Origin of the sequence: Streptomyces sp. NPDC029041 (genome assembly GCF_040637515.1) — a bacterium.
Classification (GTDB): domain Bacteria; phylum Actinomycetota; class Actinomycetes; order Streptomycetales; family Streptomycetaceae; genus Streptomyces.
Genome location: NZ_JBEZWO010000019.1, coordinates 1 through 81988, shown reverse-complemented (window position 1 = coordinate 81988; position 81988 = coordinate 1). Strand labels below are relative to the sequence as shown.

The window sequence follows — 81988 nt, the reverse complement described above, 5'->3', positions numbered from 1 at the left end:
CCGCGCCCTCGCCCGGGGGGCGCCCCCCCCCCCCCCCCCCGCCGCGGCACAGGTCTGTCGCGAAAGTGGCGTCGCACGGCAGGCGCCACTTTCGCAACGGACCCCGCAGGGTGTTGCGGAAGACTTGGTGGCGGGCGTGTCCGGGTGATGCGCAGGAGGGGACGTTCTGCGGTGCGGGACGATCGGCCCGGTGCCCAGGTGGGCACCGTCCGCGATCACGACCAGCTTCCCAAAGCGCCCCATCGACAACCCCGTGAACGGTTCCACCCTCACCGGCTCAGCCCTCAACACCCCGCCCCTACAGGCAAAATGCCCGCCACCAAGCCTTCCGCAACACCCTTCAGCCGCGCCGCAGCGGCCCCCAGGGGTTTCCCTGCCGGGCCACCTCCGCCTTCGCCTCGTCGATCACCTGCTGGTCGAGTCGGCACACCGGACGGACGTCGGTGACCAGCGGTTCGTTGTCGGGCCCTCGGGCGGTCTCCTTGCCGGTGAGCACCCAGGGGTGCACCCCCGGCCCCTTGTCGTGGGGAAGGTGCGCGTAGTCGTGCAGACGGCGGGCCACCCAGACCCGCACCGGCCGGTCCTCCCACCACTCCTCGACGCCGAGCGGGCTGGCGGACAGCCCCGGCAGGGGTACGCCGGTCAGGTCGTCGGTGCTGGACACCTCCCGGAGATCGGTCTCCGGGCCGCGCGACCAGCGCACGTACAGGCCATGGTGCCGTTCGGCGAGTTCGGCGAGTTCACCGAGAGACCGTACGACCCGCAGTTCGTCCTGGGCAGTCATGCCATGACCTCCTTTCCCGAAGCGTTCAACGTGGTCAGGCGGACGGAGTACCCGCCCGGCACGAGCGGAACCGGCCGTTCGGTACCGAGCGGTGCGGGCAGCCGGCCGGGGTTAGGCTCGCGGCACACCCGTACCGCCGCGGAGAGGAGCCGATCATGAGCGTGCGCGTGCGCCGTGTCTACGATCCCGCCGAGCCGGAGGACGGTGCGCGGGTCCTGGTCGACCGGCTGTGGCCGCGCGGCCTGGCCAAGGACGTGGCGCGGGTGGACGAGTGGCCGAAGGCGCTCACCCCCTCGACGGAGCTGCGCCGCTGGTACCACGCGGGCGAGGCCTCGTACGACGAGTTCGCCGAACGGTACGAGGCGGAGCTCTCCTCCGACGAGGCGTCCGCGGCGCTCGACGGTGTGCGTGAGCTGGCCCGTGAGGGCGACGTGACCCTGCTGACCGCGTCGAAGACGCCCGCGCAGAGCCACGCCACCGTGCTGGCCCGCCTCATCGAACCCTGACGAGACGGTCCGTCCCCGCGGGTCAGGCGGTCTGCTTGGCGGCCGCCCGCCCCGCCGCCCGGCCCGAGAAGAGACAGCCGCCGAGGAAGGTGCCCTCCAGGGCGTTGTAGCCGTGGACGCCACCCCCGCCGAATCCGGCCACCTCGCCGGCCGCGTACAGTCCGTCGATCGGCTTGCCGTCGGTCCCGAGGGCGCGCGAGTCCAGGTCGGTCTGGATGCCGCCCAGGGTCTTGCGGGTCAGCACGTGCAGCTTGACGCCGATCAGCGGTCCGGCCGCCGGGTCGAGGATGCGGTGCGGGGTGGCCACCCGGCCGAGGCGGTCGCCGATGTACCGGCGGGCGTTGCGGATGCCCTGCACCTGGGCGTCCTTGGCGTAGGGGTTGGCGATCTGCAGGTCGCGGGCCTCGATCTGGCGCTTGATGCCGGCCGCGTCGAGGAGCGGCTTGTCGGTGAGTCCGTTCATCTTCTCGACGAGCTGCTCGACGGTGGACGCGGTCACGAAGTCGGCGCCCTTGCGCAGGAACGCGTCGACCGGTCCGGGCGCGCCCTTGCCGAGGATGCGTTCCTTGAGGAACCCGGCACGGTCCTTGGCGGTGATGTCGGGGTTCTGCTCGGAGCCCGACAGGGCGAACTCCTTCTCGATGATCTTCTGCGTGAGGATGAACCAGGAGTGGTCGTACCCGGCGATGTCCTCGGTGGTGCGCAGGTGCTTGAGGGTGCCGAGGGTGTCGTAGCCGGGCAGGAAGGGCCCGGGCAGGCGGCGGCCGAGGGCGTCGAACCACATCGAGGACGGCCCGGGCAGGATGCGGATGCCGTGGCCGGGCCAGATCGGGTCCCAGTTCTGCAGTCCCTCGGTGTAGTGCCACATGCGGTCGCGGTTGACCAGCCGGACGCCCGCCTCGGCGCTGATGTCGAGCATCCGCCCGTCGACGTAGGCGGGGACGCCGGTGACCATCTCGCGCGGCGGGGTGCCGAGGCGTTCGGGCCAGTAGCGGCGGACGATGTCGTGGTTCGCGCCGATGCCGCCGCTGGTGACGATGACGGCCTGGGCGGTCAGTTCGAACTCGCCGACCGCCTCGCGACTGGAGGCGACGCCCCGGGATGCGTGGTCCTCGGCCAGGACCGTGCCGCGCACGCCCCGGGCGGTGCCGTCCTCGACGACGAGCGCGTCGACGCGGTGACGGTGGTGGAAGGTGAGCAGTCCGTCGCGGGCGGCCTGCCTGGCGTACCGCACGAACGGTTCGACGACGCCGGTGCCGGTGCCCCATGCGACGTGGAAGCGGGGCACGCTGTTGCCGTGCCCGTGCGCCGTGAGGTCGCCGCGTTCGGCCCAGCCGACGGTGGGCAGGAACGTGATGCCGTGCCCGTCGAGCCAGGACCGCTTCTCCCCCGCGGCGAACTCCACGTAGGCGCGGGCCCAGCGCACGGCCCAGGAGTCCTCGTCCTCCAGCCGGTCGAAGCCGGCGCTGCCCCGCCAGTCGCTCCAGGCGAGGTCGAAGGAGTCCTTGATGCCGAGGCGCCGCTGCTCCGGTGAGCCGACGAGGAACAGTCCGCCGAAGGACCAGAAGGCCTGGCCGCCGAGATTGCCCGCGTTCTCCTGGTCGACGAGTGCGACCCGCCGGCCCTTGCTGGTCAGTTCGTGCGCCGCGACCAGCCCGGCGAGGCCCGCTCCGACGACGATGACATCGGCATCCATGGCGACCGTTCCCTTCCTCAGTGCTTGGTGTGTTCGGGGGTGCCGCTGCCGTCGGTCAGCAGGGCCGTGAGCAGTTGCTTCAGCCGGCTGCGGGCGTGCTCCAGATCCCGGTCCAGCAGCAGTTGCGTGGTGACACCGTCGTACGCGGCGACGACGGCGTGGGCGGCGCCGTCGGTGTCGCCCAGCACGGCGGGCAGTGCGGTGTGCCCCTGGGCCCGGCCGAGCCGGTCGGCGATGGCCCGTCGCAGCCGCGCGCGGTGTTCGAGCAGACTGCGCGCCACGTCCGGGTGGCGGGCGGCGTGCACGAGGAAGTCCGTCTTCACCAGGAGCCAGTCGCGGTCCAGGAGCAGCACGTCGGTGACGCGGTCCACGGCGGCGGGCACGTCGAGGTCGGGTCCGTCGAGGGCGAGCGCGCCGGACACCTGCTCGGCGATCAGGTCGGCCCGCTCGCGGTACAGGGCGAAGAACAGCTCGTCGAGGCTGGAGAAGTTGGAGTAGAAGGCACCCCTGCTGTAGCCGGCGGCCTCGCAGACCTCCTCGATCGAGACGTGGCCGAAGCCTTTGGCCGCGAACACGGAGAACGCCGCCCGGAGGAGGTTGGCGCGGGTGTGCACCCGGCGCCTGGTCACGCGTCCGGTGGTTCCCTCGGCGGCAGCCATGCCCGACCTCCCATCGATCCTTCGGGCTTTTCGATACACGACTGTATTGGATACACCAATGTATCGAAAGGCCGTCGCACCCTGGAACACATTTTCGATTCAGAGGTACGCTGGTGGCATGCACCTCCAGGGCTCCCTCTTCGACCAGGCCGACGAGCTGCGGCTCGGCCCTCTGGACGGGATCAGCCGCACCGACCTCGGTCTCGGCGCCTGGCTCGACGTGCTTCCCGGGTGGCTCAGCGGCTCGGACGAACTGTTCGAACAGCTGGCGGCCGAGGTTCCGTGGCGTGCCGAACGGCGGAAGATGTACGACAACGTGGTGGACGTCCCGCGCCTCCTCGCGTTCTACGGCGCGGACGATCCGCTGCCGCACCCGGTGCTGAACCGGGCGAGGGACGCGCTGAGCGCCCACTACGGCGAGGAGCTGGGCGAGCCCTTCACGACGGCCGGGCTGTGCTACTACCGCGACGGCCGGGACAGCGTGGCCTGGCACGGCGACCGCATCGGACGCGGAGCCCGCGAGGACACGATGGTCGCGATCCTGTCCGTGGGCGCGCCCCGCGATCTGCTGCTGCGCCCGATGCGGGGCGGCCGCGACACGGTGCGCCGTCCGCTGGGCCACGGCGACCTCGTCGTGATGGGCGGCTCCTGCCAGCGCACCTGGGAGCACTCCGTACCCAAGAGCACCCGCGCCACGGGCCCGCGCATCAGCATCCAGTTCCGTCCGCACGGCGTGCACTGAGCCTGCCGAAGGCCCGCGCCCCACCGGCCCGTTGAGACGGACCCGGCGATGTCGCCGACCGTGGGTTCTGCTTTGCTTTCCCGGTCGGGTGGGACCACACGAGGCGGGCGATCATGCGGGCGGACGTACACCACGTCGCGGACGGCACCTATCTGGTGCACGGCTCCGACACCAACTGGGTGATCCTCACCGAGGGGGGCGCCGTGACGCTGGTCGACACCGGCTACCCCGGCGACCGGGAGCAGGTCCTCGCCTCGCTCGCCGAGGTGGGCGCCTCCCCGGAGGCGGTCGCGGCCGTGCTGATCACCCACGCGCACAACGACCATCTGGGCTCCGCCGAGTACCTGCGCACCGCCTACGGCACGCCCGTGTACCTGCACGAGGCCGAAGTGCCGCACGCGCGGCGCGACTTCCTGCACCAGGTGTCCCTCGGGACCGTGCTGGGCAACGGCTGGCGGCCGGGCGTGCTGCCGTGGGCGGTGCACGCGCTGCGCTCCGGCGGCACGAGGCACAACCCGGTCACGGCCCCCGAGCCGTTCCCACGCGCCGGCGCCCTGGACCTGCCCGGACGGCCGGTGCCGGTGCACACGCCGGGTCACACCGACGGGCACTGCGCCTACCACCTGCCCGGCGCCGGCGTGCTGATCTCCGGGGACGCCCTGGTCGGCGGGCACCCCACCTCGCGGCTGGAGGGGCCGCAGCTGCTGCCGGACATGTTCCACCACGAGCGACCACGTGCCCTGGCCTCCCTGGACGTCCTGGCGGAGCTGGAGGGCGAGCTGCTGCTCCCCGGGCACGGACCGGTCCACCGCGGGCCGGTGCGGGACGCCGCTCTGAGGGCCCGGGAACGGGCCCTCTAATCTGATGGGACGATCGGCGGCGAGACAAGGACACCCGGCCCATGGCACTGCAGATCAGCGCGACCAACCCGGAGCACCCCGCGCTCCTGCTCGAACTGCCGTGGGACGTGCCCCTGGAGGAGTGGCCGGAGGAGTACCTGGTGCCGCTGCCGCGCGGCATCTCCCGGCACGTCGTGCGCTACTCCCGGGCGGGCGACGAGGTGATCGCCGTCAAGGAGCTGGCCGAGCGCCCGGCGCTGCGCGAGTACGACATGCTGCGCGATCTGGACCGGCTCGGCATCCCGTCGGTGGACCCGCTGGCCGTGGTCACCGGCCGCACCGACGCGAGCGGCGCCCCGCTGGAGAGCGTCCTGGTCACCCGGCACCTGGGCGGCTCCATGCCGTACCGCTCGATGTTCGAGACGACCATGCGCCCGGCCACCATGCACCGGCTCATGGACGCGCTCGCCGTGCTGCTGGTGCGGCTGCACCTGGCCGGGTTCGCCTGGGGCGACTGCTCGCTGTCCAACACCCTCTTCCGGCGCGACGCGGGCGCCTACGCCGCGTACCTGGTGGACGCCGAGACCGGTGACCTGCATCCGCAGCTCAGCACCGGGCAGCGGGAGTACGACCTCGATCTCGCCCGGGTGAACATCAGCGGGGAGCTGCTGGACCTGGAGGCGTCCGGGGCGCTGCACCCGTCGGTGGACCCGATCGAGTTCGGCATGGAGATCTGCGCCCGCTACCGCGGCCTGTGGGACGAGCTGACCCGGGCCTCCGTCTATCCGGCGGGCAAGTACCACTACATAGAACGCCGGATCCGCCGTCTGAACGACCTCGGGTTCGACGTCGCCGAGATGCAGATCGAGCACGCCTCGAACGGCGACACGGTCAGCTTCGTGCCCAAGGTCGTCGACGCCGGTCACCACCAGCGGCAGCTGCTGCGCCTGACCGGTCTCGACACGGAGGAGAACCAGGCCCGGCGGCTGCTGAACGACCTGGAGAGCTGGATGGCGACCCAGGACGACTACGCGCCCGGCGACCCCCTGGGGGCCCGCCCCGAGGTGCTGGCCCACCGCTGGGTGCGGGAGGTGTTCCGCCCGACCGTGCGGGCCGTGCCGCTCGAACTGCGCGGCGCGATGGACCCCGCCGAGATCTACCACCAGCTCCTCGAACACCGCTGGTACCTGTCCGAGCGGGCCCAGCACGACATCGGTCTCGACGCGGTGGTCGAGGACTACATCCAGAACATCCTGCCCAAGGCCCGGAAGTCGCTGCAGCCGACGGCGGAGTGAGGGGCCGGCGCCCTCACGCGGGAGGCACCACCGCCACCGGGCAGTCGGCGTGGTGCAGCATCCCGTGGGCCACCGAGCCGATGCGCGCCCCGACGGCCGTGCGGTGGGCCCGGCGGCCCACGACCATCAACTGGGCCGTCCCGGCCACCGACAGCAGCACCTGAGCGGCGCTGCCCATCTCCACGTGCTGCTCCACCGGCACGCCGGGGAAGCGCTCCCGGAACGGCCGGACCGCGGCGGCCAGGCTCTTCTGCTCGTACGGCTCCAGTCCCCCCGCCTCGTCGAGGAGCTTCAGCGACCCCGGGCTGTAGGCAAAGACGGGCGGCAGGCTCCAGGCCCGTACGACCCGCACGGTCGCCCCGCGCGCGGCGGCCGTCTCGAAGGCGAAGCGCAGCGCTTCGGCGCTGTCCTCCGGGTCTCCCTGCTGGCCCACGACGATCTCCCGCCCGGCGGCCTCCGACGAGGCCTGGTCCCCGGCCCGCACGAACACCACGGGCCGGGTGGCCTCGGCGATCACCTGCTGGCCGACCGAGCCGACCAGGAAACCGACGATGCGGCCGTGCCCGCGCGAGCCGAGGACGAGCATCTCGGCGTCGGCCGCGGCGGCGGCCAGGGTGTCGGCGGCGGCCCCCTCGATGACGTCCGTGGTCACCTCGAGGTCCGGGTGCCGTTCGGTCACGGTCCCGACGGCCTCGGTCACCGCTCTGTGCACCCACTCGGCCTGGCTGTCCGCGTCCGTGGCGACCGCGGTCTCGATCAGCTCCGGCGTCTGGGCCCGCCAGGCGTGCACCACGCGCAGCGGCCGGTCGCGCCGCACCGCCTCCCGCGCCGCCCAGGCCAGGGCCGCGAGGCTCTCCTGCGATCCGTCGACCCCTGCGGTGATCGGGCGTGTCATCCGGCTGCCTCCCTGTGGAACGTCAGTGTGCCGCCCAGTCTTCACCACCGCCGCCGGTGCCCGCGCCCGTCGGAGCGGATCTCCGTATCGGAGCGCCGCGCGGCGATCGAACATACGATGGGCGGAGGTCGGCGCGGTGCCCCGGGGACGCCGTGCCGTGAGTCGACCGCCCGGCGTGGGGGACGTATGGCACAGGCCGCCGATGCGGGGCGGACCGTCATCATGACCGTGGACGACGACCCGGGTGTCTCCCGGGCCGTGGCCCGGGACCTGAGACGGCGGTACGGCGCGTCGTACCGGATCGTGCGGGCGGAGTCCGGCACCTCGGCGCTGGAGGCACTGAGGGAGCTCAAGCTGCGTGGCGATCTCGTGGCCGTGATCCTGGCCGACTACCGGATGCCGCAGATGAACGGCGTCGAATTCCTCGAACAGGCCCTCGACGTCTACCCGGGCGCGCGGCGCGTGCTGCTGACCGCGTACGCGGACACGAACGCCGCGATCGACGCGATCAACGTCGTCGACCTCGACCACTATCTGCTCAAACCGTGGGACCCGCCCGAGGAGAAGCTGTACCCGGTCCTCGACGATCTGCTCCAGGCGTGGCGGTCCAGCGACTTCCGGCCCGTGCCCAGCACCAAGGTCGTGGGGCACCGGTGGTCCTCACGGTCCTCCGGCGTACGGGAGTTCCTGGCCCGCAACCAGGTGCCCTACCGCTGGTACTCCTCCGACGAGCCGGAGGGGCGGCGGCTGCTGGCCGCGGCCGGCGAGGACGGGGTGCGGCTGCCGGTGGTGATCACACCGGACGGTTCGCCGCTGGTCGAGCCGGAGGCCGTCGACCTCGCCGCCCGCGTCGGGCTGGCGACGACACCGACGGCCGACTTCTACGACCTGGTCGTCATCGGCGGCGGCCCGGCAGGGCTCGGCGCGGCCGTCTACGGCGCCTCCGAGGGCTTGCGGACCGTGCTGGTGGAACGGTCGGCGACCGGCGGGCAGGCGGGACAGAGTTCACGCATCGAGAACTACCTCGGCTTCCCCGACGGTGTGTCGGGGGCGCAGCTCACCGACCGGGCCCGGCGGCAGGCGACGAAGTTCGGCGCCGAGATCCTCACCGCCCGCGAGGTGACGGCCCTTGAGGTCAACGGCGCGGCCCGGGTCGTCCGGTTCTCGGACGGCTCGGCGGTCGCCGCCCACAGTGTGATCCTGGCGACCGGCGTGTCCTACCGCCAGCTTGCGGCGCCGGGCTGCGAGGAACTGACCGGCTGCGGGGTGTACTACGGCTCGGCCCTGACGGAGGCGCCCTCCTGCCGGGACCAGGACGTGTACATCGTCGGCGGTGCCAACTCCGCCGGGCAGGCGGCGATGTACCTGTCCCGGGGCGCCAAGTCGGTGACGCTGCTGGTGCGCGGCGAGTCACTGGCCGCGTCGATGTCGCACTACCTGATCCAGCAGATCGAGGAGTCGCCCAACATCCAGGTCCGGGCGCGCACGGTCGTCGAGGCCGCGCACGGCGACGGCCGTCTGGAGCGGCTGACCCTGCGGGACGTGGACAGCGGGCAGACCGAACAGGTCGACGCGCAGTGGGTGTTCGTGTTCATCGGCGCGGCCCCGCTGACCGGCTGGCTGGACGGGACGGTGCTGCGGGACGAACGCGGCTTCATCCTCGCCGGGCCGGACCTGACCCCCGACGGCCGCCCGCCGCAGGGCTGGGAGCTGGACCGGCCGCCGTACCACCTGGAGACCAACGTGCCCGGCGTGTTCGTGGCGGGCGACGCCCGCTCGGAGTCCGCGAAGCGGGTCGCGTCCGCCGTCGGAGAGGGAGCCATGGCCGTGATGCTCGTCCACCGGTACCTGGAGCAGTCGTGAGCGGGCGGTCGGCGCCCTGCAACCCGCAGGAGATCGGGGCGCTGTTCCTGTTCGAGAAGCTCACACCCGAGCAGCTCGGCCGGTTGTGCGCCGAGGGGCGGGTGGAGCGGTTCGAGCCCGGTCCTGTGTACACCGAGGGCGAGCCCGCGACCTGCTTCTACGTGATGCTCGAAGGCACGGTGGTGCTGTACCGCCGGGTCGGGGCGGACGACGTGGAGGTGACCCGGACCTCGCAGCGCGGGGTGTACGCGGGGTCCATGCAGGCGTATCTGGGCGACCGGGTGCGGCAGGTCTACAACAACTCCATGCGCGTGACGGAGCCGTCGCGGTTCTTCGTGCTGCCGGCCGACACGTTCGCGGCCATCATGCAGGAGTGGTTCCCGATGGCGGTACACCTGCTGGAGGGGCTGTTCTTCGGATCGAAGAGCACCCAGCGGGCCATCGGGCAGCGTGAACGGCTGCTGGCGCTGGGGTCGTTGTCCGCGGGGCTCACGCACGAGCTCAACAACCCGGCCGCGGCGGCCGTACGGGCGACGGCGACCCTGCGGGAGCGGGTCGGCAAGATGCGCCACAAGCTGGCGGTCATCGCGCAGGGGTCGTACTCCCCCGAGGTCATGGCCAACCTCATCGACATCCAGGAGCGCACAGCCGAAAGGGTCGCGAAGGCACCCGCGCTGAGTCCGCTGGAGGCCTCCGACCGGGAGGACGCCGTGACCGACTGGCTGGACGACCAGGGCATCGAGGAGGGCTGGCGGATCGCGCCCACCTTCGTCCAGGCCGGTCTCGACGTGGACTGGCTGGACCAGGTCGCGGCGGCGGTGGACGAGGACATCCTGCCCAGCGCGATCGGGTGGCTCAACTACACCGTCGAGACCGAGCTGCTGATGGACGAGATCAACGACTCGACCACCCGCATCTCGCATCTCGTCGACGCGGCCAAGCAGTACTCGCAGCTCGACCGCGCGCCCTTCCGGCACGCCGACGTGCACGAACTGCTCGACTCCACCCTGCTGATGCTGTCCGGCAAGATCGGCGAGCGGATCAAGGTCGTCAAGGACTACGACCGTACGCTGCCGAAGATCCCCGCGTATCCCGCGGAGCTCAACCAGGTGTGGACCAACCTGATCGACAACGCGGTCGCGGCGATGAACAGCGCGGGCGGCGAGGGGACGCTGACCGTGCGGACGGCCGCGGAACACGACCGGCTGCTGGTGGAGTTCCGCGACACGGGCATCGGCATCCCGGCACAGGACCGGGAGCGGATCTTCGATCCCTTCTTCACGACCAAGCCGGTGGGCGAGGGGACCGGGCTGGGGCTCGACATCTCCTGGCGGATCGTGGTCAACAAGCACCATGGCAGCATCCGGGTGGATTCGGAGCCGGGGAACACGCGTTTCGAGGTGCTGCTTCCGCTGACAGCGGTGGAGGAGGAATCTGCATGAGTGGCGAGAACGGGATCGACCCGAGTGCGCGGCCCAGCGGCAGCGGGTGTGCCGAGTGCGACGCGGCCGGCGGCTGGTGGTTCCATCTGCGGCGGTGTGCGCAGTGCGGGCATGTGGGGTGTTGTGACAGCTCGCCGGCGCAGCACGCGACGGGGCACTTCCGGGAGACCGGGCACCCGTTCGTGCAGAGCTTCGAGCCGGGTGAGGACTGGTACTGGAACTATGAGACGAACGAGTTGTACGAGGGCGGGCCGGAGCTGGCGGAGCCGGTGAGCCATCCGGCCGATCAGCCCACGCCGGGGCCGGCGGGGCGGGTGCCGGTCGACTGGGCGAAGGTCCTGCGCGCCTGAACGTCCCGGGTTCGCCGTCCGGTGGCGGCCGCGGGCCGTGTGTGGTGGCTCGCGCCCGCGCGGCGGAGGCGCACCCTGTCCTGCCCCGCGCCCCTGAAGAGAAGGTTGGTTTAGTGCCACAGGCATCATTCGTCACGCCGGTGGTCGGGCGGGATCCTGAACTCAATCGGCTCTCCGGCGTGCTGGAGCGTGCGCGCGCCGGCGAGACCCGGGCCGTGCTCGTGGGCGGGGACGCCGGTGTCGGCAAGACGCGATTGCTGGACGAGATCTCGGTTCGGGCCGCCGGCTCCGGCATGACCGTGCTCACCGGGCACTGTGTGGATCTCGGCGACGTCGGGCTGCCCTACCTCCCGTTCACCGAGGTTGTCGGGGTGCTGGCCGCCGATGAGCGGTTCTCCGGTGCCCTGGCCGCGCGTCCCGTGGTCGAGCGGCTGCTGGGAGCCGGATCCGGCTCCGTGCGGGACGTGGACGGGCGGCTGCGGCTGTTCGAGGGGATGGCGGGCCTGCTGGCCGATGTCGCGGATGTCGCGCCCCTGCTGCTCGTGCTGGAGGACCTGCACTGGGCGGATCAGTCGTCGCGGGATCTGCTGCGGTTCCTGCTGGGCCGGGGCGTGCTCAGGCACCGGCTGGCGGTGTTCGCCTCGTACCGGGCCGACGACCTGCACCGCCGGCATCCGCTGCGGCCGCTGCTGGCCGAACTGGTGCGGCTGCCCGTCGTCGAGCGAGTGGAACTGCGGCCGCTGGCCGATCCCGACGTGGACCGGCTGGTGCGGGCCCTGGAGTCCCGGCCGCTGCCGGACGCCACGGTGCGGCGGATCGTGGAGCGGGCCGAGGGGAACGCCTTCTACGCGGAGGAGTTGCTCGCCGCCACCGAAACCGAGTCGGGTGGTGTGCCCAGCGGGCTCGCCGATGTGCTGCTGATCCGTTTCGAGCAGCTTTCCGACAGGGCGCAGCAAGTGCTGCGGACCGCCTCCGTGGCCGGGCGCCGGGTGGAGCACGACCTGCTGCGGGAGACGGCCGGGCTGCCGGAGGCGGAGCTGGAGTCGGCGCTGCGGGAGGCGGTGGGGCGGCAGCTGCTCGTGGCCGGTGACGGGGACACGTACTCCTTCCGGCACGCGCTGGCCCGTGAGGCCGTCTACGCCGATCTGCTGCCCGGGGAGCGGGCGAGGCTGCACGGCGCGTTCGCACGCCTGCTCGCCGGGCGCGGGCGGGCCGAGAGCGCCGCCGAGCGCGCCCACCACTACCGGGAGAGCCACGACCTGCCCGAGGCTCTGGCCGCGTCGCTGGAGGCCGCCGACCACGCCCAGCGGGTGGGTGCGCCGGCCGAGGAGCAGCGGCATCTCGAAGCGGCCCTGGACCTGTGGTCGGCGGTCGGTCCCGGGATCCGGCCCCCGGGCGTCGACCGGGTGACGCTGACCCTGCGGGCCTCGGCGGCGGCCGCCCACGCCGGGGAACTGCACCGGGCGGTGTCCCTCGCCCGGTCCGCGCTGGCCGGACTCGGTCAGGACCCCGAGTCCGAACTCGCCGCACGGGTCCGCTACACCCTCGCCGGGAACCTGCTCAGCGTGGACAGCCTGACGGCGGCGTTCGCCTACAGCAGCGAGGCACTGGCGATGATCCCGGAGGACCCTCCGTCCCCGACGTGGGTGTGGGCGGCGGCCACGCATGTCCTGGCGGCACGCCACATCGGGGAGAACGAGACCGCGCTCGCGGTCGCCCGCCGGGCTCTGGGGGTGGCGGAGCGGCTGCGGATGCCCGATGCCCAGGCGGACCTGCTGATCTCCCTGGCCGTTTTCGACGGGGAGGGGCGGCGCGGCCGGGAGGGCCGGCAGCGTCTGGTCAAAGCCCGGGAGCTCGCCCGGAGTTCGGGCAACGCGGCCGTGGAGCTGCGCGCCCTGTTCAACCTGGCCATGGGCTGTTACGAGTCCGGTGCCCTCGCGGAGTGCGTGCCCTGGCTGACGGAGGGCCTGGACCGGGCCCGGCGCGCCGGGCTGCTGTCGTCGACGTACCCGCTGGAGATGCGCTACCTGCGGCTGCTGGTGCTGAACGTGCTGGGCCGCTGGGACGAGTGTCTGCGCGCGGCGGCGGCCGACGCCGATGTGCTGCCGGCCGCCGGCGGGTACACGATGGGTCCCGCGCTCTACGTGAGGCTCGCGCGCGGAGACCTCGCGGCCGCCGACCGGGCGCGTGCCCTGCTGGACGGGCCGTTCGACTGGATGGCCACTCTCGTCGCGGGCATCGTGCTCACCGACGCGGCGGCCCTGCGCTCGGATCCCGAGGACGCGGTGCGGTGGATGCGGTCGACGGTCGCGGCTCTCATCGACGAGGCGGGTACCCGCCCGGACGTCACGGTGCGGCTCGCCGCGCTGGCGCTGTCGGCGGTGGCCGACGCGGCGGCCGGGCTGCGGTCGGCCGGTGACGAGGCCGGATCCCGTCGCTGGACGGACACCGCGATGGAACTGGTGGAACTGGCACGGACGATGGCCACCCGCGACGACGGTACGGTCCAGGGTCCCGAGGGGCAGGCGTGGCTGGCCCGGGCCGAGGCCGAGTGGATCAGGGCCTCGTCGGGGCCGGACGCGGGCGCCTGGGCGAAGGTGGTGACGGCGTTCGGCTACGGCGACGTCTACGAGCGGGCCCGGTGCCGCCTGCGGTACGCCGAGGCCCTGGTGGCGGCCGGGCGCCGCGAGGAGGCGGCGTCCGAGGCCCGAGCGGTGCGGGAGACCGCGGACCACCTCGGTGCCACGCCGCTGCGCGAACGCGTGGACGACCTGATCCGCCGCGGCCGGCTGTCGGACAGGCCCGGCGGCGACGACCGGGCGGCCGTCCTCACCGCGCGCGAGCAGGACGTGCTGCGGCTGCTCGCCCTGGGCCGCAGCAACCGGCAGATCGGCGAGGAGCTGTTCATCAGCGGCAAGACGGCGAGCGTCCACGTCTCCAACATCCTCGCCAAAGTCGGCGCGTCCAGCCGCGGAGAGGCCGTGGCGATCGCCTACCGCGAGGGCCTGATCACCCCGGAGCCGACGACGTCCGGCTGACCGGCCGAGCAGCTGAGCGAGGCGCCTCGGCGGCAGGCCGTGTCCGCACGGTCCCACCTGCCCATGGGCGGACGACGGGACCTTGGTCAACCCGCCCGGCGGGCCTTGCAGTCGAGGCTGTCCAGGTCGACGGCGTCGGCCATCGCCTGCATCCCCTGGTCGTTGGGGTGCAGATGGTCGCCGCCGTCGAGAGCGGGGCGGAGCCGCTCGGGGTCGTCGGGGCTGCGCAGGACACGGTCGAAGTCGGCAACCCCGTCGAACTCGCCGCTGTCGCGGATGAAGGCGTTGACCTGCCGTCGTACCGCTTCCCCGGCGGGGTCCCATTCCTGCCAGCCCTTGTAGGGGGCGATCGTGGCTCCGACGACGCACTTCCCGGCCGCGTGCGCCCGGTCGATCAACCTGCGGTAGCCGGCGATCAGCCCGGCACCGGTGGCGCCGGGTTCGGCCTTGATGTCGTTGACCCCCTGGAAGAGGAAGACCGTGCGCACACCCGGCAGCGAGAGCACGTCGCGCCGCACACGGTTGAGGGCGCTCTGCCCGGGGCCGTCGAGGAGGACCTTGTTGCCGGCGATGCCCGCGTTGGCCACGCCCTCGACCGTGGTGCCGGTGGACTTGCTCAGGCGGCGGGCCAGGAAGTCGGGCCAGCGGCGGTCCCGGTCGGTCGTGGAGTGCCAGCCGTCGGTGATGGAGTCGCCGAGCGCGGCCACGGCGCCCGTCCTCTCGCGGGGCCGGACGGTGACGGCGTCGAGGTAGAACCAGGAGCCGGTCCGCTGCTTCCAGTGGGCCGCGCTCTCCTCCGCGGCGTGGTCGCCGACGGTCTTGTAGGACGTCTGCATCGCCAGCCAGTGTCCGGTGAGCGCGCCGCCCGCCCGCGGCACGTACATGCTGACGGCGAGGGTGCGCCCGGCCGGGACGCGGCCGGGCAGCGGGTCGCTGTAGACCATGCCGCCGGCGGGGACGGTGACGGAGCGGGCCCCGTCGAAGGTCAGGCGTCTGTTGCTGCCGGGGACGAGTGCGGCACCGCCCCGTCGCAGACCCGCGTGGACGTTGGTGAACGTCGCCGGCCGGTCGCCGAAGGCGTTGGACAGCCGCACGCGGAGGCCGCTGCCGCCCACGCTGGTGCGCACCATCAGCCGGTAACCGCGGCCGTCGGCCGCGCCGTCCGCCACCTCGCTCAGGTGGCCCGCGGACGAGGCCCAGGTGACCACACTGGGCCCGGCCGCCCTCGGGGGACCGGGCGGCGGGCCGGGCCGCTCCCGGGGCGCCGTGCCGGTCCCGCAGCCCAGCGCGACGCAGCAGGTGAGGGCGGCCAGGGTGGCTCGGCAGCGGGGGCGGGCGGTGCGGGACATCGTCGGCGCTCCTTCGGCCGGTCGGGGCGGGTGCGGGCGCAGGTCGTCCCGGCGTACCTCACCGTAGTGGTGCGGTCGGCGGCGCTGCGCAGGTGGTCCCGACGGGCCGGCCGTGCCGTCCCGTGCGGTCGGTGAAGAGGGGTGAGCCGTGGGTGGGCGAAGCGGCCTTCCGGGTGATCTTGGCGGAGGGAGACGCTCCGGGTGAGGATGCCGGGATGAAGGGTGACCTCTTTTCAAGTGAGCACGTGGTGCAGCCGGCCGTGGCGCCGGGCATGACGGTCGAGAACGCCAAGTGCCTTCGTTACACGGTGAACGGCGAGATGCTCGCCCGGCAGGGCGCGATGATCTCCTACCGCGGCAGCCTCCAGTTCGAGCGCAAGGGGCAGGGCGTGGGCGGCATGCTCAAGCGCGCGGTCACCGGGGAGGGCCTGCCGCTGATGGCGGTGCGCGGGCAGGGCGATGCCTGGTTCGCGCACGAGGCACAGAACTGTTTCATCGTCGAGGTCGAGCCCGGCGACGAGTTCACGGTCAACGGCCGCAACGTCCTGTGTTTCGACGCCACGTTGTCGTACCGCATCGCGACCGTGAAGGGCGCCGGCATCACCGGCGGCGGCCTGTTCAACAGCGTCTTCACCGGGTACGGCAAGCTGGGCCTGGTGTGCGAGGGCAACCCGCTCGTCATCCCGGTGTCGCCGCAGCATCCGGTGTACGTCGACACCGACGCGGTCGTGGGATGGACCGCGGGACTGCAGACCTCGCTGCACCGCTCCCAGTCCATCGGGTCGATGCTGCGCGGTGGTTCCGGCGAGGCGGTGCAACTGGTGCTCCAGGGCGAGGGGTACGTCGTCGTCCGGCCGAGCGAGGCGACCCCGCACAAGGCGGGTCAGCACTGAACGCCTGTCAGGTGATCTGCGCCTCACAGGCAACCCGGTCCGTTCCGCCGACGTCTTGATCGGCAACAGGTGATGCCCTGGCCCGTGGGCCGGGGCCGGCCTCCACGCCTCTATACACACCATGTATACGCTGCATGTATAGATGGTGTGCATACGGACCGAAAGGCATCGATGTACGGCAAGGCATTCGCCCCGGAGTACCAGGGCGCGCTCACCACCCTCTCCGTCAACTCCTCGCTGACCGACGTCCTGGCCGCGGGCACCGAGCAGCTGCGGGCCGCGGAACGCGCCGGACAGCCCCGGGAGGCGGCGCGCTCCGGACTCGCGGTGGCCGAGGCGCACCGCCGGCTGGGCCGGGTCGAGGACGCGGAGAGGGCCTGGAAGGCGAGCTACCGCGCGGCCCGGCAGGCAGAGGATCTCGGGGCGATGGCCTGGGCGTTGTGGAGCGGCGGCACGCTGGCCCGGCAGCGCGGCGCACTCCCGCTGGCCCGCAGGCTGCTCCAGCTGGCGGCCGATCTGGGCGAACGCGGCGGGGACGTCGTCGTCCGCGGCTACTCGCTGGCCGGGCTGGCCGAGACCGGCCGCATCCAGGGCGACTACGAGGCCGTCGGCAGACTGCACGAGCAGTTGCTCGCCGAGGCCCGGCGGCGAGGCGAGGCGCGGCACACGGTGTGGGCGCTGGAGGGCATCGCGCAGATGCACCGCAACACCGGCCGCTACGACTCGGCGTACGCGCTGTTCGAGGAGGCCGCCGAGATCGCCGCTCGTGCCGACGACCGCCGCGGCCATGCCTGGGCACTGCGCGGCCTGGCCGACGTGGTGTCGGTGCGTGACCGGGACACCGAACGGGCCCTGGAGCTGCTGAGAGAGGCGGAGACGACGTGCCGCGCGATGCGGCTGTCCAGCGCGCTCGCCTACAACCACAAGATGCGCGGCAACGTCCTGTACCGGGCGGGGCGTTACGAGCAGGCCCGCGAGCTGTACGAGCAGGCGCTCGCGGAGTTCCGCGAGATGAGCGAGCCGCGCGGAGAGGCACTCTCGCGGCTGGGACTCGCCAAGGCCCTGGCCCGCCTGGGCCGCGACCGTGACGAGACGGCGGCCGAACTGGCGGACCTCGCCGTCCTGCTGGAGCGCATCGGCCTGCAGCACGCCCGCCGGATGGTGGCCCGGGCCCACGAGGAACTCGGCATACCGTCGGCCGGGCAGGCGACGGGGGCGGCCCTGTGACGGCGCTGCCGACGACGGTGGAGACAGCCAGGAGGGACGCCACGACGGCGCCGTCACCGGTCACCCAGGCGCCGCCGTCCCGGGAAGCCGGGCATGCGGCGCACGAGGGCACGACAACACCGGCCCCGGCCCCTGCGCGGCCGTCGCTCCGGGGCACGACGGCCGAGGCACCCGCCCCCGCGCCGACGGCGCGACAGGGCGAGCCGCACGATCGCGCGGCCGGCGCCGGTGATGTCCCGGCGGTTCTGGGCCGCTGCCGCGCCCTGGTCCGGCCCGCTCTGGAGGAAGCCGTGGGGCGGCTGCACCCCTGGGTGGGCGAGATGGCCGCCTACTCCTTCGGCTGGTGCGAGGTCGGCGGGGCGCCTGCCGTGGCCTCCGGCGGCAAGGGCGTGCGGCAGGCACTCGCGGTGCTCGGCGCGGAGGCGGCCGGTGCGCCGGGCCGGGCCGGGGTGGCCGCGGCGGTCGCGGTGGAACTGGTGCACACCTTCTCCCTGCTGCACGACGACATCATGGACGGCGACGCGGACCGGCGACGCCGCCCGACCGTGTGGAAGGCCTACGGCACGGGCCCCGCGGTGCTGGCCGGCGACGCGCTGTTCGCCCTGGCCGTCGAGACGCTGGCCGCGCAGCCCGGCGGTGCGGCGGGCGTGCGGACACTGTCCGCGGCGCTGGGTGACCTGGTGCGCGGGCAGGCGGACGACCTGCTGTTCGCCGACCGTCCGTGGACCGGCCCGGAGCGGGTACGACCCGCGGAGTACCGGGCGATGGCGGAGCACAAGACGGGCGCGCTGCTCGGCTGCGCGGCGGCGCTCGGCGCCGTGCTCGGCGGTGCCCGCCCCGAGACGGCCGCCGCACTCGACCGGGCGGGCCGGCACCTGGGGGTCGCGTTCCAGATCGTCGACGATGTGCTGGGCATCTGGGGTGACCCCGGTGTCACCGGTAAACCGGTCCACGGTGATCTGCGTGAGCGGAAGAAGACGTTCCCGGTGCTGGTCGCCCTCGGCTCCCCGATGGGCGGCCGGATCGCCGCACTCCTGACGTCGGGTGCCGCGACGGGCACGGCTGCCGCGCTCATCGAGGAGGCCGGCGGCCGCGCGGCGGCCCTGGCGGAGGCCCGCCGGCATCTCACCGCCGTCGAGACCTCACTCGCCGCAACCCCCCTGGCAGCGGAGGCCGTCGGGGACCTGCGGTCGCTGCTGGAGTATCTGGTGCGCCGCGACGTCTGACCCGCCGGGCCGGGGTGCGACGGTGACACAGGGCGTGCCCGCGCACCGCTTTGACCTCGGCCCCCTCGGCACGCCAGGGTTCGGTACGGCGCGTCACGCGACCCCGCGCCGGGAGGACACCTGCCATGATCGGAATGCCGGAGATCGAAGCCGCGGCCGGGCGCATCGCCGGGCATGTCGTGCGCACCCCGACCGTGGACAGCCCGGGGCTGTCGGCGCTGCTCGGCGCACCGGTCACCGTCAAGCTCGAACTGCTGCAGCGCACCGGCTCGTTCAAGGCGCGCGGTGCGGCGGCGAAGCTGCTGTCGCTGGGCGAGGCCGAGCGGGCCGCCGGGGTCGTGGCGGTCAGCGGCGGCAACCACGGGATCGCCGTCGCGGTCATGGCCGCGGCCCTCGACGTGAAGGCGACGGTGGTGATGCCCCGCTCGGCACCCGCCCGTGCCGTGGAGATCGCGGAGGAGGCCGGCGCGTCGGTGCGGCTGACCGACGACATGGACGGCGCGTTCGCGCTCATGACACGGCTTCAGCAGGACGGTCTGACCCTGGTCCATCCCTTCGACGACCCCGCGGTGATGGCCGGACAGGGCACGGTCGGCCTGGAGTTCGCCGCCGACGCCGGGGAACTCACGGACGTGATCGTGAGCATCGGGGGCGGCGGTCTGATCGCCGGTGTCGCCGCCGCGCTGCGGGCGTGCCGGCCCGGCGTGCGGGTGTGGGGCGTGGAGACCGAGGGCGCCCGGGCCATGTCCGAGGCACTGACGGCGGGCGGCCCGCAGCCGGTCACCCTGTCGTCGATCGTCTCCACCCTGAGCGCCCCGTCCGTGTCGCAGCTGACGTACGACCACGTCTCCGCCCTGGTGACCGAGGTCCTCGTCGTTCCGGACCGGGAGGCCGTGCGGGGCGTGCTGGACCTGGCCGAGCACGCCAAGCTGTGGGCCGAACCGGCGGCGGGCTGCCTGCTGCCCGCGGCCCGGCAGGTCCTGGAACGGGTCGGCGACGGGGCGCGGCTCGGCCTGGTGGTGTGCGGGGGCAACGCGACGACGGACGACGTGTTCGCCTGGTCGCGTCGCTTCGGGCTGCGCTGACGTTCCGGCCACCCGCGGGAATCCGTCGCGAAATTCATCGGAGGGCTCCGAGTTCAGACGTCGCACGCCTCCGCATTTACCGCCGGTTACCACCAGGCAGGGCCCGAATTCGCAAATCTACGGGCCGCGGTGGCCGAATTCCTCTCGTCCGTCGTACCCCGGGCAGCCGAGGTGAACCGTGCCCGGGACGCGAAAGACACTGTTTCTTCGCACACTTGCTCCCACCCTTTGAACAAAAGACAGGAACGGGCACGGAGTTGCGATCCGTTTGAACGCGGGCCGCCTCACTCCCCGTACCTCTGGAAAAGGTGAGAGCCAGGTTTCCAGCGAGGGATGGCCATGGGCAGGGCGCACGTCTCCACACACCAGTTGGTCGCCGGCCGGTACCGGTTGCTCGAGATCATTCATCGCGAGACCAACCGCATCTGCTGGTACGCCGAGGACACGGGGGCCGGAGAGATCTCGCGCCCGTGTCTGGTGACCCAGATCGGGCTTCCGGAGGACCCGCACGGGGCCGAGCGCCGGGCCGCCGCCCGCCTGCTGCGCACGACCGAGAACATGGCGCTGCTGTGCCCCGGCCGGATCGCCGTGGCCGTCGACGCGGTCGAGGAGGCCGGCGCGCTGTGGACGGTCAACGAGTGGATCGACGGCACCGCCCTGGGTGAACTCCTCTCCGAGCAGGGCACGTTCACCTACGTGCGGGCGGCGAGGATCGGCCTGGAACTGCTCGACGTGCTGGACGCCGCACACGCCGAAGGCATCACGCACGGCGAGCTCAGCCCCGGCCAGGTGTTCGTGCGCGAGGACCATTCGGTCGTCGTCACCGGCTTCGGCCTGGCCGGCGCGACCCTCGCGCCCCGGTTGACGGCACCCGCGTTCGCCTCCCCGGAGCAGGCCCGCGACCAGCGCATCGGCCCCGCGGCCGACCTGTGGGCGCTGGGCGCGATCCTCTACACGACGGTCGAGGGGCGACCGCCCTTCCGGGACCGGGGGCGACCGGAGAACACCCTGAAGGGCGTGGACCGGCTTCCGCTGCGCACACCGGTGCGCGCCGGGCCGCTCACCCAGGTCGTGCAGGGACTGCTCCGCAAGGACTCGCGAGAGCGGCTGACCCGGCCGGTGGTGCGTGAGGCGCTGACCCGCGCCCTCAGCGAGGACCCCGATGCCGCCCTGGCCGCGGCACCCGTCCCGCGGCTGCGCGGCGCCTACGCCGCGGTGCGGACGGGCAGCCCGGCGTGGAGCAGGCGGACCATGGTGGCGGGAACGGCCCTGGCCGTCGTCACCGTCGCGGTCGCCGTGCTCGCCGCGACCCAGGGGCTGCCCGGCACGGACGACGGCAGCGACGCGGCCGAGTCGCCGGCCCGGCCGCCGGTCTCCGCCGCCACCCCGGGCGGGGGCACCGGCGGCGGCAGCCCCGAACCGTCGGGGGCGCCCAGCCCGCCCGGGTCCCCCTCCCCCACCCCCACCTCTACTCCGTCCTCCCCGCCCGCGGCCCCGCCCGAGCCCACCCCGACCCGCGCCCCCTCCTCCCCGGCCACGGCCCTGCCGGCCGGATTCCAGCGCTACCGGGCGGCGGAGGGTTTCTCCGTCGCCCTCCCCAAGGGATTCGAGCGGCTGGACACCGACCGTGACGGCGAGGTGTACCGGGTCGTCTTCGGTGCCGAGGACGACGACCGCACGCTCGCCGTCACCTACAGCGACCGGGCGGGCCCGGACCCCGTGGCCGTGTGGCGGGACGACGTCGAACCCAACCTCAAACAGGCGGACGGCTACGACCGGATCGGCGCGATCCGCGCGACCACGTACCAGGGCCGCAAGGCCGCCGACATGGAGTGGACGGCGTACGTCGACGGCACCCGTGTGCACACCTACGGCCGGGGCTTCCTGCTCGGCGGGGGACGGAGCTTCTCGCTGCGCTGGACCACCCCGGACGCCGACTGGGACAAGGCCGACAACCAGGACGCGCTGCGGGCCTTCTTCACGACCTTCCGGCCGGACTCAGACTGACCGGCGCGGAGCGCGCAGGGTGGTGAGGGGACCGCGGTGCAGCGGAGAGGTGCGCCAGTGGGCGGTGAGTGTCCCCTCCGCGAGGGAGCAGGTCAGTGCCAGACGGTGCGGGGTCTCCAGGAACACCACGTCCACGGCCAGCGTGCCGCCATCGGACCAGCCGCCGCTGACCGCGGCCGGGAGGGGTTCCTCCGCGACCGTCCAGCCCTCCCGCGCGATCGGCAGGTCGAGCCGGTCCGGACGGTCCGCACGGTCCTGCTCTCCGGTGAGGGTGAGCGTCCAGCCGCCGGCGTCCCGGGTGAGCCCGGCCGAGCGAAGCGGTCCGTCCCCGTCGGAGGCAGTGAACACGGCCCCTGCCCAGTCCCGCTCCCGGCCGAAGGGTCCGGAACGCCCCGGGGCGGGCGGCAGCGCGAGCCGGCCGAGGCGCTCCCGCAGCTCCGCGTCGGCGGCCTCGCGGCCGGTCAGCGGCCCCGGGCCGAAGGCGGGCAGCAGATGCTTCCAGACCAGGTTCAGGTACTCCTGCATCCGCTCGGTCGCCGAGGTCGCCGCGATCACCACGTCGTGCTCCGGCAGCACCAGGCAGAACTGGCCGAATGCTCCGTCGCCCCGGTAGCCGTGCCGGGACGTCCAGAACTGGTAGCCGTAGCCCTGGTCCCAGTCCTGCCGGTCCACGTCTCCCATCAGGCCGGCGGTGGGGGTGCGGGGGTGTGAGGCACGGGCCGCCCACCCCTCGGGCAGCAGCCGCTCGCCCGCCCAGAGCCCGTCGCGCAGATACAGCTGTCCGAACCGGGCGATCGCGTCGGTGGTGGCGTGCAGGCCGCTGAAGCCGAGCTCGCGGCCGGTGCGGTCCGACAGCCAGGCCACCTCGCCGATGCCCAGCGGATCCAGCAGCCGCGGCCGCAGGTACGCGGTGAGCGGCTGCCCCGTCACCCGCTGGACGATCGCGGCCAGCGTGTAGGTGGCGGGCTGGTTGTAGGCGAAGACGGTGCCCGGGTCGGCGTCCGGGGGCAGCAGCAGGAATTGCCGGACGGGTTCGGACACGCCCCGCCCGAAGGCCTCGTCGACGGTGTCCCGCCGGTGCCCGCTCGCCATGGACGCCACGTGCCGCACCAGCATGGCCCGGCTGCGCGGGTCGGTGATGTCGGCTTCGAACTCCGGGAAGTACGAGGTCACCGGCGCGTCGAAATCGAGCAGCCCCTCCGCCTCGGCCAGGGCCGCGGCGGTCGCGGTGAAGCTCTTGCTGAGCGAGTACAGCAGGTGACGGCGTCCGGCAGTGTACGGCGCCCACCAGCCGGCGACGACCAGCCGCCCGTGCCGCATGATCATCAGGCTGTGCGGCTCGATGTCGGGCGCCGCTTCGAGGGCGTCGAGGAAGGCGTGCACCCCGCAGGCGTCGACGCCTTGGGCGGCGGGGGCGGAGTGCGGCAGGTCCGGGGCGCTCATGCGGGCATCCTGCACCCGTCGGCGACCTTGATCGAGCCGTTTTCAAGTCCCGTGTCAGGGGACTCGCCGGTTATGGTGCAAATCGGATACACGATGATGACCGAGCAGGCTGGCCCCCGAGAGCTCGTCGACCACGTGGTGCGGGCCGAGGAGGCGGGCTTCGACTTTTCGGTGACCTCCGACCACTACTTCCCGTGGCTGCGCTCGCAGGGCCATTCGCCCTACGCGTGGGCCGTGCTCGGTGCGGCGGCCCAGGCCACGTCACGTATCCCGCTGATGACGTACGTGACGTGTCCGACCTTCCGCTACCACCCGGCGGTGGTGGCGCAGAAGGCCGCGACCCTGCAGTTGCTGTCCGAGGGCCGGTTCCGGCTGGGACTGGGATCGGGCGAGAACCTCAACGAGCACGTGGTGGGCGGCGGCTGGCCGTCCGTCGACGTGCGGCACGAGATGTTCGAGGAGGCCGTGGAGATCATCCGTGCCCTCTTCGAAGGCAAACACGTCAACCATCGCGGTACGCACTTCGACGTGGAGTCGGCCAAGTTGTGGGACCTGCCGGACGAGGCACCGCCCATCGGCATCGCCGTCTCCGGGGAGCGGTCCTGCGAACTCGCGGGCCGGCTCGGCGACCTGGTCATCGCCACCGAGCCCAAGGCCGGGCTGCTGGAGTCGTTCGACCGGCACGGCGGCCGGGGCAAGCCCCGCGTCGGCCAGCTGCCGGTCTGCTACGACCCCGACCGGGACGCGGCCGTCGAGCGGGCGCACTCCCAGTTCCGCTGGTTCGGCAGCGGCTGGAAGGTCAACTCGGAGCTGCCGCACCCGGACTCCTTCGAGGCGGCGACCCAGTTCGTCACCCAGGACGACGTCGCCGAGGCCATCCCGTGCGGTGACGACCCGGACGCGTTCGTCGAGGCCGTCCGCCCGTACGCCGAGGCCGGCTTCACCGAGGTCGCCCTGGTCCAGATCGGCGGGGCGTCGCAGCCGGCGTATCTGGACTGGTCGGAGAAGACCCTGCTGCCCGCGCTGCGCGACGCCTTCGGCTGAAGTCCTCGGCCAGTTGCCGCACGGTCTGCTCGACCAGTTGAGCCCTCCGCCCCGGGGGGCTCTTCTTCACGAGCGCGCTGATCCGCTGGGCCTCCTCGGTCGTGGGCAGGTACCCCGCCAGGAGCAGGGGCAGCAGCAGGCGCCGGACGAGCACTTCGCTGTCCGAGCTCACCTGCGGCCTGCGCACTACCGAGACGTTGACCCGGATCGCGTGTTCGTTGCCCGGCGGGACTCCCGGCCGGTCCGTCTCGATCGCGGCATAGCGGTAGCCGTGCGCCCGGTCGCACGGAGGGCAGCCGGCCGGGCCGCGGGTGAGCCGCTCGCCGCAGTCGGGGCACCGGAGCCGGTCGAGAGCGGCGTCCACCAGCCGCCAGTCGTGCCGGTCGGGTTCGGCGACGACCATCTCGGCCAGTGTCCGCTCCTGGTCGCCGCCCGCCGTCGTGTCCCACCGCGGCAGGAAGGCGGCCCACTCCCCCTCGACGATGCCGTCCACCAGGTCGCGGCAGACGGCACAGCCGGGGGCGCCGCCGTAGGCGTACCCGCCGCACTCCGCACAGCGGGGCAGCACCTCGCCCTCCCCGGTTCGCACCATGCGTGCATCCTCGCGCACCGGTGCCCTGGGGCGACGACGATTTCCGGGCGGGCGGTGAACGGCGAGGTCAGCGGGTGCCGCTAGGCTTCCGTCCGCATCTCGTGCCGTCCTGTCTGCCCCGCCTCTGGAGAGTTGTCCGTGACCGTAGCCATGACCCCGCCCGAGACCTCCCCCGTCGCCCCGGCGCCCGTGTCCGACCTGGTCGCGCGGGACGCGCGGGAGTTCGGGGCGTATGCCAGGACCGGAGGGTGGGCCTTCGGCCTGAAGGTGGCGCGCAGTGTGCGGCCCGGCGGGCAGGGCGCGGACGAGACGCCGAAGGTGTCCGCGAAGGAGTTCGCGGAACTCGCCGGCTGCTCCCCGGAGCGGGTCATGCGCTACTACAAGGCGTGGGACCGGGCGGCGGACGACGGGATGGTCCCGCACTTCGAGGCGCTGACGCCGGGTCAGGAGGTGGACCTGCCGGACGCCGACGTGTGGCTGAGCTACTACGTCTCCCGCAACAGCGCCACGTCCGAGCGCGGCACCGCCATCTCCGAGGCTGCCCAGGCGGAGGGCATCCGGCCCACGAAGGCGCTGGAGGTCGCGGAGAACCCCACCGCCCTGCGGGCCGCGATCCTCGCCGACCCCTCCACCGCCCGCGCGGCCCGCCAGGCCCTGCTGGACCGGGTCCGTGAGGATCCGGACCTCCAGTCGGAGCTGGCTCGCGACGTCGTGCGCACCGACGAGCTGAAGAAGGCCGTCGCCGGTGAGAGCAGGGCGGCCGACCGGATCGGATACGTGCGCCAGATCGCCGAGTCGGGTCGGATCAAGACGCCCGCCGGGCAGACCGTCGACGCGCCCTCCGAGCTCCGTCAGGAAGCCGAGCGCCATCTGTCGCTCATCGACGAACTGGACGAGGGCGAGGACGCCGGCGAGTGGGCCGCCGAGGCGTACGACACGATGAAGTCCCTCGTGGTGGAGACCGTGGAAGCGGACCCGGGGCTGCGGGTACAGGAGCGGCGCACGAAGTTCTACAGCAGCCTGCAGAAGGCGACGAAGGTGTTCGAGGAGCTGACCTTCGACGACGCGGGGGATTTCTACGAGGACGACATGGTCCAGCGCCTGGAGGAACTGCAGCGGGCGGTCGCCGTCTGCATCGAGTCGCTGCGCGGTGCCCGCGGGAATCACCCGGCCGGCTGAGCATTTCGGCGAAATCGGGGGTACTAGAGGGCTCTACGTCGGTTCTTCCCGGAGGCCCTCTCGTGAACTCGTTCGTCCACAAGACCCTGGTGGTGCAGCTCCAGGCGGGTGACACGGAACGTTTCTCCGTGCTCGCCCACCTGAGCTACGACGCCGCGGACCCGTTCGCCGTCACCGTGGTCTTCAGCCATGACGGCCGTGTCCTCGCCCGGTGGCAACTCGACCGGGAGATGCTCGGCGAGGCGCTGCGCCGTCCGGTCGGGGTGGGCGACGTGCGGATGCGCCCGCAGTCGCGGGGGATGTGGCAGGAGCTGCGCATGGAGTTCCTCGGCGATGCCCGCCCCGACGGCGGCCGGCACCACGCGGTGGTGTTCGGATGGGCGCCGGGGTTCGCGGCGTTCCTGCGTGAGACCCACGAAGTGGTCCCGCCGGGCCGCGAGGAGGTCCATGTCGACGACTTCCTGGAGGGCGTCCTCGCCGGGGGCTGAATCGCGGCCGGTATGAGTAGGCGTACTCATGCCGGGGGCCCGCCCCCGGCACGACGATGAGCTCCCCTGATGAGGAGCCCGCCATGTCCGCTCTGTCCGACGTACGCCCGGGTCGCCGGCCGTCGCTGCGTACCGCCCTCGTCTGCGGCGTACTCGTGGTGCTGGTGCTCTCCGGACGGAACCCGCACGACCGCATGACGTGGTTCCTGGAGGTCGTCTGGGTCCTCGTGGGCCTGCCGCTGCTGGTCCTGAGCCGGCGGCGTTTCCCGCTCACCGACGTGCTGTGCTGCCTGCTGGCCGCCCACGCCGTGGTGCTGATGGTGGGCGGCCACTACACGTACGCCGAGGTCCCGCTCGGCGACCGGGTCCGCGACGCCTTCGGCCTGGACCGCAATCCCTACGACCGGTTCGGTCACCTGATGCAGGGCTTCGTCCCGGCCGTGCTGGTGCGCGAGCTGCTGATGCGCACCTCACCGCTGCGCGGCAGCCGCTGGCTCGCGCCTCTGACCGTGTGCGCGTGCCTGGCCTTCAGCGCCGTCTTCGAGATGCTCGAATGGGCGGCCGCCGTGGCCGGCGGGCACGCGGCGGACGCCTTCCTGGCCACCCAGGGCGATGTCTGGGACACCCAGTGGGACATGTTCTGCGCGCTGATCGGGGCGAGCGCGTCGCTGCTGCTGCTCAGCCGGCTGCACGACCGGCGACTGGCCGCGCTGCCGTCACCGCGAGGTGTGGCGGTGACGGGTCCACAGCGGCAGGACGAACCAGCACAGCAGGTACCAGCCGACCACGCCGGCCACCAGGTAGGGCACGAAGCCGTCGTGCGTCGCCACGCGCAGGATCAGCAGCAGTGACGCGGTCGTCGTGGCGAGCAGCAGTACGAGGCCGAGCAGGGTGAGCCGTGAGGCCAGCCGCACCGCCTGCGGTTTGACGCGCCGCCCGGCGACCAGGCGGTGCAGGGACACCGGACCTATGAGCGCCCCGGTCGCGCAGGCCCCGAGGACGACCGTCACCAGGTAGATCGTCTGGTCGGTGTCGGAGAGATCCGCGTACTTCGGGGTGAACACGACGGTGAGCAGGAAGCCGAACAGAATCTGGACGCCCATCTGCGCCACGCGGACCTCCTGGATGAGCTCCTGCCACATCCGGTCCGCTCTCTCCTCCTCCGTCTCGTTGCGCCCCCGGCGCATGGCCCCGCCCTCAGCCGCCTCCGCCACGGTTCCTCCCTGTGTGAGATCCGAGCCCTCCTCCTTCCCGGGTTCCCCGGAACGACTCCCCCTCCCGGGAGCGGCGGCGGTTTGAGCGATCAGGGGGCGGTTACACGGACGGCGCGAATGACGCAGAGCCCGAGGAGGTCGTGGACGCATGTCCGGTACGCAGCTCACCGTGACGCTCAGCGGCGGAGGCACCGACGACGCACGAGCGGTCGTCCGGGCCCTGGAAGGCACGTTCGGGGCGCCGGACGAGCTCCCCGCCGACAAGAACGCGACGGTCCATACGGCGACCTTCGACGGGGAGAGCGGCACGGGTTCCGCCCCCGGTGACGAAAAGGCCTCCGGGCGGCTGTCCGCGCCGGTGACCGTCACCGTGCAGGGCAGCCCGGAGGCCGTGCGGCGGGCGAGCGACACACTCACCCGGGCCTTCACGGCACGCGACGACGGTGCCGCCTCCGGCGACCAGGAGCAGGAGAGGCAGCTGCTCCTGGAGCCCTGAGGGCGGGCGTCACCAGCGGGACTCGACCTGGTCCTTGATACGCCGGTCGTACAGGTCGCGGATCGCCGACAGGGTCTCACCGGGCAGTTCGGGGAGACGGGCGGCGGCCGCGTTGGCCCGGGCCTGCTGGGGTGAGCGGGCGCCGGGGATCACGGTCGTGACGCCGGGCTGCTCGACGATCCAGCGCAGGGCCAGCTGGGCCGGGGTGTATCCCTCGGGGGCGAGTGCCGCGAACTCGGCGGCCGCCTCCACGCCGGTGGCGTAGTCGACGCCGGAGAAGGTCTCGCCCTGGTCGAAGGCCTCGCCGTGCCGGTTGTAGGTGCGGTGGTCGTTCTCCGGGAAGACGGTGTCCCGGGTGTACTTGCCCGAGAGCAGGCCGGAGGCCAGCGGTACCCGGGCGATGATGCCGACGCCCGCCGCACGGGCGGCGGGGAGCACCTCGAGCAGGGGTTTCATGCGGAACGGGTTGAGGATGATCTGGACGCTCGCCACGTTCGGCCGGGCGATCGCGGTCAGCGCCTCGGCGCAGGTCTCGACGCTGACGCCGTAGGCGGCGACCCGCTCCTCCGCCACCAGGGTGTCGAGGGCGTCGAACACCTCGTCGGTGGAGTAGACGGGGGTGGGCGGGCAGTGCAGCTGCACCAGGTCGATCCGGTCGACGCCGAGGTTGCGCCGGCTGCGGTCGTTCCAGGCGCGGAAGTTGCCGAGGACGTAGTTCCCGGGGATCTGGTCGACCCGGCGGCCCATCTTCGTGGCGACCATGACGTGCAGGTCCGGGCGCCCGCTGAGGAATGTGGCGATGGTCTGCTCGCTGCGCCCGTCGCCGTACACGTCGGCGGTGTCGAAGAAGGTCACCCCGGCCTCGGCCGCCGCCTCCAGGACCGTGAGGGCTTCCTTGTCGTCGACGTCTCCCCAGTCGGCCCCCAGCTGCCAGGTGCCCAGACCGATGACGGAGGCGTGCTGACCCGACCTGTCGAATGTGCGCTCGTCCATGGGCGTCAGTCTGTCACCTGTCACGACACCGTGCGGAGCGTATCCCTGCAGCCCGCCGAGCCTGCCCAATTCACTCACACGAGTGAATTGATGCGACAGGAACACGTCACGTGTCAACCGGCCCCTAGCGTGACGCGCGTGACCACCCGTTCAACGAACAATCACCCGTCGGACGCCTCGTCCTGGACGCGTCGGCGCCTGCTCCTCACCGCCGCCGCACTGGCCGCCGTACCCGGTCTTCCGGCGGATCCGGCGGCCGCCGCCGCGGAGCTGCCCGGCTTCCCCGCGGATGTCGCGCTGTACCGGTCGGCGTACCGGAACTGGGTCGGTGAGATCACCGCCGACGGCCTGTGGGCCTGCGCGCCGGACGGCCCGGACCAGGTGGTGGCCGTCGTGAACTGGGCGTGGCGGCACGGGTGGCGGGTACGTGCCCGGGGCGCGTCGCACGGCTGGTCGCCCCTGACGGTCACGGAGGGGGCGCCGTCCGGTGCGCCGGTCCTCCTCGTCGACACCACGCCCCACCTCACCGGCCTGGCCCTGGACTCCCCCACCGCCGTGCGCGCGGGAACCGGTGTGACCATGGAGGCCTTGCTGACCTTCCTGGAGGAGCACGGCCTCGGCGTCACGGCCGCCCCCGCTCCCGGCGTGCTGACCCTGGGCGGAGCGCTCGCCGTCGACGCGCACGGCACCGCCGTACCCGCGCGCGGTGAGCGACGGCGGTCCGGGCACACGTACGGCTCGCTCAGCAATCTGATCCTGTCCCTGACCGCGGTCGTGTGGGATTCCCAGGCCGGCGCGTACGTGCTGCGCACGTTCCACCGCAACGAGGCGGACTGCGCCGCGCTGCTGACGCACCTCGGACGGTCGCTGGTGACCGAGGTGGTGCTGCGGACGGGCGCGAACACCGACCTCAGGTGCGTGAGCCGTACGGACATCCCGGCCGGGGAGCTGTTCGCCGCGCCCGGATCGGACGAGGGGCGCACCCTCGCGCGTTTCCTGGACGAGGCGGGGCGGGTCGAGGCGATCTGGTTCGCCTTCACCGAGCACCCCTGGCTGAAGGTGTGGAGCGTCTCGCCCACCCGGCCACTGACCTCGCGGAAGGTGACCCGGCCGTACAACTACCCGTTCTCCGACAACATCCCGGGGCCGGTGGCGGAGCTGGTCGGACGGATGACGTCGGACGCGGCCTGGTACCTGGCGCCGGTGCTCGGCACCGCCCAGTACGAGGCCGCGGCGCTGGGGCTGGTGACGACGCTGTCCGCCGACCTGTGGGGGCCGTCCAAGAACACCTTGCTGTATCTCAAGCCGAGCACGCTGCGGGTGCACGCCGACGGCTACGCGGTCCTCACCTCGCGGGACCGGGTGCAGCAGGTCGTCTCCGAGTTCGCCGCCTTCTACCGCGAGCGGCTGGCGGCGTACGCCGCCCGGGGCAGCTTCCCGGTCAACGGCTCGGTGGAGATCCGGGTGACCGGCCTGGACGACCCGGGCGACGTGGGGGTGCCCGGGGCCCGCCCGCCGCTGCTGTCGGCGCTGCGGCCGCCCGAGGACCACCCCGAGTGGGACACGGCCGTGTGGCTGGACGTCCTCACGCTGCCGGGCACGCCGGACGCGGAGGCCTTCCTGCGCGAGATCGAACGGTTCCTCCTGCGCACGTTCGCCGGGGGTTTCGCACTCACCCGCGTGGAGTGGTCCAAGGGGTGGGCGTACACGGAGGACGGGGTGTGGAGCGACGAGGAGGTGCTGGGCGACGTCGTTCCGGCGACGGTCGGCCCCGCCGAGTGGGCCGAGGCGGACACGGTGCTCGACCGGCTCGATCCGCACCGCGTGTACGGCAACGCCTTCCTGGACCGGCTGTTCGGCTAGGGCGTCAGGTACGCCTGGACGGTCGGGGCGTACCGGTCCGTCAGGGCGTCGACGGTGCTCGCCCTCAGCTCGCTGCCGCGGGCGATGCCGTACATCACGCCCAGGCCGAGCAGGGTGGCGAGGGCCAGTTCGGCGCGCAGGGCCGCGTCGGGTCCGGTGAGGCGCGCGGTGAGGCGGGCGGTCACCTGGGTGCGGAAGTTGGCGCGCAGGATGTCGCCCTGCTCGCCGTGCAGGGGGGCGAACACGATCCGCAGGAGCGGGTCGGCGCCCTGCTCGGACTGGCTGACCAGGACGTGCCGGACCATGTGCGGGCCGAGGTCGTCGAGCGGCGCGGCGAGCAGCGCTTCGGCGTCGGCCTCGAAGGACATGACCCGGGCGAACAGCGTGTCCTTGTTGCCGAAGTACTTCAGGATCAGCGGCGGACTCACTCCGGCGCGGTCGGCGACGGCCTTGAGGGTGATGTCGCCGTGTGCGTGCCGGGCCAGCAGGTACCGGGCGGCTTTCAGGATGGCCGTCCTGGTCGACTCGGCGTCCCTGCGGGCGGGTGAGGGCGTGGCGGGTGGAGTGCTCACGGCACTCATGCTCCCTCCCTCGCCTGCTCGCGCGCGCTCCGGGTGCTCTCCCGGTCCCGGTCCGGGACGCCCGTGGCGTTCTCGGCGGAGTCGCCGGGGATGCACAGGGCCGCCGCCGCGGCCAGCAGGGCGACCGCACCGGCCATCGCGAACGCCAGGAGATAGCCGTGCAGGGTGGGCACCGGGGCGCCGCCGACCGGGCTGGTGTGGTGCACCAGGACGGCGGCCACGGCGGCGCTGGATCCGGCCTGGCCGATCGTGCGCATCAGGACGTTGACGCCGTTGGCGGAGGCGGTCTGCCCGGGCGGTACCGCCCGCAGGATGAGGGTGGGCAGCGCCGAGTAGGCCAGGGTGGTGCCGACCGCGACGACCGTGGCCCCCGCGGTGATCATCCAGAGCTCACGGCTGTCGGCGATGCGGACGGCGTATCCCGCGGCGATGACCGTCGCCCCGAGGGCCAGGGTGATGCGCGGCCCGCGGGCGGCGGAGATCCGGGCCGAGACGGGCGACAGCAGCAGCATCACGATGCCGCTGGGCAGCAGGCACAGCCCCGTGGCGACGATGGACAGCCCGAGCCCGTACCCGGTGGCCTCGGGCGCCTGCACCAGCTGGGCGGTGACGAGGGTGTTGGCGTAGAAGGCGAACCCGGCGAGCAATGCGGCCACGTGGGACAGGCCGACCCGGGGCCTGCCCGCCAGCCGCAGGTCGACCAGGGGACGTTCGGCCCGGAGCTGCTGCCACGACCAGAGGGCGAGCACGAGGAGGGCGGCGGCGAACAGCCCCGCGACACGGCCGCTGCCCCACCCCCACTGACCTCCCTGCGACACCCCGAGCAGCAGGCAGACCAGCCCGGTGGCCAGCCCGATCGTGCCCGGTACGTCGAAGCGGCCGGGCTCGCGCACCGGCGACTCGCGTACCGCCCACCACACCGAGGTCACTCCCGCGGCGCCGAGGGCGCTCGTCACCCAGAACATGGTGTGCCAGTTCGCGTACTGCACGATCACGGCGGCCAGCGGCAGGCCGAGCGCGGCACCGATGCCGACGGTGGAGCTCATCAGCGCCACGGCCGATCCCCGGCGCTGCGGCGGCAGCTCGTCCCGCAGGATGCTGATGGACAGCGGAACGACCGCGGCGGCGGCACCGGACAGGGTGCGGGCGGCGATGAGCACGGTGATGTCGGAGGTCAGGGCGCACAGGACCGATCCGGCGGTCATCAGCCCGAGGGCCGCCATGAGCACCCGCCGCTTGCCGTACATGTCGCCGGCCCGGCCCAGGACCGGCGTGAGGACCGCACCGGAGAGCAGGGTGGCCGTCACCATCCAGGAGACCGTGCCCGCCGAGGCGCCGGTGAGCCGGGGCAGGTCCGGCAGCAGGGGCACGACCACGGTCTGCATGACGGCCATGAGGATGCCGCCGAACGCGAGCACCGGGACGGTGAGCCGTTCCCGCAGGGTGCTCGCACCGGATGGCTTGCGTATCGCGGGGGTCTGTTCCATGGGAGCTCCGGCGGGCAGCGCGCCGGCACGGCGCGGGTGAATTGCTATTCACCCTAGCTGGTGAATAGCAATTCACCCAACGGAAAAAACGTGATGTCATCATTCGCTCACGCACAGTAGTACTGCTGCGGCGCCGGCGGTCCGACAGCCCAATCGCGCCATTTTCGCGGCGTGACGTGCACCACGAGCAATGCACCGCACCGGCAGAAACATCCGCCACAGCACCGTTCATGGGCGGAACTTCCCCTTCCGCGTCTGCGCGCGACCCCGCTGCAGCAAGATCATCTTGATTCAACCTTGCACGACATAAGGGGAATTGCCCGGATCGCAGCCAACCGGCTCGGGCGGATTTCTCCCGGTAGCGGGCGGGCCGGTAGGCATGCGGAGTCATCAGCCGACCGACCTCAGGAGGTCCGTATGCCGGAACTCACCCGTCGCAGCGCGCTCACCGCCGCGGCCGCCCTCGCCACGAGCGCGGGTGCCTTGTCAGCCGTCACCCCGGCCTCGGCCGCCGGGCACCACGACTCCCCCGGGACCTTCGACGAGGTCTACAAGGGCCGCCGGATACAGGGCCGCCCGGCCACCGGGTCCGGCCACCACGGCCACCACGGCCACCACGGCGCGGGATACGCGGTGTTCGTCGACGGGGTGGAGCTGCACGTGATGCGCAACGCCGACGGCAGCTGGATCAGCGTCGTCAGCCACTACGACCCGGTCGCCACCCCGCGCGCCGCCGCCCGCGCCGCGGTGGACGAACTGCAGGGTGCGCCCCTGCTGCCCTTCCCCGCCAACTGACCCTTACCGAAAGGCATCTGGAGCACCCGCACATGGCTGTCCGCAAGAACCAGTCCACCCTGACCGCCGACGAGAAGCGGCGTTTCGTCGCCGCGCTGCTGGAGCTGAAGCGCAGCGGCCGCTACGACGACTTCGTCACGACGCACAACTCGTTCATCGTCTCCGACACCGACAACGGCGAGCGGACCGGGCACCGCTCACCGTCCTTCCTGCCCTGGCACCGAAGATTCCTCCTGGAGTTCGAGCGGGCACTGCAGTCGGTGGACGCGTCGGTGACGCTGCCCTACTGGGACTGGACGGTCGACCGTACGCCGCGCGCCTCGCTGTGGGCGCCCGACTTCCTCGGGGGCACCGGGCGGGAGCGGGACGGCAGGGTGACGGACGGGCCGTTCTCCGCGTCCGGCGGGAACTGGCCGGTCAACGTGCGGGTCGACGGCCGTACGTTCCTGCGGCGCTCCCTGGGATCCGGTACCCGCGAGCTGCCGACGCGGGCCGAGGTCGAGTCGGTGCTGGCGATGCCCACGTACGACATGGCGCCCTGGAACAGCGGCTCGGACGGCTTCCGCAACCACCTCGAAGGGTGGCGGGGCATCAATCTGCACAACCGCGTCCACGTCTGGGTCGGCGGGCAGATGGCCACCGGGGTCTCCCCCAACGACCCGGTGTTCTGGCTGCACCACGCGTACATAGACAAGCTGTGGGCGGAGTGGCAGCGCCGTCACCCCGGCTCGCGCTACCTGCCCACCGCGGGGACGCCGAACGTCATCGACCTGAACGAGACGATGCGGCCGTGGCACGACATGAGCCCGGCGGACCTGCTGGACCACACGCGGTTCTACACGTTCGACGTCTGATCAGACACTCGCACCCGAGCGGCACTCCGGGTGGCCCCAGCCGCTGTCGTTCTTGGCGATGGGTTCGCCGGCCGCGTACGAGCGGCCGCACTGGCAGCGGCCGGGGAACTTCGCCTTGATGGTGCGCGAGGAGCCCTTGCCGCCCGCGGCCTTGGCCGTGCGGGCCGCGCCGCCGCGCGGGCGGGACCGGGGAGTCTTCGCGGGGGTGTCCGGGGAGGGCGGCGGCTCGGGAGAGCCGAGGCCGCTGCCCGCGGGCTCCTGGGCGGTGGCGGCCTGGCTGGCGGCGCGGTCGGCGAAGTCGTTGAGCCGGTCGCCGTCGACCTGGTGGGCGGGGACGTAGCGGAACTCGACCGAGCGGCCGTCCAGGAGCTCGTCGATGCGCACGACGAGGTCCTGGTTGGCGACCGGCTTGCCGGCGGAGGTCTTCCAGCCGTTGCGCTTCCAGCCCGGCAGCCAGGTGGTGACGGCCTTCATCGCGTACTGCGAGTCCATCCGGACCTCGAGCGGCACGTCCGGGTCGGTCGACGCCAGCAGGCGCTCCAGCGCGGTGAGTTCGGCGACGTTGTTGGTGGCCCTGCCGAGCGGCCCCGCCTCCCACCGCTCCGGCGTCTCGGAAGCGTCGGCGACGACCCAGGCCCAGCCCGCGGGCCCGGGATTTCCCTTCGAAGCCCCGTCACACGCGGCCACAACACGTTCACGCATGCGCTCGATCATGCCATGGCCGCGGGGGACGTCCGGCCGGGAGGTCCGGGTGCCCGTGCCGCACTAGTCCACGTCGGTCAGCTTCGGCATCGCTCCTTCGGTCTTCGTGGTGTCGATCACCGAGAAGCTCGCGCCCTGTGGGTCGCTGATGGCCGCGAAGCGGCCGAACGGGGTGGTCATGGGGCCGAACCGCAGCACGCCGCCCAGCTCGGTGGCCTTCGCCACGGCCTCGTCGCAGTCCTCGACGGTGAAGTAGACGTTGATGTACGGCGGCATCTCCGGCGGGAACTCCTCACCCATCTTCATCCGGCCCAGCACGGTGCGCTCGCCCAGGTCGTAGACCCGGAAGTCCGTCTCGCCGTCCTCCATGTCCCGCTGCCGGTAGGAGAACACCGCGGGGAAGAAGGCGTCGGACTTCTCCGGCTCACGGGTGAAGACCTCCGCCCAGGTGTAGGCGCCGGGCTCGGCCATCGCCTGGAAGCCCTCGTGGGTGCCGGCCTGCCAGACGCCGAAGACGACACCACCGGGATCACGGGCCAGGCACATGGTGCCGAGGTCGGCGACCCGCATCGGTTCCATCAGCACCTCGCCGCCGTGGTCACGGATCCGGGCGGCGGTGGCGGCGGCGTCCCGGGACGCGAAGTAGAGGCACCACTGCGACAGGCCCTCCTGGCCCGGCATCGGCGGAACGACGGCGGCGACCGGCTTGCCGTTCACCGAGGCCTCCGTGTAGTTGCCGAACTCCGCCGCCGCCTCGGCGAAGGTCCAGCCGAGGACGCCCCCGTAGAAGTTCTTGGCCCCTTCGAGATCACCGAACATCGCATCGGCCCAGCAAGGGGCCCCTTCAGGTTGCACCGCCATGGCCACGGCCCCTCCGCATGAGTGGAATCGTCCGTTTCCTCACGCTAGTCACCCGGGCGTGGACACGCGCGTCGAGCCGGCCTTCCCGCGGCGGACGTCTTCCCCCCGGCGCCCGGTTGTGCTTGCCTGAGTGCCGTTTCGGTGGCCGGGGCGGGAGTTGCCAGATGCGCAAGCCGTGGGTCGTGGGGGTACTGCTGGCCGGGATGTTCCTCGGCGGGTGCGGGGATCCGGCGTCCGCGCCCGAGGAGCCGGCACCGGCCGCGCCGCGGGCGTCGGCCACCACCCACCAGCGCGTCCCCGCCGCCCCCGGTCCGGCGCCGGAACGGGCGCCCACGGTCCTGTACCTGGGCGACTCGCTGGCGATGGAGGCCCAGAAGGTCCTGGGCGAGGAGTTACGCCGGGACCTGAAGGCGAAGTACACCGGTGCCCCGTACTCGGGCACCACGCTGTGCGACTACCTGGAGGGCACGGCCGACCGCTCCCTGGTACCGGCCGCCGACAAGGCCGCCGCACTGGTGCGCAGGCTGCGGCCCGACGTCGTGGTCCTGCAGTTCTGGGGGAACGCCTGGGGCTACACGCCGTGCATGGACGGCATCACCTACGGCAAGTCCCCCGACCGGTACTTCACGCGTTACGAAGCCGACGCCCGCCGGCTCACCGAGCAGATCGCCGCGGCCGGCGGCGACGGCCGTCCGCGGATCGTCTGGGTCTCCCAGGGGCCGGACCCGATCACCCCCGAGCGGGTCCGGCGCGTCAACGCGCTCTACGAGAAGCGTGCCGCGGTCTCGGGCGGCCTCGTGTCGGACGCCGGGAAGGCGGTGAGTCCGGCCACCGACCGCTACGCCTGGACGCAGTACCTGCCGTGCACCCCCGACGAGCGCGCCCGCCCCGGCCTGTGCACCCAGCCCGGCCGCGACCGCACGGCCCTGCACCGCGACGACGACTACCTGCACTTCTGCCTGGCCCCCACGACGTCGAGGCCCAGACCCTGCCCGGTCCGCTCCCCCGGGATCCTGCGCATCGCCCGGGAGATCACGAAAACCGTTCGACAGGCTGCGCGTTGACCGCTCGAATGGGCGGCATGTGTGCGGTGCGGATGCATGAGGACGAGCTGGACATCGACGTCTCGGTCGTCGGCCGGCTGATCGCCGGACAGTTCCCGCGGTGGGCCGGGCTGCCGTTGTGGCGGCTGGAGTCCTCCGGGACGGAGAACGCCATGTTCCGCCTCGGTGCGGACAAGGTCGTACGCCTCCCCCGGCACCCGCGTGCCGTGGAGGCGATCACGCACGAGCTGCGCTGGCTGCCCCGGCTGGGCCCGGCGTTGCCCGTCGCCGCGCCCGAAGCCCTCGGGCAGGGCGAGCCCGGGGACGGCTTCCCCTGGCCCTGGTCGGTGTACGGCTGGCTGGACGGCCGCAACCCGGTGCCCGGCGCGCTCGAGGAACCCGCGCTGCTCGCCGAGGACCTGGCGGCGTATGTCACGGCCCTGCGCCGTGTCGACGCCTCGAAGGGCCCTCCGGGCTACCGAGGGGTGCCGCTGGCCTCCCGGGACGCCTTCCTGCGTGAGGCCCTCGCGCAGCTGGCGGACCGGGTCGACACCGCCGCGGTGACGAGGGTGTGGGAAGAGGCCCTGCGCGCTCCGGAGCACACCGGGCCGCCGGTCTGGGCCCACGGTGACCTGATGGCCGGGAACCTGCTGGTCGAGGGCGGACGGCTCAGTGCCGTGATCGACTACGGAACGGTGGGGGTCGGTGATCCCGCCGTCGATCTCATCGGCGCGTGGTGCCTGCTGCCGTCGGCGGCCCGCGGGGTGTTCCGCGCGGCCGTGGGCGCCGGCGAGGCCGAATGGGCCCGGGCCCGGGGCTGGGCCCTGTCGATCGCGGTCATCGCGCTGCCGTACTACTGGGACACGAACCCGCCGGTCGCCGCGAACTCCCGGTATGTGATCGGGGAGATCGCGGCCGAGACGGCGTAGGGGCCGAGCCGGCGCGGGGTGCCGGACGGCTCCGCCCCTGTGCGCGCACCTCACTCGCCCTCGTACGCCCTGTCCAGGGCGGCGACGTCGAACTTGCTCATCGCCATGAACGCCTGGGTGACGCGGGCGGCCTTCGCCGGATCCGGGTCGGTGATCATCTCGTCGAGCCGGTCCGGGACGACCTGCCAGGACACGCCGAACCGGTCCTTGAGCCAGCCGCAGGGGCCGGGCTCACCGCCGTTCTCGGTGAGCCTGGTCCAGTAGTAGTCGATCTCCTCCTGGTTCTCGCAGAGGATCATGAAGGAGACCGCCTCGCTGAACGTGAACTGGGGTCCGCCGTTGAGGCCCAGGAACCGGTGTCCGTTGGCCGTGAACTCGACGGTCATCACGCTCCCGGCGGGCTGCGGCGCCCCCTCGGGATAGCGGGCGATCTTGCCGACGCTGGAGTTCTTGAAGACCGAGACGTAGAAGTGGGCGGCCTCCTCGGCCTGGCCGTCGAACCAGAGGCAGGTGGTGAAACCGTCGGTGGTCATGAGTCCTCCCGGGTGCGTGGAACGCTGTCACCACTGTCGACCGGCGCGCGCCCCTGAACTCATCGGCCGGGCGGCCGGCAAAAAAGGTGGCCGCTACACCCTCCGGACCTAACATCGCGGTCATGACAACCACGCCCGCCTGCAGCGGCATCCGTCCGTTCCGCATCGACATACCGCAGAGCGACCTCGACGACCTCCATGATCGCCTCGACCGCACCCGGTGGCCCGACGAGCTGCCGGGCGTGGGCTGGACCTACGGCGTCCCGTCGGGCTATCTGCGCGAGCTGGTGCGCCACTGGCGGCACGACTACGACTGGCGGGCCACGGAGGCACGGCTGAACGCGTGGCCGCAGTTCCTCACCGAGATCGACGGCGCGCAGGTGCACTTCGCGCACGTCCGCTCCCCCGAGCCCGATGCGACCCCGCTGGTCGTCACGCACGGGTGGCCGGGGTCGATGGTGGAGTTCCTCGACGTCGTCGGGCCGCTGACGGACCCGGCCGCCCACGGCGGGGATCCGGCCGACGCCTTCCACGTCGTGCTGCCGAGCATCCCCGGCTTCGGGTTCTCCGGACCCACCCGGGAGACCGGCTGGGAGGCGCGCCGCATCGCCGACGCCTGGGCCGAGCTGATGACACGTCTCGGCTACGAGCGGTTCGGCGCGCAGGGTGGCGACTGGGGTGCGGCGATCTCCCGCGAACTGGGCCGCGTCCACCCCGGCCGGGTCACCGGCATCCACCTCAATCTGCTGCCGGGCGCCCAGGCGGCCACCGAGCCGGCCGCCGAGGAGCTTCAGGCGCTGAGTCCCGCGGAGCGGGAGCGCACGCTCGCCTCGTGGCGGCGGTGGGCGCAGTGGTCCCGCGACGGCACGGGCTATTTCCACGTGCAGTCCACCCGGCCGCAGACCGTGTCCTACGCGCTCACCGACTCCCCCGTGGGCCAACTCGCGTGGATCGTCGAAAAGTTCCGGGAGTGGACGGACTCCGAGGAGCTGCCCGAGGAGGCCGTCGACCGGGACCTGATGCTCACGAACGTGATGCTGTACTGGCTGACGGGCACGGCGGGCTCTTCAGCCCGGGTCTACTACGAGCGGGCCCACGCCCGGGGCGAGCGGGTCGCCGCCCCGCAGGAGCCCTCGACAGCGCCGACCGCGGTGGCCTCCTTCGCCGGCGATCCCCAGATTCCGCTGCGGCACAAGGCGGAGCGCACGGAGAACATCGTCCGCTGGACGGAGTTCGACCGCGGCGGGCACTTCGCCGCGATGGAGCAGCCGGACCTGCTGGTGGGTGATGTGCGCGCGTTCTTCCGCCAATTGCGCGGGACGGGCTGAGCCTCCGGGCTCCGCCGGTAGCGGATCTGCCGAGGGCAGAGAAACCGTTCGCGGACATCGTCCGAGGTCAAGAGTGGAGTCGACGGCACATCCCCGACACGTCAGCGGCGCCCGTCGCCGCACACGAGGAGAACCGATGACTCCACTCACGACGCTCGCCCCGCGGGCGGAGGAGGGCGACACCCCTCCGACCCGTTTCGACGACCATCTGGCCGCCCAGTTGCTCGCGCAGCGCATCGTGCTGCTGGGCACCCAGGTCGACGAGGTCTCCGCCAACCGGGTCTGCTCCCAGCTGCTCATCCTGTCCGCGGAGGACGCCCACACCGACATCAGCCTGTACATCAACAGCCCGGGCGGCGCGGTGCACGCGGGCCTCGCCGTCTACGACACGATGCGGCTCATCCCGAACGACGTCTCCACTCTGGCCATGGGGTTCGCGGCCAGCATGGGCCAGTTCCTGCTGAGCGTCGGCGCGCCGGGCAAGCGCTACGCCCTGCCGAACGCGCGGATCATGATGCACCAGCCTTCGGCGGGCATCGGCGGCACCACCGCCGACATCGAGATCCAGGCGGAGAACCTGGAGTTCACCAAGCGGACGATCGAGCGGATCACCGCCGAGCACACCGGTCAGAGCCCGGAGACCATCTCCCGGGACGGCGACCGGGACCGCTGGTTCACGGCGGAGGAGGCCAGGGAGTACGGCATGGTGGACCGGGTCGTGGAGTCCCTCGCGGACGTCCGCCCGGCGGCCACCCGGCGCAGGATGGGGCTGCAGTGATGGGTACGTACACGATTCCGAACGTCGTCGAGCGCACCCCTCAGGGCGAGCGGTCCTACGACGTGTTCAGCCGGCTGCTGTCCGAGCGGATCATCTTCCTCGGCACCGAGATCGACGACGGCGTCGCCAACGTGGTCATCGCCCAGCTCCTCCACCTGGAGTCGTCGTCGCCGGAGAGCGAGATCGCGATCTACCTGAACTCTCCGGGTGGCTCGTTCACCTCGCTCATGGCCATCTACGACACGATGACGTTCGTGCAGGCGCCGATCTCCACGTTCTGCGTGGGGCAGGCGGCCTCCACGGCGGCCGTGCTGCTGGCCGGCGGAGACCCGGGGCGGCGGTTCGTGCTGGAGCACTCACGGGTGCTGCTCGGTCAGCCGGCTGCCGGAGGGCAGCGCGGCACGGTCTCCGATCTGGCGCTGCAGGCCAAGGAGATGGTGCGGATCCGCTCCCAGGTCGAGGAGGTGCTGGCGCGGCACACCCACCACGACGTGGCGACGCTGCGGGCCGACATGGACCGCGACAAGGTGTTCACCGCGCAGGAGGCGGTGGGCTACGGGCTGGCCGACGAGGTGCTCAGCCGGCGCCTCGCGAGGGTCTGAGGCGCCGGCCGGCCGATGCGGCTCAGGCCGCCAGGCACATTCCGTCGTGCGACGGGGTGGACGCGCCGCGGCGGCCGCCGCCCGCGCAGTGGGAGGTGAGACGGATCAGTTCGCCCCGCGCCCTGCTCAGCAGGTCGCCGAGGCTCAGCCCGAGGGCGTGGGCGGCGGCCGCGAGGACCTCCGACGAGGCCTCCTTGCGGCCCCGCTCCACCTCCGAGAGGTAGGGCATGGAGATCCTCGCCTCGTCGGCGACGTCCTTCAGCGTGCGCTCCTGCGCGAGGCGCTCGCGGCGCAGGACGTCACCCACCAGGTCCCGCCACAGCGGCTCCTTCACGGCGGGGTCCGGCGGCGCCTGGCGCGAGGGTGCGCCGGCGGGACGCGCGCCGTGCGGGCGCAGCGGAATGACTCGGGCTTCTTTCGGCAGGTGGTTGCTCACCGCTCCAGCCTAGGAATCCCGGCCGTCGGGGGAAGGGCCCGGCGTTCCGCCCTGGGTGGAATCACGGCGCGCCCGACGGGACGGAGAACGAAGAGCCGAGACAGAAGGTGACATTCCTTCCTATTTCGCCCGTGGCAAAATCGGAGGGCATGGTGCGCGTCAACCCGGGTACCCGCAACTCGGGAGTACCTATGCAGATGTCAGCCGATGTCAGCCGTGACGTTCGTGGGAGAGGTAATGGAGACCGCCGTGATCCGGTCGAAGGCACAGGCCGTCGAAGAGAACGCCGAGGCCAGCGCGGGTGACGGAGCACTGCCAGGAGTCGTGGACCCGCGGTCCGTGGCTCCGCGGGACGCGAGGCAGCTGTCCCGCCAGTTCTTCCAGCGCCTGACGGAACTCGAAGAGGGAACGCACGAGTACCAGTACGCGCGCAACACCCTCATCGAGATGAACATGTCACTCGTGCGCTTCGCCGCCGGCCGGTTCCGCGGCCGCGGGGACGACATGGAGGACATCGTCCAGACCGGCATGATCGGCCTGATCAAGGCCATCGACCGGTTCGAGCTCTCACGCGAGGTCGAGTTCACCTCCTTCGCCCTGCCGTACATCGTCGGCGAGATCAAGCGGTTCTTCCGGGACACGACGTGGGCGGTGCACGTGCCCCGGCGACTGCAGGAGCTGCGTGTCGAGCTGGCCAAGGCCCGTGAGGAGCTCGCCAGCCGACTGGACCGAGAGCCGACGGTCGCCGAGCTGGCCACGCTGATGAACATCTCCGAGCGTGAGGTCATGGAGGGGCAGATCGCGGCGAACGGGTACAACTCGTCGTCGCTGGACGCCGCACTGACCGGGGACGGCCCGGAGGGTGGCGAGGCGGTCCTGGCCGACTTCATCGGTGTGGAGGAGGACGGGCTGCGACTCGTCGAGGACTTCCACTCGCTCGCCCCGCTCATGGCGGAGCTGAGCGAGCGCGACCGGCAGATCATCCACATGCGGTTCGTGGAGGAGGCCACCCAGGCGGAGATCGGCGAGAAGCTCGGCTGCTCGCAGATGCACGTATCCCGGCTGATCAAGCGGATCATCACACGACTGCGCGAGGGCATGCTGGGCGAGCTGGGCTGCGCCTGACAGAGTCGCCCGACCAGCGGGTGCCGCCCCCCATGCGGGAGTGGGGCGGCACCCGCGAGCGTTGTCCGGACCGGGTTCTCGATGAGGTTTCGCCGCTCGTCATGAGATGTCGGCAGTGGGGGCTCCGCCGATGGGGCGAGAGACGATTCGTTCCGTCCGGGTGACGCGTTCACCCGGACGGCTCATGCGCCGGTTGCGCCCGAGAGCGGCAGAACGGCGCGCACCCGCTTGCCTACCGGCACCCGTTCCACGCTGACCTGCTCCGCGAGTGCCTGGACGATCTCCAGACCGTGCCGGCCGATGCGCTCGGGGTTGCGGGGGAAGACGCGGGGCAGTGCGGAGCTGCTGTCGTAGACCGACACCGTCACCGCGGCATCGGTGCCGACGAGCTCCAGGATGTACGGCCCGTTGCTGTGCCGGTCGGCGTTGGTGATCAGTTCGCTCACCACCAGCAGTACGGCACCGTCGACCCGCTCGTCGATACGGGCGCACCACTCGGTCCTGAGCTGGTCGAGGAAGAGCGCGGCGAAGGACCGCGCCTCGGCGATGCATCCCTGCTCGCCGGTGTAGTGTGCCGCCCGCCTCAGCGGTTCCACGGGCACGTCGAAACCAGTCGGTATCACTGCCCCGTCCAGGTGGTCGATCATTCTTCTCTCTCCGGGAAGCCGGACTGGCCGGACGCTCTGCACCAGTGCTCGTACCCCGGCCCCGGCTTCACAGTCCTGACAGATTCTCCCCCATTCCCTGACGCGGGCATTGTCCCCCCCTGTGCGGGGCACCCGGAAGGAATCAGGACCGGCCGAGGGCGGCCGGGCCGGATCGCCGGAGGTGCGCGGTGGCCTGGTGGACATGGCTGGTCGTGGTGGTCGCGGCGCTCGCCGCCGTCACGGCGGTGACGCTCGCCGTGCAGGCGGGGCGCCGGTCGGGGACCGTCATCGCGGTCCGCCGCCGGCCCGGCGGGAAGGGCCTGCGATGAACGAGCTGCTGGCGGCGCGCAGTCTGACGACCCTCCCGGTGGTCACCCTGGGCGGCGACGCCGTCGCACAGGTCAAGGACACGGTGTTCGACGCCGCCGCCGGTCGGATCACGGGTTTCACGCTGAGCGGGCGCGGCCTGCTGAGCGGGCCACTGAAGCAGAGCCTGCCGTGGCCGGCGGTGCACGCCCTCGGTCCACACGCGGTCATGGTCCGCGACGCCCTCGCGCTGCAGGACACCTCCGTCGTGGTGGCCCGTCGCGAAGCCCAGCAGGGCCGGGTGCTGCACGCGAAGGTGCTGACCGACGAGGGCGCCGAGGTGGGCACGGTGCTCGACGTGATCGTCGAGGGCGGCACCAGCGGCCGGGTCGTGGGTTTCCGGATCGCCGCGGCGAAGGCGCTGGTGCGGGGCTCCCGACGCCGACGGCACCGGGTCTACGTGCCGCGCGGCGAGACACTCGCCGTCTCGGGCCGTGCCCTGGTCATTCCGGCGGACGCCACCCGCTACGTCGCCGACGACCTGCCGGCGTTCGTCGCCCGGGTCGGGGCCTTCCAGGCCGGGCGGGAGGGGTCGGCGCCATGATGCTGTTCTCCGAGGCGCGCGGCCTGCCGGTGCTGACACTGGCCGAGGCCGAGGAGGTCGGTGCGCTGAGGTCGCTGACGGTCGACGCCGTGTCCGGCGTGGTCACGCACGTCCGGGTGCGAGGCCGGCACTCCCGCAAGGACACCGTGCTGGCCTGGGGTGCCCTGCACGCCATCGGCCCGGACGCGGTACTGGTCCGCACGACCGCCGAACCGGCCGAGGTGCCGACGCACCACGAGCTGCCGGGCCTGAGGATCCTCACCGAGACGGGGGACACGCTGGGCACGGTCCAGGACGTCGCGTTCGAACCGGAGACGGGCCGTGTCGAGGCGGTCGTCACCGCCCACGGCGATCTGCCGGGCGACCGGCTGCTCGGACTCGGTGACTACGCCCTGGTGGTCCGCGCCTCCTGAGCCGGCCGGATCAGGAGGCGGGGGCCTGGTCCGTCGTGCCACCGCCGGTGTCGCTCCCGGTGTCGCTCCCCGTGTCGCTGCCGGTGTCGCTGTCGGGCGGCGACGGCTGGGTGTCGGACGTCGGCGGCTCTTCCGTCGTCGGCCCCGACGTGTCCGTGTCCGAGGTGGGCGGTTCACTCGTGGGCGGCTTCGACGACGTCGAGTCGGTCGGTGCCGTCGGCGTGGTGATGCTCGCCGACGGGGACGGCTTGCCGGGCTTTTTCGTCTTGTGGTCCTTCTTGCCCGTGTCACCCGCATGACGCTCGAACCACTCACCGTCGGGCTCGCACATCACGAAGACGTCGACCGGCTCCGGCGCGGGCGCCACCGCGACGACGTTCGACGCCTTGTACCCGGGCCACGGGGCGCCGGTCGTCTTCGGCGCGCTCTGCTGGGCGACCGGCGGTGACAGCGGGTTGCCGCACGCGCAGCGCACCCGGGGCACGCCGCGGTCGTCGACGAGGACGGCCGTGCCGGCCTGGAGGACGGCCTGATAGCGGGTGGCGGCGCCGTTCTTGTAGCCGTGGTTGGTGACGCGGGTGTCCATGCGCAGTTGCACGGGGGTGAGCGAGCGCAGGTAGGAGGGGACGTCGGACGGCTGGACCCGGACGACCGAGGCGAACGCGCGCTGTTTGTCCGGGGCGTCCTCGAAGTACGCGATCTGCTTCTCCACGTCACAGCTGGCGACGTTGCGGGTGCCGCCGTACAGACCGGGCGCGTCGCCGCTCACACCCCGCACGGCGTTCTGCGGGGCCGACTCGCTGGCCCCCGAGGGCGTGACCGGTGAGGCGGAGCTGTCCTCCCGGGCCGTCGACTCGGTGAACGCGTCCGGCCCCGTGTCGGCCGCGGGCTGGAGGAAGACCTCACCCGTGGCCGTGCTGGTGCCGCCGTCGGACGCACCGGTACCACCGTTGTCCGGCCGGGAGAGCACCACGGCCAGGACCACGGCGGCCACCACGGCGGTCGCGATGATCGCGACCCGGGGTACGGAGCCCCACCAAGGGCGACGGGGTTCCGGCTCCCGGCCGCCTCCGCTGGGCGGCTCCGACGGCGGGCCGCCGCCGGAGGGCGGCTGGGAGGGGCCCGACAGCGGGCCCGAGGGAGGTCCTGTGGGGCGGCCGGACGACGGTGGATCGACGCTCACGAGCTCTTCTCCCGCGTGGGTTCTCTGTGGCCTTCACACACCGAAGATGATTAGCACCGGTGTATACCGCTTTTTCCACTACGAGTTCATTGTGTGCCCCGGTCCCGTGCGCCCCGCAAGCCGACGCGGACGGACCTCTCCGGCGGGCGCCGTGCACGGGGGCTGCTTAGCGTGGCAGCGTGAGTTCGCGCACCCCCTCCGGCCAGGCACATACCTCCGGCGAGCGGGCCGGGTCCCGCCACGGCTGGGCGCATGCCCTCGTCACGGTGCTCGCCGGGCTGCTCGCCATGGCGGTGGTGGCCGTCCTGGGACTGTGGGCGGCCGGGGCCGGTGACCTTCCGGACGGGTCCTTCGGCCCCGTCGTCGCGGCCACCGTGGTCACCGCGGTCGGCGGCACCGTGAAGCTCACCGGAAGCGCGGGCGACCTCGCCTCGACCCAGGTCGGCCTGACGGTGATTCCGCTGTCGGTCACGCTCACCGGGGCACTGGTGCTCGCCTGGGGGTTCCTGCGGCCGCTGCGGCATCGCGCGGTCGCCGGCGCGGCGGAGCTGGCCGGATGGGCCGGCCGGGTGGCGGCCCTGTGGCTGATCGCGCTGATCGGCCTGACTCTCGCGGCCCGTCACACCTTCGACATCCCCCTCGGGGACGATGACACGCTCGCCGAACTCGGCGACCTGTTCGGCGCGTCGCCCGAGGTCGGCTTCACCACCGATGTCCCGCTGTCCGTGTTCGTCGGCGTGGTGTGGCTGGCCGGTGTGCTGGTGGTGGCGCTGCTGGTGTCACGCGGAGCACCGTTGCCCGCGGGGCTGCTGCGTTTTCAGACGTCGGTGCGGCCTGCCGCGTACGCGATGGTCGCGCTGCTGCTGGTCTGCGTCGTGATCGGCGTGATCGTAGCCCTGGTCGTCGCGGCGACCAAGGGGCACGCGCGGGAGACGTTCGCGGTGATTTTGCTGGGCATCCCCAATCTGGTGTGGCTCGCGCTGACGATCGGGCTCGGCGCCACCTGGAACGGCAGGGTGGAGGGACCGTTCGGCCTGCCCATGCCGCATGTCCTCGACGAGGTGCTGCGCACTCCGGACGTCTCCGAGCTGAATCTGCGGACTCTCGCCGAGCACGACGGCCGGGTGTGGTGGCTGCTGGTCGTCGACGTCGTGCTGTTGCTGGCCGCCGGGTTCGTGATGGCGGCCCGGTCGCCGGCCCGGGTGCGCGCCTGGCAGCACGCGGTGCACATGGCACTCGCCCTGATGCTCACGGTGTTCATGATCTGCCTCGTGGGGCGGATCTCCGCTCACTTCGGTCTGTCCGTGCTGGGCATCGGTGATCTGGGCGGCGGTCTGGGGGGTGAACTGTTCCTGAGACCCAAGCTGTGGGGCGCCGTGGGCCTGGCCGTCCCGTGGGGACTGGCGGCCGGATTCGCCGGGGCGCTGCTGGCACGTCGCGTACGGCGGCGGGGCGAGGTGCGCACCGGCCGCGGAAGCTGACGCAGGACCCTACATCCGCGGTACGAAGACCGGTTCGGCCCAGCGGGGCGGCTGCTTGGGCCGCTCCTCCCCCGCGCCCGGCAGCTGCCGGTCCACGCGCGTGGGCGTCCTGGGGGCGCCGGTCTCGCCGCCGGTCGTCGCGGCACGCAGTGCGGCCACGAACGCGAGGCAGGACGGATATCGGTCGTCGGGGCTCTTGGCGAGGGCCTGGGCGAAGACGGGGTCCACCCGCGGGTCGAGGTCGGGCCGGTCCCCGGTCAGCGGCGGCGGTTCGTCGTACTGGTGGGCCCAGAGCAGGGCCATGTCGTCGTCGCGGAGGAAGGGCGGGTGGCCGGACAGGGTCTCGAAGACGACGCAGGCGAACCCGTACACGTCGCAGCGGGCGTCGACCGGCTTGCCGGAGATCTGCTCGGGGGCGACATAGTCGAGCGTGCCGACGAACTGGCCGACCGTGGTGAAGCCGGTCAGGGACAGGGACTTCTTCGTGAGGCCGAAGTCGGTGAGGTAGACGTGCTCGGGGTGGTCGCTGTCGGTGCCGCGGGCCACCAGGATGTTGCCCGGCTTGACGTCCCGGTGGACCAGGCCGTGATCGTGGGCCGCGTCGAGTGCGGAGGCGACCTGGGCGGCGACGCGCAGGGCGGTGACGGGCGGCATCGGGCCCTCGCGGTCGAGGACGTGCCGCAGATCGCTGCCGGGGACGTACCGCATGGCGATGTACAGGACCCCGTCGGTCTCACCGGCCTCGAACACCGGCACGATGTGCGGGTGGTCGATCGCCGCGGCGGCCCGCGACTCGTGGGTGAACCGGCGACGGAAGGTGTCGTTGCGGGCGAGTTCGGGGGCGAGCAGCTTCAGGGCGACGGTGCGCTCCAGGCGCAGGTCACGGGCCCGGTACACGACGGCCATGCCGCCGCGCCCGATCTCCTCCTCGATCCGGTACCCGGCGATCTGCTGCCCGACGAGCTCGGACGGCCGCCCGGAGAACAGACTCGTCTGGCGGGTCACCGCCCGTCACCCTCGGGTGAGACGATCCGGGTCGGCTCCTGCCCCACGACCCGCGTGGGCGGCGCCGCACCCGGCCGCTCCGCCTCCGGCTCGCCCTCGCTCTCGCCCTCCCGGTCCTCGGGCGGCACGAGGCGGGTGGGCCCGGGGGTTTCGGGGGTGACGACCCGCGTGGGCTCGGGGGCCACCACCCGCGTGGGATCCGGAGCATCCGGGGGCACGACCGGTGTCGGCTCGGAAGCATCGGGGGCCACCACCCGCGTGGGCTCAGCAGCATCCGGGGGCACGACCGGTGTCGGCTCGGAAGCATCGGGGGCCACCACCCGCGTGGGCTCAGCAGCATCCGGGGCCACCACCCGCGTGGGCTCAGCAGCATCCGGGGCCACCACCCGCGTGGCCACTACCCGGGTGGGATCGGGAGCGTCAGGCGCCACCACCCGGGTCGGGTCAGGCCCCTTCGGAGGTACCACCCGGGTCGGCCCGGCAGCATGCGGAGTCACCACCCGCGTGGGCTCCGGAGCCCCGGGGGGCACGGCCCCCGTCGCCGGTTCGGGGGCCGCGGGCGGGGCCGCCGCCGAGGGCGAGGGTGCCTCGGGCGAGGCCACCCCCGACGGTGCCGGTGTCCCGGGCGGCACCACCCGGGCCGGGGGGCGCACGGGCGCCTCCGCAGGGCGGGACGCCGGTTCCGCTTCGGGCGTCTCGTCCGTCGCGTACGTGGTCGTCCGGACGCCGTCGGCGTACACCCAGTGCCCGTGGGCGGCGTCGTAGAGCCACACGGACTCACCGTCGACGACGACGCCGATCCGCATCCCGTGTGTGCGGGTGCGGAACGACTCCCGGTCGAGGCCGGCCGCGAGGTCCTCCACCGCGGAGCGGTACCGCGCCAGGGCTTCCTGTGCCCGCCCCAGCAGCGGCCGCGGATCCGCGGCGCGGGTGAGCGGCCCGTCCGCGGCGGGCGGATCCTGCGGTACGGCGACCAGGCGGCGGCCGTCGACCCAGGCCGACCAGCCGTTGAAGCACAGCACGTGCCCCCAGTCGCCCTGCCGCTCCAACAACTGCACCGGCAGCAGGGGGTCGAGGTCCACGGTGGGCCGGGCCGGGTCGGGCGCCTCCCAGGCGGGCAGCCCGTGCTGCGGGACGACGTGCGTGGGCCGGAAACCGGGGCTCGTCATCGGCGCTCCCTACTTCCGCATGACCGCCGGTTCGTGCCGGCGCAGCAGCCGCGACACGAGGAACCCGAAGAGCACCGACAGCACGACCAGCATCCCCACGTCCAGCAGCCAGGTGCCCACTTCGTGCTCGAAGAGCGGGTCCTTCGTCAGGTCGTCGGGAACGATCCGGGCGAGCTCCACGGTCCCGGCCATCGCTGCCAGCGCCCAGCGCGCCGGCACCAGCCAGCCCAGCTGCTCGAGCCCCGGGGTGCCGGCCAGCTTCAGCAACGCCCCGCAGAAGACGACCTGGACGATGGCGATGAGCACCAGCAGCGGCATCGTCACCTCTTCCTTGCGCACCAGGGCCGAGACGAGCAGACCGAGCATCATCGCGGTGAAAGCGAGCAGGGCGACGGCGACCGTGATCTCCACCAGGGGCGGCATCAGCACGCCCTCGCCGCCCGGGGCGCCGAGGTCGACACCCGCCAGGGCGACCAGGGTCAGCACCACCGCCTGGAGCACGGTGATGACGCCCAGGACGATGACCTTGGACATCAGGTACGCCGATCTGGACAGGCCCACCGCCCGTTCACGCTGGTAGATCACGCGTTCCTTGACGAGTTCGCGCACGGCGTTGGCGGCCCCGGTGAGCACCGCGCCGACGCAGAGGATGAGCAGCGCGTTCATCGCCGTGTCGAGGGTCAGCTTGCCGCCCGCGAGGGCGCGGGCCATCGCGCCCATGACGAAGGGCAGGGCGATCATGATGATCAGGAAGGTCCGGTCGGCGCTCAGCGCGGCCGCGTACCGGCGCACCAGCGTGCCGAGTTGGGCGCCGCGGCTGCGCGGCCGGGGCGGGGCGGTGATGACGACGGGCTGGGACCGTGGCCGCTGGGGCTGGGCGGAGGCGTCGGCCACGTACCGTCCGTGGAAGGGCGAGGCGAGGTACTGCCCCGCCCAGTCCCGGTCCGCGTCCCGTTCGAAGGCCTCGAAGGCCTCGGGCCACTCCTCGAAGCCGAAGAAGGGCAGGGCGTCCTCGGGCGGCCCGTAATAGGCGATCTTCCCGCCGGGCGCGAGGACGAGAAGCCGGTCGCACACGTCCAGACTGAGCACGCTGTGGGTGACGACGATGACGGTCCGGCCGTCGTCGGCGAGGCCGCGCAGCATGTGCATCACCGAGCGGTCCATGCCGGGGTCGAGGCCGGAGGTCGGCTCGTCGAGGAACAGCAACGACGGCTTCGTCAGCAGTTCCAGGGCCACGCTGACCCGCTTGCGCTGGCCGCCGGACAGGCTGTGCACCGGCTGGTCGGCGCGCTGCGCCAGGCCCAGTTCGCGGATGACCTCGTCGACCCGGGCGCGCCGCTCGGCCTTGGCGGTGTCCTGCGGGAAGCGCAGTTCGGCGGCGTAGGAGAGCGCTTTGCGGACGGTCAGCTGCGCGTGCAGGATGTCGTCCTGCGGAACGAGGCCGATGCGCTGGCGCAGCTCGGCGTAGTCGCGGTAGAGGTCGCGGCCGTCGTAGAGGACGGTGCCGTGGCCCGCGGGCCGCTGGCCGGTGAGGGCGTTGAGGAGCGTGGACTTGCCGGCGCCGCTCGGTCCGACGACGGCGAGCAGGCACTTCTCCCCCACCGGGAAGGACACGTGGTCCAGCAGCGTCTTGCGGCCCCGGTCCACGCTGACGGCGAGGTCCTGCACGTCGAGGGAGACCTCGCCGGTGTCGACGTACTCCTGGAGCTGGTCTCCGACGAGGCAGAAGGCCGAGTGACCGATGCCGACGATGTCGCCCTCGCCGACCGGGGCGCTGGTGACGCGACTGCCGTTGAGGTAGGTGCCGTTGTGGCTGCCCAGGTCGGTGATCTCGTAGCTTCCGTCGGCCAGGGCACGCAGTTCGGCGTGCCGGCGGGAGACCACGAGGTCGTCGATGACCAGGTCGTTGTCGGTGGCGCGGCCGATGCGGACGGTGCGGGACGGCAACGGCCGTACGGTCGTGGGCTGCCGGTAGGTACCGGTGTGGGCGGGCATGGAGACGGCGGAGGGGCGTTCCGGCCTGGGGGCGGCGGGAGCGGTGCGTCCCGTCAGGGTCATGCGGGGTCCGTCGGCCGGATTCCCGAAGCGGATCACGCTGCCGGGCCCGACGTCCCGTTCACGGATGCGGCGGCCGTCGGCGTAGGTGCCGTTGGTGCTGTCCTCGTCCTCGATGGTCCAGTGACCGTCCTCGGGCTTCAGCACCGCGTGGTGCCAGGAGACCCGGTCGTCGTCGATGACGATGTCGCACAAGGGGTCACGCCCCACGTGGTAGTCGCGGCCCGGCATCATCACGGTGGTGCCCGTCTCCGTCTCGAGGACGAGCTCTGGTGCTACCGAGGGTTGCGCCATGGTCAAGATTCTACCGATGTGACCTGGTATACGCCTGGGCGAGGGCGGCCGGAGGTCAGCCGACGGTGATGCCGACGAAGGGGGCGGTGCGCTGCATCCGCAGGGCGTCCACGGACTCCGCGAGCAGTTCGTACTCGGTGGTGTCGTCGCTGGTGGCGATGCGCACCAGCCGGCCGGCCGCCAACTCCTCGGCGACCCGCTCCTGCTGGGCGGGATCGGCGCACCAGGCGCGCAGCAGCATGGGCACGTCGGGCACGGTGGGGGCGACCGGCACGAGCGAGCCCGTCGGTAAGTGCTCGGCGTCCGGCCGGGGGTCGAGGCGCTGGGCGATCCAGGAGGCGCGGTCGCGCAGCCACCACAGGGCCAGGGCCAGGGTGGGCGCCCGGTAGGTGCCGAGGGGGACTCCGATCCGGCGGCCGTCGCAGACTCCGTACGCCGTGACGTGGCACAGAAACTCGTCGTGCACGTGACCCTCCCCCGTCGCCCTGCCCGTTCGCCGTCCCGGGCTCGCCCCTCTGCGGTTCGCGTGCTGTGCGTGAGGGCGCCGTCGCTCGATGTGAAAAGCGCTCTCGCAGGTCAGTATGTTCACTACTGAATCACTGTCACCACGACTTTCCGGCCACTCTCCTGGCATATTCACACCCCGAGTTGGCCGAAATGCGGCGAGTGGTGGCGCGGGCCCATGACTCCGGAGGTAATCGACGCTCCCGGCGGCTGCGGGCAAAGTGGTCGTACCGGGTCGGCCGAGCGCCGCACCCGGTACCTGACCAGCAACGACGATGATGACGACCTGTCCGGAGGCTGATCGCCCATGCCCGCAACCGCCCACCGCCACGAGGACGCCGTCGCCCGCTACTTCGAGGCCTGGAACGCCGACTCCCCGGCGGCACGCGCCAAGGCGGTCGCCGCCGCCTGGGCCGAGGACGGCACCTACACCGACCCCCTGGCCGACGTCAGCGGCCACGAGGAGATCACCGCGGTGATCGCGGCGGCCCGTGAGCAGTTCCCGGGGTTCGAGTTCCGGCTCAACGGTGGCGTCGACGGTCATCACGGCATCGCCCGCTTCTCGTGGGAGCTGGTGAGCACGGCCGACGGCTCGGCACCGGTCGCCGGGTCGGATGTGATCACCCTGGACGGGCAGGGCCGGATCAGGGCCGTGCTCGGTTTCCTGGACCGGGTGCCCGCCGGGGCGTGACCCCGGCGCCCGCGATGAGTTCTCCGGAGTCCGGCGGTCTGTCTTTTCCGGAAGAGGGAGCAGCAGCCGAGCACCGGAGGACGTCATGGCGAGCACGGGAGAACTGGGCGCGGAGTTCACCGCGGTCCTGCGCAAGAGCCCCGCCGAGGGCGGCTGGACCTATGTGGTCTGGCCCCGGTCCGCCGAGTTCTTCGGTACCCGCGGCCTGGTCAAGGTCCGCGGGACGATCGACGGGCACCCGTTCCGCAGTTCCTTCATGGCCCTCGGGGACGGCACGCACAAGCTGCCCGTGAAGGCCGGCATCCGCAAGGCCATCGGCAAGGAGGAGGGCGACTCGGTGACCGTACGCCTCGAGGAGCGGATCAGCTCCTGAGGGCGTCGTCGTCCGGCCGGGGCACGGGCGCGCACCCCGGCCGGGTGCCCGGGGCCGGACGCCCCCGGGCACCCGGGTTCCGCTACTGCTTGACGATGGCGTCGATCCGGGCCAGCTCCTCCGCGTCGAAGTCCAGGTTGGCGATCGCGCCGACGCTGTCCTCGATCTGGCGCGCGCTGCTCGCACCGACGAGCGCGGAGGTGACCCGGCCGCCGCGCAGCACCCAGGCCAGGGCCATCTGGGCCAGGGTCTGGCCGCGGGACTTCGCGATGTCGTTCAGGTCGCGCAGCCGGCCCACCAGGTCCTCGGTGAGGGCGTCGGAGTTCAGGAAGGGGCTCTCGCTCGCGGCCCGGGAGCCCTCGGGGATGCCGTCGAGGTAGCGGGCGGAGAGCACGCCCTGCTCCAGCGGGGAGAAGACGATGGAGCCGACCTGGAGCTCGTCGAGGGCGTCGAGCAGGCCCTCGTCCTCGGGGCGGCGGTCCAGCATCGAGTAGCGCGGCTGGTGGATGAGCAGCGGGGTGCCCAGCTCGCCCAGGATGCGGGCGGCCTCGCGGGTCTGCTCCGCGGAGTAGTTGGAGACACCGACGTACAGCGCCTTGCCCTGCTGCACCGCCGAGTGCAGGGCGCCCATCGTCTCCTCGAGCGGGGTGTCGGGGTCGGGGCGGTGCGAGTAGAAGATGTCGACGTAGTCCAGGCCCATCCGCTTCAGGCTCTGGTCCAGCGAGGACAGCACGTACTTGCGGGATCCCCACTCGCCGTACGGGCCGGGCCACATCAGGTAGCCGGCCTTGGTGGAGATGACCAGCTCGTCGCGGTACGGCGCGAAGTCCGTCTTCAGGAACTCGCCCAGCGCGGACTCGGCGGCGCCGGGCGGCGGGCCGTAGTTGTTGGCGAGGTCGAAGTGGGTGACGCCGAGGTCGAAGGCGCGGCGCAGGATGGCGCGCTGCGTCTCGACGGACCGGTCCGGGCCGAAGTTGTGCCACAGGCCGAGCGACAGCGCGGGGAGCTGCAGACCGCTGCGTCCGGTGCGCCGGTAGGGCATGTCCGCGTAGCGGTCGGGGTGTGCGGTGTACAACGCGACTCCAGAGGGGTTGGCACGGTCGGGAGAAACCGGTGTCCACTCTGGCGTGACCTGCGCCCATGCGTCCAACAGAAGAATCCGATGGAATTCAGCGGCTACGCTTCTCAGTCATGGAACTGCGTCACCTGCAGCACTTCGTCGCGGTCGCCGAGGACCAGCACTTCACCCGCGCGGCGGAACGCCTCCTGGTGTCCCAGTCGGGCCTGTCGGCGTCCATCCGGGCCCTGGAGCGGGAGCTGCAGACGCCGCTGTTCGTCCGCACGACGCGCCGGGTGACGCTCACCCCGGCCGGACGGGCGCTGCTCGGTGAGGCGGAGCGGATCCTCGCTCAGGTCCGCTCGGCCCACGAGGCGGTGGCCGCGGTGCAGGGCGTCCTGCGCGGGATGCTCGCGCTCGGCTCCGAGCAGTGCATCGCCGGGGTGCATGTGGCGGGGCTGCTCGCGGCCTTCCGCCGGCGCCATCCGGACGTGGAGATCTGTCTGCGGCAGGCGGGCTCGGGGGCCCTGGCGGAGGACGTCGCGGCCGGGCGCCTGGATCTGGCGTTCGCGGTGCGCAGCGCCCAGGAGGACACCGATCAGCTGCGGACCGTGCCGCTGACCTGTGAGCCGATGACCGTGCTGTGCCATCCGAGCCACCGGCTCGCGGCGGCCGGGGCCGCGGTGACGCCGGAGGATCTCGGCGGTGAGGTCTTCGTCGACTTCCACCCGGACTGGGGGCCGCGGCGCACCACCGACGCCGCGTTCGCCGCGGCGGGCGTCCGCCGGAGCGTCGCCCTGGAGGTCAACGACGTGCACAGCCTCCTCGACCTCGTGGACGAGGATCTCGGCATCGCCGTCGTGCCGCGCCACTTCCGGCACAAGCGCGCCTCGCTGACCGCCCTGCCCGTGAAGGGGGCCGAAGACGCCGTGTACGAGACGGTGGCCCTGCTGCCGCCCGAGCAGGCGACCAGTCCGGCGGCCCGGGCGCTGATGGCCCTGCTGAAAACAGCGGGGCCGACACCACCCCAGGACGGTGTCCACCCCTCCTGACCCCCCGTCGCGCGCGCCGGAGCCGACTCCCGCCGCGTGATCGCCGCGTGATCGCCAGCGCGTGATCGCCGCTTGGTCGCCTGCGCGTGAACCGAGGCGCGCACTCCCCGGCGCGTGATCCCCGACGATGCGCGATGGTGGAGCTATGCATGCGAAGGACATCCTCATCGACGGTTTCAACCGCATCCGCGAAGAAGTCCACGCCACCGTCGAGGGGCTCGGGTCCGAAGAGCTGAGCGCCCGCCCCTCCCCCGACACCAACTCGATCGCCTGGCTGGTCTGGCACCTCACCCGCGTCCAGGACGACCACATCGCCGACGCCTTCGGTCTCGAACAGGTGTGGCTGTCCCAGGACTGGGCGAAACGCTTCGGGCTGGATCTCCCCCGGCGCGACACGGGCTACGGGCACAGCCCCGCCAAGGTCGCCCGGGTCCGGGTCGACTCGGCCGAGCTGCTGACCGGCTACCACGACGCCGTGCACGAGCAGAGCCTGGAGGCCCTGCGGGGCCTTGCCGCCAAGGATCTGGAACGCGTCATCGACGAGCGCTGGGACCCGCCGGTCACGCTGGGCGTCCGGCTGGTCAGCGTCCTGTCCGACGATCTCCAGCACGTCGGACAGGCCGCCTACCTGCGGGGGCTGCTTCAGAGCGCGGCGGCGTAACCGGGCAGCACCACGTCCCGGATGAGTGCGTTGCGCTCGTCGAACGGGATGAACGCGCTCTTCAGGGCGTTGACGGTGACCGTGCGCAGATCCTCGACGGTCCAGCCCGCCTGCTCGACCAGCAGGGACATCTCACGGGTCATCGTGGTGCCCGACACCAGACGGTTGTCGGTGTTGAGGGTGACGCGGAAGCCGAGGTCCTTGAGCGCGGTGATCGGGTGCTCGGCGATCGAGGTCGCGGCGCCCGTCTGGAGGTTGGACGTCGGGCACATCTCCAGCGCGATGCGCCGGTCGCGCACCCAGCCCGCGAGCCGGCCGAGCTTGCCTGCCGCGAGGTCCGGGATGTCGTCGGTGATCCGCACTCCGTGCCCGATGCGCTGGGCGCCGCACACCTGCAGGGCCTGGTGGATGCTGGGCAGGCCGTGCGCCTCGCCGGCGTGGATGGTGAACGGCACGTTCTCGCGGCGCAGGTGCTCGAAGGCCGCGAGGTGGTCGGCGGGCGGGAAGCCGTCCTCGGCACCGGCGATGTCGAAACCGACGACACCGGCGTCGCGGAACGCCACGGCCAGATCGGCGGCCTCGCGCACCCGGTCGAACATCCGCATCCCGCACAGCAGGGTGCCGACCCGCACCGGAGTGCCCGCGGCGGCCGCCTTGGCCATGCCCGCCGCCAGGCCCTCCTGGACGGTCTCCACGACCTCGGCCATGGTCAGCTCGCCGTTGGTGTTCAGCTCGGGGGCGTAGCGGACCTCGCCGTACACGACGCCGTCGGCGGCCAGGTCGAGCACGTACTCCTCGGCCGTGCGCAGCAGGCCCTCGCGGGTCTGCATGACGGCGAGGGTGTGCTCGAAGGTGGCTATGTAACGCACCAGATCGCCGGAGTTGGCGGCCTCGTAGTACCAGGCGGCGAGCTCCTGCGGGTCGGTGGTGGGCAGGGTGTGGCCGACCGCCTCGGCCAGCTCCACCACGGTGGCGGGGCGCAGACCGCCGTCGAGGTGGTCGTGCAGCACGGCTTTGGGGAGGCGGCGGATCAGGTCTTCATCTACGCGCGTAGCAGTCATGGCGGTCTTTCCTGGGGCGGGTGGTTCTGGGGGCGGGAAGGTCAGTCGGCGGGCTGGAGCAGATCCCAGCGGTTGCCGTACAGGTCCTGGAAGACGGCGACGGTGCCGTACGGCTCGCGCCGCGGGTCCTCCAGAAAGGTCACACCCGCCGCGGTCATCCGGGCGTGGTCGCGGGCGAAGTCGTCGGTGTGCAGGAAGAAGCCGACCCGTCCGCCGGTCTGGTCGCCGACCCGGGCGGCCTGGGCCTCCCCCTTGGCGCGGGCCAGCAGCAGGCCGGTGCCGGTTCCCGGAGTGCCCGGTTCGACGACGACCCAGCGGGATCCGTCGGGCCGGGGCTGGTCCTCGGCGAGGCGGAATCCGAGGGCGTCGGTGTAGAAGCGGATCGCCTCGTCGTAGTCGTCGACGACGAGGGTGACCAGGGCGATACGTCTCATCGGAGCCTCTCGGAGCGGGCGGTTGACCGGAGAGGTTATACGTAAAACTGCACGGATGCCAACTACTCGGCAGACCCCGGAGCACCGATCTGTAACTACCAGTATGTACAGCCCGCTCATCCACTTCTGGAGGTCCCATGCCTTTCGTCCGCTTCGACACGCTCCGCGCCGGGCCCGAGCGCCTGGCCGCGCTCGGCCGTGCCGTGCACGACGCTCTGACCGAGACGATCGGCATCCCGCCCGACGACCGGTTCCAGGTCCTCGCGGACCACGACGGCACGAACGGCACCCTGCGCCACGACGACTACCTCGGCGTACACCGCGACGAGGGCATCGCCTACATCGCGATCACGCTGCGCTCCGGTCGTACGCCTGCCCGGAAACAGGCGCTGTACCGCCGGATCGCCGAGCTCGCCCAGGCCTACGCGGGCACCGAGCCGCGGAACGTGTTCGTCGTGCTGACCGAGAACGAGTCGGCCGACTGGTCGCTGGGTGAGGGCACGGCGCAGTATCTGGACAGCGCCGTGAGGCTCGGGCCTGTCGCCGTGCCGGATGCGCCCCGGCCCTCAGGCGCACAGGATGGGAAGTGAGGGGTGGGTCGCCGCGCGGGGTGTGCCGAGAAGGGGATGGCGATCGTGGATCTCATACTGCGCCCGGGTACTGCGGACGACGCCGCAGAGTGCGGAAGGATCTGCTACGAGGCCTTCGCCGGCATCGCCGAGGAGCACGCGTTCCCACCCGACATCCCGAACCCCGACGTGGGTGTCGCGCTCATCGAAGGAGCCCTGACGCACCCGGGTTTCTACAGTGTCGTCGCCGAGATCGACGGGCGGATCGTGGGCAGCAACTTCCTCGACGAACGCTCGGCCGTCGTCGGGGTCGGGCCCGTCACCGTCGACCCCACCGTGCAGAACGCGGGCGTGGGCCGCGGCTTGATGCTGGACGTGATGGAGCGAGCCGACGAGCGGGGAGCTCCGGGCATCCGGCTGCTGCAGAGCGGCTACCACAACAGGTCGTTCTCCCTGTACGCGAGCCTGGGCTTCGCCCACCGGGCCACGATGGCCTGCATGCAGGGCCCGCCGATCCTGCGTGCGGTGCCCGGGTACGAGGTGCGCGAGGCGACGGACGCGGACCTCGGAGCCTGCAACGACGTGTGCCGACGGGTCCACGGCGTCGATCGCGGGGGCGAGGTCGCCGACGCGCTCAAGCAGGGCACGGCCCGAGTCGTCGAGCGAGCGGGACGAGTCACGGGATACGCCACCGACCTGGCGTTCTTCGCGCACGCCGTGGGCGAGAGCGCCCCGGATCTCCAGGCCCTGATCGCGGCGGCCCCGCAGTTCGGCGGCCCTGGCATCCTCGTACCCGCGAGCGACAGCGTCCTGCTCAAGTGGTGCCTGTCCCACGGCCTCAAGGTCGTGCAGCTGATGAGCCTGATGACCATCGGCCTGTACCACCGGCCCGACGGGGCTTACCTGCCCTCGATCCTGTACTAGGACCTGGGACCCGGGACGCCGGGCGATAGTCCTGGTACCGGGCCTGGGACCGTGGACCGAGGCGCCGGGCGGCGCCGCTCGCTACCGTCGCGTCCATGACGATCACCGAGCCGCCCCGCACCCCCGGGCAGCGCAAGGCCGACGTGCTGGGCCGCCTGCAGCGCGAGATCGACATCTGGGTCGCGACAGCGGATGCCGATGGGACCCCCTGCCTGGTGCCGCTGTGGTTCGTGTGGCACGACGAGGCGGTGTGGCTGTGCACCCGGCTGACCAACCCCACCGGCCGCAATCTGCGGGACGGCGGCACGGCCCGGCTGGCCTTCGGGGACACCCGGGACGTCGTGCTCGTCGACGGTGAGGTGCGGACCTGCCCGATGGGCGAGGTGCCGTCGGCGGCAGCCGAGGCCTTTCGCGCGAAGACCGGCTGGGATCCGCGCACGGGGCACGCGTCGTACGCGTTCTTCCGGGTACGGCCGCGGGCTGTGCAGGCGTGGTGCGAGCAGCACGAGCTGCCCCGTCGGCACCTCATGCGGGAGGGCGTCTGGGTCGTGTAGAGGCCGCTCAACCGGCCTCGTGGCGGCGCGAGTCGAGCCGCTTCAGTTCCTCGTCGGCGAGGCGGATCGCGCCCGCGGCCACGTTCTCCGTGAGGTGGTCGGGGTTGCCGGTGCCGGGTATGGCGAGGACGTGGGGTCCCTGGTGCAGGGTCCAGGCGATGCGGATCTGGGCGGGGCTCGCGCCGTGGGCGCGGGCGATGGCTCGGACGTCTTCGTCGTGGGCGGTGTCGGCGCCGTGCTCACCGGCCTCGCCGGCGACGGCGTAGAACGGCACGAAGGCGATGCCCTCCTCGCCGCAGACGCGGAGCAGTTCGTCGGAGTCGGGGTCGGGGCGGTCGAGTGCGTACCGGTTCTGGACGCAGACCACGGGCGCGATGGCCCGGGCTTCGGCGAGATGACGGGACGTGACGTTGGAGACGCCGAGGTGCCGGATCAGACCCGCGTCACGCAGTTCGGCGAGGGCTCCGAAGTGCTCCGCGATGGACTCGTATGTGGGCATCCGGCGCAGGTTGACCACGTCCAGGTGGTCGCGGCCGAGCTGGCGCAGGTTCTCCTCCACGTGGCCGCGCAGGTCCTCGGGGCGGGCCGAGGTGCCCCACTCCCCGTCGTAGGCCCGGTAGGGGCCCACCTTGGTGACGATGACGAGGTCGTCGGGGTACGGCGCGAGCGCGCTGTTGATGAGTTCGTTCGCGCTGCGCAGGGACGAGAAGTAGAAGGCGGCCGTGTCGATGTGGTTCACGCCGAGGTCGATCGCCTTCCGCAGGACGGCGATCGACCGCTCGCGGTCGCTCGGTGTGCCGTGGTGGAAGGCGGCGCTGCCCGTCAGCCGCATCGCGCCGAGGCCGAGGCGGTGAACGGGCAGGTCGCCGAGTTTCCAGGTGCCCGCGGCGGCCGCGGTGATCGTCTGTGAGCTCATCGGCGGAGTCTCACACACGGCGGCCGGACCGGTGAAACGGCTTTACGGATACGTGTAGGAGTTGAGCGTGGTGACGGCGGAGGCCGGGTTGCCCCGGTCGTAGTGGTCCACGGCGAGGAAGTTGGGCTTCTTCCGGGCGGCCGGCTGGCAGAACCTCTGGGCGCGGTCGGCGAGTTTGGTGTTGTCCGTGCCGGCGGTACCGGCGAGCGGGACGTCACGGAAGTGGTTCATGACGAAGAGCGGGCGGAACGCCGGTTCGGTGCGGGTCAGCGGGATGTTGGTGTCGGCGCCGTACCAGCGGCTGTAGCAGGACCAGTCGGAGGTGCCGACGCCCGAGCCCATCGACCAGTGGTTCTCGACGGTCCATTCCCGCTGGTACATGACGCCGAAGCTGTCCCGGGTCAGCCCCGCCGCCTGGTCGGCGGAACGGCTGTGGTCGGTGAAGATCAGCAGCCGGTCACCGGCGGCGGCCAGCTCCGTCATCGTCGGCCAGCCGCTGTGCCGTACGCCGGTGAGGTCGGGTCGGTAGAGCACGTCCGACAGGCCGTCGACGCGGGCGAGTTCGGCGCGCAGCACGGCCGGGTCGACGTAGTCCTCCAGGAAGACCGTGACGAACTGGCCGGGGTGGGCCTTCAGGAAGTCGACCATGCGCTGGAGGTCGACCCACAGGGCGACGGGCCTGCTGACGAGGGTGCAGCTGTTGTGACACAGGATCGCGCCGTCGCGGGTCTGGTGGATGTCCAGCATGAATCCGCGGACCCCGTCGGTGAGTTGCTGCCGGATGCCGCGGGTCTGGTTGGGCACGAGGTTGACGAAGGGCGGGGCGAAGCCGCCGTCCACGCCGTTGGCGTACGCGTTGTGCGTGGTGAGGAACGTGACCTGGTCGAGGGTGCGGCGGTCCTGCGGCGGCATGGGGCCGGTGGCGGGGGCGACCGGGGTGAGGTACCAGGCGGCGAGGTCGCCCGGGCCTGAGAGGGTCAGGCGCGCGGGGTAGCCGGCTCCGGGGGGCTCGGGAGCCACGGTGAGGTGGCGGGCGGTTCCCGGAACCCTGAGCGTGTAGCGGTCGGCGTCGAGCGGGGTGATCTCCCAGGGGGCGTCGGCGCTCGCGCAGGCGACGGTCGCTGCCTGGTCACCGCTGCGGCCGAGGCAGCTGCCGGGCGCGTCGGCGTTCTCCAGCAGATACGCCGAGCCGTTCGGCTTCAGCCGCCACTGCTGCCGGTCCTCGTTTCCCCGGGGTCTGTGCTGCTCGACCGCGCCGCCGCTGTCGGCCGCGTTGAGCCCGGTGGTGACGCTCTGGACGTAGTAGGTGCCCGCGGCCGGAGTGGCGGCGACAGCGGGCTGGGGGGCGACGACCGCGGCGGCCAGCGCCGCGGTCGTGGCGAGCAGGGCGTGGGGGCTGCGTAGGCGCATGAGGGATGCCCTTCGTCAATCAGTCAGGTTCATGACATCCCGCATGACACCACGCCGGCCGGTCCGGCGTCAGCAGTACAGGTTGCCGCCGGGTGACGTCCCGAGGATCTGGGTGAAGCGCTGGTAGTTGGTCACCCGGCTCTGCACCTGCGCGGGGTTCTTCCCGTCGCACTCCAGGGAGCCGTTGATGCTGCGGATGGTCTGGCCGAAACCGGCGCCGTTCACCATGGCGTTGTGCGGGGTCATGCTGCCGGGGCCGGTCTGGGTGTTCCAGTACCACAGGGCCGTCTTCCAGGCGACGGCCGAGTCGTTCTGCACCAGCCAGGGGTTGTTCAGCAGGTCGATGCCGAGCGCGTCGCCGGCCGCCTTGTAGTTGAAGTTCCAGCTCAGCTGGATCGGGCCGCGCCCGTAGTAGGCGGCCTGCCCGGCCGGACAGCCGTAGGGCCGGCTCCAGTCGCAGTAGTGCGGGTAGTTGACGGTGTTCTGCTCCACCACGTGCACCAGACCGCCGGTCTCATGAGCGACGTTGGCGAGGAAGGCCGCCGCCTCCTGCTTCTTCACCGTGTCGCCGCCGGTGTTGGCGAACCCTGGGTAGGCGCTGAGGGCGGCGGTGAGGCCGCTGTAGCTGTAGAACGAATTCCGGTTCGGGAACATCTGGTTGAACTGCGCCTCGGTCACGACGAACCGCGCGTTCGGCGTGCCGGGACCGTTGTCGCAGGCGTACGGCTCCCAGTACCAGGTGCTGATGACCGGGTCGTAGCCCGGGTTGGCGTGCTCGGCGATGTAGGCCTTGCCGTCCGTGTAGCGGACGATGTCGCCGGCGGCGTACGACTTCCCGGCCGTCCAGTTCGGATAGCTGGAGCACGCGGCGGCCGAGGCGTTCGTGGCGGGCAGGAGCACCGGTGCGGTGCCGGCGAGGGCCAGGGTGGCCAGGACAGCGGAGATACGGCGTCTCGACACGGGTTCGACTCCTTCGCGGAGCACGGCCGCGCCCCGGCGAGGGCAGGGCTCAGCAGACCCTTGACCGCACGCGCCGGTGGTCCGGTCACGGCGTGGGGGGGGCGGCCGTGGTGGGGGCTGGGAAGCCACACTCAACCGCTTTGGTCTGTACCAGTCAAGGGTGTAGACCAGTCAGGTACAGACCTGCCGCCGATCGCGCCGGACGACGGCCGGGCCCTGCCTCGCTCGGGGCTCACACGCGCGCCGAGCCCGCCAGGATCGCCGCCAGCCGGTCCAGCAGGGAGCGCAGCAGGTCGTCGTCGCCGGCGCCGAGCGGCGGCCAGCCGGCGCGGACGGCGCGATCGACACGCTGCCAGTACTCCTGGCCGCGCGGGGTGAGATGGGCCAGGACACGGCGCCGGTCGAACGGATCGACCCTGCGGTGCACCAGATTCTGATCGACGAGCTGGTCGACCAGCTTGGTCAGTGTCGGAGGCGGCAGGAAAGCGGCCTCGGCGAGCCCCGTCATGTGGTGCCCTTCACCGTCGGACAGGGAGGCCAGCACCCGCCACGCGTCGAGCGAGCAGCCTTCGGCCTCCAGCACACCCTGCAAACGCCGGGCCGCCAGTCGTTCGGCCCGCGTCAGCAACTGCACGAGGTCGTCGGGACGACGCGGGGTCGGGCTGGGCATCCCTGCTCCTAGGTCACGAGGGGTGTCCATCGTAGGAGACGCACTGGAGTTCGTCCGGTGGAGCCGAAATCATGGCCCCATGTTCCGGCACGACCTCCCAGCGCCCGAGTGGTTCACGGCCGACGACTCCGTGCTCGGCGTGGCCCTCGTCTTCCCCCTGCGGGGCCCGGCCGGGATCTTCGGGCCCACCTGCGAGCTGTGCGCCCGGCTGGCCGCCGAGGAGGTCAACCGGGACGGCGGCGTGCTCGGCAGGGAGTTGCGGCTGGTGCCGGTCGACGGCTCGGGCCCGCCCGACGAGATCGCGGACGAGATCGAGGCGCTGGTGGCCCTGGGGGCCGTGCAGGGCGTCACCGGCTGGCACATCTCCTCCGTACGACAGGCACTGGCGCCGAGGATCGCGCACCGCGTCCCCTACGTGTACACCGCCCTGTACGAAGGCGGCGAGGACACGGCGGGGGTCTTCCTGACCAGCGAGACGCCGCGCGAACAACTCCGGCCGGCGATGGAGCTGCTGGCGCGCGAACGCGGGGTGCGGCGCTGGTTCGTGGTGGGCAACGACTACGTGTGGCCGCGGCACACGGCCCGCTCGGCGCGCGCCTACGCCCGGGGCAGCGGCGGACGCATCACCGGTGAGGCCTACCTCCCGCTCGGCTCCGAGGACTTCGAGCCGGTCCTGCGCCGCGTCGAGCGCACGGACGCCGACGCGGTGCTGATGCTGCTCGTCGGCAGTGACGCGGTCCGCTTCAACCGGGCGTTCGCGGCCTACGGCCTGCCCGCGCGCTGTCTGCGGCTGAGCACGCTGATGGACGAGAACATGCTGGTGGCGAGCGGCCCCGAGGCGACGGAGGACCTCTACAGCACGGCCGGGTTCTTCGCCTCGCTGGCCGATCGGGACGCCCTCGACTTCCACGGGCGGTACGCGGCTCGCTACGGCGTCCAGGCACCCGCCCTCGGCAGCCTCGGGGAGTCCTGCTATGAGGGTGTGCTGCTGCTGGCCGCACTTCTGCGGAGGGCCGGGACGCTGGACGTCCAGACGATCGGCGCGACGGCGGGGGCCGGGGCGGTGTCGTACGAGGGCCCGCGCGGGCTGCTGCACCTGCGGGACGCCCATGTGCGCCAGCGCATCTACCTGGCGCGGGCCGACGGGCTCGACTTCGACGTGCTCACGGAGCTGGACGCGCGACGCTGACCGCGCAGAAACCGGCCGACACACCCCCGGATCCGCCTCCCGCGCCGCCCCGCCGCGAGAATCCCCGCATGACCACCACACCGCACCCTCTCGTCACCCACGCACAGCGACTCGCGCGCGACCTCCTCGTCCCGCAGGCCGAACGCGTCGACCAGGAGGGCGTGCCCACGAGCCACCTCGAGGCGGTGAAACGGGCCGGGCTGCTCGGGGTGGTCGCACCACAGGAGTACGGCGGCGCCGACGCGCCGGTGGGCGTGGCGCGCGAGACCGCGGAGATCCTGGCCGGGGCGTGCTGCTCCACCTGGTTCGTGCAGACCCAGCACCACACACCGGTGAAGCTGCTCGCCACCTACGACTCGCCCGTCCGGGACAAGCTCCTGCGTCCGCTGGCCACCGGCGCACTGATGGCCGGCATCGCCTTCGCCCATGTCCGCGCCTTCCCCCGGGTACCGGTACGGGCCGTTCGGCAGGAGGGCGGCTGGCGGTTCGAGGGGAGGGTGCCCTGGTACACGGGGTGGGGTCTGAACGATGTGATGCTGCTGGCCGGGGTGACGGACACGGCCGAGGTGGTGTTCGGCTTCGCCGAGGCCCGCGAGCAGCCGGGCCTGACGGCGTCGGCACCCATGCGGCTCGCGGCCCTGACCGCCGCCTGTACGGTGTCCCTGGAGCTCGACGGCCTGTGGCTGCCGGAGGAGTCGGTGGTGCTGCGCACCTCGCAGGAGGAGTTCGCCCAGGTCGACCTGCCTCGGGCCGCCAACGCCAGTCCTGCCGTGTTCGGGGTGGCGTACGCGGCGCTGGACCTGGTGGCGCAGAACCCGGACGGCCGGGACACGGCCCGGTCCCTGCGCACCCGGCTCGACGAGGTCCGCGCGGAGGCCTACGCCCTGGCCGACCGGCCCGCCTCGCTCGACTGCGTCCCGGAACGCCTGGCCGTGAAGACGCGTGCCTATGACCTCCTGAGCGCGGCCACGACCGCGGCGATCGTGGCCGGGGGCGGCCGGGCCATGGCCCTGGGCAGCCGGGCGCAACGGCTGGCGCGCGAGGGGATGTTCCTGCTGGTGCAGGGCCAGACGGCCGAGGCGCGCCGGACGCACCTCGGCTCGCTGGCGTCCCACTAGTGCGACGACCGTGTGGTTCGCCGGGTTGGCGGTGGGAGCGGTCGGACGGATGGTGACGTCCGTTCCGACCGCCGGTGGCGAGTCCGAAACCGTGCCCCGCCTCACATGCCGATCGCTCCGTCGATGCGCTCGCGGAGCAGGTCGGCGTGACCGTTGTGGCGGGCGTACTCTGGCCCGCCGTGCCGACCCAAGTCCCCCGGCTGTCAGTGACCTTGGCCGTGACCCCGGGAAGGCCGCCCTTGCCGACCAGCGCGCGTAACTCGGTCCGGGTGGCCTCGTGGCCGTGCGGCCGATCCGCCGCCTGCGCTGCCGGGGCCAGCGCCGCCGTTCCGGCGGACAGCGCCACGGCCAGGGCGATCGAGACGGTGCGTGCGGCGCGCTGCTTCATGTGAGTGCCTCCTGGTCACCGAGGGGCGGTCGTGCCCACTCGGTGACCAGGACGCCCGGGCCCCGCACCGGGGTTGATCTCCGGCGGGAGACGTGGCGGGGTGTCAGCTCGCCACCGGCACGAAGGGGGCCGCGGCGGCGGGCGCGTCCTGACGGCCCGCGGGGTGCCGCCACAGTCCCTGCGCGGCCAGGCGGGGCAGGACTCCCTCGCCGAACCAGTACGCCTCCTCCAGGTGCGGATAGCCGGAGAGGATGAACTCGTCGATACCCAGGGCGTGGTACTCCTTGATCCGCTCGGCGACCTCGTCGTGGCTGCCGACCAGGGCGGTGCCCGCCCCGCCGCGCACCAGGCCGATGCCGGCCCACAGGTTGGGGTGGATCTCCAGGCGGTCGAGGCGGCCGCCGTGCAGGGCGAGCATGCGCTGCTGTCCCTCCGACTCGCTGTGGGAGAGACCGGCCTGCACGGACGCCACCGTCTCCGGATCGAAGCCGTCGAGCAGCCGGTCCGCTTCGGCCCAGGCCTGCTCGGCGGTGTCCCGGGTGATGACGTGCAGGCGGATGCCGAAGCGCAGGGTGCGGCCCCGGGCGCCGGCCAGCGACCGGATGCGGGCGATCTTCCCGGCGACCTGGTCCGGGGGTTCGCCCCAGGTGAGGTAGACGTCGGCGTGCCGGGCGGCGATATCGCCCGCGATGGGCGAGGAGCCGCCGAAGTACACCTCGGGCACGGGGTCGGGCAGCCGGGCCAGCGCTGCCTCCTCAACCCGGACGTGCTCCCCCTGCAGGTCCACGGTGTTGCCCTCCCACAACTCCCGTACGACGTGCAGGAACTCACCGGTGCGGCGGTACCGGGCGTCCTTGTCGAGGAAGTCGCCGAAGGCGCGCTGCTCCTTGTTCTCGCCGCCGGTGACGACGTTGAGCAGCAGCCGCCCGCCGGTCTGCCGCTGGAAGGTGGCGGCCATCTGCGCGGCGAGCGTGGGCGAGATGAGACCGGGCCGGAAGGCGACGAGGAATTTCAGGCGTTCGGTGTGCTGGGCGACCATCGCGGTCGTGAGCCAGGCGTCCTCGCACCAGGCGCCGGTGGGCGTGAGCGCTCCCGCGAAGCCCACTTCCTCGGCGGCCCGGGCGATCTGGCTCAGGTAGGCGACCGTCGGCGGCCGGTCCCGCCCGGACGCGGTGGCCGGGGTGCCGTGACCGCCGCCGACGACATGACGGCTGTCGCCGTTGGTGGGCAGGAACCAGTGGAACGTGAGGGACACGGCGGAGCTCCGATCAAGGGGGGACGTGCGGGCCGTGGCGTGCGGTGTCAGCCCGCCACGGCGAGCAGCGGGGTGCGGCCCAGTGCCGCGGAGAACCGGTCGACCACCTGGTCCAGGGCCTCGGTGGCGTCCGGCGCGACGGCCAGGGAGCCGTCCTCCTGTGCGGTGAGGTGCTGGTCGAGGGTGAACCAGCCCTGCACGATGTGGTCCGCGCCCATGGAGTTGAGGACCGGGCGCAGGGCGTAGTCGATGGCCAGGACATGGGCGACGCTGCCGCCGGTGGCGAGCGGCAGCACGGTCTTGCCCGTGAGGGCGTACTGCGGGAGCAGGTCCAGCAGGGCCTTCAGCACACCGGAGTAGGACGCCTTGTAGACGGGCGTACCGATGACGACGCCGTCGGCCCGGGCGAACAGTTCGGTGACCTCGACGATGGCGGGGTGACGGAAGTCCGCGCCGAGCAGGGCCTCGGCGGGGATGGTGCGGACGTCGAGCGGGATCACGTCATGCCCCTGGGCCGCCAGCCTCTTGTCCAGGTGGCGCAGCAGTCGGCTGGTGCGGGAGGAGGCGGATGGGCTGCCGGAGACGGACAGGACGGTGGCCATGGGCTCTCATTTCCTGGAGACGGCGCGACTGCGCGGGGAACCGCCGGACTCGGGCACGCCACATTCCAAGGGCGTGCGGAGGTGTCGGATTCAGGCGGGGGGAACGTCACCGTTCAGGGCATGCCGCCGGCACGGCGGACAAGGCCGGCGGCGGGAACGGCGGTGAGGGGAAGCGGCGAGCCGGGAGACTCAGGCTGCGGCGCGACAGGAAGCGCTGGAGACGCGTGCGAGGTCGACGTGGCGTCGCCGCGTGAGGTCCAGTCGCATGGTCATGCCGTGGATCGTGGCAGCGCAGGTCGCGGGCCGTCAAGGAAATCGAGGCTCATCTCGTATCCCGGACCGGCCCGTTCATGGCAGACACCCAGGAACAACCGTGCGCGCCCTCCCTGTTCGGCACGAGCCGGGAGGGCGCGCCGCGTTGCTGCGCGACGGCGCCGAGATCAGTCGCCGTCCTCCGGAACGACCACGAGGAAGGCGTCCGACTCCAGGTCCATCACGACGGTGGCGGGTTCGCCCTCGGCGCGGCGGCGTGCCGCGTACTCCTCCGCGGGCCAGGATCCGCGCGGAGACCCCGCCGGGAACCGCTCCAACACCTTCGCGCCGATGGCCGTGGTCACGTCCGCTGCCCTCCTTGTCCCACGCCGTCCGCCGGACGACGTCGCCGGTCTGTGTCGTACACATCCGGATGCCCCCGATCCGCCCGGACATGTACCGCCGGGTAGATGCCACACTCCGCTCCAAGCCCTACACATAAAGGGAAAATAAGAGCAGAATGGCGCTTACGCGGCGTTTACCGCACACCCCTCCAGACGCGGTCGCCCTGCACCATGAAGGAGACGAGTCATGGCCAACGTCTCGCCCACCAGAGGTGACATCACCACCCACCCCGACGCCTCCGAGATGCGGGACCGTTACGCCCGTATGCTCGGCGGCCGTGATGTGGCGCTCGTGGACGGACCGGTGTTCCTGCTCGGTCTGTACTGCGCCGCCTCCCCGTGGATAGTCCACTACACGACCAGCCAGCCGGCACTCGTGACCCACAACCTGATCATGGGCATCGCCATCGGCCTGCTGGCGCTCGGCTTCACTCGCGCTCCGGAGCGCATGTACGGCCTGAGCTGGGCCATGTGCGCCCTCGGGGTGTGGATGATCATCTCGCCGTGGATCGTCGGCGACAGCCCGGACGCCGGTGTCGTGTGGAACAACATCGTCATCGGTGCACTGGCCGTGATCCTGGGGCTGGTGTGCGCCGGAACGGCGGCCAAGGCCACGCCCAGGCCGTAGCGCCGACCGGAAGGGACCGAAGGCCGGCCCGGACCCCGGGCCGGCCCGTTCATGCCCCGCCGGCGCGGCGACCTGTTCACCGCTCACGGCGCGGAGCGGTCTCCTGCCGAGGCGTGTCCGTCCGGACGGCGCGAGCGGTGTGCCGCTAGGTCGTGTACACGTACGGCGTCGTGGTGGTCAGCGCCGCGAAGCCGAGTCGTTCCAGGATCGGGCGGCTGTCGCCGGAGGCGTCGACCTGCAGGTAGCGGAAGCCGCGGGCCGCGGCGGCCCGGGCACGGTGGGCGACCAGGGAGCGGTAGACACCCCGGCCGCGCCAGCCCGGGACGGTGCCGCCGCCCCACAGGCCGGCGAAGGGGGTGCCGGGCACGAGTTCCATGCGGGCCGCGCTCACCGGCTGGTCGCCGGCCAGGGCCACGACGGCGACGACGGTGTCCGGGTCGGCCGACAGCCGCGCGAGGAGCTGCTCTCGCAGCCAGGAGCTGTCCGCGCCGAACGCCTTCTCGTGGACGTCGGCCACGTGGTGGACGCCCGCCGCGTCGGTGACCGGTACGACGCGCACGCCCTCGGGCGGTGCCGTGCCGAGGGCGAGAGCGTCGATCTCTCCGATCATCAGCGTCTCCTCGTCCTCGGGTGTGAACCCGGCAGCGCGCAGCCGCCGCCCCAGGTCGGCCGGCTGGTCGTGCCCGTACACCTTCCACTCGAAGTCGAGACCGAGCCCGGTGTAGTGGCGGATCTGCCCGGCGATCGCCGCGTCCGCCCCGGCCTGGTCGAGGGCGGACCACACGATGCCGTTCCAGCCCCCCGCGGAGGCGACCTGACGGACGACACCGCCGGTCCGCTCGACTCGGGCGCCCGGGCCGTCCGGCCGGGCGCCCGCGCGCAGGTCGTGGTCGAAGAGGGCGAGCAGCTCCGCATGATTCATGAGCACACCTCAGCAGGCACCGGACCGGAGGGCAAAGGATTTTGCGGGGCAGCGGCCGCCCCTTCGGCCCACGGCCCCGCTCCTTCTCCTCCGGTGCGCAGACGCCATAAGGTCCTCGTGATCACATCGTCTCGCGAAGGGCCGGTCCCATGGTCGTGAAGGACACGGAACTGCCGTACCTGCGCCGATGCGTGGCACTCGCGGCCGAAGCCCTGGAGGCCGGGGACGAACCGTTCGGTTCGGTCCTGGTGGGCGGTGACGGCACCGTCCTCGCCGAAGACCGCAACCGGGTGGCCTCGGGCGACCGCACCCGGCACCCCGAGTTCGAGCTGGCCCGGTGGTCGGCGGCACACCTGACGCCAGGGGAACGGGCGGCCGCCACGGTCTACACCTCCGGCGAGCACTGCCCGATGTGCGCGGCCGCCCACGCCTGGGTCGGCCTCGGCCGGATCGTCTACGTCGCCTCGTCCGAACAACTCGGCTCCTGGCTGAGCGAGCTGGATGTCCCCGCACCCCCGGTCCGGACGCTCCCCGTGCGCGAGGTGGCACCCGGAGTAGCCGTGGACGGCCCCGTACCCGAACTGAGCGATCAGGTGAGGGAACTGCACGCCAGGTTTCACGTAGGCCACGGCTGAGAATCCGAACGCGCCGGGCCCGGTGGGCGGCGACCGAGATGCAGGGCCATCCGGGCGAACTTACGATCGATTCCAAGTGGACCCGGACGCAGGACCAGGCATACACCCCGGTCTCTCCGACGGGTGCGCTGCCCCCTGTGGCTGAAGGGCTGGCCGGCCATGACGACGCACAACGACGACGTGGACTGGGACCGCTGGCCGGTCGCCGACTACCTCGCGGAGAACTACCGCGACGTACATCCCTGGGACGCGGCAGTCATCGCGCACCACAGCGCCTACTACCGGCGCCTTCCGCCGGGCGGCATCGCACGCTCGGTGGAGTTCGGGGCGGGTCCCAACCTCTACCCGCTGATGCTCGCGTCCGCCACGAGCCGCGGGATCGATGCCGTCGAGGCGGGGGCGAGCAACGTCGCCTACCTCACGGAGCAGATCTGTCACCGTCCTGACGCGAGCTGGCTCCCGTTCCACGCGCTGTGCCGGGAGCTCAACCCCGAGGTGCCTGCGACCCTGGCCGGGGCGCTGGCACCCGTCAACGTCATCCACGCCGACGTCCGGTCCCTGCCCCCGGGTACGTACGAACTCGCCTCCATGCACTTCGTCGCCGAGAGCGCGACGGAGGACTTCGCCGAGTTCGCCGACTTCTGCCGCACCTTCGTCCGAACGGCCCGGCCGGGCGGCCGCCTGGTCGCCGCCTTCATGGAGAACATGCCGACGTACCGCATCGGGCCGGCCTCCCGCTGGCCGGGCTGTCCGGTGAACCCGCTCACCGTCACGGAGGTCTTCGCACCCCTGACCCGGGAGCTGGACGTGACCCACATCGACATGGGCCCGACGGCGCCGGGCCACGGCGACACGGGGATGGTGCTGCTCACGGCGGTGGCGCAGGCGGTGTGACCCGAACGGGTCAGCCGTCCGCCCCCGGGCGGAACCTGCGGCGCAGCACCACTCCCCCGGCGACCAGTGCCGCGCTCGCCGCGACGGCCTGCAGGGCGTGGTCCGTGCCCGTGTGGGCCAAGGCGCCGCGGGCGTGCGGGACGGTGCGGGGAGCCGGCTCGGGGGCCGGGTTCGCCCGGTGCGGCGGGGCCGGCTCCGGAACCGGCTCGGGGTCCGGCTTCGGCGGGTGCGGGGGACGGACCGGGCGGTGATCGCCGGGGGTGTTCGAGGACTCGTTGCCGGTCGCGGCGTTGCCGATGCCGACCACGTCGACCGAGTTGCCCGTGACGTTGACGGGGAGGTCGACCGGCACCTGCACGCCGTTACCGGAGAGCACTCCGGGTGAGTCCTGTGCGCTGCCCTCGGCGACCGCAGCGCCGGACCCGCCCGGCCGGCCGCCGCGACCCTCGTCCTGGTTCGCGCAGCTGTTGCCGGCTGCGGGGTTCAGGATCCCCACCACGTTCACGGTGTTCCCGCACGCGTTCACCGGGATGTGCACCGGCAGCTGGACCGTGTTGCCGGAGAGCACTCCCGGCGACCCGGCCGCCGAGCCGTCCGCACCGGAACCTGCGTACGCGGGGACGGTCACGGCCATCGCGCCCGAGGCGGCGGCGACGGCGATCACTCCGTTTCGGGTCATCCTTCGCATGGACCCCTGCCTTCCAGACATCGTCGCGGGCACTCACCCGCACCGGGGAGAACGCCGGGCACCCGGTCCGAGTTATGGCTTATCGGCCTTTCACTCCATCGAGCGGGCCGGTTGTCGAACTAGCGGTAAAGCCCTTCGTATCCCGGCTCGGCGTCCGGCCCCGCACGGGGGCGGGCCTCGCAGGAAACGGTTCGCCGCGCGGCCCGGCCCGCCCCGGAGGCGGGGCCTGAGGGGCGCGCATATGGTGAGCGAGGGCGTCCCGGTCCGCTGCGGGCCGCCCCGCGTCCCTGGAGGCATCGATGCTGGCCAAGCTGTCCACGCGCCCCTCGATACGGCGTTGCGCGGTCACCGGCACGGCCGGGCTCGCCCTGCTGGGCACGGCGCTGCCGGCCGCCGACGGCCCTGCGCCCGGCCTGTCGCACTTCTACGACCAGAAGGTCACGTGGACCGAGTGCGAGGGCATGGACATGCCGAAGGATCTCCAGTGCGGGAAGGTCACCGTTCCGCTCGACTACGCCAGGCCCGGCAAGGGCACCCTCGACCTCGCCGTCGCCCGCTACCGGGCCACGGGCAAGTCCCGGGGCTCGGTCCTGCTGAACTTCGGCGGGCCCGGCGGTCAGGGCGTGGCACAACTCGCCATGGGCGGGAAGGACTTCATGGGCCTGACGAACGGCTACGACGTCGTCTCGTTCGACCCGCGTGGCGTCGGCCGCTCCTCGCCGGTCAGCTGCGGAAACGCCTCGGACGACGCCCTGGACGCGACGGACGGCAACGCCGACGTGGCCGACCCCGGGGCCGTGCTCGAAGAGCTGCGCGCGGCGGCGGCCGAGTGCACCGAGCACTCGGGCCCGGTCCTGCCCCACATCGGCACGGTCAACGCCGCCCGCGACCTGGACGTCATGCGCGACGCGCTCGGCGACGACAAGCTCAACTACCTGGGCTTCTCGTACGGGAGCCGGCTCGGCGCGGTGTACGCGGCCCAGTACCCCGGGAAGGTCGGCAGGATGGTGCTGGACGGCGTCGACACACTGACCGAACCGCTGGCCGACCAGGGTGTGGCGAGCGCCCGGGGGCAGCAGACCGCCCTGGAGAGTTTCCTGACCTGGTGCACCGAGGACATCGCGTGTCCGTTCGGACGGGATCCCCGTGAGGCCCGGGAACACGTCGTACAGGTGGTCGAGTCGCTCGACAAGGACCCGCTGCCGACGGATTTCGGTGAGGCGTTCACCGGTCAGGACTTCGCGGGTGCCCTCGGGCAGGGCCTCTACAGCAGGGAGCTGTGGCCGTCGCTGCAGAGGGCCGTGGGCCAGTTGCTGGAGGACGGCGACACACGCGGCATGGAGACGTTCCTGTCCGGAGGCTTCACCCTGCCCCCGCGCCGGACCCCCCACGCCGGACTCACCGACCCGGCGGACATCCCCCTCGACAACCTGCCGGCGGCTCTGATGGCGGTCAACTGCGCGGACGATCCCGACCGCCCCGCCGCCGCGCAGGTCACCGAGGACCTCGGCCGGCTGCGCGCCCGCTACGAACAGGCGTCACCGGTGTTCGGACGGTACCGGCTCACTCAGGTACTGATGTGCTACGGCCGCCCCAAGGGCACCGACTACATCCGCGACGACGTCAAGGACGTCGGGACACCGAGGATGCTGCTCGTCGGCACCCGGGGCGACCCGGCCACGCCGTACCGCTGGACGGTGGAGACGGCGAGGCGGCTCGGATCGTCGGCCGTCGTGCTCGACAACCGGGGCGAGGGCCACACCGGCTACGGCTCGTCCAAGTGCGTGCACAGCAAGGTCGACGCCTTCCTGCTGTACGGAACGCTGCCGCCGGACGGCAGCTCCTGCGGCTCGGACCGCGACGACGAATGAGGACGATTACCCCGAATGCCCTCATCGTGAATTCGCTCTATCGTTCTGTCATGGAGAGCGTTCTGAGTTCCGCGACCCTTGCCGAGCTGCGGCGCCCGCGGCCCTACCCCGCGGTCTCCGTGCTGACGCCGACCCACCGGCGCGATCCGTACAACGCCCAGGACCAGGTCCGGCTGCGCAACGTGGTCGCCGAGGCCAAGCGGCAGCTGGAGGCCGATCCGGCCGTCACCCGCGAGCGACGCGCCGAGGTCGCCGGGCACCTCGACCGGGCTCTGAGCGAGATCGACCTGACACACGCGGAGGAGGGCCTCGCGATCTTCGCAGCTCCGGGCGAGCACCAGGTGTGGTCGCTGGCCAGATCCGTACCCGAACGCGTAGTGCTCTCGGACACCTTCCTCACCCGCAACCTCGTCTCCGCCCAGACGGCCGGGCGGCCCTTCTGGGTCCTGTCGCTCGCCGCGGACCGCGTCACGCTGTGGAGCGGCGGCGTCGACCGGGTCAGCGCGGCCCGCCTCGGCGGCTTCCCGCTGACGCGGCGCGTGGAGAACTTCGACCCCGAGCGGCAGCAGCGGATCGGCGACACCCCGAGCGCCTTCCGGGAGGAACGCACGCGCCGGTTCCTCCGCGAGGCCGACACCGCGATGAGCGCCGTGCTGCGCGACCATCCCCGGCAGCTGTACGTCACCGGCGAGCCGGCCGCCCTCTCCCTGCTGGACGAGGTCGGCACCGCGGTCCGGAGCGCGGTGCACATCCCGCACGGCGGGCTCGCCCACGGGACTCCCGAGGTCGTGTGGCAGGCCGTGCGGCCGGTGGTCGAGGCAGAGGCCCGCCGGAGTACCGACGCCGTGACCCGCGCCCTCGAAACGGCCCGCGGACGACGGGAGTTCGCCGCCGGTGTCGACGAGTTGTGGCAGAGCGCACGGGACGGCCGCGTCCGGCTGCTGGCCGTCGAGGAGAACTACCGGGTGACGGTACGCGACGCCGGGGACCATCTGATCCTCGCCGAGACCGGCGACCTCGACTCCCGTGAGGACATCGTCGACGAGATCGTCGAACAGTGCCTGGAGACGGGTGCCGACGTCCGCTTCGTACCGGACGGCACACTCGGTGAGGCGGACGGCATGGCCGGGGTGCTGCGGTACTGACAGAGCAGGCGCACCGAGCTCGAACGCAGTGCCGTCGAACACGCGAAGCAGCCTCGCGCCGGTGTCCCGACGGGCCGTCAAATGCCCTGTGTAATCTACGACTTGGCGCTCCTGGCGGTGCGCTCTGCGGCTACCTCGGAGTAACTCCGTGAGACTGTGGCATATGCCAGAAGCACCACCGTATCGTGTGTCGCCGAATCCCTTACAGGGCGTCGCGGGCTGTGCAACAGTCGTAACGGTCCCTCCGTCCGCCTTGGTCGTACCGTCCCCGCATCGGAGTGCGTCATGCCGTCCCACCTCTCCGCGGACCGCCCAGCCGCCCAACCGCCCCGCCGCGGCTCGGTCGAGGCGCTCATCTCGCAGACGCGGCGGCTCAAGGGCGACGTGGACGCGGTGCGCCGCGGCGCCGAGGAGGAAGGAGCGGATCATCCGCGCGAGCGCTGGCAACGGGCCCTGTACGACCTGGCCCTGCACCAGCTCAACGACCTCGACGAGCACCTGGCCCAGTTGCGGGACGGCCCCCTGCCCACGGCGGCGGAGCCGAACCCCGCCGCATCCGCACCGGGCTCACTGCTCAGCCGGGTCGGCAGCGCCGAGTGGAACCTCCTGACGGACGAGGCCAGTTGGTCCGGGGAGCTCTACCGCATCCTGGGCCGCGACCCCGCCGCTCCCCCTCTCACCCTCGACGAGCTGCCGTCCCTGGTGGTGGACGAGGACCGGCCGAAACTGACGGCGATGGTCACCGACTGCCTCGTCGACGCGAGGCCCATCGACGGCGAGTTCCGCATCACCCGCCGCGGCGGCGACGTACGGACCGTTCACATGATGGGCGAACCGGTGCTCGACGCCGACGGCAGCACCGCCTCGATGTGGGCCGTGCTGCGCGACGTCAGCGAACTGCGCCGCAGCCAGCGGGTGGTGAGCGAGACCCGTGACTCGCTGCACCACCGGCAGGAGGCCGCGCGGAGCGAGCAGCGGCTCGCGGTCGAGCTGCAGGAGGCCGTGCTGCCGCAGTGGCGCGGCTCCCTGCGGCTCCCGCACAGAGGGCCCGGGGCCCTCGACCTCGCCTTCCACCACCTGCCGGCCTCCACGAACACACTCATCGGCGGCGACTGGTACGACGCGCTCGACCTGGCCGACAGCGAAACTCTCCTCAGCGTCGGCGATCTCACCGGCCAGGGCGTCGGCGTCACGTCGAACATGACCATGCTGCTCGGTGCCGTTCGCGGCATGGCGATGGCCGGTGCGCAGCCGGGGCAGTTGATGGCCTGGCTGAACCAGTTACTCGACGCCACCGTGCAACCCGCCCTGGGCAGCGCCGTCTGCTGCCGTTACCGGCCCACGACCCGGACCCTGGTCTGGGCACAAGCCGGACACCCCGCCCCGCTGTTGTTCCGCGACGGGACGGGGCACGTGCTGAACGCACCCGACGGCGTGCTGCTCGGTGCCACCTCGGGCGCCGGTTACGGGCAGGCCGAAGAGACGCTCGAGGTGGGCGACCTGCTGCTCCTGCACACCGACGGGCTGGTGCCCGGGCACACCGGATCGGCGGCCGCGCAGCTGCTCCTCGGTCTGGCACCCCGCCTGGCCGGGAACCGCACCGCTGAGGACTGCGCCCGGACCGTGGTCCAGGAGTTCGGCGAGGGCGCGCGCGAGGACAACGCCTGCGTGCTCCTGGCCAAGGTGACGTCTTAGGAAGCTCAGGCCTGTGCGTGGTGGGCACCCCTGCCCTTCGTCCTCGGCAGGGCGAGCTTGATCTCCTCCCGTAGCTCCTCGATCTTCGGGTAGCCGGAGTACTCGGCCGTGAGCCGGTACATCTGACGGAGCCGGTCCCAGGTGCGATGGGAGGAGTTGGACCCCATCGACACCAGGGCCAGGCGCGCGTACCGGTCGGCCTGTTCGGGGTCGTCAGCGATGAAGCAGGCCGACGCCATCGACAGGTAGTCGAAGATCTTCGACCGCTGCCGGCCGTCGACGCGCAGGGCGAGAGCCTTCTCCGCGTAGTGCTGGGCATGCGCCGCCGCACCCGGCTCGAACTCGGCGAGCGTGCGGTAGGCCAGTGCCTGCATGCCGTACAGGTCCTCCTCCTTGAAGGTCTGCATCCAGTCCGGTGTCGGGACGTCGGCTCTGTCGGAGACGAACAGGTCCTCCGCCCTCCCGAGGGTGCGGCGCATCGCCTGGCCCTTGCCCATGGAGGCCTGTGCCCAGGCTTCGACGGTGTAGAGCATCGCCTGGGTGCGGGGCAGCACCTCGTCACCCGAACCGGAGGTGGCGAGTTTCATCAGGTGCAGGGCGTCGTCCGGCCTGCCCAGGTGCACCATCTGGCGGGCCGCGCGGGACAGTGCCTCGCCCGCACGGGGCCGGTCCCCGCCCTCACGGGCCGCGTGCGCGGCGATGACGAAGTACTTCTGGGCCGTGGGCTCCAGGCCGACGTCGTGCGACATCCAGCCCGCGAGGACGGCGAGGTTGGCGGCGACGCCCCACAGGCGCCGCTGGAGGTGGGGTGGGTGCCGGTAGGCGAGCATGCCGCCCACCTCGTTGAGCTGGCCCACCACGGCCTTGCGCTGAAGCCCGCCGCCGCGGGCCGCGTCCCAGGCACGGAACACCTCGACCGAGCGCTCCAGTTCCTCGATCTCCTGCGACCCGATGGGGGCGGCCTCGTAGCGGTCGAACCCAGCGGGGTCGGCGTGCAGGGGATGGTCGAGGTCGGGGGCGTCGGCAGCCAGGGAAGGGTCGGTGTGCAGCCAGTCGTACATGGCGCTGCTGAGTGCGGATCCCGCGGCGAGCGCGGCGCCCGCGCCCACCAAGCCGCGTCGGTTGAGCATGAGGTCCATTCCCGTGAATTCGGTGAGGACCGCAGCCGTCCGCTCGGGCGCCCACGGCACGCGGTCGGGAGCGTCCTCGCTCCCGCCGTCCTGCCGTTTCCCCGCACGCCCGTGCCGGACCAGACCGAGGTCCTCGATGGTCACGACACGGCCGAGACGCTCGGTGAACAGAGCCGCCAGCACCCGCGGCACCGGATCGCGCGGGATCTCTCCCGTGTCGATCCACCGCCGCACCCGGGAGGTGTCGGTCGACAGCTGGGGATGGCCCATGGCCGCCGCCTGCCGGTTGACCAGCCTCGCGAGTTCGCCCTTGGACCAGCCGGCCAGGCCGAACAGGTCCGCGAGCCGGGTGTTGGGTTGTCCGCTCACGTCAAGCCCCCAGGTTCTCGGCTGAGTTGACAGTAGCCCGGGGAGACTTGCCGGGCGACTATTCGCCAGGGTTCGCCAGGGTGCGCCAGATGGTGTGCCACCGGCCATCCGGTGTCAGGTAGGAACGCGCCACCCCGACCCGGTCGCCGGGGACACTCCCCAGGGTTCTCCCGGGCTTCCGGGCCGGGTGGTGCACTGTCGTCGCAGGCACACGAAGGGATCTGTCTCGCCCATGTACGCAGCATCGTCCTCCGTGTCCGCACCGCCCCGGTCGCTGCACCCGCGTCCCACGGACAGCGGCCCCTACCTCGCCCCCGCGCGGTCGGCGGCCCCCGTGATCGGTGCGGGCAGGGCTCGGCGCGGCGCGGTCATCGGCACCCAACCGCTCAGCGGGAGACTCGACTTGTCCGGCCCCCAGGGCGCGCAGCTGCGCACGGCGATCGCGTCCGTGCACCGCATCTGCCCGGAGTTCGCCCCGGTGCAGGTGCTGCGCCGCAACGGACGGTCCGTGCTCCTGGTCGGCACGACCGGTCGCAGCACGGCTGTCGCCAAGTGTTTACTGGACCACTCGCCCGCCTGGTCGGAGCGGATCCGCCACGAGATAGCGGCATACCGCTCGTTCGTCCGGCACCGCCCACCCGTGCGGGCGCCGAGACTGATCGCGGCGGACCCGGACAACTGCACGCTGGTGATCGAGCGGATGCCGGGCCGGGTGGCGGCGCTCCAGCGGCACCCGGCGGAGGCACCGCCCCGGGCGGACATCAGAGCGGCACTCGGCGCGATCTGCCGGCTGAACGCCTGGCGGCCGCCCGCGGGGACGTTCGACGCCCCGCTCGACTACGCGGCCCGGATCTCCCGGTACCACGAGCTGGGCCTGCTCACCGACCGGGACCTGGGTGACCTGCAGAAACTGCTGCACGGGATCGCGCAGACCTCCGGACGGCAAGGCATGGGCCAGTTCTGCCACGGCGACGCGCTGCTGTCGAACATTCTCCTGTCACCGGCCGGTCCAGTGCTGGTGGACTGGGAGCACGCGGGCTGGTACCTGCCGGGATACGACCTGGCGACCCTGTGGTCGGTGCTCGGGGACGCACCGGTCGCCCGTCGCCAGATCAGCCAGATCGCGCAGTCGGCGGGGCCCGCGTCGAGGGATGCCTTCCTGGTGAACCTGATGCTGGTGCTGACCCGTGAGATCCGGACCTACGAGACGGCCGTGCAACGCTCGATGCACGATCCGGCCCCGGCCGCACCGGGCACGGCCCACCCGGGTGCTGCGCCGACCGGCGAGGAGCAGAGGCTGCTGCTGCGGCGGCTGCACGACGACTGCCAGTTGGCCCGGCGCGCCGTGCGCGCGGCGGTCGGCACTCGCTGACGGGGACGAAGGGGCCGCTGGACACCTGCTCAGGTGTCCAGCGGCCCCTTCGTGACGGCGGTTCGGCTCAGTCCTGCTGGAAGAGTTCCGCGGGCAGCGGTTTGAGGAGGGCGTAGAGGTCGTCCGTGATGGGGCGGTCCCAGGCGGCGATGGTCACGAGGACGTTGTCGCTGCGGTCGAACTGCACGCAGGAGATCCGGCTCTCGGAGAGCTTGACGCGGCGCACGATCAAGAGGTTGTCGCCCTGCATCACCGGTGCGTCCTCGGTGCTGACGACGGTGACCTCCTCGTCGTTCTCCAGGGCCAGCAGCAGCTGGGCCACCTCGAACGGGACCTCCCCCTCGGGCACCTCACGGGCCGGGGAGCCCTCCGGCAGATTGCCGATGATCATCGCGGGGCCGCGGCCGCCGAACAGGTCGTAGCGCAGGAAGACGCCCTGGCAGGTGCCGTCGGGCGCGGGCAGCAGTCCCGCGCCGAGGTTGCCGGGCCAGTCGCCCGGGTCCATGGCCAGTACGTCGAAGTCGGGCCCGGCGGGAGTGGCGCTGCGGCGGCGGAGGAACGACATGTCGCCCATGGTACGTGGCCGGGCCTGCGAAGTGCGGGGCGGGCGGCGCACCGGTGGCCGGGTTGTCGCCGTGCGCCGGAAGTGGTGAGGGACCACTCGGGCGGGGCCCGGCCGGTCTAAGGGGTCGCCTTGTGGCGCTGGTGGTGGCGGGCCACGCGGGCGCGGTTGCCGCAGGAGGGCTTGCACCACTCCTGGCGCGGGTGCTCCTTGAGGAAGTACCGCACGCAGCGCGGCGCGTGGCAGGCCCGCAGCCGGTCGCGGTCGGGGCTCGAGAGGAACGCGATCACGGCGTGGGCGAGGGCCGCGGCCAGATCGTCACCGGTACCGGCGGGCCTTCGGTGGACGACCGGGGTGGCGCCCTCCGGCCAGTCGAGGACGGGCACGGTGGGGGTGCGGGCGGCCGCCTCGTTCAGGTGCCGCACCGCTTCCGGGAGGGGCATGAGGCGGACCGCGTCCGCGGGGCTCGGCTCGCCGGGGCGCACGGCCCGGGCGAAGAGCGCGCGGACGGCGGCCAGGCGGCGACCTGGTCCGGGGGTTCGCCCCAGGTGAGGTAGACGTCGGCGTGCCGGGCGGCGATATCGCCCGCGATGGGCGAGGAGCCGCCGAAGTAC

Annotated in this window: 82 protein-coding genes and 4 pseudogenes; 47 read left to right on the top strand and 39 right to left on the bottom strand. The window is 72.3% G+C overall.

Annotation, left to right across the window (positions count from 1 at the left end; genetic code table 11):
- Window positions 1–340 precede the first annotated feature (340 nt).
- The gene (locus AB0F04_RS34410; RefSeq protein ID WP_362049236.1) at window positions 341–784 is read right to left on the bottom strand and encodes a DUF6098 family protein; all 444 of its coding nucleotides are present in this window, start codon (window positions 782–784) and stop codon (window positions 341–343) included.
- A gap of 155 nt (window positions 785–939) precedes the next feature.
- Between AB0F04_RS34410 and AB0F04_RS34405 the strand changes: the two genes are divergently transcribed.
- A complete protein-coding gene (locus tag AB0F04_RS34405; protein WP_362049233.1) occupies window positions 940–1290 on the top strand; it encodes a DUF488 family protein in 351 nt (116 codons plus the stop codon).
- A gap of 22 nt (window positions 1291–1312) precedes the next feature.
- Here AB0F04_RS34405 and AB0F04_RS34400 read toward each other — a convergent pair whose 3' ends face one another.
- Together AB0F04_RS34400 and AB0F04_RS34395 are read right to left on the bottom strand one after the other, a co-directional pair.
- Window positions 1313–2986, bottom strand: coding sequence for an FAD-binding dehydrogenase (locus AB0F04_RS34400; protein WP_362049230.1), 1674 nt, complete (start codon window positions 2984–2986; stop codon window positions 1313–1315).
- A 17-nt stretch (window positions 2987–3003) separates the two neighbouring features.
- Window positions 3004–3645 (bottom strand): TetR/AcrR family transcriptional regulator, encoded by a 642-nt coding sequence (locus tag AB0F04_RS34395; RefSeq protein ID WP_362049227.1) that lies wholly within the window; start codon window positions 3643–3645, stop codon window positions 3004–3006.
- Window positions 3646–3763: 118 nt separating this feature from the next.
- On the opposite strand from AB0F04_RS34395, the gene AB0F04_RS34390 reads away from it, so the two are divergent.
- The 3 genes from AB0F04_RS34390 (at window position 3764) to AB0F04_RS34380 (ending at window position 6521) form a co-directional block, all read left to right on the top strand.
- A complete protein-coding gene (locus tag AB0F04_RS34390; RefSeq protein ID WP_362049224.1) occupies window positions 3764–4387 on the top strand; it encodes an alpha-ketoglutarate-dependent dioxygenase AlkB in 624 nt (207 codons plus the stop codon).
- A 113-nt stretch (window positions 4388–4500) separates the two neighbouring features.
- Window positions 4501–5247: an MBL fold metallo-hydrolase gene (locus AB0F04_RS34385; RefSeq protein WP_362049221.1), complete on the top strand. Its 747-nt coding sequence runs from the start codon at window positions 4501–4503 to the stop codon at window positions 5245–5247.
- Between the two features lie 41 nt (window positions 5248–5288).
- Window positions 5289–6521, top strand: coding sequence for a DUF4032 domain-containing protein (locus AB0F04_RS34380; protein ID WP_362049218.1), 1233 nt, complete (start codon window positions 5289–5291; stop codon window positions 6519–6521).
- A 13-nt stretch (window positions 6522–6534) separates the two neighbouring features.
- On the opposite strand, the gene AB0F04_RS34375 is transcribed toward AB0F04_RS34380, so the two are convergent.
- A complete protein-coding gene (locus tag AB0F04_RS34375) occupies window positions 6535–7416 on the bottom strand; it encodes a universal stress protein (RefSeq protein ID WP_362049215.1) in 882 nt (293 codons plus the stop codon).
- Window positions 7417–7602: 186 nt separating this feature from the next.
- Here AB0F04_RS34375 and AB0F04_RS34370 point away from each other — a divergent pair, with 186 nt between their 5' ends.
- The 4 genes from AB0F04_RS34370 (at window position 7603) to AB0F04_RS34355 (ending at window position 14109) form a co-directional block, all read left to right on the top strand.
- Window positions 7603–9279 carry an FAD-dependent oxidoreductase gene (locus AB0F04_RS34370; RefSeq protein ID WP_362049212.1) on the top strand — a complete coding sequence of 559 codons (1677 nt, stop codon included), beginning with the start codon at window positions 7603–7605 and terminating at the stop codon, window positions 9277–9279.
- Window positions 9276–10721, top strand: coding sequence for an ATP-binding protein (locus AB0F04_RS34365; protein ID WP_362049209.1), 1446 nt, complete (start codon window positions 9276–9278; stop codon window positions 10719–10721). The genes AB0F04_RS34370 and AB0F04_RS34365 overlap by 4 nt, the downstream gene beginning before the upstream one ends.
- Window positions 10718–11071 (top strand): UBP-type zinc finger domain-containing protein, encoded by a 354-nt coding sequence (locus AB0F04_RS34360; RefSeq protein ID WP_362049206.1) that lies wholly within the window; start codon window positions 10718–10720, stop codon window positions 11069–11071. Before AB0F04_RS34365 ends, AB0F04_RS34360 begins: the two co-directional genes overlap by 4 nt.
- A 113-nt stretch (window positions 11072–11184) precedes the next feature.
- Window positions 11185–14109 (top strand): AAA family ATPase, encoded by a 2925-nt coding sequence (locus AB0F04_RS34355; RefSeq protein ID WP_362049203.1) that lies wholly within the window; start codon window positions 11185–11187, stop codon window positions 14107–14109.
- An 86-nt stretch (window positions 14110–14195) separates the two neighbouring features.
- Here the strand turns inward: AB0F04_RS34355 and AB0F04_RS34350 are convergent, their stop codons facing one another.
- A complete protein-coding gene (locus AB0F04_RS34350; RefSeq protein ID WP_362049200.1) occupies window positions 14196–15458 on the bottom strand; it encodes an SGNH/GDSL hydrolase family protein in 1263 nt (420 codons plus the stop codon).
- 215 nt (window positions 15459–15673) lie between these two features.
- Between AB0F04_RS34350 and AB0F04_RS34345 the strand changes: the two genes are divergently transcribed.
- The 5 genes from AB0F04_RS34345 to AB0F04_RS34325 all read left to right on the top strand — a co-directional run bounded on the left by AB0F04_RS34345 (window position 15674) and on the right by AB0F04_RS34325 (window position 21896).
- Window positions 15674–16351 (top strand): AIM24 family protein, encoded by a 678-nt coding sequence (locus AB0F04_RS34345; protein WP_362049322.1) that lies wholly within the window; start codon window positions 15674–15676, stop codon window positions 16349–16351.
- 171 nt (window positions 16352–16522) lie between these two features.
- Window positions 16523–17578 carry a tetratricopeptide repeat protein gene (locus AB0F04_RS34340; protein WP_362049197.1) on the top strand — a complete coding sequence of 352 codons (1056 nt, stop codon included), beginning with the start codon at window positions 16523–16525 and terminating at the stop codon, window positions 17576–17578.
- 245 nt (window positions 17579–17823) lie between these two features.
- Window positions 17824–18804, top strand: coding sequence for a polyprenyl synthetase family protein (locus tag AB0F04_RS34335; protein ID WP_362049319.1), 981 nt, complete (start codon window positions 17824–17826; stop codon window positions 18802–18804).
- Window positions 18805–18929: 125 nt separating this feature from the next.
- The gene (locus AB0F04_RS34330) at window positions 18930–19889 is read left to right on the top strand and encodes a threonine/serine dehydratase (RefSeq protein WP_362049194.1); all 960 of its coding nucleotides are present in this window, start codon (window positions 18930–18932) and stop codon (window positions 19887–19889) included.
- A gap of 333 nt (window positions 19890–20222) precedes the next feature.
- Entirely contained in the window at window positions 20223–21896 is a 1674-nt protein-coding gene (locus tag AB0F04_RS34325; RefSeq protein WP_362049191.1) for a serine/threonine-protein kinase, read from the top strand.
- On the opposite strand, the gene AB0F04_RS34320 is transcribed toward AB0F04_RS34325, so the two are convergent.
- Entirely contained in the window at window positions 21888–23339 is a 1452-nt protein-coding gene (locus AB0F04_RS34320) for a serine hydrolase domain-containing protein (protein WP_362049188.1), read from the bottom strand. The two genes, AB0F04_RS34325 and AB0F04_RS34320, sit on opposite strands and share 9 nt — an antisense overlap.
- A gap of 72 nt (window positions 23340–23411) precedes the next feature.
- Between AB0F04_RS34320 and AB0F04_RS34315 the strand changes: the two genes are divergently transcribed.
- Complete coding sequence (locus tag AB0F04_RS34315; RefSeq protein ID WP_362049185.1) at window positions 23412–24383, top strand: LLM class F420-dependent oxidoreductase; 972 nt, start codon at window positions 23412–23414, stop codon at window positions 24381–24383.
- Here AB0F04_RS34315 and AB0F04_RS34310 read toward each other — a convergent pair.
- Window positions 24280–24975, bottom strand: a complete 696-nt coding sequence (locus tag AB0F04_RS34310; RefSeq protein ID WP_362049182.1) for a hypothetical protein — start codon at window positions 24973–24975, stop codon at window positions 24280–24282. The two genes, AB0F04_RS34315 and AB0F04_RS34310, sit on opposite strands and share 104 nt — an antisense overlap.
- Window positions 24976–25113: 138 nt before the next feature.
- On the opposite strand from AB0F04_RS34310, the gene AB0F04_RS34305 reads away from it, so the two are divergent.
- The 3 genes and pseudogenes from AB0F04_RS34305 to AB0F04_RS34295 all read left to right on the top strand — a co-directional run.
- Window positions 25114–26154 carry a hypothetical protein gene (locus tag AB0F04_RS34305; protein ID WP_362049179.1) on the top strand — a complete coding sequence of 347 codons (1041 nt, stop codon included), beginning with the start codon at window positions 25114–25116 and terminating at the stop codon, window positions 26152–26154.
- Window positions 26155–26216: 62 nt separating this feature from the next.
- Window positions 26217–26642, top strand: coding sequence for an SsgA family sporulation/cell division regulator (locus AB0F04_RS34300; RefSeq protein WP_362049176.1), 426 nt, complete (start codon window positions 26217–26219; stop codon window positions 26640–26642).
- A gap of 194 nt (window positions 26643–26836) precedes the next feature.
- Window positions 26837–27346, top strand: a pseudogene (locus AB0F04_RS34295) (DUF2238 domain-containing protein); the annotation flags it as partial.
- Window positions 27347–27358: 12 nt separating this feature from the next.
- Here AB0F04_RS34295 and AB0F04_RS34290 read toward each other — a convergent pair.
- Window positions 27359–27856: a DUF6328 family protein gene (locus AB0F04_RS34290; RefSeq protein WP_362049173.1), complete on the bottom strand. Its 498-nt coding sequence runs from the start codon at window positions 27854–27856 to the stop codon at window positions 27359–27361.
- A gap of 148 nt (window positions 27857–28004) precedes the next feature.
- Between AB0F04_RS34290 and AB0F04_RS34285 the strand changes: the two genes are divergently transcribed.
- Window positions 28005–28352, top strand: a complete 348-nt coding sequence (locus tag AB0F04_RS34285) for a hypothetical protein (RefSeq protein WP_362049170.1) — start codon at window positions 28005–28007, stop codon at window positions 28350–28352.
- Window positions 28353–28361: 9 nt separating this feature from the next.
- On the opposite strand, the gene AB0F04_RS34280 is transcribed toward AB0F04_RS34285, so the two are convergent.
- Complete coding sequence (locus AB0F04_RS34280; RefSeq protein WP_362049167.1) at window positions 28362–29345, bottom strand: aldo/keto reductase; 984 nt, start codon at window positions 29343–29345, stop codon at window positions 28362–28364.
- Window positions 29346–29483: 138 nt separating this feature from the next.
- Between AB0F04_RS34280 and AB0F04_RS34275 the strand changes: the two genes are divergently transcribed.
- Window positions 29484–31208 (top strand): cholesterol oxidase substrate-binding domain-containing protein, encoded by a 1725-nt coding sequence (locus AB0F04_RS34275; protein ID WP_362049164.1) that lies wholly within the window; start codon window positions 29484–29486, stop codon window positions 31206–31208.
- Here AB0F04_RS34275 and AB0F04_RS34270 read toward each other — a convergent pair.
- Window positions 31205–31789: a TetR family transcriptional regulator gene (locus AB0F04_RS34270; RefSeq protein ID WP_362049161.1), complete on the bottom strand. Its 585-nt coding sequence runs from the start codon at window positions 31787–31789 to the stop codon at window positions 31205–31207. The two genes, AB0F04_RS34275 and AB0F04_RS34270, sit on opposite strands and share 4 nt — an antisense overlap.
- Window positions 31786–33276: an MFS transporter gene (locus AB0F04_RS34265; protein ID WP_362049159.1), complete on the bottom strand. Its 1491-nt coding sequence runs from the start codon at window positions 33274–33276 to the stop codon at window positions 31786–31788. Before AB0F04_RS34265 ends, AB0F04_RS34270 begins: the two co-directional genes overlap by 4 nt.
- Window positions 33277–33693: 417 nt before the next feature.
- On the opposite strand from AB0F04_RS34265, the gene AB0F04_RS34260 reads away from it, so the two are divergent.
- Window positions 33694–34071 carry a tyrosinase cofactor gene (locus AB0F04_RS34260; protein WP_362049156.1) on the top strand — a complete coding sequence of 126 codons (378 nt, stop codon included), beginning with the start codon at window positions 33694–33696 and terminating at the stop codon, window positions 34069–34071.
- A 32-nt stretch (window positions 34072–34103) separates the two neighbouring features.
- Window positions 34104–34925 carry a tyrosinase family protein gene (locus AB0F04_RS34255; RefSeq protein ID WP_362049153.1) on the top strand — a complete coding sequence of 274 codons (822 nt, stop codon included), beginning with the start codon at window positions 34104–34106 and terminating at the stop codon, window positions 34923–34925.
- Here the strand turns inward: AB0F04_RS34255 and AB0F04_RS34250 are convergent, their stop codons facing one another.
- The gene (locus AB0F04_RS34250; RefSeq protein ID WP_362049150.1) at window positions 34926–35639 is read right to left on the bottom strand and encodes a ribonuclease H; all 714 of its coding nucleotides are present in this window, start codon (window positions 35637–35639) and stop codon (window positions 34926–34928) included. It lies immediately after the preceding gene.
- 51 nt (window positions 35640–35690) lie between these two features.
- The gene (locus tag AB0F04_RS34245; RefSeq protein WP_362049147.1) at window positions 35691–36488 is read right to left on the bottom strand and encodes a VOC family protein; all 798 of its coding nucleotides are present in this window, start codon (window positions 36486–36488) and stop codon (window positions 35691–35693) included.
- A gap of 164 nt (window positions 36489–36652) precedes the next feature.
- Here AB0F04_RS34245 and AB0F04_RS34240 point away from each other — a divergent pair, with 164 nt between their 5' ends.
- On the top strand, window positions 36653–37552 hold the full coding sequence (locus AB0F04_RS34240) for an SGNH/GDSL hydrolase family protein (RefSeq protein ID WP_362049145.1): 900 nt from the start codon (window positions 36653–36655) through the stop codon (window positions 37550–37552).
- 17 nt (window positions 37553–37569) lie between these two features.
- The gene (locus AB0F04_RS34235) at window positions 37570–38460 is read left to right on the top strand and encodes an aminoglycoside phosphotransferase family protein (protein ID WP_362049142.1); all 891 of its coding nucleotides are present in this window, start codon (window positions 37570–37572) and stop codon (window positions 38458–38460) included.
- A 50-nt stretch (window positions 38461–38510) separates the two neighbouring features.
- Here the strand turns inward: AB0F04_RS34235 and AB0F04_RS34230 are convergent, their stop codons facing one another.
- Window positions 38511–38993, bottom strand: a complete 483-nt coding sequence (locus AB0F04_RS34230) for a VOC family protein (protein ID WP_362049139.1) — start codon at window positions 38991–38993, stop codon at window positions 38511–38513.
- Between the two features lie 122 nt (window positions 38994–39115).
- Between AB0F04_RS34230 and AB0F04_RS34225 the strand changes: the two genes are divergently transcribed.
- From AB0F04_RS34225 to AB0F04_RS34215, 3 genes are all read left to right on the top strand, one after another.
- Window positions 39116–40321, top strand: coding sequence for an epoxide hydrolase family protein (locus AB0F04_RS34225; RefSeq protein ID WP_362049136.1), 1206 nt, complete (start codon window positions 39116–39118; stop codon window positions 40319–40321).
- 136 nt (window positions 40322–40457) lie between these two features.
- Window positions 40458–41099, top strand: a complete 642-nt coding sequence (locus AB0F04_RS34220) for an ATP-dependent Clp protease proteolytic subunit (protein ID WP_362049134.1) — start codon at window positions 40458–40460, stop codon at window positions 41097–41099.
- Window positions 41099–41701 (top strand): ATP-dependent Clp protease proteolytic subunit, encoded by a 603-nt coding sequence (locus tag AB0F04_RS34215; protein WP_351642187.1) that lies wholly within the window; start codon window positions 41099–41101, stop codon window positions 41699–41701. Before AB0F04_RS34220 ends, AB0F04_RS34215 begins: the two co-directional genes overlap by 1 nt.
- Window positions 41702–41723: 22 nt before the next feature.
- Here AB0F04_RS34215 and AB0F04_RS34210 read toward each other — a convergent pair whose 3' ends face one another.
- On the bottom strand, window positions 41724–42137 hold the full coding sequence (locus tag AB0F04_RS34210; protein WP_362049132.1) for a helix-turn-helix transcriptional regulator: 414 nt from the start codon (window positions 42135–42137) through the stop codon (window positions 41724–41726).
- A gap of 237 nt (window positions 42138–42374) precedes the next feature.
- On the opposite strand from AB0F04_RS34210, the gene AB0F04_RS34205 reads away from it, so the two are divergent.
- A complete protein-coding gene (locus tag AB0F04_RS34205) occupies window positions 42375–43262 on the top strand; it encodes an RNA polymerase sigma factor SigF (RefSeq protein ID WP_362049129.1) in 888 nt (295 codons plus the stop codon).
- A 182-nt stretch (window positions 43263–43444) separates the two neighbouring features.
- Here AB0F04_RS34205 and AB0F04_RS34200 read toward each other — a convergent pair whose 3' ends face one another.
- The gene (locus tag AB0F04_RS34200) at window positions 43445–43909 is read right to left on the bottom strand and encodes an ATP-binding protein (protein WP_053668054.1); all 465 of its coding nucleotides are present in this window, start codon (window positions 43907–43909) and stop codon (window positions 43445–43447) included.
- 188 nt (window positions 43910–44097) lie between these two features.
- Here AB0F04_RS34200 and AB0F04_RS34195 point away from each other — a divergent pair, with 188 nt between their 5' ends.
- From AB0F04_RS34195 to AB0F04_RS34185, 3 genes are read left to right on the top strand one after another with little or no spacing between them, the layout of a single operon-like run.
- The gene (locus tag AB0F04_RS34195; RefSeq protein ID WP_362049126.1) at window positions 44098–44238 is read left to right on the top strand and encodes a hypothetical protein; all 141 of its coding nucleotides are present in this window, start codon (window positions 44098–44100) and stop codon (window positions 44236–44238) included.
- Window positions 44235–44819, top strand: a complete 585-nt coding sequence (locus tag AB0F04_RS34190) for a PRC-barrel domain-containing protein (RefSeq protein ID WP_362049122.1) — start codon at window positions 44235–44237, stop codon at window positions 44817–44819. Before AB0F04_RS34195 ends, AB0F04_RS34190 begins: the two co-directional genes overlap by 4 nt.
- Entirely contained in the window at window positions 44816–45232 is a 417-nt protein-coding gene (locus tag AB0F04_RS34185; RefSeq protein ID WP_362049119.1) for a PRC-barrel domain-containing protein, read from the top strand. Before AB0F04_RS34190 ends, AB0F04_RS34185 begins: the two co-directional genes overlap by 4 nt.
- A gap of 10 nt (window positions 45233–45242) precedes the next feature.
- On the opposite strand, the gene AB0F04_RS34180 is transcribed toward AB0F04_RS34185, so the two are convergent.
- Window positions 45243–46415 (bottom strand): DUF6777 domain-containing protein, encoded by a 1173-nt coding sequence (locus tag AB0F04_RS34180; protein ID WP_362049116.1) that lies wholly within the window; start codon window positions 46413–46415, stop codon window positions 45243–45245.
- Window positions 46416–46594: 179 nt separating this feature from the next.
- Here AB0F04_RS34180 and AB0F04_RS34175 point away from each other — a divergent pair, with 179 nt between their 5' ends.
- Complete coding sequence (locus AB0F04_RS34175) at window positions 46595–47896, top strand: streptophobe family protein (RefSeq protein ID WP_362049113.1); 1302 nt, start codon at window positions 46595–46597, stop codon at window positions 47894–47896.
- A gap of 9 nt (window positions 47897–47905) precedes the next feature.
- On the opposite strand, the gene AB0F04_RS34170 is transcribed toward AB0F04_RS34175, so the two are convergent.
- The 4 genes from AB0F04_RS34170 to AB0F04_RS34155 are packed head-to-tail and all read right to left on the bottom strand — an operon-like array spanning window position 47906 to window position 52885.
- A complete protein-coding gene (locus AB0F04_RS34170; RefSeq protein WP_362049110.1) occupies window positions 47906–48901 on the bottom strand; it encodes a serine/threonine-protein kinase in 996 nt (331 codons plus the stop codon).
- The gene (locus AB0F04_RS34165) at window positions 48898–50070 is read right to left on the bottom strand and encodes a hypothetical protein (protein WP_362049107.1); all 1173 of its coding nucleotides are present in this window, start codon (window positions 50068–50070) and stop codon (window positions 48898–48900) included. Before AB0F04_RS34165 ends, AB0F04_RS34170 begins: the two co-directional genes overlap by 4 nt.
- Window positions 50071–50079: 9 nt before the next feature.
- Window positions 50080–52419: an FHA domain-containing protein gene (locus tag AB0F04_RS34160; protein WP_362049104.1), complete on the bottom strand. Its 2340-nt coding sequence runs from the start codon at window positions 52417–52419 to the stop codon at window positions 50080–50082.
- Window positions 52420–52474: 55 nt separating this feature from the next.
- A complete protein-coding gene (locus AB0F04_RS34155) occupies window positions 52475–52885 on the bottom strand; it encodes a hypothetical protein (protein WP_362049101.1) in 411 nt (136 codons plus the stop codon).
- 345 nt (window positions 52886–53230) lie between these two features.
- Between AB0F04_RS34155 and AB0F04_RS34150 the strand changes: the two genes are divergently transcribed.
- A complete protein-coding gene (locus AB0F04_RS34150) occupies window positions 53231–53614 on the top strand; it encodes a nuclear transport factor 2 family protein (RefSeq protein WP_362049098.1) in 384 nt (127 codons plus the stop codon).
- An 85-nt stretch (window positions 53615–53699) separates the two neighbouring features.
- Entirely contained in the window at window positions 53700–53987 is a 288-nt protein-coding gene (locus AB0F04_RS34145) for a DUF1905 domain-containing protein (RefSeq protein ID WP_362049095.1), read from the top strand.
- Between the two features lie 82 nt (window positions 53988–54069).
- Here AB0F04_RS34145 and mgrA read toward each other — a convergent pair whose 3' ends face one another.
- The gene (gene mgrA / locus AB0F04_RS34140) at window positions 54070–55062 is read right to left on the bottom strand and encodes an L-glyceraldehyde 3-phosphate reductase (protein ID WP_362049092.1); all 993 of its coding nucleotides are present in this window, start codon (window positions 55060–55062) and stop codon (window positions 54070–54072) included.
- 116 nt (window positions 55063–55178) lie between these two features.
- Here mgrA and AB0F04_RS34135 point away from each other — a divergent pair, with 116 nt between their 5' ends.
- Both AB0F04_RS34135 and AB0F04_RS34130 read left to right on the top strand, forming a co-directional pair.
- Complete coding sequence (locus tag AB0F04_RS34135; RefSeq protein WP_362049089.1) at window positions 55179–56096, top strand: LysR substrate-binding domain-containing protein; 918 nt, start codon at window positions 55179–55181, stop codon at window positions 56094–56096.
- 145 nt (window positions 56097–56241) lie between these two features.
- Complete coding sequence (locus tag AB0F04_RS34130; RefSeq protein ID WP_362049086.1) at window positions 56242–56757, top strand: DUF664 domain-containing protein; 516 nt, start codon at window positions 56242–56244, stop codon at window positions 56755–56757.
- On the opposite strand, the gene AB0F04_RS34125 is transcribed toward AB0F04_RS34130, so the two are convergent.
- Together AB0F04_RS34125 and AB0F04_RS34120 are read right to left on the bottom strand one after the other, a co-directional pair.
- Window positions 56739–57818: an adenosine deaminase gene (locus AB0F04_RS34125; RefSeq protein WP_362049083.1), complete on the bottom strand. Its 1080-nt coding sequence runs from the start codon at window positions 57816–57818 to the stop codon at window positions 56739–56741. The genes AB0F04_RS34130 and AB0F04_RS34125 overlap by 19 nt on opposite strands.
- Before the next feature lie 41 nt (window positions 57819–57859).
- Window positions 57860–58252 carry a VOC family protein gene (locus AB0F04_RS34120; protein WP_362049080.1) on the bottom strand — a complete coding sequence of 131 codons (393 nt, stop codon included), beginning with the start codon at window positions 58250–58252 and terminating at the stop codon, window positions 57860–57862.
- Window positions 58253–58389: 137 nt separating this feature from the next.
- Here AB0F04_RS34120 and AB0F04_RS34115 point away from each other — a divergent pair, with 137 nt between their 5' ends.
- The 3 genes from AB0F04_RS34115 to AB0F04_RS34105 all read left to right on the top strand — a co-directional run bounded on the left by AB0F04_RS34115 (window position 58390) and on the right by AB0F04_RS34105 (window position 60299).
- A complete protein-coding gene (locus tag AB0F04_RS34115) occupies window positions 58390–58842 on the top strand; it encodes a tautomerase family protein (protein ID WP_362049077.1) in 453 nt (150 codons plus the stop codon).
- A 36-nt stretch (window positions 58843–58878) separates the two neighbouring features.
- Entirely contained in the window at window positions 58879–59745 is an 867-nt protein-coding gene (locus tag AB0F04_RS34110) for a GNAT family N-acetyltransferase (protein ID WP_362049074.1), read from the top strand.
- A gap of 95 nt (window positions 59746–59840) precedes the next feature.
- Entirely contained in the window at window positions 59841–60299 is a 459-nt protein-coding gene (locus AB0F04_RS34105; protein WP_362049071.1) for a pyridoxamine 5'-phosphate oxidase family protein, read from the top strand.
- A gap of 7 nt (window positions 60300–60306) precedes the next feature.
- On the opposite strand, the gene AB0F04_RS34100 is transcribed toward AB0F04_RS34105, so the two are convergent.
- From AB0F04_RS34100 to AB0F04_RS34085, 4 genes are all read right to left on the bottom strand, one after another.
- Window positions 60307–61215 carry an oxidoreductase gene (locus AB0F04_RS34100; protein WP_362049068.1) on the bottom strand — a complete coding sequence of 303 codons (909 nt, stop codon included), beginning with the start codon at window positions 61213–61215 and terminating at the stop codon, window positions 60307–60309.
- 42 nt (window positions 61216–61257) lie between these two features.
- The gene (locus AB0F04_RS34095) at window positions 61258–62625 is read right to left on the bottom strand and encodes a phospholipase (protein ID WP_362049065.1); all 1368 of its coding nucleotides are present in this window, start codon (window positions 62623–62625) and stop codon (window positions 61258–61260) included.
- A gap of 69 nt (window positions 62626–62694) precedes the next feature.
- Window positions 62695–63585, bottom strand: a complete 891-nt coding sequence (locus AB0F04_RS34090) for a glycoside hydrolase family 19 protein (RefSeq protein WP_362049062.1) — start codon at window positions 63583–63585, stop codon at window positions 62695–62697.
- Between the two features lie 232 nt (window positions 63586–63817).
- Window positions 63818–64255 (bottom strand): MarR family transcriptional regulator, encoded by a 438-nt coding sequence (locus AB0F04_RS34085; protein ID WP_362049059.1) that lies wholly within the window; start codon window positions 64253–64255, stop codon window positions 63818–63820.
- Window positions 64256–64334: 79 nt separating this feature from the next.
- Here AB0F04_RS34085 and AB0F04_RS34080 point away from each other — a divergent pair, with 79 nt between their 5' ends.
- Complete coding sequence (locus tag AB0F04_RS34080; RefSeq protein WP_362049056.1) at window positions 64335–65444, top strand: substrate-binding domain-containing protein; 1110 nt, start codon at window positions 64335–64337, stop codon at window positions 65442–65444.
- Window positions 65445–65512: 68 nt separating this feature from the next.
- Window positions 65513–66562 (top strand): acyl-CoA dehydrogenase family protein, encoded by a 1050-nt coding sequence (locus AB0F04_RS34075; protein WP_362049053.1) that lies wholly within the window; start codon window positions 65513–65515, stop codon window positions 66560–66562.
- A gap of 101 nt (window positions 66563–66663) precedes the next feature.
- Here AB0F04_RS34075 and AB0F04_RS34070 read toward each other — a convergent pair.
- From AB0F04_RS34070 to AB0F04_RS34050, 5 genes and pseudogenes are all read right to left on the bottom strand, one after another.
- Window positions 66664–66732, bottom strand: a pseudogene (locus tag AB0F04_RS34070) (DUF664 domain-containing protein); the annotation flags it as partial.
- A 321-nt stretch (window positions 66733–67053) separates the two neighbouring features.
- Window positions 67054–68205 carry an LLM class flavin-dependent oxidoreductase gene (locus AB0F04_RS34065; protein WP_362049050.1) on the bottom strand — a complete coding sequence of 384 codons (1152 nt, stop codon included), beginning with the start codon at window positions 68203–68205 and terminating at the stop codon, window positions 67054–67056.
- A gap of 47 nt (window positions 68206–68252) precedes the next feature.
- A complete protein-coding gene (gene ssuE, locus AB0F04_RS34060) occupies window positions 68253–68807 on the bottom strand; it encodes an NADPH-dependent FMN reductase (protein ID WP_362049047.1) in 555 nt (184 codons plus the stop codon).
- A 189-nt stretch (window positions 68808–68996) separates the two neighbouring features.
- Complete coding sequence (locus AB0F04_RS34055; protein ID WP_351405193.1) at window positions 68997–69074, bottom strand: putative leader peptide; 78 nt, start codon at window positions 69072–69074, stop codon at window positions 68997–68999.
- Window positions 69075–69247: 173 nt separating this feature from the next.
- Window positions 69248–69424, bottom strand: coding sequence for a hypothetical protein (locus AB0F04_RS34050; RefSeq protein ID WP_199825563.1), 177 nt, complete (start codon window positions 69422–69424; stop codon window positions 69248–69250).
- Window positions 69425–69650: 226 nt separating this feature from the next.
- Here AB0F04_RS34050 and AB0F04_RS34045 point away from each other — a divergent pair, with 226 nt between their 5' ends.
- Window positions 69651–70091, top strand: coding sequence for an SPW repeat protein (locus AB0F04_RS34045; protein ID WP_362049044.1), 441 nt, complete (start codon window positions 69651–69653; stop codon window positions 70089–70091).
- A gap of 145 nt (window positions 70092–70236) precedes the next feature.
- Here AB0F04_RS34045 and AB0F04_RS34040 read toward each other — a convergent pair whose 3' ends face one another.
- A complete protein-coding gene (locus AB0F04_RS34040; protein ID WP_362049041.1) occupies window positions 70237–71013 on the bottom strand; it encodes a GNAT family N-acetyltransferase in 777 nt (258 codons plus the stop codon).
- A 149-nt stretch (window positions 71014–71162) separates the two neighbouring features.
- Here AB0F04_RS34040 and AB0F04_RS34035 point away from each other — a divergent pair, with 149 nt between their 5' ends.
- Together AB0F04_RS34035 and AB0F04_RS34030 are read left to right on the top strand one after the other, a co-directional pair.
- Window positions 71163–71648: a nucleoside deaminase gene (locus AB0F04_RS34035; protein ID WP_362049038.1), complete on the top strand. Its 486-nt coding sequence runs from the start codon at window positions 71163–71165 to the stop codon at window positions 71646–71648.
- A 159-nt stretch (window positions 71649–71807) separates the two neighbouring features.
- The gene (locus AB0F04_RS34030; protein WP_362049035.1) at window positions 71808–72542 is read left to right on the top strand and encodes a class I SAM-dependent methyltransferase; all 735 of its coding nucleotides are present in this window, start codon (window positions 71808–71810) and stop codon (window positions 72540–72542) included.
- A gap of 10 nt (window positions 72543–72552) precedes the next feature.
- On the opposite strand, the gene AB0F04_RS34025 is transcribed toward AB0F04_RS34030, so the two are convergent.
- Entirely contained in the window at window positions 72553–73230 is a 678-nt protein-coding gene (locus AB0F04_RS34025; protein ID WP_362049032.1) for a chaplin, read from the bottom strand.
- A gap of 299 nt (window positions 73231–73529) precedes the next feature.
- On the opposite strand from AB0F04_RS34025, the gene AB0F04_RS34020 reads away from it, so the two are divergent.
- From AB0F04_RS34020 to AB0F04_RS34010, 3 genes are all read left to right on the top strand, one after another.
- Window positions 73530–75101: an alpha/beta hydrolase gene (locus tag AB0F04_RS34020; protein WP_362049029.1), complete on the top strand. Its 1572-nt coding sequence runs from the start codon at window positions 73530–73532 to the stop codon at window positions 75099–75101.
- Between the two features lie 50 nt (window positions 75102–75151).
- A complete protein-coding gene (locus AB0F04_RS34015) occupies window positions 75152–76246 on the top strand; it encodes a chemotaxis protein (RefSeq protein ID WP_362049026.1) in 1095 nt (364 codons plus the stop codon).
- A 285-nt stretch (window positions 76247–76531) separates the two neighbouring features.
- The gene (locus tag AB0F04_RS34010) at window positions 76532–77941 is read left to right on the top strand and encodes a SpoIIE family protein phosphatase (RefSeq protein WP_362049023.1); all 1410 of its coding nucleotides are present in this window, start codon (window positions 76532–76534) and stop codon (window positions 77939–77941) included.
- A gap of 5 nt (window positions 77942–77946) precedes the next feature.
- On the opposite strand, the gene AB0F04_RS34005 is transcribed toward AB0F04_RS34010, so the two are convergent.
- Window positions 77947–79440, bottom strand: coding sequence for a hypothetical protein (locus tag AB0F04_RS34005; RefSeq protein WP_362049021.1), 1494 nt, complete (start codon window positions 79438–79440; stop codon window positions 77947–77949).
- 232 nt (window positions 79441–79672) lie between these two features.
- Here AB0F04_RS34005 and AB0F04_RS34000 point away from each other — a divergent pair, with 232 nt between their 5' ends.
- Window positions 79673–80812, top strand: a complete 1140-nt coding sequence (locus AB0F04_RS34000; RefSeq protein WP_362049019.1) for an aminoglycoside phosphotransferase family protein — start codon at window positions 79673–79675, stop codon at window positions 80810–80812.
- A gap of 67 nt (window positions 80813–80879) precedes the next feature.
- On the opposite strand, the gene AB0F04_RS33995 is transcribed toward AB0F04_RS34000, so the two are convergent.
- The 3 genes and pseudogenes from AB0F04_RS33995 to AB0F04_RS33985 form a co-directional block, all read right to left on the bottom strand.
- A complete protein-coding gene (locus AB0F04_RS33995; protein ID WP_362049016.1) occupies window positions 80880–81377 on the bottom strand; it encodes a hypothetical protein in 498 nt (165 codons plus the stop codon).
- A gap of 116 nt (window positions 81378–81493) precedes the next feature.
- Window positions 81494–81889, bottom strand: a pseudogene (locus AB0F04_RS33990) (CGNR zinc finger domain-containing protein); the annotation flags it as partial.
- Window positions 81890–81894: 5 nt separating this feature from the next.
- Window positions 81895–81988 (bottom strand): annotated as a pseudogene (locus AB0F04_RS33985) (hypothetical protein); the annotation flags it as partial.

Coding starts and splice junctions, on each gene's coding strand:
- AB0F04_RS34410 (WP_362049236.1), bottom strand. CDS start 784: ATGACTGCCCAGGACGAACTGCGGGTCGTACGGTCTCTCGGTGAACTC.
- AB0F04_RS34405 (WP_362049233.1), top strand. CDS start 940: ATGAGCGTGCGCGTGCGCCGTGTCTACGATCCCGCCGAGCCGGAGGAC.
- AB0F04_RS34400 (WP_362049230.1), bottom strand. CDS start 2,986: ATGGATGCCGATGTCATCGTCGTCGGAGCGGGCCTCGCCGGGCTGGTC.
- AB0F04_RS34395 (WP_362049227.1), bottom strand. CDS start 3,645: ATGGCTGCCGCCGAGGGAACCACCGGACGCGTGACCAGGCGCCGGGTG.
- AB0F04_RS34390 (WP_362049224.1), top strand. CDS start 3,764: ATGCACCTCCAGGGCTCCCTCTTCGACCAGGCCGACGAGCTGCGGCTC.
- AB0F04_RS34385 (WP_362049221.1), top strand. CDS start 4,501: ATGCGGGCGGACGTACACCACGTCGCGGACGGCACCTATCTGGTGCAC.
- AB0F04_RS34380 (WP_362049218.1), top strand. CDS start 5,289: ATGGCACTGCAGATCAGCGCGACCAACCCGGAGCACCCCGCGCTCCTG.
- AB0F04_RS34375 (WP_362049215.1), bottom strand. CDS start 7,416: ATGACACGCCCGATCACCGCAGGGGTCGACGGATCGCAGGAGAGCCTC.
- AB0F04_RS34370 (WP_362049212.1), top strand. CDS start 7,603: ATGGCACAGGCCGCCGATGCGGGGCGGACCGTCATCATGACCGTGGAC.
- AB0F04_RS34360 (WP_362049206.1), top strand. CDS start 10,718: ATGAGTGGCGAGAACGGGATCGACCCGAGTGCGCGGCCCAGCGGCAGC.
- AB0F04_RS34350 (WP_362049200.1), bottom strand. CDS start 15,458: ATGTCCCGCACCGCCCGCCCCCGCTGCCGAGCCACCCTGGCCGCCCTC.
- AB0F04_RS34345 (WP_362049322.1), top strand. CDS start 15,674: ATGAAGGGTGACCTCTTTTCAAGTGAGCACGTGGTGCAGCCGGCCGTG.
- AB0F04_RS34340 (WP_362049197.1), top strand. CDS start 16,523: ATGTACGGCAAGGCATTCGCCCCGGAGTACCAGGGCGCGCTCACCACC.
- AB0F04_RS34330 (WP_362049194.1), top strand. CDS start 18,930: ATGATCGGAATGCCGGAGATCGAAGCCGCGGCCGGGCGCATCGCCGGG.
- AB0F04_RS34325 (WP_362049191.1), top strand. CDS start 20,223: ATGGCCATGGGCAGGGCGCACGTCTCCACACACCAGTTGGTCGCCGGC.
- AB0F04_RS34320 (WP_362049188.1), bottom strand. CDS start 23,339: ATGAGCGCCCCGGACCTGCCGCACTCCGCCCCCGCCGCCCAAGGCGTC.
- AB0F04_RS34315 (WP_362049185.1), top strand. CDS start 23,412: ATGGTGCAAATCGGATACACGATGATGACCGAGCAGGCTGGCCCCCGA.
- AB0F04_RS34310 (WP_362049182.1), bottom strand. CDS start 24,975: ATGGTGCGAACCGGGGAGGGCGAGGTGCTGCCCCGCTGTGCGGAGTGC.
- AB0F04_RS34285 (WP_362049170.1), top strand. CDS start 28,005: ATGTCCGGTACGCAGCTCACCGTGACGCTCAGCGGCGGAGGCACCGAC.
- AB0F04_RS34280 (WP_362049167.1), bottom strand. CDS start 29,345: ATGGACGAGCGCACATTCGACAGGTCGGGTCAGCACGCCTCCGTCATC.
- AB0F04_RS34270 (WP_362049161.1), bottom strand. CDS start 31,789: ATGAGTGCCGTGAGCACTCCACCCGCCACGCCCTCACCCGCCCGCAGG.
- AB0F04_RS34265 (WP_362049159.1), bottom strand. CDS start 33,276: ATGGAACAGACCCCCGCGATACGCAAGCCATCCGGTGCGAGCACCCTG.
- AB0F04_RS34260 (WP_362049156.1), top strand. CDS start 33,694: ATGCCGGAACTCACCCGTCGCAGCGCGCTCACCGCCGCGGCCGCCCTC.
- AB0F04_RS34255 (WP_362049153.1), top strand. CDS start 34,104: ATGGCTGTCCGCAAGAACCAGTCCACCCTGACCGCCGACGAGAAGCGG.
- AB0F04_RS34250 (WP_362049150.1), bottom strand. CDS start 35,639: ATGATCGAGCGCATGCGTGAACGTGTTGTGGCCGCGTGTGACGGGGCT.
- AB0F04_RS34245 (WP_362049147.1), bottom strand. CDS start 36,488: ATGGCGGTGCAACCTGAAGGGGCCCCTTGCTGGGCCGATGCGATGTTC.
- AB0F04_RS34240 (WP_362049145.1), top strand. CDS start 36,653: ATGCGCAAGCCGTGGGTCGTGGGGGTACTGCTGGCCGGGATGTTCCTC.
- AB0F04_RS34235 (WP_362049142.1), top strand. CDS start 37,570: ATGTGTGCGGTGCGGATGCATGAGGACGAGCTGGACATCGACGTCTCG.
- AB0F04_RS34230 (WP_362049139.1), bottom strand. CDS start 38,993: ATGACCACCGACGGTTTCACCACCTGCCTCTGGTTCGACGGCCAGGCC.
- AB0F04_RS34225 (WP_362049136.1), top strand. CDS start 39,116: ATGACAACCACGCCCGCCTGCAGCGGCATCCGTCCGTTCCGCATCGAC.
- AB0F04_RS34220 (WP_362049134.1), top strand. CDS start 40,458: ATGACTCCACTCACGACGCTCGCCCCGCGGGCGGAGGAGGGCGACACC.
- AB0F04_RS34215 (WP_351642187.1), top strand. CDS start 41,099: ATGGGTACGTACACGATTCCGAACGTCGTCGAGCGCACCCCTCAGGGC.
- AB0F04_RS34205 (WP_362049129.1), top strand. CDS start 42,375: ATGGAGACCGCCGTGATCCGGTCGAAGGCACAGGCCGTCGAAGAGAAC.
- AB0F04_RS34200 (WP_053668054.1), bottom strand. CDS start 43,909: ATGATCGACCACCTGGACGGGGCAGTGATACCGACTGGTTTCGACGTG.
- AB0F04_RS34190 (WP_362049122.1), top strand. CDS start 44,235: ATGAACGAGCTGCTGGCGGCGCGCAGTCTGACGACCCTCCCGGTGGTC.
- AB0F04_RS34185 (WP_362049119.1), top strand. CDS start 44,816: ATGATGCTGTTCTCCGAGGCGCGCGGCCTGCCGGTGCTGACACTGGCC.
- AB0F04_RS34165 (WP_362049107.1), bottom strand. CDS start 50,070: ATGACGAGCCCCGGTTTCCGGCCCACGCACGTCGTCCCGCAGCACGGG.
- AB0F04_RS34160 (WP_362049104.1), bottom strand. CDS start 52,419: ATGGCGCAACCCTCGGTAGCACCAGAGCTCGTCCTCGAGACGGAGACG.
- AB0F04_RS34150 (WP_362049098.1), top strand. CDS start 53,231: ATGCCCGCAACCGCCCACCGCCACGAGGACGCCGTCGCCCGCTACTTC.
- AB0F04_RS34145 (WP_362049095.1), top strand. CDS start 53,700: ATGGCGAGCACGGGAGAACTGGGCGCGGAGTTCACCGCGGTCCTGCGC.
- AB0F04_RS34135 (WP_362049089.1), top strand. CDS start 55,179: ATGGAACTGCGTCACCTGCAGCACTTCGTCGCGGTCGCCGAGGACCAG.
- AB0F04_RS34130 (WP_362049086.1), top strand. CDS start 56,242: ATGCATGCGAAGGACATCCTCATCGACGGTTTCAACCGCATCCGCGAA.
- AB0F04_RS34125 (WP_362049083.1), bottom strand. CDS start 57,818: ATGACTGCTACGCGCGTAGATGAAGACCTGATCCGCCGCCTCCCCAAA.
- AB0F04_RS34120 (WP_362049080.1), bottom strand. CDS start 58,252: ATGAGACGTATCGCCCTGGTCACCCTCGTCGTCGACGACTACGACGAG.
- AB0F04_RS34115 (WP_362049077.1), top strand. CDS start 58,390: ATGCCTTTCGTCCGCTTCGACACGCTCCGCGCCGGGCCCGAGCGCCTG.
- AB0F04_RS34110 (WP_362049074.1), top strand. CDS start 58,879: ATGGCGATCGTGGATCTCATACTGCGCCCGGGTACTGCGGACGACGCC.
- AB0F04_RS34105 (WP_362049071.1), top strand. CDS start 59,841: ATGACGATCACCGAGCCGCCCCGCACCCCCGGGCAGCGCAAGGCCGAC.
- AB0F04_RS34100 (WP_362049068.1), bottom strand. CDS start 61,215: ATGAGCTCACAGACGATCACCGCGGCCGCCGCGGGCACCTGGAAACTC.
- AB0F04_RS34095 (WP_362049065.1), bottom strand. CDS start 62,625: ATGCGCCTACGCAGCCCCCACGCCCTGCTCGCCACGACCGCGGCGCTG.
- AB0F04_RS34085 (WP_362049059.1), bottom strand. CDS start 64,255: ATGCCCAGCCCGACCCCGCGTCGTCCCGACGACCTCGTGCAGTTGCTG.
- AB0F04_RS34080 (WP_362049056.1), top strand. CDS start 64,335: ATGTTCCGGCACGACCTCCCAGCGCCCGAGTGGTTCACGGCCGACGAC.
- AB0F04_RS34075 (WP_362049053.1), top strand. CDS start 65,513: ATGACCACCACACCGCACCCTCTCGTCACCCACGCACAGCGACTCGCG.
- ssuE (WP_362049047.1), bottom strand. CDS start 68,807: ATGGCCACCGTCCTGTCCGTCTCCGGCAGCCCATCCGCCTCCTCCCGC.
- AB0F04_RS34055 (WP_351405193.1), bottom strand. CDS start 69,074: ATGCGACTGGACCTCACGCGGCGACGCCACGTCGACCTCGCACGCGTC.
- AB0F04_RS34045 (WP_362049044.1), top strand. CDS start 69,651: ATGGCCAACGTCTCGCCCACCAGAGGTGACATCACCACCCACCCCGAC.
- AB0F04_RS34040 (WP_362049041.1), bottom strand. CDS start 71,013: ATGAATCATGCGGAGCTGCTCGCCCTCTTCGACCACGACCTGCGCGCG.
- AB0F04_RS34035 (WP_362049038.1), top strand. CDS start 71,163: ATGGTCGTGAAGGACACGGAACTGCCGTACCTGCGCCGATGCGTGGCA.
- AB0F04_RS34030 (WP_362049035.1), top strand. CDS start 71,808: ATGACGACGCACAACGACGACGTGGACTGGGACCGCTGGCCGGTCGCC.
- AB0F04_RS34025 (WP_362049032.1), bottom strand. CDS start 73,230: ATGCGAAGGATGACCCGAAACGGAGTGATCGCCGTCGCCGCCGCCTCG.
- AB0F04_RS34020 (WP_362049029.1), top strand. CDS start 73,530: ATGCTGGCCAAGCTGTCCACGCGCCCCTCGATACGGCGTTGCGCGGTC.
- AB0F04_RS34015 (WP_362049026.1), top strand. CDS start 75,152: ATGGAGAGCGTTCTGAGTTCCGCGACCCTTGCCGAGCTGCGGCGCCCG.
- AB0F04_RS34010 (WP_362049023.1), top strand. CDS start 76,532: ATGCCGTCCCACCTCTCCGCGGACCGCCCAGCCGCCCAACCGCCCCGC.
- AB0F04_RS34000 (WP_362049019.1), top strand. CDS start 79,673: ATGTACGCAGCATCGTCCTCCGTGTCCGCACCGCCCCGGTCGCTGCAC.
- AB0F04_RS33995 (WP_362049016.1), bottom strand. CDS start 81,377: ATGTCGTTCCTCCGCCGCCGCAGCGCCACTCCCGCCGGGCCCGACTTC.